This is a genomic window from Enterobacter cloacae complex sp. 2022EL-00788 (assembly GCF_026627565.1).
Classification (GTDB): Bacteria; Pseudomonadota; Gammaproteobacteria; order Enterobacterales; family Enterobacteriaceae; genus Enterobacter; species Enterobacter pasteurii.
On the sequence record NZ_JAPNMC010000006.1, the window covers coordinates 169481 to 283245 of the forward strand.

Sequence of the window (113765 nt, forward strand, 5' to 3'; positions counted from 1 at the left end):
CAGCACATCCACGTTGGTTTCAAAACCGCGTGATGCCGACATCATATCCGCCATCTCTTCCACCACGTTGACGTCCGGGTAGTAGACATAGCCGTCGGGATTGGCCATCGGGTTGTGCGGTTCATAGCGCTGTACCGCGTTACCGGTCTCAACGACGTCCATCACCTGCACGCGCGCACCGGTTAAGGCCTGATGGTTCATCAACTCGTCATTTTTATACACCGCAGCAAATACCGGACGGCGCGCTTTATAGGTGCCGTCTTCGGTAGCAGAGGCGGTTTCTGCGTTGGCGAGATTACTGGCGATGGTATTAAGACGAACGGTTTGCGCCGTCATCGCCGATCCCGAAACGCGATAAATATCCGAAAAAGCCATATTTCGTGGTTACCTGCGTTGGGTTACTTACCGTCAATGGCCTTTTTAAGGCCAGTGAACTTCATGTTTAAAAAGGCAAGGCTCATCTGATAGTCCTGGGTGTTCTTCGCGAACTCCGCCTGCTCGACGTTCAGTGAAACGGTATTGCCGTCGGAAGACGGTTGGTAAGGCACCCGATACATCTCCTGCGGGGCAGACGAAAAGGAAAAACTCGACCGTGAACGTTGCATCTCGGAGGCAAAATCAATATCTTTAGCCTGGAAGTTAGGGGTATCAACGTTTGCCAGATTGGCTGAAAGCAGCTCTGCTCGGGAAAGTCGAAGTGCTACAGCCTGTGGATGAACGCCCAATGCTTTGTCAAAAGTAATACTCACAATTCACACCCTCGTGATGCTTAAACCTGCATGCTCTGCGTTTTCATAGCAACTTTCATGCCAAGGTTTTAAGTTTATGATTTACAATGTTTTTCCTCTTTTTTTAAGCGTCAGGGTGAAACGGTATTTCCGCTTTCTGATGGCGTTTTTCCTGCTGTCGTTTTCAGTTATCGCGCTGGCCGATGTCGCCCCTGCCATCAGCGCCCGCAAGCAAGTTTTTGCCACCGTCCAGCACCACGCGTCGGATCTCATTCGCCAGGAGGCAAAGCGCCGTCGCTGGCCTGACTATCAGGCGAAAATGAATCTGTTTATTCCTGGTGAAGTATCACAGTACGCGGCATGCCCTGAAAAACTGGCCGTTTCTCTTCCCGGCGGCGACCGCCTTGACATCAATCGCCTGCGGTTTGACGTGCGCTGCGCGGGCCCCGGAGGCTGGGATATTCCGGTTACCGTAAAGCCAGATATTTACCTGCCGGCAATCGTCGCCAGCGCCACGCTGGAGCGCGGTCACGTCATCACTCCCGACAGCATCGCCATTAAAAAGCTCAACGTCAGCAATATGCGCGGTGAATATCTGACCCAGCCAGACGACATCATCGGGATGACCGTCAGGCGCCGCATACGCGATCGGCAGGCAATTACGCTTCAACAGCTGGAAGCGCCGCTGCTGGTAGAACGCGGCCAGCGCGTGCTGATGATTGCCGGACAAAACGGCGTGGAAGCCAGAACGATGGGTGAAGCCATGAAGAAGGGACGCAAAGGCGAGATCATTAAGGTCAAAAATGAGACCAGCGGACGGATCGTCAGCGCTATTGTTGCCGACGTTGGCGTGGTGAATATGGTGTATGCCAGCGGCAGGTAAAAAACTTACCTCCCTGTTTAAGTTACCGCACGCCATAGCCGCTCTTTACACATAACGGCACAGGAAGCAGGACTTCCGCAGGGCAAGGTTCATACGCAACCAGAACAGACGATAGGTAAAAGGGCAAAGCGATGAAAGTAGCAGCACCGCAGTACAACCTGACCACTGCAATTAATAAAGCCAGCAGCGCGGAACAAACGTGCACCGTGGCGCAGGAGGGTACCCGCGTGATGCGCAGCGCCGCCATCGATCCGGTCCTGGGCGATGCGCAGACGCAGTTAAGCACGCTGCCAGAAGTGGACATGGCGCGTGTCGCCGAAATGAAGGAAGCCATTAGCAGCGGCAAAATCAGCATCAATATTGATTCGCTGGCCGAGGCGATGCAGAAGTATTTCCAGAGGTAATTATGACCAACGCCGCCCAGCGCGTTAAAACCCTGATTCAGGATATGGCGGAAGACCGCAAGCACTACAGCGCCCTGACCGCCCTGCTCGACACACAGCGCCGCCATATTGTCGCCCGCGATAGCGCGGCGCTGGAAACGCTCAACGCGCAGCTGATGGCGATTTACCAGCAGCTATCAAAAAATAGCCAACAGCGCTATAAGCTTTTGAACGAACTGGGCATCACTCCGAATGCCGAAGGCATAAAATCGCTGATCGCCCGCCTGCCCGCCACCCACCGGCCAACCGTTTCAACCCTCTGGAAAGGTCTCCAACAGCAGGCTACCGCCTGTCAACGCGCCAACGACTACAACGGTGCGCTGATAAATATGCAGCAGGAGATCCTTGGGAATTTGCTGAACAGCAGCGCGCCGGAGAACTGGTTGTATCAGGAGGGGTGATGCCGAACGTGTCTGAGCATATATTTAAAACCCACTCTGGCGTTGAAATTCATTACCGATTTCAGCCGCCAAAGTATGATTGTCAGCATTTGTTGATCGTCATGTCAGGATTTAATATCCCCGACCCCACGATCTATGATTTCACTATGCTTACGCATTGCCGTTCAGCCATTTTATGGATCAAAGATGATTTTAATGGGCTACCCGCTTATTATCTCTGTAATAATATGAATTTTGATATTGAGCAGGGTGTCAGCACTCTCATCAATGCAACTATGGATGTGGTTAAGCCAAAATATACATCAATATTAGGGGCATCAAAAGGTGGTAGTGCATCGCTTTACTATGGTATTAAGCATAAAATAATAAATATTATCGCCTGCGTACCGCAATTCCGTCTGGGTAGTTATGTCGCTGACGGTTATTGGCAGTCAGTTGGTCAAGCAATGATGGGGGAGATCAGTCCAGAAAAAACTTACATTCTCGATCGCTATCTTCCCGGCATCATAAAGCATGATAAATCCCTGAAAAAAAACATTTATCTTTTTACTTCCCCACAAGATAAGCAATTCTTAGCAGAGGTAAAACCTCATCTTCCGCTCTTTGAAAAATATCCTAACTTCAACCTCATCGAAACATGCTCCCCTCTGGTTACAGACCATACTCACGTTACAGCCTATAATCTTAATTTAATATTATCTCTCATTTATCAGTTTGAAGATGGTATTTCAGTAAAATGGGGCTCTATACAAAATGGCAGTCGATGGTAAAAAAATATAGACCGTTTACGGTCTATATTTTCAATGCATTAGTAAGACCATTTAAATCGCAGAAAAATATAATTCATCTTTAATAATACTGGACTGCATAGCCAACTCCATATCCCCCTTTGTGTCTATTTCAAAAGCGATAATTTCTCGGGCTGTAAGAGGTAAATATTGTTCCAGTTGTTGAAAAACCGAATCGCCAAAAGGCGCCAGTAATCGCGGATGAATAAAACATAAATTAGCCCATTCAAATGGCGTATTTACTTCGCGACTAAAGTGATTTACTCTATTATCATAAAGTGATACATAAACAGCATCATGCGTTTTAGCTCGCGTAATTCCAATTATATTATCCTGGTGACTCCCGGCACAAAATTTCTTAAACCTAATAAAATCATCCGGGTCAAAAATGATATCAGCATCCATAAAAAGACAGTTTTCGTCAATACCCTGACATCCCAGCCAATAGCTTGTTAATGTGGAGGTAGAAAGATATTCAGGGTTGCGTACAAACGTCACATCACGACGATAACGAAGGACAGTTTCAATCACTTCTTGTTCCTGAAAACCAATTACGATACGGACATCTTCAACATCGTCCAGCAGCTTAAGAAGGTAAGCTATTAATGGGCGGTGATTAATTTCCAGCAAACATTTAGTTTTACCTAATCCGAGGCGACTACCGACGCCTGCAGCAGCAATTATAGCGTGTTTAACAGACGACACAGGGCATCCTCTTCATAAATTATATAATTTGCTTTCGCAATCAATACAGGACTTGGCTGATGGGTTAACCCTATCGCCACAGCCTGATCTGCAGTTTCAAACATGGGATAATCATTAAGCCCATCCCCAAAGGCGACAATCCTGCTGTCTGGGTATCTCTTTCGCAGTGCATTCACCGCGGTCGATTTCTTCAATATATAGTCAAGAGATACCAGCTTGCCATTGAGTTCCTGAACACGGGAAGAAAAGTAATCACACCCAATGCTTTGCATTAACGGTTTTATCCACACATCTAAATTGCCCGTAACGATAAAGCAGCGTTCGCGATAATGACGGATAAAATCAATAACATTATCAAATAACGAAGCGTTAAAAATGATATCTTGCACTATGCTCACCGGCACGTGCTTCAAAATAGCGAAGCGCAGGCGTAATGACTCTTCAAAACTGATAGCGCCGTCAATCGTCAGCTTTGTCAGTACATCAAACTCATGCTCCAGGCCTACCTCATTGGCAATAAGAGGTAATAACTCGCGACGGGTAAGCGTGCCATCAAGATCAAAACAAAATATACTTTTTTTCATTTTCTTTTATAAATGAAGTAGTGCTGCTGAGTTTCTTTTCTGTTATTTAAATTGTCAGGATACATCAACCCTGTATCGATTAATTCCAGCTTAAGAGTATCTGCACATTGGTTTACGTATGACGTCAATTCTTCTGCGGTGCGATAAATCGCATTATATTGAGATTTCAACTCTTCAGACCAATGAGATTTTAACGTCAGGCGCTCTTTTATAGCCAGAGGCTCACGTATCATAATAATTGTTCCCGATGTGGTAATCTTAGCTAAATTGTCAAATATCTGAGTAACCTCATCATTATTTAGATAAATCAAAACCCCCGCGATGATGATATGGCTAAAAGGTCGCCCTGATGATGCTGTCAGTTCCGAAGACAGCTCATATGCTTTCTTCACAAAAAAATGGCTACGCGGATCCTGATGATATTTCTCTTTTGCTATCGCAATCAGAGAGGGAGAAAAATCGATCCCCGTATAAAGAACGCCTTTAGATTGCAGCGCCTCATACCACCGTCCATTACCGCAACCAATATCGAGCACATTTGCATCGGACGTCAGCTGGAGCTTCGGCAGGAGAAGGGTTTTTTCATGCTTATCCCGCTGCGTCGCCAGCTCGACAGATTGATACATTGTCATCGTGAGGGGATGACTACCTTCCTTCTGCGCCGCTCTGGATTCAAAGAAATCCAGCACAGCATTTTCGCTAATGACAGCCGCTTTGTCGCCCGACAGGCGCGTTTTTTTAGCAATTTTCGCTGCAAAATAGCCAAGAAGAACACGATGAATTTCATCTGCGGCACTCACTGGCGGTATAAAGAAATTTTCCCGCAACGCCGCAAGACGTTTTTCTTTTTTTGGATCCTCATCTTCAAGGACCATTTTAACAAAGCTATCGATATCCTGTTCACAACGGGCGATATAATATTTTTTATGCACAAAGCTGGCACTTTTATTCAGCCCTAAACAGCTTTCGTGAGTCAGATATAAAATTGGCTTTTGCGTTGGTAAATATTCCAGTAAAAATGACCCTGCATCAGCCATTAACGCGTCTGCACGTGAAAAGGAGGTATCATAAGATGCGTCGAAATCGAGAATGATGTTATCATTGATTTTCGCATATTGAACTAAACGTGAGAATTTATCGACTGCTTCTCCACCAAATGCGTTTAATCGCCCAATAAACAACGGGTGGGGGCGGATAATCAAATTCACCGGATAGGTCATCGCGATGTAGAGCATTGTGTCACAATAAATGTTAAACGTGGACCACCCTTTGCGATCCCCTTCCTGAAAGTGAGGCGTCCAAAGAAGTACTTTTCGTTCTTCTTTAGTCTTTTTATGCCATAGCATTAGACTGTCAAACTTCGGATGGCCTGTAACATAGACATGTTTGTTACCCGACCTGCAATACTGTTTATATAAGCGCTTATGCTGAGCGGAACGAACGAATATCCACTGCGCAAAATTATGGCAATCCATATCGTACTGGAAAGAAAGGTTTGTTTCTCCCTCCCCGACATCAAGGCCATAAGGTATATAAGCATATTTAATATAATTCTCTTTAAGAACACGGCAGGAGAAGCGTTCCGGACGCGTAAAATCATAAGGATTCTGAATAAAAACGACGTCTGGTTTATCGTTCAGATAATTATAATCTTCATGCCATATCCACTCGATACCACGCGCATTCAGGAAAGCTTTAGCTTCTGCATTTTCATGATCTATTATGCCGCTATGATGAAATGGCAGTAAAATCAGACGACAAATAAAATTATTATCCTGCTTCAGCGCAGCCAGAACAGATGCATAATTTGACCATCCTGGTGCCCACTGGAAGAGAAAATCAACCTTAATTCTCACACGCAAACTCCTGGCAATATAGTGAAATTTATTAACGCGACGAATTACAACAGCGACAGCCCGCACAGCAGGCTGTAATCCGCCGTATTTGCCGCGTCGGTCGCAAATGGATTCTCCTGCTGCCAGCCGCGTAGCGCACCGATCAGCAACGCCGCGTCGTCCTGGCCAAATGCGCCCTGCTCGGCGCGCATGGCGCACAGCATTTTGAGGTGGAAGAACAGTCGCGCCAGCCCCAGCAGGGCTTCGCCATAATTGCTGCAGTTCACGCCGGGGAATACATCGTTGTACAGCGGATAAATCAACACATTGCGAAGGATGTGCGGCTGCTCGTTAAACAGGCTGATATCCGCCCATACCGCTTCCAGCGTCTGCAGACGTTCCGCCAGGCGCGAAGGCTGCATGATCGACAGCTCGCTCAGCTTCAGCGCCATACCCATCTTCTCCACTATCGGCAGGTTGAGATTAAGGCGCAGGGTGCCCATCTCTTTCAGCGTGGCCACGCGGTTCTCAATAATCGGGGGCAGCATCGCGAATTGCTGCGTTAACACCCCCTGCTCCGCCAGCGCGGCCAGCTGTTCTCCCATATTTACCAGCAGTGCCGGGTCGCACTCACCGTTATCCCGATATTGCTGCGCTTTACTGAGCAGCACGCCAATGCTGTACAGACTCACTTCCAGCGCCAGCGCCGGATGAATGGCGAGGTTAACGCACTGTTGATTGAGGGTCTCGCTCCATGGAGAGAGCATCTCTTCGCCCTGCGCTGCCCTCTGCGTGGTATGCAAAATAAACGCGTCCGGATTGAACAGCATCTCTTTGGCCGCCGTTTCACAAACGATATCCAGGCTCTCACGCTGCTGGTTTTTCATCTTCACGCTGATATGCGGCCAGCCCTCCCCGCCGTTCCGGCAGGCCGGGCATTCACACGCGGTCTCGCGCGCATCAAAACGTGACACAAATTCAGGTTGGTAGTGTTCAGTCAGTTCCATGTTCGTTCTCTTTCGGGCTGTCGCGGGTTAACGGTGTTTACGGAAGAACCAGTGCGTACAGTCAACAGGCTCGCCGCTTTTGGGGTCCGGGTAGTGTTGCAGGAAGGCGAAGCTTGGGCTGAATCCCAGCCACAGCGCGTTTTTGCTCATTAATACCGCCCAGCAGCGATCGATGCTGACGCTCTGCTCCATCGCCTGACGATAGGCATCCAGCAGCACAGGGTAGTAATCGGCATTCACCGCACAGGCGCACGCGCAGCCCGCATTAAAGATACGTGCCACTCCTTTTAAAGATCGGGTTGGCGTGAAGTTTTCATAACGTCCACCCAGCAGCAGCACCTGCCAGTCCAGCTGGTCCAGGCCATCGAGCAGTTTGTTGACGTTCTGAATCGCATTCTCTTTTCTGACAAAGCGCAGCCCGGCATCCAGCAGCACCACGTTTTTCCAGCCCTGCTGTTGGGCATGGGACAGCACCTGCATATGGGTTGCCAGTTCGGCGGCCTCCGGCGTTCCCGTCTGCACTTTTGCCACCGGCCAGATTTGTCCGGCTTCTACCCCCAGCGCCAGCAGCGCTTCACATCGCGTCGGCAGCGTTGCTTCCTGCTGCGGGTCATACAGAACGGCGATTTTCTCGAATACCGACCAGTTCACCCGCGTATTGAGCGGCGCGGTGCTAAGCCGGCGGTAGTGCGCCAGCAGGTTGGGATCGCTGACAAAGTCCTCCAGCGTAAGATCGACCGGCGTTGAGCTATCGAGAATGAAATCTTTGTCGTAGGTGTTGCTGCTGTGCGAAATACAGAGGATGGTTCGCTTCGGGTCAATCTGCTGCACCGGCGTGGTGAAATTATTCAGAAATCCCACCTCTTCCGCCTGCATCGCTTCATCATCATAACGATGATTTTTCAGCAGGTTACGATGATAGCCGAACGTGCCGTTCAGGGCGTGGCGGGCCCCGAAGGAGTGGGTCAGATAGATTTTATCCAGATGGCTGTACCAGATATAAATCTGGTCGCTGCCGGAAAACAGCGCCCGGTGGGTCTGCATCTGCGCCACCTGATGGGAAATCTTATCCGGCGCATAATAGTCATCATCATCGAAACAGATGATGTATTCACCCTTCGCCAGCGCGTTGAGCCGGTTACGTTTATTGCCCAGCGTCAGCCGCTCCGGGCTGTGGATATACCGTACGTTCGGCTGCGACGGATCGACCATCATATCGATGAGATCGGCGTTGCTGGCCGGCGAATCGTCGAGGATCACCAGTTCGCGCCTGTCCGCCGGGTAGTCCTGGTACTGCCAGATATAGAGCAGATAGGGCAAAAACTCGCGGCGGTTGTAAGTCGGGCAGATGACGCTGACAAACGGCGTCGACCGCGGCTGCGAACGCTGCTGGCGCGCCAGCAGGGCTGAGATCAGGGAAGACTGAGTGTTTTTAGAGGTTGTGGTCATAACATTTATCGTTGGCGAGCGGCGGCCTGCCGTTGGCGCAGCCAGCACTGAACAGAAACAGAATCGGTTATTTTTTGATCGCGGCGGCTTAACGCCATCCGCTGGTCGCTGCGTTTGGCATCCAGCACCATCGCAAGGCTTTTTTCCCGCTTTGCTTCGGCCAGCAGGTTATCCTGAATCTTTGCCGCTTCCAGCGAAGCCAGCGCCTGCTCCTGCTTCTGCCAGTCGATAACCCGCTGAATATTTTGCTTATATTTTGACTGGTTGATCATCAGCACGGCGCTGTTCGCGCTCTGCGTGACGAGGCCTGATGCCAGCGAGGTCAATGCATCAATGTTCTTCTCAAAGCGCTGGCAGAGCTGTTTTTGCGAGGCCAGCTTTACGGTCAGGTCATCAACCGCGCGAGTACGCATCAGCTGTAGCTGTTCCAGTGTCGAAATGAGTTTGTTCATCGGTTATCCTGCCTGCGCCAGCGCACACAAATCCGTTACGGTGGCGTCAATCAACGCCGCGTCGTGCACTTCCTGCTGTAAGAAATGCGTGATGGCCGGAGAAAGGCGTACCGCCTTATCCGCCAGCGGATCGGCCCCCGCGACATAGCCGCCCAGCGGTATCAACGGCTTAATATTCTGGTATTCGGCGTACAGCTGCTTAAGGGTACGCGCGGCGAGCTGGTGCTCACGGGTCGTCACCTGGCTCATGCAGCGGCTGATCGACTGGCCGATGTCGATGGCCGGATAGTGCCCGGCCTCCGCCAGATGGCGCGACAACACGATATGTCCGTCAAGCACCGCGCGCGCGCAGTCAACGATGGGATCCTGCTGATCGTCCCCCTCCGCCAGCACGGTATAAATGGCCGTCATCGATCCGTTACTCCCGCTGTTACCGGCGCTTTCGACCAGGCGGGGGATCATGCTGAACGCGGAGGGTGGATATCCTTTCGTTGCGGGCGGCTCGCCGAGCGAGAGGGCTATCTCGCGCTGGGCCATGGCGTAGCGGGTCAGGGAATCCACCAGCAGCAGCACATCTTTGCCCTTGTCGCGATAGTAACTGGCGATGGTATGGCACAGCTCGGTGGCCTTGATGCGCATCAGCGGCGACTCATCCGCCGGCGCGGCGACGATGACCGACTTTGCCAGGCCTTCAGCCTGGAGCGAATTCTCAATAAATTCTTTAACTTCACGTCCACGCTCGCCAATCAGCCCCACGACCACCACTTCGGCCTGGGTATAGCGGGTGATCATCCCCAGCAGGACGCTTTTGCCCACCCCACTGCCCGCCATAAGCCCTACGCGCTGGCCTTTACCAACGGTCAGCAGGCCGTTGATCGCCCGCACGCCCACGTCCAGCGGTGTTTCAACCGGCTTCCGTCGGAGTGGGTGGATCTGCGGCAACTGCTGTGGCAGCAGCGTGTCACCGGTCAGCTTGCCCTTATCGTCCAGCGGTTCACCGAGGCCGTTAACAACGCGGCCAAGCCACTGGTCACCCACCATCACCCCTTCGCTTTTACCGGCAGGGAAGACGCGCGCCCCGGCAATCAGTCCGGACGGCTGTTTGAACGGCATCAGGTAGGTAACCTCACGGTCAAATCCCACCACCTGGGCTTCCATCATCTCTTGCTCAACGCTTTCTACGTAGCACAGCTGGCCTATCGCCAGTCGACAGCCCACGCACTCCAGCAGAATGCCGTTCACCCGCACCAGACGACCCGCGACGCGTGCCAGGTCAATCTCTTCGATGGAGCGTAACGCCTGTTCGAAATCAAGGCTGCTCATGGGATGCGTCCGGCAACAGGTTGTCTTTCAGCACCGCCACGCACTGGTCGAGACGGTGCTGGCAGCCCACATCCATTTCGGTGGTCTCGGTGATTACGCGGCATTCGCCTGGCTCCAGCGCCGGGTCGGCGGTCAGCCCCCACTCACGCGCTTTTTCCGGCTCCGCTTCGCTGATGCGGCGGAACTCTTCGCTGTTCAGCACCACGCGCATCTGCTCTGGCGGCTGCGGCAGGCTGGTCAGCGCCTCTTCCACCAGCGCTAGCAGCTGGGTCGGGTGCAGCGCCAGCTCGCAGCGGATCACCTGGCGGGTTACTTTCTCCACCAGCTGCATTAACTCTTCACGACGGCGCTGTTCATAGCTTTCGAGGAAACGCTGCACGTCGGCGGTGAGGCGTTCAAACGGCGCCGCCGCCTCCAGAAACTGCTGGCGAGCCTGCTGCTTACCTTCCGCCAGGCCTTTGCGCATCCCTTCGTCGAAGCCGAGGCGCACCCCTTCCTGGTAGCCCTCCTGCTTGCCCTCTTCCATGCCCTGGGCAAAGCCCTGGTTCATGCCTTCGCGGAAGCCGGCTTCGCTCTGCCGCTGATGCTCGCCGGGATCCTGCATGACGGACACCTCGCTCTCGCCGTCCGCGTGCGGCGTCGCCCGGCGTTTGCGCAGCGGGGGGAATTTATGCAGCCGGGGTTTAACCACCGCCTGACGCCGCGAGGTCAGTGCCTCGAGCGCGGGACTCCTTTTCTTGAACATGGTTTATTCCACCGTCTGTTCGGCGAAGAGCTGCACCTGAATCTCACCCTCTTCCACCAGCTGACGCAGGGTCTGCATAATCTCTTTTCGCACCTGCTCAATACGGCTGACCGGCACGGGACCCAGGCGGCTGGTGGTGCTTTGCAGCAGGGTCACCTGACGCTTCGGCATGACGTTGAAAATCGCCTGGCGCAGCACCGGCTCGGTGCCCTTCAGCGCCACGGCCCACTCTTCAATCGGCACTTCTTCCATCAGGCGCTGCAGCGTGGCTGGCGTCTGGCGGCTGAGAATGAAGAACTCGTACATTTCGTCCTGCAAATCGTCGACCACGCTTTCGTCGCGCTCGCGCAGCTGCTCCAGCAGCTCCTGCTGGTTGCTGGGAATACGGTTGACGATATTGGCGGCGTGCTTGATGCCCGCCACCTTAGAACCATGCTCTGAAAGCACCGCGATACCGCGATCGATCAGGCGATCGAGCTCGTCAATTACGTCGCGGTTAACATCGTCGAGCCGGGCAACGCGGTATATGATTTCATCCTGACGTTCGCGCGGCAGCACGCTCAGCACGCTGGCGGCGATGTCTGGCGGCAGGAAAGCGAGGAAAACCGCCTGCAGCTGCAGGTGCTCCTGATCGATTAGCGCCGCCAGTTGGGGAATATCAACCCACTGCAGGCGGGCCATGCGGTAGCGGATCTCATCGCCGTAAATACCGTTAATGACGCTGCGGGCAATTTCACCCCCCAGCGCCTTTTCCAGAATGCTGCGCAGGTAGGAGCGCGACGCGCCGTTGATGCCGCTCTGCTCGCTATAGTCGGAAAAGAAATTGTTCATCGCCTGACGCGCCTGGCTCACCTTCACGTCATGCAGACGCGCCATGGTTTCACTCAGCAAAACCACCTCTTCGCGGGTGAGTTTCTGCATAACCTGCGCAGCGGCCTCTTCGCCCACGCTCATCAGCAAGATCGCCGCCTGCTCCAGGCGGCTACGCCCTTTGGCGTTACTGGTCCGGTTTGCTGTTGCTTCGGTCATTGCTGTTAATCCATTGTTTCAGAACTTCTGCCACGCGCTCTGTTTCGCTCTGGGCCAGAACCTGGAGATACTCCACCTTGGTTTCCAGGCCGGAGCTTTGCGGCGGCAGCAGATCGTCATTATTGTTAAAGCCCGCTTTCGACAGCGTGGAAAGCCCGTTTTCCGACGCAGGAGAATCGTCTGTCAGCAGCATTGAATCGTCCTGTTCGACCGCGTTTACCACGCGTTCGCGGCGTCCCAATCGCTGGGCCAGCGGCCGTACGCCGAACAGCAGCGTCAGCAGAAGCAGCAGGCCAATACCGCCGTTCTGCGCCCAGTACTGCATATCCGGATCTTTCCACCATTTCCCGACTACCGGGTCCTGGCTGACCGGAGGGGTAAAGGTCAGCACGTCCAGGGTTAACGCATCACCGCGCTGTTTATCGATCCCGGCGGCGCTTTCTACCAGCCGGGTAATTGAGGTCAGCTGCTCGGGCGTGATCTTAGCCAGCGCGGGTGCGCTCTGGTTCAACGCCACGGCCACGCTCAGCTTCTCCAGCTTATAGCCGGGGTAGCGGATATGGCGGATGTCGCGGTCGAACGCATACTTGCGCTGCTCCTGGCTACGGTTGCTCAGGGAACGCGGATCGCGGGTGGTTGTTTCCGTCGTATTCGTCGCGGCAGGCGCTGCCTGGCCCGCGGCCAGAGCCGCTGCCGCCTGCGGATTTTGGTTCACCGGACGGTTGCTTAACGAGCCGGGAATACCAAACGCCATTTCGTTGGTGCTGTTTTCGTGGCTTATCTGCTCATCGCTCACGCGCGGATCTTTGCCCAGCCGCTCCTGCGTCTCTTCAACGCGGCTCAAATCCACGGTCGGGGCAACGCTGATGCGGAAGTTCCCCTCGCCCACCAGGGAGGTCAGCAGCGTGGTGATGTTCTTGCGGGTATCGTCGCGGATGTGCTGCACAACCTCGTTGCCGGGGCGTTTGCCCTCAGGACCTTCAATACCGTCTGAGAGCAGGTTACCCGCCTGGTCAACCACGCGTACGCTGTCTGCGGCCATGCCCGGCACGGAGCCGGAGACCAGCTGCACAATCGAGGCCACCTGCTGTTCATCCAGCCGTTTACCGTAGCGCAGCTGCACGATCACCGACGCGCTGCTGTTCGGCTTGTTGGTCAGAACAAACGAGCTGGACTCGCTCAGGCCGAGATGCACGCGGGCGTGTTCCACCGGATCCAGCGCCATGATGCTTTTCGCCAGCTCGCCTTCCAGGCTGCGCTTATAGCGCACGTTCTGAATGAACTGGCTGCTGCCGAGCATCTCTTCTTTATCCATCAGCTCGTAGCCGTCCGGCGTCGCGGCGCTAATACCTTTCGCCGCCAGCGCCATACGCGCCTGCGGCAGCTTACCTTCACTGACCAGGATCTGGCCGTTATCGGGGTTAACGCGATAAGGAATGTTTTCTGCACCCAGCACTTCCACCACCTGCGAAACAGGGATCTGTTCCTGCGCGCCGTACAGGGCTACATAGCCCTGATTGTGGTTCCACAGCGAGGCGACGATCCCGAGCGCCAGCACGGCGCCACCGGCAATCGCCAGCAGTTTAGGTGCGTTAGTGCCGGAGGGCAGAGAGAGAGCGGGGAGACGAGCTTTGATTTTGTTTAACACGGTACAAACCTTACAGCGAGATGTTCATCACTTCGTCCAGCGCGCTGTTGAGCTTATTGCGCACCTGCATCATGGCCGAAAAGGCCACGCTGGCTTTCTGGCTCTCAATCATTGCGCCGGCTAAGTCGTCGCTTTGCCCCATATCGATTGCGGTTTGCTTTGCGCTGGCGCTGTGCTGCAATGCATCGACGTTATCGATAGCGCTGTTCAGCACGCGCGCGAAAGAGACCGGCGCCGTACGGGTAAACGCGTCGCCGGCCGGCGCTATCGTGGGGGAAAGGTTAACCGCGCCGGAAGAGGCCAGCGAGGCCGTGCGCTGCATACGATCCAGAAGCGCCTGTTGCGCGCTGTTAATACCTGCGGCAGCTATTTTGTCCATGATTTGTTCCTTTCTGGCCTCAGGAATAACATTCAATATCAATACCTTCGTCACGCATGGACGCAAGGCGATAACGCAGCGCGCGAGGCGTAATGCCAAGAAACGCTGCCGTTTTAGATTTGTTGCCTTTGTGGCGTTTTAACAGGTCGATGATGTAATGATATTCCGCCATGCGGCCGTGCAGCTTAACGTCGCGTATGGCTGAGCTGTTGTCCTGCTCCCGATAGGCGGGCATCACCCCGACAGCCGGGTTTGCCGGCAGGGGTGCGCACGCAACCAGCCCGAGATCGGCGGCTTTGATTTCATCACCGTTGCCGAGGATCATGCCCCGCTGGATCACGTTCTCAAGTTCGCGCACGTTGCCCGGCCAGTCATAGTTCAGCAGCGCGTGGCGGGCATCGTCGCTCAGACGAACATTGCCCTTGTGGAAGGCGCGATATTTGGTAATAAAACGCTGAACCAACGGCAAAATATCCTGCTTGCGTTCGCGCAGCGGCGTAATATGGATCGGCACGACCGAAATACGGTAAAACAGATCCTGACGAAAACGGCCTTCGGCGATTTCCTGTTGCAGATCTTTATTGGTGGAGGCAATCAGACGAATATCGAGAGGAATACGCTTATGGCTTCCCAGACGTTCAACTTCCTGCTCCTGCAATACGCGTAATAACTTTGCCTGTAGTGATAAAGGCATATCGCCAATTTCATCCAGCAGCAGCGTTCCGCCATTAGCCTGCTCGAATTTTCCGGCCACGCTGGCGACCGCCCCGGTAAAAGCCCCTTTTTCATAGCCGAATAAAATGGCTTCCAGCATGCTTTCCGGGATCGCGGCACAATTAACGCCAACATACGGCGCACCATTGGCGCAGGCATGCTCATGAATATATTTGGCGACGCACTCTTTACCTGTTCCCGTCTCGCCGGTGACCAAGACTGACACATTATATTTAGCAACGCGGCGGGCTAATGACATCACACCCACACTGGCAGGGGAAACGGCAATAAACCCCTCTCCATTACGGTCTTCACGTTCAATGATAATGTTCATGCTGGAGTACCATTAAAAGAACTTAAAAACAAGAATTCGCCACACCTTTATTAACATCCACAATTGTCCTTCCATTGCTGGATGGATAATTAAAACGTTTAAATAATGTTAAAAAAGATTAGAACTTATATTTATTATCCCGAGGAAAGGAATCTTCCTGGAAAATATGTTGCCTAGTATACGCACCGCCTAAGAATTGTCTTATCTTTAATGCATATTAAAAAATTAACCATTTAAATTCATATGGTTATGAATAACATTAATCTACTTTCAACCGGAAAAATAATGGATTAATAAACCACGCACTCTTGCAATAAAATGAAGAGAAAGGTCTAATTCTCAGCCTGAATAAAAAGGCATATGGGTTTTCGACAGGCAACGCGCCTTTGGTGCCAGTGATAAGCGTCACAACGATTTCAAAACTCAAATGCTGGCAGAAGAAATTTTCGTGATGGGTCATACAGGTCTTCACCCTTACGTTATGGTCATACCAGGAATTGTTATCAAAGCGGAATAAACATGTACCCTGCTTCAGAACGAATCAGAATCCACCAGCAGAATAACCTTCCTGATCTGGTAAAGCTTGATGTGAGTAAACTCGGCCGACCATGGCATAAGCTACCTAAGTTAATGAATGATAGCTTTGATATTCTTGATGCACGCCTGAGCATTTACTTTCTGAAAAAACTACGGGTTAATGCCGCGCTGGAATCAATGACCTTTGTCATTGATAAGCATTATAAGAATGCACAGATATTCTCTACGCCTTACGGGAATATCGGTTTTGTTATTGACCGTATCTTATTACTTAACGTACTTCATGATTATTACGGCCTGAGTAAAGATACCAATCAGATAGCGCCCGATGAGTCATTACCGATAACCAAAACGGAAGAACGCCTTAAAAGTAAGCTGGGGCAAGAGCTCACGTCGCTGATTATCTGCAAAGAAACCTTTGGCGAAGATCTGGATATCAAGGTGGATTATTCCGCCGTCATTAATCAGTGGTCCTGGGGCATCACCTTTACTCTGGCCGGCTATAGCCACGGCAGTTTTACCGTCCTGCTGGACAATCATCACGTCGATCAGATGCTCGCCACGCTGCGCGCGCCGGATCTTCACGCGCGGGCCACTGAGAAAAGCGTGACCCTAAGCCCGGCCCAGATCGAACGCCTGTTCGACAGCCTGCCGCTGAAGCTGACCGGCCGCCTCGCCAGCCTGAACCTGACCGTCGCGCAGATTGCCGACATCAAACCCGGGGACATTATTCCGATCGCAATTAACGAACCGGTGCCGGTTTTTATCGGTAAAGAACAGATTTTTGAAGCCGCAATCGCCGAAGATCGCAGCAAGCTTTTCTTATGCGATATCCATGACAAGACAACCGAGAAGCACTATGAGTGATTTGCAACATGAGCTGAGCCAGTCTCTGGACCTGGACGACCTGAACCTGAGCGATATGCCGCAGGAAGAGACCGTTGAAGGCAATATCCGCCTTGATATTCAGCCTGAAATCCGCCATGCGCCACAAACCGACGAACGCCGCATGGCGCTGTTCAGCCGCATTCCGGTCACGCTTACCCTGGAAGTATCCTCCGTGGATATCTCGCTGGCTGAACTGATGTCGGTGAATAGCGATTCCGTGATCGAGCTGGACAAAATGGCCGGTGAGCCGCTGGATATTAAAGTGAACGGCATTGCCTTCGGCAAAGCGGAAGTGGTGGTCCTGAATGACAAATACGGCCTGCGCATTATCGAGTTCAATGCAAAAGAACTGGGCGAGCTCACCCGATGAACCGCACGTTTTACCGCAACGGCTTGACGCTGCTGCTGGTGGCTGGCCTGCTGTTTGCTACTCCCGCTCTGGCGGCTAATGGCGATATCACGCTGTTTAGCACTACGGCGAACGGCGCAGGACAGGATTACAATGTCAAAATTGAAATCCTCATTCTGATGACCCTGCTCGGCCTGCTGCCGATCATGGTGCTGATGATGACCTGCTTTACCCGCTTTATCATCGTGCTGGCGATCCTGCGTCAGGCGCTGGGCCTGCAGCAGAGTCCGCCCAACAAGATCCTTACCGGCATTGCGCTGGCCCTGACGCTGCTGGTGATGCGTCCGGTATGGACCACGATTTACGCCGATGCCGTCGAGCCGTTTCAGAATGACCAGATCACCCTTAAGCAGGCGCTGGTTAACGCCGAAGCGCCGCTGAAGAAGTACATGCTGGCACAAACTAACACCAAAGCGATGGCGCAGATCATGACCATCGCCGGGGTTGAAGGCGATGCCCGCGAGCAGGATTTGACCATCGTCACCCCGGCCTATCTGCTGAGCGAGCTTAAAACGGCCTTCCAGATCGGCTTTATGATCTACATCCCTTTCCTGGTTATCGACCTGATCGTCGCCAGTATCCTGATGGCGATGGGGATGATGATGCTGTCGCCGCTTATCGTCTCGCTGCCGTTTAAGCTGATGCTGTTCGTGCTGTGCGACGGCTGGACGCTTATCGTCGGCACGCTCACCTCCAGCGTGCAGGGGCTGTAGCGATGATAAACATGGACACGGCGGGCGACATCATGGCCTCCGGCATCCACCTGGTGCTGGTGATCTCCGCCGTGGCGATTATTCCCAGCCTGATTGTCGGCCTGTGCGTCAGTATTTTTCAGGCCACGACCCAGATTAACGAACAGACGCTGAGCTTCCTGCCGCGGCTGGTCGTGACGCTGGGCGTACTGATTTTTGCCGGAAAATGGATGCTGACCCAGCTGGTGGATTTTACCGTCCAGATTTTTCATCAGGCGGCGGCGCTGGTGGGTTAACGCGTAATGGGAATCGATATTCAGGCGCTGTTGACGCCGATAATGGCGCTGGTTCTGCCCTTCTTCCGCATTCTCGCCTTTTTACAATTTGCGCCGGTACTCGATAACCGCGTCTTTTCACGACGCATCAAAATCGGGACCGCGCTGGCGCTGGCCATCATCATTACGCCTATGCTGCACCATAACGTGGTGCTCAACGAACTGCTATCCATGCGCAGCATACTGCTGATTGGCGAACAGCTGCTGTGGGGATTTCTCTTCGCCACGGGGCTGCAGCTGGTATTCGTCGCGCTACAGACGGCGGGGCATATTCTGTCGATGAATATGGGGCTCGGGATGGCGATGATGAACGACCCCGTTAACGGCAGCTCCACCACGGTTATCTCGCAAATTATCTATATCTTCTGCGGACTGCTGTTTTTCATTATGGACGGCCATTTATTACTGGTCACCATTCTGTTCAAAGGCTTCAGCTACTGGCCCATCGGACAGGCCATTAACCAGCCGTCGCTGATGTTGGTCGTGCAGGGGCTGGGCTGGATTATGGCTTCCGCCACGCTGATTGCGCTGCCAACCACCTTCGTGATGCTGATCGTCCAGGGCGGATTCGGCCTGCTCAACCGGGTGTCGCCGACGCTTAACCTGTTCTCCCTTGGTTTCCCTATCAGCATGCTGTTTGGGCTGCTGTGTATCTCAATGCTGGTGACCAACATTCCGGATCACTACCTCAATCTGACCAATGAAATTCTGGCGAAACTTGACGCCATAAGGGTTCAGTAATGGCCTCTGGCGGCGATAAGAGCGAAAAACCTACCCCCGGGAAGCTGCGCAAAGCGCGGGAAAAGGGTGACATTCCCCGCTCAAAAGATTTGACGATGGCGGTCGGCCTGCTGGCGTCCTTTTTCACTCTGTCGGCGTTTTTACCTTATTACCACCAGCTCATCGGCGAGTCATTCGCCGCCGCCGGCACAATGGCGCAAGACCTCGATAACCCGACCATTCTGAACCAGTTTCTGATGCTCAATCTGAGCGTATTGCTGCGTTTTATCGCCACGCTAACCCCCATTCCGCTGGCCTGCATCGTCGCCAGCCTGGTGCCGGGCGGCTGGTTATTTACGCCAGTGAAGCTCAAGCCGGACTTTAAAAAACTCAGCCCCATAAGCGGCGTCAAGCGTATGTTTTCCGCCAGCCATTACACGGAAGTCGGCAAAATGCTGCTGAAATGCGCAACTATCCTGGCCGTGCTTTACACCATGGTTCATAGCCAGATGAGCGAGCTGCTGCACCTGCAACGGCTGTATCTGAACCAGGCAATTGGCTATGGATTCACCATTTTCCATCACGTTGTCAGCTACTTTGTCGCCGTTATCGTCATTTTCGCCCTGCTTGACGTGCCCCTGAGCAAATTCATGTTTACCAAAAAATTGCGCATGACTAAGCAAGAGGTGAAAGAGGAGTACAAAAATAATGACGGGAACCCGCAGATTAAGGGGCGAATTCGCCAGCTACAGCGCCAGATGGCGATGGGACAGATTTCGCGCACCGTGCCCACCGCCGACGTCATTATCACTAACCCGACCCACTACGCGGTGGCATTGAAGTACGACCCGCAGAAGGCAGAAGCGCCCTACATCGTCGCTAAGGGGATTGATGACGTAGCGCTGTGGATCCGTGAGGTGGGAGCCAGTCACAGCATCGAAGTGGTGGAGTTCCCGCCGCTGGCGCGCGCGGTGTACTACACCACCCGGGTGAATCAACAAATTCCGGCGCAGCTGTTTCGCGCCATCGCTCACGTGCTGACCTACGTCATGCAGCTCAAATCCTGGCGCGAAGGCCGCGTTGAGCAAAAACCCCGCCTGAACAGGCAAATAGATATTCCTCAAGAGGTATTAAAATCCAATGGATAACAGTAAGTTGCACAACGTGCTGAGCGTGCTCCGCAAGGGGCAAGTCGCGGTACCTGTCCTGCTTCTCTGCGTGCTGGCGATGGTTATCCTGCCGCTGTCGCCGCTGATGCTGGACATCCTGTTTACGTTCAATATCGTGCTGGCGGTCATCGTGCTGCTGGTGGCGGTAAACATGCAGCGCCCACTGGATTTTGCCGTTTTCCCGACCCTGCTGCTGATCACCACGCTGATGCGCCTGACGCTGAACGTGGCGTCGACGCGCGTCGTGCTGCTGAACGGTCATCTGGGCGAGGGGGCGGCCGGTAAGGTGATCGAGGCCTTCGGCCAGGTTGTGATTGGCGGTGATTTCGTCGTCGGCTTCGTCGTATTTATCATCCTGATGATCATTAACTTCGTGGTGGTCACCAAAGGGGCGGAACGTATTTCAGAAGTCTCCGCGCGCTTTACGCTGGACGCGCTGCCGGGCAAACAGATGGCGATTGACGCCGACATGAATGCCGGGCTTATCAACCAGCAGCAGGCACGGAACCGTCGACAGGAGGTGGCGAAGGAAGCAGACTTCTACGGCGCGATGGACGGTGCGTCGAAGTTCGTTCGCGGCGACGCCATCGCCGGGATTATGGTGCTGATCATCAACGTGATCGGCGGTATCTGTATCGGTATCTTTAAATACGATCTCGACGCCAGCCACGCCTTCCGCCAGTACGTGCTGCTGACGATTGGTGACGGCCTGGTCGCCCAAATCCCGTCGCTGCTGCTGGCAACCGCTGCCGCCATCATCGTTACCCGCGTCAGTGAAGGTAACGACATCAGCGATGAAATTAAAAGCCAGCTGCTCTCCAGACCGAGGGTGCTCTACACCGCCGCGTTCGTCATGTTTATTCTTGCGATCGTGCCGGGGATGCCCCACGTTGCCTTCCTGAGCTTTACGGCGCTGCTGCTGTTTGCCGCCTGGCGACAAAGCAAAGCAGTGCAGCCTGCGCCAAAAGAGACGGATATGGAGGCGATTGGCGACGCGCTGGCACCCGACGCCAACCCGCCGATTACCTGGGACAGTATTCCGCTCGTGGAACCGATTGGCCTGAACCTCGGCTATAAGCTGGTCTCCATGGTCGATGAATCCAAAGGTAGCCCGCTGTCGCTGCGCGTGCGCGGGGTTCGCCAGGTGATCTCCGAACTGTGCGGCGTGCTTTTGCCCGAAATCCGCATCCGCGAAAATTTCCGCCTCAAGCCTGCTCAGTACGCTATTCATATTAACGGCATCCGCACGGCAATGGGGGACGTTAACGCCGAAAAGCTGATGGCCATACCCGGAACAGAGCTTTATGGGGAAATCGATGGGGTGCTGGACACCGATCCGGCCTACGGTATGGCAATTGTATGGATTGACCCGGAGCAGAAGGCTAAAGCGCTGAATCTGGGCTACCAGGTCGTCGACTGCGCAAGCGTAGTGGCTACGCATATTAATAAAGTTGCCCGTGAACATCTGCCGGAGCTGTTTAATTACGATGACATCACCCATCTGCATGCCCGCCTGGCACAGCAGGCGCCGAAGCTGGCAGAAGATTTAAACGCCGCGCTAAACTATAGTCAGCTGCTGCGCATTTACCGCCAGCTGCTGCTGGAGCAGGTGTCGCTCAAGGATATTGTCACCATCGCCTCGACGCTACTTGAAAGCTCGGCGGTTACCAAAGATCCGATATTACTTACGTCAGACGTGCGTTACGCGCTGCGTCGCGCCATCGTCCACAGCATCAATGGCGATCGTCCGCAGCTTGCGGCCTACACCATTGATAGCCAGCTGGAAAATATGCTGTTGAGCGCGCTCAACCAGGCTCAGCAGGCAGGAAAAGTGGCGCTGGACAGCTTCCCGGTCGATCCAAACATTCTGACGCAGCTGCAAAATACGATGCCGATGATTTACGAGCAGATGAAAGCGAAAGGCCTGCCGCCGCTGCTGCTGGTCACCCCGCAGCTGCGTCCGGTCATTTCACGTTACGGCAGATTGTTTGCCAGCGGCCTACACGTGCTTTCCTATAATGAAGTGCCGGACGACGCCGATCTGAACGTGGTGGGGACCCTCGCCTGATTTATTGCGCCAAATAACGCAGCTTCCACTCCGCCAGGGTACGCGGCATTTTGACGGCGTCGTTGCCCTGGGTACTGAAGTAAGAAAACGTTAGCTTACCTTTGCCGTTCGGTTCGATCCGCGCCGCCCAGATGTCGTGGGCGGTATACATAATGATTGCCGTACGGGTATTCGCGGCACCGCGGACCCACATTGATACCACCGTTGCGCCAACATTATCCATATCATCCTGATAAATATAGATATTAGCGGTATCAACAAATTTTTGATAATCGTCACCCACCAGCGCGCGGAAACGTTCGTCCACCTCCGCATTTGGGAAGATTTCCAGGGTACGCAGCGTCGCTTTCGGACGCGGATCTTGCTCTGACTTCAGGTAGCGCCCATCAATAAATGCCCCGCTCGGCATTAAGAGGCGACAGCCCCAGTCCGCGTTGCTGTAGGCCTGTATTGCGCCGCTAATTCGCGGAATAAATAGCACCTTACAATGTTTGCTATCAACCATATTATCGATCAGCACCATGCCGTTTATTTTTCGGGCTTCGGCGGTGAACTCATCTTTATTCAGTCCCGCCCAGATGCGTATATCGGCGACGATGGACCAGTCCGCGCTATGGCTGAACTGGATCACCCCACCGCTGACGTTGGCCGCACTGGTATTCCACCAGCGCCCCTCCCAGGAGAAGCCAGACGGCACATCGGCTATCCGGCTGATTCCGCTATAGTAAGCCCGCTCAATGCAGTCGTCCGATGCGCACTCACCGAGCGATTTTTCCCACTCCTCAAACTCCTGATGCACCCGGCCGGCATCGCGAGCGACCAGCATCGCCCGGTAGACGTTGGTCATGGTGTCATCCAGCCAGTGAAGATTAGCATTATTACAGACCGTATTCTGGAGCGGAGTAACGGCACGCTGGCAATTCACCGCGTAAACACTGGTACTCGTCAGTGCAGCTGCAAAAATAAGATATTTAATCAAACACTTAACCATTAGGATATTTTTTAATCAAAAAGGGCGCATATTTTGTCTAAAACATTTTTTTAATGCAATAAAACGTTATAAATAATTCACATAATCAATATTTAAATATTTGTTTTTAATGTTGCTCAATTTTGTCATTTATTTATTTTATAAATGTAATATCGACTATTTTGTTATAAAGAATAATCGTCGGTAAAGTAAGTGCCCTTACAGGGCTTTTCTTGAGCATGTAACGATCTCGCCAAACCCTGCGCAGCAGAATGCTGCAACGGGCTGCTTTCACGCTTTAGCTTTTTTAAGGTTAAATCCAACCTTGCGCTGCTAATAGCCGAGATGAATATCAATTATTTATCCAATCAAAACAGCATATTAAACTTATCAAATATTGCAATTTATCATTACTATTTCTTATCCGAAATGAATCACTTTAGAAAATCTCAATCGTGATCTTCCGCACAAATCGCTAACCTCCACGTCTTCATACCGGAGGTTTTATGCTGCTTCACATTCTTTATCTTATTGGCATTACCGCAGAAGCCATGACCGGCGCGCTCGCCGCCGGACGTCGCCGTATGGATACCTTCGGCGTGATCATTATCGCCACTGCCACCGCGCTGGGCGGCGGGTCCGTGCGCGATATCCTGCTTGGTCATTATCCGCTCGGCTGGGTCAAAAACCCTGAATACGTCATTATCGTCGCGACTGCCGCCGTATTGACCACCATCGTGGCGCCCGTCATGCCTCACCTGCGCCGCCTGTTCCTGGTGCTGGATGCGCTTGGGCTTATCGTCTTTTCCATCATTGGCGCGCAAATCGCGCTCGATATGGGGGAAGGCCCGGTGATCGCCACCATCGCTGCCGTGGTAACGGGCGTGTTTGGCGGCGTGCTGCGCGATATGTTCTGCAAACGCATTCCTCTGGTCTTTCAGAAGGAGCTGTATGCTGGCATCTCCTTTGCCGCCGCGGTGCTCTATGTTGCCTTACAGCACTATGTAACCAATCACGACGTGGTGGTTATCTCCACGCTGCTGTTTGGGTTTACCGCGCGTATGCTCGCGTTGCGCCTGAAGCTCGGCCTGCCCGTTTTTCACTACAAGCACAACGCGCATTAAATTCAGAACCCGTTAATGTGCTGCTCAGCCAGCCATCTTGCCAGCCCGTCAACGGGAGGCGCATGCAGCCAGCTCACGATCTGCTGCGCCTTCTCTTCACCTGTTCCCGGCAAAGCCTGCCAGTCAGCGGCGCTCCGCTGATTCAGCGCCTGCCACGACGCCGCCCCAACCGCATTCAGCGTGGCTTTTGTCAGCGGGATCCCCATCGCTGTGACCCAGCGAATAAAGGGTTGTTTGCGCACCCGATTAAAACGATGCCAGAGCGATAGCCCGCGCCCGGCGGAAAAGCCCGGCGTGGACTGTAGCTGTTCCTGCGTCAGTGTTAACCACGAAAAAATATGCTCGAAACGATGCGTCTGATGAAGCGTCCGCCAGCCCGCCTCGCCTAACCCCTCGATCCCCAGCCCCTGCTTCGAGCTAAGCCACGTCAGCCGGGCAAAGAACTGTTCCATACACGCCGGTGAGGCATAAAAACAGGTCAGTGAATGGTACTGCGGGGCCGGAGGTTCCGGTTTTTTCCTGTCCTCTCCCCGCCAGACAACCCGGTCGAACCGGGGGATCCCCTGTCCGGCAAGGCTTATCAGAACCTGATCGCCGGGAACAACGTCCAGCCGCTGCCAGCGGGCAACCGACCCCAGGCTCACCCGCCGCACCTGTTTATCATCAAGCTTTACCGGATCCAGTTCGGCTACCACGGACACCTTACCCGTTCGCCCGACGCCAAACTGTATCCCTCGCACCTCAGCAACCTGAGCGACAGGCGTATATTTCCATGCGACAACCCAGCGCCCTTCACCGGGCAACCAACCGTCGCCCGCGGGTTCATCCGCTGAGCGCACCACAATGCCGTCCGTGGCAAAGGGCAGTGCTGCTGTATGCCACGCTGAACGCTGCGCTTCGACCGCATCCACAGACGCGGCGGGCAGCGTATAACGCTCCGTCAGGGAGAACCCGGCTTTTGACAACGCATCCAGAGAGGCCTGCATCTCTTTCGGTCCATCCGGCCAGGCCCAGATAAACACGCCTATTTGTCTGAGCAGCGCGCTATCGTTTTGACGCATCATGGCGCCCGCCACTTTTGCCCGCATGTTCATTCCCCCCATCTGACGCTGGATGTGGTTTTCACGGATCCAGAACAGTTCGCCCTGTAAGACGCTGTTTGCCAGGGGGCCGGACAGGTTTTGCGGAACAGAGGGGATCGAGCGAACCTGCGCCGTCCAGTCTTCGCCTTTTACACCGTTGCCACGGCTAATGGCCTGGGCAAGCTTCCCGCTCTGGTACACCAGCGTCACAGCCACGCCATCCACCTTGGGCTGCATCCAGAGATGTTGCCGGGCTTGCATCCACCGGCTGAGCTCAGCCTTACCGGCAACCTTATGCACGCCCGTATGCGCAACCGGGTGTTTCACACTGCCCGTAAGAGGGGGCAGCTTCTCCCCGGCAGAGGCATGACCAAAACAGTGCTGCCACTGATTCAACCGCGCGTTAAGCTGATCGTACACGCCGTCATTAACGTCACTTTTTCCCAGCTTCCAGTAAGCATCGTCCCAGCGTTTGATCTGCGCGCTCAGCGCTGCAATTTCCTTCTCTGCTTTTGCCTGCGACCATACCGGGCACACCGCTAACCCGGTGCCACACCACAACAGCGCTAACCCGCTTATCCATCGCCACATCATTACCCCTCCTTTGCGTTGGAGGAGGTATAACCCGGCGTTGAAAACTACGCGAATGGCAACGTTACGCTTTGCGAGGCGTTATCCAGCGTTTCTTTTTATTGCTGCAAAGCGCAGATAAAACCTGAAAACGGCACGCAAAAATCAATAATCCAGGGGAAAAAGTGTGACAAAGGCTACGTCACACAGCGGCGACGTGTATAATAAGCCCGTATGTAGGACTTCTTCGCTAACACATACAAAAGACTCTCATGGCTCAAGGCACGCTTTATATTGTTTCTGCCCCTAGTGGCGCGGGTAAATCCAGCCTTATTCAGGCACTGTTAAAAACCCAACCGCTGTACGATACACAGGTTTCTGTTTCTCACACCACGCGGGCACCGCGTCCGGGTGAGGTGCACGGTGAACACTATTTCTTTGTAAATCACGACGAATTCAGAGCGATGATTGCCAGAGACGCGTTTCTTGAACACGCGGAAGTTTTCGGTAACTACTACGGAACCTCGCGTGAAACCATTGAGCAGGTACTGGCTACGGGCGTGAACGTGTTCCTGGATATCGACTGGCAGGGCGCGCAGCAAATTCGTAAGAAAATGCCTGATTCGCGCAGTATCTTTATTTTACCGCCATCGAAAGATGAACTGGATCGCCGCCTGCGTGGCCGCGGTCAGGACAGCGAAGAAGTTATCGCGAAGCGTATGGCACAGGCTGTTGCAGAAATGAGCCATTACGCGGAATATGATTACCTTATTGTGAATGATGATTTTGATGCCGCGCTGAGCGATCTCAAAACTATCCTTCGCGCAGAACGTCTGCGTATGAGCCGCCAGAAGCAGCGACATGACGCATTAATCACCAAACTGTTGGCAGACTGAACCCACTTTCAGTATCATGCCCAGTCATTTCTTCACCTGTGGAGCATTTTAAGTATGGCACGCGTAACTGTTCAGGACGCTGTAGAGAAAATTGGTAACCGTTTTGACCTGGTACTGGTCGCCGCGCGTCGCGCTCGTCAGATGCAGGTAGGCGGTAAAGATCCGCTGGTACCGGAAGAAAACGATAAAACCACCGTTATTGCACTTCGCGAAATCGAAGAAGGTCTGATCAACAACCAGATCCTCGACGTGCGTGAGCGCCAGGAGCAGCAAGAGCAGGAAGCCGCAGAACTGCAGGCCGTAACCGCCATTGCTGAAGGTCGTCGTTAATTAAACCTGCGGGTCGCCCTTGTATCTGTTTGAAAGCCTGAATCAACTGATTCAAACCTACCTGCCTGAAGACCAGATTAAGCGTCTTCAGCAGGCGTATCTCGTTGCACGTGACGCTCACGAGGGCCAGACACGTTCAAGCGGTGAACCCTACATCACGCACCCGGTGGCGGTGGCCTGCATTCTGGCCGAGATGAAACTCGACTACGAAACGCTGATGGCCGCCCTGCTGCATGACGTGATCGAAGATACCCCCGCCACCTACCAGGATATGGAACAGCTGTTTGGCAAAAGCGTTGCCGAGCTGGTGGAGGGGGTCTCTAAGCTTGATAAGCTGAAATTCCGCGACAAGAAAGAGGCGCAAGCCGAAAACTTTCGCAAGATGATCATGGCGATGGTGCAGGATATCCGCGTCATTCTCATCAAGCTCGCTGACCGTACCCACAACATGCGCACGCTGGGCTCACTTCGCCCGGATAAACGTCGCCGCATCGCCCGTGAAACCCTCGAAATCTACAGTCCGCTGGCGCACCGTTTAGGTATTCACCACATTAAAACCGAGCTGGAAGAGCTGGGTTTTGAAGCGTTATACCCAAACCGCTATCGCGTGATTAAAGAGGTGGTGAAAGCCGCACGAGGCAACCGTAAAGAGATGATTCAAAAAATCCTCTCTGAAATCGAAGGGCGCTTGCAGGAAGCCGGCATTCCGTGCCGCGTCAGCGGTCGCGAAAAGCATTTGTACTCTATCTACTGCAAAATGGTGCTCAAAGAGCAGCGTTTTCACTCGATCATGGATATTTACGCATTCCGCGTAATCGTCCACGATTCGGACACCTGCTACCGCGTGCTGGGGCAGATGCATAGCCTGTACAAGCCACGTCCGGGGCGCGTCAAAGATTACATCGCCATTCCAAAAGCGAACGGATACCAGTCTTTGCACACCTCGATGATTGGCCCGCACGGCGTTCCGGTTGAGGTGCAAATTCGTACCGAAGACATGGATCAGATGGCGGAGATGGGTGTCGCGGCACACTGGGCTTATAAAGAGCACGGTGGCGAAAGCAGCACTACCGCGCAAATCCGCGCTCAGCGCTGGATGCAGAGCCTGCTGGAGCTACAGCAAAGCGCAGGCAGCTCGTTTGAATTTATCGAGAGCGTTAAATCCGATCTCTTCCCGGATGAGATTTACGTTTTCACACCTGAAGGGCGCATTGTCGAACTGCCTGCGGGTGCGACACCGGTCGACTTCGCTTACGCCGTGCATACCGATATCGGCCATGCCTGCGTGGGTGCCCGCGTCGACAGACAGCCTTATCCGCTCTCTCAGCCGCTCTTCAGTGGGCAAACGGTGGAGATCATCACCGCGCCGGGTGCCCGTCCTAACGCAGCCTGGCTGAACTTTGTCGTGAGCTCTAAAGCGCGTGCCAAAATCCGCCAGCTGCTGAAAAACCTCAAGCGCGACGACTCCGTCAGCCTGGGGCGTCGTCTGCTTAACCACGCCCTGGGTGGCAGCCGCAAGCTGGCTGAGATCCCGCCAGAGAATATTCAGCATGAGCTGGAGCGCATGAAGCTCGCCTCGCTGGATGACCTGCTGGCAGAGATCGGCCTCGGCAACGCCATGAGCGTGGTGGTGGCCAAGAACCTGCAACAAGGCGAAACGACAGCCGTTCCTGCCACCGCGCAAAATCATGGTCATCTGCCGATCAAAGGCGCTGACGGGGTGCTGATCACCTTTGCCAAATGCTGCCGTCCGATCCCTGGCGACCCGATTATTGCGCACGTCAGCCCGGGTAAAGGGCTGGTGATCCACCACGAATCCTGTCGTAACATCCGTGGCTATCAGAAAGAGCCAGAGAAGTTCATGGCGGTCGAGTGGGATAAAGAGACGGCGCAGGAATTTATTACCGAAATCAAGGTGGATATGTTCAACCACCAGGGCGCACTGGCAAACCTGACGGCAGCGATCAACACGGCCTCGTCCAATATTCAGAGCCTGAATACGGAAGAGAAAGACGGCCGCGTTTACAGCGCCTTTATTCGCCTGACCGCCCGTGACCGCGTGCATCTGGCAAATATTATGCGCAAGATCCGCGTAATGCCGGACGTCATTAAAGTCACCCGTAACCGAAACTAGCATTATGAATTCAAAACGTTACGAGCGAATCTGCGAAATGCTCGCCAGGCGTCAGCCTGATCTGACGGTCTGCATGGAGCAGGTCCATAAACCTCATAACGTCTCTGCTATCGTTCGCACCGCAGATGCCGTCGGCGTACATGAAGTACACGCCGTCTGGCCGGGCGCACGCATGCGCACCATGGCCTCGACTGCCGCAGGCAGTAACAGCTGGGTATCCGTGAAAACTCACCAGACCATTGGTGAAGCGGTCTCGCACCTGAAGGGGCGCGGCATGCAGGTTCTGGCAACCAACCTCTCCGACAAAGCCGTAGATTTCCGTGAGATCGACTACACCCGCCCGACCTGCATTTTGATGGGTCAGGAGAAAACGGGGATCACCCAGGAAGCGCTGGATTTGGCAGATCGGGACATCATCATCCCGATGATCGGCATGGTCCAGTCACTGAACGTGTCGGTCGCCTCTGCGCTTATTCTGTATGAAGCACAGCGCCAGCGTCAGAACGCCGGCATGTACGAGCGCAGCAACAGCATGCTGCCGGAAGATGAACAGCAGCGCCTGCTGTTTGAAGGAGGCTATCCGGTGCTGGCTCGCGTTGCGAAGCAGAAAAAACTGCCTTACCCCCACGTCAACGCGCAGGGCGAAATTGAAGCCGATGCCGAGTGGTGGTCTACCATGCAGTACGCCGGGTAAACCATGAAAGGCCGCCTGCTGGACGCCATCCCGCTCAACAGCCTGACGGGCGTGGGTGCGGCACAAAGCAGCAAACTGGCGAAGATTGGCCTGCACACCGTGCAGGATCTCCTGCTCCACCTCCCCCTGCGTTACGAAGATCGTACCCAGCTTTATAAAATTGGCGATCTGCTGCCCGCTATCTACGCCACCGTTGAAGGCGAAGTGCTGAACTGCAATATCACCTTTGGCGGCCGCAGGATGATGACCTGTCAGATCAGCGACGGGACCGGCATTCTCACCATGCGCTTTTTCAACTTCAGCGCGGCGATGAAAAACAGCCTTGCCGCAGGCCGACGCGTGCTCGCGTACGGTGAAGCCAAACGTGGTAAATACGGTGCGGAGATGATCCACCCGGAATACCGCATACAGGGCGATCTCAGCTCGCCAGAGCTGCAGGAGACGCTCACGCCGGTCTATCCGACCACCGAGGGCGTGAAGCAGGCAACGTTGCGCAAGCTCACCGATCAGGCGCTGGAGCTGCTCGATACCTGCGCCATTTCCGAGCTGCTGCCCCCGGAGCTGGCGCAAGGCATGATGAGCCTGCCGGAAGCGCTGCGCACCCTGCACCGTCCGCCGCCGACGCTTCAGCTCATAGACTTAGAAAGCGGTAAACACCCCGCACAGCGGCGTCTTATCCTTGAGGAGCTACTGGCCCATAATCTGAGCATGCTGGCACTGCGCGCCGGTGCGCAGCGTTTCCACGCTCAGCCTTTAGGCCAGCGTGATGAACTCAAAGATAAGCTGCTGGCCTCACTCCCGTTTAAACCCACCGGCGCACAGGCGCGGGTTACCGCCGAGATTGAACGCGATATGGCGCTCGACGTGCCGATGATGCGCCTGGTGCAGGGCGACGTGGGTTCCGGTAAAACGCTGGTTGCAGCGCTGGCCGCGCTACGCGCCATCGCCAACGGCAGGCAGGTGGCGCTGATGGCACCGACTGAGCTGCTGGCCGAGCAGCACGCCAGTAATTTCCGCAGCTGGTTCGCGCCGCTGGGCATCGAAGTGGGCTGGCTGGCCGGGAAACAGAAGGGCAAAGCGCGCCTTGCGCAGCAGGAGGCGATAGCCAGCGGGCAGGTGCAGATGATTGTCGGTACGCACGCCATTTTCCAGGAACAGGTGCAGTTTAACGGCCTGGCGCTGGTCATTATCGACGAGCAACACCGCTTTGGCGTGCATCAGCGCCTGGCGCTGTGGGAGAAAGGTTTGCAGCAGGGCTTCCACCCGCATCAGCTGATCATGACCGCCACGCCTATCCCGCGCACCCTGGCAATGACGGCCTACGCCGACCTGGATACCTCCACCATCGATGAACTGCCGCCGGGCCGTACGCCGGTGACCACGGTCGCCATACCGGACACGCGCCGCAGCGACATCATTGACCGGGTGCGCAACGCCTGCACTCAGGAAGGCCGTCAGGCGTACTGGGTCTGCACCCTGATTGAAGAGTCAGAGCTTCTGGAAGCGCAGGCTGCCGAAGCCACGTGGGAAGAGCTAAAGCTCGCCCTGCCGGAGCTGAACGTCGGTCTTGTTCACGGCCGCATGAAGCCCGCCGAGAAGCAGGCGGTGATGCAGTCGTTCAAGCAGGGCGAGCTGCATTTACTTGTTGCGACAACGGTCATCGAGGTAGGTGTGGACGTGCCAAACTCCAGCCTGATGATTATCGAGAACCCGGAGCGTCTGGGCCTGGCGCAGCTCCACCAGCTGCGGGGCCGCGTGGGTCGTGGCGCGATCGCCTCCCACTGCGTGCTGCTCTACAAAGCGCCGCTGTCGAAAACCGCGCAGATGCGTTTGCAGGTATTACGCGACAGCAACGACGGCTTCGTTATTGCGCAAAAAGATCTGGAGATCCGCGGCCCGGGCGAACTGCTGGGCACGCGTCAGACGGGTAACGCCGAGTTTAAAGTGGCAGATTTGCTGCGCGATCAGGCCATGATCCCCGAGGTTCAACGCCTGGCGCGACATATTCATGAACGCTACCCCGAACAGGCGGCAGCGTTAATCGAGCGCTGGATGCCGGAAACCGAACGGTATTCCAACGCCTGACGATCAGCCAAACATCGGCAGCATCAGGTACAGCTTGATGACCAGCGCGTTGACGATATCAATGAAGAACGCGCCAACCATCGGAACCACCAGAAACGCCATGTGCGACGGGCCGAATCGTTCAGTGATCGCCTGCATGTTGGCGATGGCCGTAGGCGTTGCCCCCAGCCCAAACCCACAGTGACCCGCTGCCAGTACCGCCGCATCATAGTTTTTGCCCATCATGCGCCAGGTGACAAAGATGGCATACAGCGCCATAAACACGGCCTGCACCGCCAGAATCGCCACCATCGGCAGCGCCAGCGACGCCAGCTCCCACAGCTTGAGGCTCATCAGCGCCATCGCCAGAAACAGCGACAGACTGACGTTACCAAGCACGGACACCGCGCGTTCAAAGACGCGGTAGAAGCCCATCTGCGCCAGACCGTTGCTCAGGATCACCCCGATAAACAGCACGCAAACGAACGTTGGCAACTCGAAGGCCGTTCCCGCCAGCCATTGCGCAACGATTTTGCCCACGGTGAGGCAGATCGCAATCATGGCGATGGTTTCAATCATCACCAGCGAGGTGATGCTGCGGCCAACTTCCGGTTTTTCAAATGCCGTTGGCACCATTTCATCATCCGGTCTGCCTTCCGGCGTTGTGGAGTGCTTCACCAGGTAACGCGCTACCGGGCCGCCAATCAGGCCGCCAAGCACCAGACCAAAGGTCGCGCAGGCCATCGCCACTTCCGTCGCGTTTTCAAAGCCATAGCGTTCGATAAACAGCTTGCTCCACGCCGCCCCCGTGCCGTGGCCGCCTGACAGGGTGATTGAGCCCGCCAGCAGACCCATCAGCGGATCCAGCCCCAGCAACGACGCCATACCGATGCCGATGGCGTTTTGCATCAGCAGCAGCCCAACCACGACGATCAGGAACACGCCCAGCACCTTGCCGCCCGAGCGCAGGCTCGCCAGGTTGGCGTTGAGGCCGATAGTGGCAAAGAAGGCCAGCATCAGCGGATCTTTAAGGGACATGTCAAAATCGATTTCCCAGCCCATGCTTTTTTTCAGCACCAGCAGGGCCAGCGCCACCAGCAACCCACCGGCGACAGGTTCAGGAATGGTGTACTTTTTCAGAAAGGAAACACTGTGTACCAGCTTGCGACCAAGCAGAAGAACCAGCGTTGCGGCAACAAGGGTCGACAACGTATCGAGATGAATCATAAGAGGCTCCTGTTATGCGCGTATTCCATACACACGCGGCGTTATCCTGGGCCGGGTTATGCTCGTCATGAGCCACCGGCGCGAAAAGTGTAATTTTTTTTCCCTCTGCGTTGTAGAAAACCTGCTCACACCGGCAGATTTTCTCTCTTTTTTTTGCTGGCAATCGTTTGCTTTTACCAGGTGGTCAGATAAAATGCCCGCTTTTCCACCGTGGGATTGCCGCCGATGTCTGTTAATACTCTGGAGTCTTCTGATGCGCAACCGATTGCGCAGAAGCAAAACAGCGAACTGATTTACCGCCTTGAAGATCGTCCCCCGCTGCCACAAACCCTGTTTGCCGCCTGCCAGCACCTGCTGGCGATGTTCGTTGCGGTCATCACGCCTGCTCTGCTGATTTGTCAGGCGCTGGGATTACCGGCACAGGATACGCAACATATCATCAGTATGTCTCTGTTCGCTTCCGGCGTGGCCTCCATTATTCAAATTAAAGCATGGGGTCCGGTGGGATCAGGTTTATTGTCGATTCAGGGCACCAGCTTCAACTTCGTGGCGCCGCTGATCATGGGCGGTACGGCACTGAAAACCGGCGGCGCAGATGTCCCGACGATGATGGCAGCGCTGTTCGGCACCCTGATGCTGGCAAGCTGCACAGAGATGATTATTTCCCGCGTGCTGCACCTGGCGCGCCGCGTGATCACCCCGCTGGTCTCCGGCGTGGTGGTGATGATTATCGGCCTGTCGCTGATTCAGGTGGGCCTGACCTCCATCGGAGGCGGCTACGCGGCAATGAGCGACCATACCTTTGGCGCCCCGAAAAACCTGCTGCTGGCTGGCGTCGTGCTGGCGATCATTATTCTGCTTAACCGCCAGCGTAACCCTTACCTGCGCGTTGCGTCGCTGGTGATCGCCATGGCGGCCGGTTACCTGCTCGCATGGGCGCTGGGTATGTTGCCTGAAAACACCGCGCCAGCGAACGCGGCGCTGATAACCGTCCCTACCCCGCTCTATTACGGCCTGGGCATTGACTGGAGCCTGCTGCTGCCGCTGATGCTGGTCTTTATGATCACCTCGCTGGAGACCATTGGCGATATCACTGCCACCTCCGACGTTTCCGAGCAGCCGGTGTCTGGCCCGCTGTATATGAAACGCCTGAAAGGCGGCGTGCTGGCAAACGGCCTGAACTCCTTCGTCTCTGCGGTGTTCAACACCTTCCCGAACTCCTGCTTCGGCCAGAACAACGGCGTGATCCAGCTGACCGGCGTCGCCAGCCGCTACGTTGGCTTCGTGGTGGCGCTGATGCTGGTCGTTCTCGGCCTGTTCCCGGCGGTGAGCGGATTCGTGCAGCACATCCCTGAGCCGGTCCTGGGCGGCGCGACGCTGGTCATGTTTGGCACCATCGCCGCCTCCGGCGTGCGTATCGTTTCACGCGAGCCGCTGAACCGCCGCGCAATCATGATTATCGCGCTGTCTCTCGCCGTGGGTCTTGGCGTGTCCCAGCAGCCAATGATTCTGCAGTTTGCCCCGGACTGGGTGAAGAACCTGCTCTCCTCCGGCATTGCCGCGGGCGGCATCACGGCTATCGTGCTGAACCTCGTATTCCCGCCTGAAAAGAACTGATCCTCCTCACGGCAGGCTGTCAATGCCTGCCGTGACATCTCTTTACACCATTCCCGCCTTGAGCATTGCGCATAAATCGTGCATAACTCCTCTATATGCGTTTCGCGGGAGGGAAGACCATGAAATTTATTGGAAAGCTGCTCATCTATCTTCTGGTAGCCCTGCTTATTGTAGTGCTCGCCTTCTATTTTCTGCTCCAGACCCGCTGGGGCGCGTCGCAGGCTAGCAGCTGGATCACGGTGAATACCGATTACGAGCTCAGCTTCGACCAGATGGATCACCGGTTTTCATCCCCTTCCCACATCCTTCTGGAAAACGTCACCTTCGGACGCGATGGCCAACCGGCCACGCTGGTCGCCAAAACGGTGGACATTGGCTTAAGCAGCCGTCAAATCACCGACCCGCTGCATATGGACACCATCACCCTGTCTGATGGCACGCTGAATTTATCGCCGCAAACTGCACCGCTGCCGTTCCAGGCCGACCGTCTGCAGCTCAACAACATGGCCTTTAACAGCCCGAATACGGCGTGGGATCTGAGTGCGCAAAAGGTCACCGGCGGCGTCAGCCCGTGGCAGCCAGAGGCGGGGAACGTGCTGGGGAAAAAGGCGCAAATCCAGATGAGCGCCGGCTCGCTCACCCTCAACGGCATACCGGCCAACAACGTGCTGATCCAGGGGCAACTCAACGGTAATGAGGTGGCGCTGAACACTATCGGTGCCGATATGGCGCGCGGCTCGCTTACGGGCTCGGCCCTGCGTAACGCCGACGGCAGCTGGGTAATTAATACCCTGCGTCTGAACGAGATCCGCCTGCAAAGCGATAAACCGCTGCTGGATTTCTTCGCCCCTCTCGCCACGCTGCCTTCGTTACGGATCGGGCGGCTGGACGTGACCGATGCCCGCCTGCAGGGGCCTGACTGGGCGGTGACCGACCTGGATTTGAACCTGCGCAACCTGACGCTGAGCAAAGGCGACTGGCAAAGCCAGGAGGGTCGCTTATCCATGAACGCCAGCGAATTTATCTACGGCTCGCTGCACCTGTACGACCCGATTATGAATGCGGAATTTTCCCCGCAGGGTATGGCGCTGCGCCAGTTCACCTCCCGCTGGGAAGGCGGTATGGTGCGCACGTCCGGTAACTGGCTGCGCGAGGGTGAAGCCCTGGTGCTGGATGATGTCGTCATTGCCGGGCTGGAGTATACGCTTCCGGAAAACTGGAAAACGTTGTGGATGGATCCGCTGCCGGCGTGGCTGAACAGCGTGACGCTGAAAAAATTCGGCCTGAGCCGCAATCTGGTGATCGACATCGATCCTGCTTTCCCGTGGCAGATCACCTCCCTCGACGGTTACGGCGCCAACCTGCAGCTGGCGAAAGACCGTAAGTGGGGCGTATGGGGCGGTAGTGCGACCCTGAACGGCGCGGCGGCAACCTTTAACCGCGTCGATGTGCGGCGCCCGTCGCTCGCGCTGAACGCCAACGCCGCGACGGTGAATATTACTGACCTGAGCGCGTTTACCGAGAAAGGCATACTTGAAGCGACCGCCACGGTTTCACAGCTGCCGCAGCGGCAGACCACCGTTAGCCTGAACGGGCGCGGCGTGCCGCTCAACGTGTTGCAGCAGTGGGGCTGGCCAGCCCTGCCGATTGCGGGCGACGGCAATATTCAGATGACCGCCAGCGGTAGCGTGCAGGCGAATGCGCCCTTGAAGCCAACGGTGAACGGCAAGCTGAGCGCGGTAAATATGGATAAACAGCAGGTGCAGCAGACGATGACGGGTGGTGTGATATCGACACTACCCACACCCCAGCCCTCTCCCTGAAAGGGAGAGGGAGCAAATCATCCCCTCGCCCCTTTGGGGAGAGGGTTAGGTGAGGGGGAATTAAAGGTGCACCACCACCTCATCCCCCTCCGGTTTCACCACCACGCCCCACTCGCTGCCCGCGTGCGTTCCGCCCTTCACGCCGCCTACCTTCTGCACGTTGCGCAAGCATACCGACCAGTTCCGCGCTTCACCCGCACCGGTAAGGGTCACGGTGTCGCCCTGGCGTGACGCCTTCAGCGTAAATACCACCGAACCGTCCGCCGCAGGCACTTCGCTTACCGCCGTTGCGCCATCGCTCAGGTTAAACAGCTGGAAGGCCGTCCCCTCGTTCCACGCGTAGTCCGGCTTCTGGCTATTGTTGCCCAGCGCCAGCAGCGTGTTGTCGCGCACATACACCGGCAGGCTCTGGAAATCATGCTGCTGCTTATGCCAGCGGCTGCCCTCAACGTCGTCGTTATGCCACAGGTGCGTCCAGCGGCCTTCCGGCAGATAGAACTGCACGTCGCCCGACTCGGAGAACACCGGCGCCACCATCACGGAATCCCCCAGCATGTACTGGCGGTCGAGGTAATCGCACGCCGGATCGTCCGGGAACTCCAGCATCATCGCGCGCAGCATCGGCGTGCCGCACTCGCGAGCCAGCGCCGCCTGACGGTACAGGTACGGCATCATCCGGCATTTCAGCTGCGTGAAGTGGCGCACCACGTCGCAGGACTCGTCATCGTACGCCCACGGCACGCGGTAGGATTTGCTGCCGTGCAGGCGGCTGTGGCTGGAGAGCAGCCCGAACGCGCACCAGCGTTTGTAGACGTGCGCCGGGGCGGTGTTTTCGAATCCGCCGATATCGTGACTCCAGAACCCGAAGCCGGACAGGCCAATCGACAGCCCGCCGCGCAGGCTTTCCGCCATGGATTCGTAGTTGGCGTAGCAGTCCCCGCCCCAGTGCACCGGGAACTGCTGCGCGCCGACGGAGGCAGAACGGGCAAACAGCACCGCCTCCTCTTCGCCCACCGTCTCTTTCAGCACGTTCCACACCAGTTCGTTGTAGATGTAGGCGTAATGGTTATGCATCTTCTGCGGATCGGACCCGTCGAACCACCGGACATCCGTCGGGATCCGCTCGCCAAAGTCGGTTTTGAAGCAGTCAACGCCGATATCCACCAGGCCTTTGAGCTTATCAGCATACCACCGGCACGCTTCCGGGTTGGTGAAGTCGTAAATCGCGAGCCCAGGCTGCCATTTGTCCCACTGCCACAGGGAGCCGTCCGGCCGCTTAAGCAGGTAGCCCTTCGCTTTCAGCTCCTGAAATACCGGCGATTTCTGGCCGATATACGGGTTAATCCACACGCAGACCTTCAGCCCTTTCTCCTTCAGGCGGCGGATCATGCCTTCGGGGTCCGGGAAGGTCGCCGGGTCCCACTCGAAGTCGCACCACTGGAAGGCCTTCATCCAGAAGCAGTCGAAGTGGAAAACGTGCAGCGGCAGGTCGCGCTCGGCCATACCGTCGATAAAGCTGTTTACCGTCGCTTCGTCGTAGTTGGTGGTGAACGAGGTGGTCAGCCACAGGCCGAACGACCACGCCGGCGGCAGCGCCGGACGCCCGGTGAACTGCGTATACCGGTTCAGCACCTCTTTCGGCGTCGGACCGTCGATCACGAAATACTCAAGATATTCCCCTTCCACGCTGAACTGCACTTTGGAGACTTTCTCCGAGCCGACTTCAAACGAGACGTTTTCCGGATGATTGACCAGCACGCCGTAGCCGCGGTTGGTCAGGTAGAACGGGATATTTTTGTAGGACTGCTCGGTGCTGGTGCCGCCGTCGCGGTTCCATGTATCTACCGTCTGGCCGTTGCGCACCAGCGCGGTAAAGCGCTCGCCCAGGCCGTAAACCGTTTCCCCAACGCCCAGATCCAGACGTTCAAACACGTAATTGCGATCGGTATTGGTATCCTGCACGTAACCGTTGTTTTTCAGCTGGCTGCCGGTTATGCGCTGGCCGTTGCGCAGGAAATCCAGCGCCCAGAACTCTCCTTTGGTGACGCGCACGCTGACGCTGCCGCTTTTCAGCTCGGCAAAGTCGGCGTTGTTTTCAATCTCTACCTCTACGTCCTTCAGCACGTTGAGCGGATAGTGCGGGCCGTTGTTCAGCGCGCCCTGGAAGTGCTCGATGCGCACCCCGACAATGCCTTCCTGCGGAGCAAACAGGCGCACCGTGAACATCAACGTGTCGAGCTGCCAGGTACGTTCGCGCACGTCACGCGGGGCGATATACGCCACAAGGTCATTGCCCTGCCGCTCCACGTCGAACACCTGAACCGGATACGTCACGTTCAGCCCCGGTTGAATAAGCCAGTTTCCATCACTGATTTTCATGCTTTCGTCCTCTTAGTTCTGTAATTCTTTGCCGGTCGGCAGGTTTTCAAACTCCTGCTGATTGCGGCGCGCACCGTGTGCCAGCTCGCTCAGGATTTTGGTCAGGAAGGGGGTTTTCAGCGTGTAGTAGCGTTTGGCGATAATGGCGCTCAGCACGTAGCAGATCGCCGGCGCCAGCGTAAACAGGCCGATAATGATGCTGATGGTCGTGCTGTTCTGCGTACTGGCTGCCGCGTCGTAGCCGCCGCCGGCCAGCATCCAGCCGATCGTCGCGCCGCCCAGCGCGAGGCCGAGCTTCAGCACGAACAGCGTGCCCGCGAAGCTGATGCCAGTCAGGCGTTTGCCGTTGGTCCATTCGCCGTAGTCGACGGTATCGGACATCATCACCCACTGGATTGGCGTCACCAGCTGGTGCAGCACGCCGATGACGAAGATAAAGGCGAACATCAGTACGGTGGCGTGCATCGGCACGAAGAACATCGCGACGCTGACCACGGCCAGCGCGGCGTTGGTCCACCAGAAGATGCTGACCTTGCACTTCCAGTCGGTGAGCGGTTTCGCCAGCGCGGAGCCGATCAGGTTGCCGACGCAGTAGGTGGTGAGGAACGCGACGAATACCTCCGGCGAGCCCATTATCCAGGTGCAGTAGTACATCATCGCGCCGCCGCGCACGCAGACGGCGAGGATATTGAGGATGGTCAGCACGCCAACGATGCGCCACTGGTCGTTTTGCCAGATGTCGCGCAGATCTTCACGCATGGAGGTGGTGCTCGGCGGCACCTGTATGCGCTCTTTAGTGGTGAAGAAGCAGAACGCCAGCATCAGGAACGCGACCACCGACAGCACGGCGATCCCGCCCTGGAAGCCGAACGCCTTATCCTCGCCGCCAATCAGGTTCACCAGCGGCATCATCAGCACCGTGGAGAGCATGCCGCCCGCCGTCGCCAGCACAAAGCGCCAGGATTGCAGGGAGATGCGCTGCGTCGGGTCGTTGGTGATCACCCCGCCCAGCGCGCAGTAAGGGATGTTGACCACGGTATAGAGCAGGGTCAGCAGCGTGTAGGTGATGGCGGCGTAAACCATTTTGCCGTTGAGGCTGAGGTCCGGCGTGGTGTAGGCCAGCACGCAGACGATGCCGAACGGGATGGCGCCGAACAAAATCCACGGGCGGAACTTACCCCAGCGGCTGCGGGTGCGGTCGGCAATCAGCCCCATGCAGGGGTCGGAGATTGCGTCCAGCGCACGCGCCAGCAGGAACATGGTGCCGACAAACCCGGCGGGAATGCCGAAAATATCGGTGTAAAAAAACATCATGTACAGCATGACGTTATCAAAAATGATATGGCTGGCGGCGTCTCCCATGCCGTAGCCAATCTTCTCTTTTACTGACAATACTTCGCTCATCTTCTTATCCTTCACGCTGTAGGGGGCGCTGAGACCGGTTGCATTGGTTTTAAACCATTGTTTCAGATGCGAGTATTGCGTTTTCTGGTTAGCAGATTACGTTTCTTGTTTTTTGTGATCGGGATAAAAGTTGATAAGCACGAAATGCTAACCTGAGGATTTTCTTAAGAATTAACTGAAACAGGGGGATTCAGGTCAAAAGAGAGGTGAAAAAAGTGGTGTGGGGTATGTGGTAAATGTCTGAAAGTAGCTATAATGCGCCCCGCCTCCATGTAGCAATGCAGGCGCGGAAGATCGTCATCTCCGGTGAGGTGGCTGGACTTCAAATCCAGTTGGGGACGCCAGCGTTCCCGGGCAGGTTCGACTCCTGTGATCTTCCGCCAAAAATGCCATTCGCCTCGATAATAAAACTTCATTAGTAAGCAGAACCGTTCATTGTAATCACCTTATGTGCGCATGATCACTTATTCATTTAATTTGTGAGTGTTATCCTCTTACGTATTCAAAAAATATTTAAGGGAAGATGTAATGGAATGGATTATAGGTGCGGTAACATTAATGGTCATTATTTGTGCCATATTCAAGCCCAGACGATGTGATATCTGCCAAACTTATTTCAAGAAAAAATATTTCACATGGGAAATCGAAGGAAAGAAACAACGTCTATGCCCCAACTGCAATGGTAAAATGCAGCGTCGAGTCAGTTCACAAAAATTTAAAAATAAATTTGGTTAAACCGATTTACTCTTTTTTAACTTTTAATCGCAAACTTCAGGATAAACATAAATGATAAGATTTTATAATCATTTCAAACTTATCATTTATATCCTTATCACTGCCACCAAAATAAAAGTTATGATAGCTACTTACTCATGAGCCTAAGCCTGCAAGCCTCTTTCACCCATTTACTAAAATTCCCTTTTCCCGCCGCCTTCTCAATCTGCTCCAAAAGCTCATCCTCAAACCGGATGTTCTTCATCGTGCTCTTGGTACGGTCAAAGTTTGGTTTCTTTTTCTCTTACATGGTAGGTACCACTTCGGTTAATTTATCTGCATGTGGTACCTACCACATGGATTCGGAATTCTGCAACGCCCAGCAGTGTTGGAGCACTAAAGGGCGTCTAACCTCACCAACTATCAAGGAGTTGATTATGGCTGACTCTCATTCTACCCCAGACACCGACCAATCCGGAACCGAGCGTTCGGTAATTGTGGGATTCCGCCCGAATGTTTTCGACAAATCCACACCGAAAATCATCCTTTCCGGCAAATGGCTACGCGCCGCAGGTTTTGATACCGGACAGCAGGTCACGATAAAGGTGATGAAGGATGCATCGTTCTGGTGGCGTATAACGAGCAGGAGCAGAGGTTGCAGGACGATTATAAACGTACGAAGGCAAAGCTTATTGAGATAGAGGATGCGCTTGCAGCGATCCAAATTCCGCATGCTGGAAAGCGCCTCGCAAAATAAAATACAAACCATCTGGCTTAACGGCTGTTTCTGACCTACAACCAGCCTGGTGCGTTAGACGATGTGGATACAACATGCAGTGAAAGTCGCACCCAATATCCATGCTCGAACCATCAATTAGCATTCCACAAATAGATTTTCTGATGGCGAAATTGGTCTGCATTCAACTATCCGGAAATCCCGGATAGTTGGCCAAGAAAGGAGACACCAGATTTTCAGAGCGAGAACACTACGATTTTGAAGCAATACTCGCAGTTACGCTCGTCTAGCGGCACCCAGTTTCACCTTCACCGCCATACGACTCCTGAAATAATAAACAACCGTTCTAACTCCCTCGCTCCACGCTCATACAATATATAAATTGATAGCCACGCATTATTCACAATAAATATAACCCAACGATTAACAAACCTATCTTTTTTATCAATGATATATTATTGCGATACTCATCACAGCAGAACACCAATATTAATAGAAAATTATATCTACGTTTCCTTCTTAAGATTGCAATATGTATTACAGTGACTCATTAATAACATCAATGGATGCTCATAAAATATTGGCACTAAAGTTAGAACATGCCTTAACAGGCGTAAAAGATGAAGTATTAAAGCAAGCGCACCAGATAAATGATGGGGCAACGCGATTAAGCTACCAACTTTCGTGCTTTACTGAAAACTATCAGGACGTATGTTTACGATTACGCAAAGAAGATTCAAGGTTTTTGATAGGCATCGTCCAGTTAATAAAAAACAGGAACGTTCTCTACAAGATGCTCTATATTTATATTAAAAGCTTATTAGACAACAAAAGTGAAAACAGAATACATAACATACAACGAAATCTTATAAATTTAGGCGTATCAATTTCATCATCGATGCTATCCAGCCAGGCTTTTATATATTCGGCAACTATGGCTGTTTGTAGTAGTGTTCATACCAACATTTGGATGAAAGAAAAGATCACATCGTTTTCTACATATGCCGTTCTTGGTTTAAAATTTTATGGTTTCGTTGAGCAGGCATCCAGAAGCGCCAACCATCTAAAAAACTATAATGCTTATTACTATAATCTACTTTATCAGGAAGAACTTGAAATGATGTTTTTCTTGATTGAGCCAGTAATAATGAGAACCCCCATACTTAACCAAGCTTATGCTTCAGACAGCGATATTGCATATGCGATTTCAAGGATGATAAAGGGATGATTAACGCTATTAAAGACTGGTTAAAAGGTCAATTCATATTTTTCCTGAGAGGTGCAATCCCCCTTTTATTCATCATAACATGTGCACTATTTGCCGTAACCTGGTTACCCGAAAAAATCGCAATGAATGCAATATGGTCAATTGTAGTTACTGTAGGTCTCTATATCCTTTTACGTAAAAAAAGATAATTACTATTTAACAGGAGTAAATTATGTCAAATCCCGCTCATCTGTGGTTGTTTGATGAAAATGGTTCGCCCATAGTTGGTCCATCATTACTGCCAGCGAGATTAGGATCGTTTGAAATCCGTTCAGTTAACCATCAGGTGTGGATCCCTGAGAACTCGAATACTGGTCGTTTGACAGGCACAAGAATTCATTCTCCCTTAAACTTGCATAAGGAGTTTGATGCTGCAACGCCTGTTTTGTATCGTGCTATGTGTGAAGGAAGAACCTTACAAAAAGCAGTCTTGAAAATGTATCGAATCGTGGACCAGGGTGTAGAAAGTGAATACTTCCACATGCTAATGGAGAACGTAAAGATCACCTCTATATCACCCTTATTACACCCCACCGGCTTGACGAGCACGCATCTCGAAGAGATTCAACTCCGTTACGAGAAGATTACATGGAAGTATTGCGATGGAAACATTCTCTACACTGACGAATGGAATAACCGGGCTACGTATTAGGATATCTAAAATGAAAGTACTGGTAATTTCGGCTGCACTTCTATTCATGGTTCAAAATGCATCAGCAGCCCAAATGTCCGGCTTCGCAGCCAGGTATTATCAGAATAACGGAACAACGCCGGAAGAACCCACAACATTGCCCCTCTATCCCACCATTACCATCGGCAAGAAAACGATTCAAATGGAAGTGTCTCGGCTGTCAGATATTACCAATGCATCAGTTGAGAAAGACAGTTCCGCACGCTGGGTCTGCCTTCATGACGACGATGGTACGAATTACTGGTTCATTTCAGATAACGAAATGGGTGCAGGATTACTGACTGCACTAGCTATTGCCCGGGATGGCGTCCATAAAGAGTGTGCAAAAACAACGGAGCATGTCAGCGTATCAGTCGCTAATTTTCCACTGTTAAATGCGACTCATGGGAATTTGGTCATAGTGTTCGGCAAGAAAGAGATCGCCAAAAACAACGCGATGCTTTTTTATCAGGAGACGCCAGTACAGAATGGATTCACCCAGAGTAATACTGTCTCTTATTACTTCAATGGCGAAAAAGTGCGTGGCGTCATCATCGGGCAAATTACCAGTAACTAGCTTGCAGGCTCCCTCTTCGCAGGAAGAGGGAGTGAAGGCTATTCACCCAACCGCATATGCAGCAGCGGAAACGGATTTCCCTGCCCATCAACCTCCGAGCGCCCAACCTGCTCAAACCCCATATGGCGATAAAATGCCACGCCCTGCGGGTTTTGCTCGTTCACATCCACCTCGTTTACGCCAAACTCTGCGACGGCGTATTGCAGCAGCAATTTCCCGATGCCCTTTCCCCGGCTTGCATCATCAACAAACAGCATTTCAATACGATTTTCATCCACGCCTAAAAAGCCGTGAATAACGCCTGCGTCATCGCGGGCCATCACGACGGTGAGGTTTGGCAGATACGCGTTGAGCAATAGCGGGCGCAGCGCCGCAATATCGCTTTCATGTAAAAAGTGATGGGTGGCGCGAACGGAGGATTCCCAGATCGCGACCAGACGTTTGTAGTGTGAGGGTTGTGCGGTTTCTATTTTCATGGGGGGATCATTATAGAGCGCTGGGATGAAATCAAGTCTCCAGGAGCATACTGGCATTTAACTGATGTTACCTCTTCCAGGACGTCTGAAAGTCGAGAGCGCTTCATGAACGGAGGAACAGTAAATATTGTTGCGGCTTGTTCCCCCTCATCCTAACCCTCTCCCTCAAGGGAGAGGGAACTGGACGCGCTACGCTTTTATCTCATTCAAGCGGCATGCTCGCTCAGCTCTACCAATGTGATAACGGAAGTCTATCCAGGCGAGCCAGAAATACCCTACGAAGAAAGCGCGAAACCGGGGCATTAGCTCTGCGACGTGCGCCATACGCCAGGCGTACAGCCGTACTCTGTCTGGAAATGGCGAATAAAGTGCGCACAGTCGCTGAACCCCATCCGTTCTGCAATCTCGGTAACGCTTTGCTGTGAGTTCTTAAGCAGCCAGCAGGCATACCGTAGCCTGGCGCTACGGATAAACTCACGGGTCGTTTTACCAAACTCGGCGTTGAATAGGCGGTTGAGCTGGCGCTCGCTTAAGGCCACTTCGCTGGCCAGCCCGGCGGTGGTCAGGGGCCGGGTCAGAAACTGTTCAATTAGCATGACGGCGCGACGCAGCCGCGAGTCCGGTATCAGGGCAATGTTTGCCGGGCGGGGCGTGGCCATTTCATGTGGAACGAGCGACAAACGCTGACAGGTGGTGCTGGCGAGCTCTTTTCCGGCATGCGCGCGGATGAGCTCCGTGGCAAGCGTAAGGGTCGAAATGCCGCCCGGGCAGGTCAGCACATCGCCATCATCAATGAAATCAAACCCCTGCTCGGCATATACCTGTGGGAAAGACTGCCGGAATGTATCCAGATGAAAAGGATGTATCGAGGCTCTTCGTTCGTTGAGTAACCCCTCCTGCGCCAGCACAAAACTGCCGGTGCCAATGCCAATGAGCGGCACTCCGGCATGGTGGGCATGCGCCAGATACGCTTTATCACCCCGATAGCCTAAATCCAGATACTGTAGTTCACCGCCAATCACCGCAATATAGTTAAATCGTTCGGGTGGTGCATGGGGGGAGTCAGGCCTCATGATTATCCCCGCATTGCTGGGGATGGGGATGTCGGGAAATTCGCTTATCAAACTGATTCTGAATGCTATTTTATCCTGCGCTTTCGCGGCATAACGCAGCGCCTCCAGCAATCCCGAGACTGCCAGGAGTGAATAACGGGGCCACAGTATCAACCCAATATGAAGCGGCTTTCCCGGCGCTGATTTTCCGCTGCCGGCTGGATCAAATATGTTTTTCATTTACTTGCCAAATTTAAAATTAATTACATTATCGCAACACAATATGTCGCATTTTATATTCTTAAGATAATTCTATAATTTTAAATTAAGCATAAATGAGTGTGGGAGAATTTATAGTCTTTTTTTTACGGCTATCATTCTTTTTTTGAACCCCGACACACATATGTCGGCAATGTTCCTAAGGTAAAGATATAGTTACCGTTATGTTGTTCATTGATGCGCATATAAATACTTTTCCCCGGATAGACGAAAAATTGCGGTAAATATTCTTCCAGCCAGCTATCTTCGACATTATCATCCGGGAAGATCATATTCTTATCTGACGTCAGCAAATACAGGCGATCCTTTCGCTCCACCTGAAATGAAATTTTCCGATCGATAATTTTATTCGGATCGTTCTGCGACCGGGCGTTCATGCTCAGGGTGCCGAATTTGCCGTCGAAGGTATAGTTCAGCCAGACCCCTAACGTCTCATCCGGATGGTGCTGAAACAGGTTCGCCTGGCATGTAAAAGGGTGGACGTAGGATCGGTGCCACAGGTAATAGCCCGTCATTACCCCCATCGTAACGAGGCAGGTCGCGAGGATGTACAGCATCTGCTTAAAACGAGTCATGCTAGCTGTCCTTAAGAAAATAATCAGATATACAGCGGTTGGGTTCCTTCATAGGCCGATCGCAGCGAATAACGGAAGCGCGGGGAAGCAGCGCGTACCAGCTGATATAAACCCACGGGTACTGCGCGCAGTCAGCCTTGAAGGGTTCCACGTAAGTCAGCGCAGAAGCGCGCTCGTTCTGAGTCTGAATATCGTTAGCCAGATAGACGCGACAGGCCCCGATGGAGGCCGCAAAATGGTAATCCTCAACAAAGCGGTTTTCCGTTGCGCTCATGTAGCCCGTCACGCCTGCACCGGCCAGTATGATAAGCAGCATTCCCAGAATCACAGCCGGCCAGCGGGTAGGCTTCACAGAGACGGGGGCTGCTGGCTCCGCAGCCTCCAGAGAAGGCGCTGACGGCTCCTCTGGCTCGAGTACCTCAGGACACTTTTCATCTGCTGCCGGAGCCGCGCCGGGCAAAGGTTCTCTGATGGCGATCTGCGTATCGCTTGCCAGCGTCAACCCAATACGGGGGATCGTGACGATAGGATCGGTTTCAAAACCAATCTTTTTTAACCCTTTGCGCAGAATTGAAATGTTCTGGTAATAGGTATTGGGAGAGACGAGCATGCCACGGCTTTGCCAGACAATATCAAGAAATTCCTGTTGAGTAACAATCGACCCCGCTCTGTCGATTAATAACAGCAGGCACCGGCCTGCTGGCGAATTTAACACAACCACACGGTCAGGATTGTTGATATCACGTAACGTGCTGGCCGCAGGATGAAATTCGACGATATTATTAATTATGTAATGCTTATGCATAGGGGCTGTATGAATTCTCCGGTTAACGCATAGTGAACCTGAATCACCGTATGACTGAGAAGACAACCTCGTCGTGTTTAATGTGAACGATAAACGGCAGGCTGTATATCTCAGCAATTGGCGAAAAATCTTAATTCATATTACCCTCCTGCAGCTTCACTGAACCTGCATAAGAACGCAGCCCTTGCACGATGCGGCTTGCGGGGTTGAGACATAAGCCATGACCCTGTTTTCTGAACTTTTATGAAGCGACATTTCGCCTCCCGAATTATCCTGAATCAGTAAATTACTCGTTAATCATGATCCCTCCTCCTGAACCGTTCCAGACACCCTTGACATTGACAAAAACATACACAAAAAAAGATTGTACGCCGCGGACAAGCATGTCCAAAATATTCAGAAACGTGAAACCTCATCTTTTCTTAACCTCTTAACTATCAACCATTTTGCGCTTATCCGCCTATATTTTGTGCATCAATGCATCAGTTTTTACCGATGATAACGCTCGTAAATTGTTATGCCCCGTCAGTAACTTCACACCCGCACTGACACCAGCAGACAAAACCCTTACAAAACATTTATCAAAGCTAAATTTTCATGAAAAACAGCGGTTATCATAATTTACAGAAAGCAAAGCGGAATTAGGCCAATCAGAGGAAACGTCGTAACCGGCCTCGATCGTAGCAATTAATACAAATTTAGATTAATTCAGATTACCTCTTTATTGGCCGTCGTATAGTAGGCCTACACTATGCAATGCGTCATTGCTTCGAGAATACTGGCGATAACACGGTAAATAATTCGCCTGATTACTATTATAAATCGAGGGAATAATATGACGAATACAACCCAGACAACACAGCATATTACTATTGCCTTGATGGGTGGCGATCGTTATGCAAGAAACGGTATTAAAACGCTATTAAGAAGCATTAATAACGATCTTCAAATCAATATCATTGAAGGGGGTTATGAGCAGCTTGATAACGTGCTGTCGTTGACGCGCCTCGATATCTTATTTATATCCGGCGCAGAAAAATACCATACGGGATATGGCTCGCTGAAATATTTAAAAAAAATTAAGGCCATGCATCCCGATGTGATTATCTGCCTGTATTCAACATCTGCCCATTCGCTGTTATGGGTCCGGGAAAATATTGATGCGTATATCTCGTTACAAAACACGGTTTATCAGTGGCGAAGCAAGTTAGCAAAGATGGTGGATAAACATTATCGACCGCAAAAGCAGCCAGCGGCGTTATCGCTGACGCCAGGAGAAAGGAGGGTATTAAAGGAACTCAGGAACGGACTGGATATACGTTACATCGCAGAACTGGAGAAACTTTCATATCGCCGGGTGAGCGCCTTAAAAAGCTCAGCGATACGAAAACTCGGGCTCAGGAATAAGACAGATTTGCTGGTCTTTTTAACCAGTTAGACCTGCCGCTTTCAGAGCAAATCTCGTAATAAAAAAAATGAAGGAATAGTGAAATGAAAGCACGTATGACACGCACCTCTCTGCTGGCATTAACCATCGCCGCCCTGCTGCCAGCAGGCTCTGCACTCGCCGCCACCACCAGCGGCGGCACGGTTAACTTTAGCGGGAAAGTGGTGACCTCTGCCTGTGCCATCAGCGCCGGTAGCGCCAATATTGACGTCGACATGGGTGAAGTGCGTACTGCAACGCTTGCTGCGGCAGGCAGCGAAGCCAGTACCGCGAAGGCCTTCTCCATCACGCTGGAAGACTGTGAAATCGCCGATACCTCAGCCTCCACGCCAGAAAACCCGATTGCCGCAACGACCGTGGCCGTCACCTTTACCGGTACGCCGGACGCCACGGATACCAATAGCCTGGCGGCAGGGATAAACGGCGGTGCCGGGTCGGCGCAGCATGTCGCTATTCGACTTTATGACGAACAGGGCAACGTGGTGAGGCTGGGTGAGCCCGCGGCCGCGATCCCGCTGCGTAAAGGAGAAAACACCCTGAACTTCAGCGCGAAGTATTACTCCCCGCAGGGCGGAGCCACGGCGGGTGATGCCAGCGCTGTCGCCACCTACACCGTTACCTATTCGTGACCTTCAGGCCCGGCCTGCTGGCCGGGCCTGGCTCAGCTTTCAGGAGACGCACAATGCGCGTAAACACATGGATTTGCCTGACTGGAACGTTATGTTCAACCGCCGCGTATGCCGGCGGCGTGGGATTAGGCGCAACGCGACTGGTCTACTCCGGCGCGGCAGCGCAGACAATGCTGCAGGTGAGAAATACCCATCCTGACGCCACGTTCCTGATCCAGTCGTGGATGGAGGACGAAAAAGGCAGCCGTACCCGCGATTTCGTCATCACGCCTCCGCTGTACGTCATGAAGCCCGCCAGCGAAAGCGCGGTGAAAATTATGTTCAACGGCAACGCCCTGCCTGCCGATCGCGAAACGCTTTACTGGATGACGGTTAAAGCTATCCCACAGCAGGTAAAAAACGGCTCCGGCAACTCGCTGCAATTTGCGTCGGCCAACCGCATCAAGGTTTTTTATCGCCCGGAAGGGCTGGCTGAAGGCGTTGGTGATGGCTGGAAAAAGCTGGCCGGTGCGTATCGCGCGGGGAAGGTCACGCTTACCAACCCGACGCCGTACTACCTCACCACCATTAACGTGAAAATCGACGGCAGGCCGGTGAAGCCCGTCATGGTGCCGCCGAAGGCCAGCGTGACGCTGGCGGAAACCTTCAGCCACGCGAGCAGCATGAGCTATCAGACCATTAACGATTATGGGGCATGGACGCCTGCGACCCGCACCACGTTATCCCAATAATAAAAACAGTAAGGCGTGACCACATGAAAACAAAAATCCTGTGCGCCACGGTAATCGCCCTGGTGATTCGGCAAGCCGCGGCTGCTGAAAGCGAGCTGCAGTTTAACCCCGCGTTTCTCAACGGCGAGAGCGCAAACGGCGCCGATCTCGCCTGGGTGAACGCCGGCAGCGCGCTGCCTCCGGGCGATTACAACCTCAACGTGTATATCAACACCCGGTACGCCTTCACAGGGAATGTCACGTTCCGCGCTGCTGAAAACAGATCGGGCGAAGCTCTGCCGTGCCTTACGCCAGAGCAGTTCGCCGCGCTTGGGATTGAAAGCCGTCAGGAAAAAGGGGATGCGCCTTCGCCTGCCCGGGGCTGCATTTTTGTCACCCGGTCAGTTGCCGATGCCCGGTTCGATTTTGACCAGAAGACCCTCACCCTCAGCTTCACCGTGCCGCAAAGCGCGATGCGCAACGTGCCGCGCGGGTACGTCAGCCCCGAGAGCTGGGAATCAGGAATCCCTGCCGCATGGCTGAACTACGTGGTCAACGGCGCGAATAATGAATACCGGGGCGAGACGCGCACGCGGGAACAGCAGCTGTTCGTCAGCCTCAACAGCGGCGCCAACCTTGGCGCATGGCGGCTGCGTGATTTCACCACGTGGACCAAAGAGGGTAACGAACTGACCCACGTGCAGACCTGGCTACAGCGGGATATCCGCGCCCTGCGCGCTCAGATCTATGCGGGGGAAACGTACACCTCGTCGCAGGTGTTCGACACCGTTGGCCTGCGTGGAGTAGCCCTGAAGACCGATGACAATATGCTGCCCGCCAGCCTGAGCGGGTACGCCCCTGAAGTGCGCGGCATCGCGCGCAGCAACGCCACGGTGACGGTTCGCCAGAACGGCAACATCATCTATCAAACCTCCGTTCCGCCGGGGGCCTTTGTGCTGAAAGATCTCTATCCGACCTCTTCCGGCGGCGATCTCACGGTCACCATTCAGGAGAGCGACGGCAGCCAGACGCGGTACACCCTGCCCTTTGCCAGCGTGCCAAATCTGGTGCGTAACGGTCAGGTGAAGTATGCCCTGGGAGCGGGGAAATACCGTCCGGTGGGCAATCAGATCTCGCCCTCCTTCGCCCAGGGCGAGCTGTTTTTGGGCTGGCGATATGGCCTCACGCTTTATGGCGGAGCGCAGTTTTCCGATCGCTATCGCGGCCTGGCCTTCGGTATTGGGCAGAACCTCGGCCGCTTTGGCGCGTACTCTCTCGATCTGACCCATGCCAGGAGCCAGCTGGCCGATAATCAGCGCTACACCGGCGATTCGGTGCGCCTGCGGTACAGCAAGCTGCTGAACAATACCGGTACGCGGATCAACTTCTTTTCGCTGCGGTACTCAACGGAAGGGTTTTATACCCTCAGCGATACCGCGTGGAAGAGCATGGCGGGGGGAGCGCCGAAGCAGACCGTGGAAGCGGATGGCACCGTCACCACCCATTACGATTCGGTGTACAACCTGCATATGGCGCGTAAAGCCAAAAACCAGCTGCTGGTGTCGCAGCCGATGGGCGAGTACGGCTCGCTGTCGCTGTCATGGGATCAACAAACCTACTGGAACACGTCGAAAACCATGCAAAGTTTGCAGTTCGCGTGGAACGCTACGTTTCGTAACCTGTCGCTTGGCATCAGCGCTCAGCGAAGCTCGAGCCTGTACGACAGCAGGAAAGATAACCTCCTGGCGCTGTCCCTTTCGGTACCGCTGGGCAACCCGGCGCTGTCGACGCGTCTTCGCTTTACCGCCACCCATGCGGACCCGGCCGGCACTACCGCCAGTACAGGCGTGAGCGGATATCTGCCGGGGCAGGAGAACCTCTTTTATAGCGTCAACCAGCGCTACAGCGCGCAGCAGCACTACGGCGGCGATGCCGCGCTGCAGTATGAAGGCGCATGGGGAGACTATAACCTGGGCTACAGCTACGCCGGCGACTCCCGCAACCTCAGCTACGGAATGCGCGGCGGCGCGGTACTGCATGAAGATGGTCTGACGCTAAGCCAGCCGCTCGGGAACACCAATATTCTGGTGAAAGCGCCGGGAGCCGGCAACGTCACCGTGCTCAACCACAGGGGCATTAAAACCGACAGCCGGGGCTATGCGGTGATCCCCTACGCCACGCCGTACCGCGTCAATCAGGTTGCGCTGGATGTCACAACCGTTGGCAGCGACGTGGAGCTGGAGAACGCCATCGTCAACAAAACGCCGACCGACGGGGCGCTGGTTCGCGCCACCCTCACCACGCGTCAGGGGGCTAAAGCGATGCTGATCGTGCGTCATGCGAAGGACGTGCTCCCATTCGGCGCGCTGGTCTCATCAGAGGATAACTACGCCAGCGGTATCGTCGGCGATGGCGGCAGCCTGTATCTGACCGGCCTGTCAGCAAAAGGAACCTTAAGCGCCGCGTGGGGACGCGGCAGCGGCCAGCGCTGCACCATTCACTACGCGCTGAACGCGCAGAATTATAACGCCCGCACCGGGCTTTATTCACAGGAGGTGGTATGTCAGTAACCGTCCGGTTTCTTTATCTGGTCCTGCTGCTGCCGATCGCCGTTCCGGTACGCGGCTATGACGTGCTGGTCTCCGTTACCGGCAGCGTCATCGGTAATACCTGCATCGTCGCGGAAGCGTCGAAGGAGCAAAACGTGCCGCTGGGCACTCCCGGCATCAAACAGTTCAGCGAGACGGGCGCGGTCAGCAACGTCAAAACGCCCTTCGCGCTCAGGCTTGAGGAGTGCGGGCCGACCTTTGCCGGAGTAAAAATTCGCTTCAGCGGCAGCCCGGATAGCGAGAACCCGCAGCTGTTGAAGATTGCCGACGGCGGCGCGACCGGCGTGGCGGTGCAGATCCTCGACCGCGACGGCGTACCGATCCCGCTGGACGCGCAAACCCGCACCTACGGCGCGGCGGGCGATGAGAGCGTGAACATGACGTTTTATGCACGGCTGGTCGCGACCGGCGCTCCCGTAACGGTCGGCGACGTTTCCGCCGTGGCTACCTGGACTACGGAGTATCAATAATGCGTATTTTTCTGACGATCGGCTGGCTGCTGGCGTCGACCAGCGCGCTCGCAATGGAGTGGAAATCAGATATCGTGCTGTCGCCCCAGCCGATGACCTACAGCGGCCCGGCGGACTCCATCACGCCGGGTAAAATCATCGGCTCAACGTGGAGCGCCACGGCGAATGTGCAGGAGGTCTTCTGGTGTGGACTGGTGTTTACCTGTAACAAAGGCACGCTGGAGCCGGGAAGTAGTGCCATATCAAGCGGCATGACGGTCACCGTGGACGGGGCAAATTACACCATTTTTGAAACCGGCGTGCCCGGCGTGGGGTACATCATCGGGCTGAAGGACTTCAACGGTACCACCTGGGTACCGCTGCAAACCGGCGTTACCCAGAGCTATCCCGCAGACGGCACCAACGGCTATGCCACCTCTTTGGGCTGGTCGGCAAAAGTGACCTTTATCAAGACCGGTACCGCCCTGAAATCCGGCGTTTATCAGACCGGTACCCTCAACGCGGCGATCCTGACGGCCTACAACAACGAAGTGAAAACCGCGCAGGTGATCATCAACCCTACCACCATCACGGTGACGGCAAGCGGCTGCACGGTGGGGGCAAAAAGCGCCAACGTTGAGCTGGGCGCCATTGACGTCCACACCCTGCCCGTGGTTGGAAGCACCTCGCCGTCGGGGGAGTTTACCGTCAGCCTGAGCTGCGATGAGAACGTGGCGGTTAACGCCGTCATGACCGATCAGACCACGCCGTCAAACACCTCATCGGTCGTGTCGTTGACCGGGGACTCCACGGCCTCCGGCATCGGGGTGCAGTTTTACTATAACGGCACCGGGCCGCTGACGATGGGGCCGGACAGCTCGGCCGCGGGCACGGTGGGACAGTTTTATATCCAGACCACCGGTGCGGCACAAACGCTGTCGCTGCCGTTCCAGGCGCAGTATATCCGAACCGGAGAACTGGTCCCCGGCTCGGCTAACGCGCTGGCGAGCATCACCTTTTCGTATCAGTAGGCTTAGTGCTTAACCCACACCAGCTGATCGACCCGGAAGCCCAGACTGCGTGCGGTATTCAGGTAGTCCTGTTTTACCGCATCCGGGATGGTCGGGGTGCGCGATAAAATCCACAGGTAGTCGCGGTTCGGGCCGCTGACCAGCGCATACTGGTACTTATCGTCCAGCCTGATCACGTTATAGCCGCCGTAGAACGGGCCGAAGAACGACACCTTCAGCGCGGCCGTGGTCGGCTCGCCGGTAAAGTAGGCTTTACCTTCGCTCTCGTTCCACTTGTTCTTCACCGGATCGTAGCCGCGGTTAAGCACGCTGATGCCGCCGTCGCTGCGCTTGCCGTAAGTCGCAGTAACCTGTTCCAGACCGCGCTCGAAGCGGTTTTCCAGTCGGGCGACTTCATACCATTTGCCGAGATAGCGGCTGGCATCGAAGCCTGAGATGGGCTGCACGCCTTTCGGCGGCGTGGGAGATTTACAGGCAACCAGCGTCAGCGCAATGGCGACACCGGTAACAACAGGCCATAGCCTCATGAGAGCTCCTTTCTTTTACGCGGTTGGAAGTTAAGTGTAGTGCACCGGTGCGGTGCTTCATCTCATCATCAAATATTCGTAGTATATTGAGATTATTCCTTCTCTTCGGATGCAGACATGGCTTACTCCATCGGCGAATTCGCCAGACTCAGCGGCATCACCGCCACCACGCTGCGGGCGTGGCAGCGCCGCTATGGTTTACTCAAGCCAGAGCGCACGGACGGCGGCCATCGCCAGTACAGCGACGAGGACGTTCAGCAGGCGTTAAAAATCCTCGACTGGGTGAAAAAAGGCGTCCCCATCGGCCAGGTAAAATCGCTGCTGGAGCGCCCCGTCCCGCGTCGCGCCAACAACTGGCAAACCCTGCAACAGACCATGATGCAAAAATTGCAGGAGGGAAAAATCGAATCCCTGCGTCAGATGATTTACGACGCCGGACGCGAATACCCTCGGCCGGAGCTGGTGGCTAACGTGCTGCGTCCGTTGCGCAGCCAGATATCAGCTAACGTCGCCGCCGCCATGACCCTGCGCGAGATCCTCGACGGGATTATCATCGCCTACACCTCGTTTTGCCTTGAGGGCGACAAAAAAGCGCCGGGCGATAACGTTCTCATCAGCGGCTGGTACCTCAACGACCCGTGTGAAATCTGGCTCGAAGCGTTAACCCGCACCGGCCAGGGCCACCGCATCGACATCCTGCCGGTTCCCCCTGCCGCGCTGGCGCCGGAAATTTTCCCGGATCGCAAATGGCTGCTGGTCACCAGCGGCAAACTCACCGCCGCGCGGAAAAAACAGGTCGCGCAGTGGCAACAGCAGGTTTCCCTTGAGGTGATTATCCTCTGATTATTTTCTGCTGTGGCAAACTTCACGAAAAGTTGAATATTTTTCCGCGCAGCGAGTGCTAACGTTTTCCTGTCACCCATTACACACAACAGGAAAACGCGATGAAAAAAACACTCCCACTGCTGATGTTCTCTACCCTGGCCTTCGCCCCTGCCGCCTTCAGCGCCCCGGCAGGCACGCTCAGCGTGCACGTCCTTGACCAGCAAAACGGTATGCCGCCATCGGACGTTACCGTCACGCTTGAGAAGCAGCAGCAGGACAAGTGGACCCCGATTGCCAGCGGTAAAACCGACCACGACGGGCGTATCAAATCACTCTATCCGCAGGATCGGGATATGGAGCCTGGCGTGTATAAAGTGACCTTCAAAACCGCCGATTACTTCCACGGTAAAAAGCTGGAAACGTTCTTCCCGGAAGTTCCGGTTCTGTTCACCGTGACGCGTACTAACGAAAAGCTGCACATCCCGCTTCTGCTCAGCCAGTACGGTTACTCGACCTACAAGGGCAGCTAATTGCCTTTGATTTTAAAGGCTATTAAAAAATAATTCCGCCAATACTTGGACAAATACTCATTGTTGTGTAACTTTTAGATATGAGATCGGGAGGTGCACACCATGACAACAAAACCTGTGCTGGGTATTAGCGGATGTTTGACCGGCTCCGCCGTTCGCTTTGACGGCGGGCATAAGCGTATGGGCTTTGTAATGGACGAGCTGGCCCAGTGGGTCACTTTCCGGCCCGTTTGCCCCGAGATGGCCATCGGTCTGCCTACGCCTCGTCCGGCGCTGCGCCTGATCATGACCACTAGCGGCGAGACAGAAATGCGTTTTAGCAAAGCGCCGCACGATGACGTTACGCAGAAAATGGCCGACTTCACGCGCGATTATCTGCCAAAAATCGGCGATTTGTCCGGTTTTATCGTCTGTGCAAAATCACCGAGCTGCGGCATGGAGCGCGTGCGGCTGTATGATGAAAACGGCAACCGGGGCCGCAAGGAGGGCGTCGGGCTGTTCACCGCCGCTCTCCTTGAATCCTGGCCGTGGCTGCCCGTGGAGGAGGATGGTCGACTGCACGATCCGGTGCTGCGGGAAAACTTTGTTGAGCGCGTCTTCGCCCTCCACGAGCTGAACGTGCTGCGTAAAAATGGCCTGACGCGCCGCGCGCTGCTGGACTTCCACAGCCGCTATAAGCTTCAGCTTCTGGCGCATCATCAGGCAGGCTACCGTGAAATTGGCCCGTTTGTGGCATCGCTGCACGAGTGGGACGATTTGGACGCGTTTTTCGTGGCGTATCGCGAAAAGCTGATGACGATCCTGAAAAAACCCGCGTCACGTAAAAATCACACTAACGTGCTGATGCACATTCAGGGCTATTTCCGTAACCAGCTGAACCGCCGCCAGCGCGGTGAGCTGCGTGACGTGATCCTGCACTACCGCGACGGACTGCTGCCGATCCTCGCGCCGCTGACGCTGCTGAAACATTATCTGGCCGAATACCCTGACCGGTATCTGATGACGCAAAACTACTTTGATCCCTATCCTGATGATTTGGGTCTGCGTCTGGCCGTAACCTGATAATAAAGAAGCGAAGGCCCCGTTGACCCACAGAGGCCCAAAGCCGTACCCCGTTTAGACGACACCTCATTGTCGTCTTTTTTTTGCACTCCGCGCAAAACACTGTAACTATATACAGGTTAAGACAGCACCGCGGAGTAAACCAATGATCAACACCCTGCATATTCAAAACTACCGCTCGATTCGCGACATGTCGCTGGAGCTGGAACAGCTCAACATTGTTTTCGGCCCCAACGGCACCGGGAAATCCAATATTTATAAGGCGATTTACCTGATGCACAGCGCGGCGCAGGGGCAATTTTCCCAGGCACTGGCGAACGAGGGCGGCATTTTGAAGGTGTTCTGGGCGGGTCAAACCCGTAGCGATCGGCTGCGGCGCATGAACCTGGCGGTGGAAACCGAAACCTATGAGTATGAACTCCAGGTCGGGTTTGTGGAAAAGCTGCCTTATCCCTCGCAGTTTCAGCTCGATCCGGTGATCAAAGAGGAGTCTATCTGGCTGAGCGGCCAGCACCGTCGCCCGTCGTCACAGCTGATGAAGCGCAGAAATCAGGCGGTCTTCCTCAATAACGTCCATCATGAAAAAGTGACCCACAGCGGCACGCTGTATGAGAACGAATCGGTATTCGGGCAGCTCGGTGAACCGCACCTCTACCCGGAAGTGTCGCAGATGCGCGAGTCCCTGCGTAACTGGCGCTTTTATCATGAGTTTTCCGTCTCATCCGGCTCGGCGATCCGCGCGCCACAGGTGGGCTTCCGCTCCCCGGTGCTGGCCAGCGACGGCGCGAACCTTGCCGCCGCGTTTCAGACCATTGTCGAAATCGGCGACGAACTGCTGCTGATGCGCATCCTCGACCAGGCCTTCCCCGGCTGTGTGTTTTACAGCGACAACACCGGCGGACGCTTTCGCATGATGATGCAGCGCGAGGGCTTAAGCCGCCCGCTGGAACCGGCAGAGTTCTCCGACGGCACCCTGCGCTTCCTGTGCCTGGCGGTGGCGTTACTCAGCCCGCGGCCACCGGCCTTTATCGCCCTCAACGAGCCGGAAAACAGCCTTCACCCGCAAATGCTGCCCGCGCTGGCAAGCCTCATTGCCGAGGCCAGCCGCTACTCGCAGATCTGGCTCACCAGCCACTCGCCGCAGCTGGCACAGTTAATTGAAAAGCACCGGTCGTTTTCGCTGTATCAGCTGTCGATGGTGGAGGGCGAAACGCGGATGGAGCGGTTGGGGTAGTTGCCAGGTGACGTTACGTTTACCTGGCCTACAGGCGAGTGCGGAACGTCTTACGCCACTCCGCCGGACTGACGCCAAAGCGCGCCTTAAACTGCTGCCGGTACGTCACCGCGGATAAAAACCCCACCTGCTCGGCGACGTTTTCGATGGGCAGATTGCCGGACTCCAGCAGGATCTGGCTGCGCCGCAGGCGCTCGGCGGTGAGCCAGTCGGCCACGCTCATCCCCGTGGCCTTGCTGAAATGGCGGGTCAGCGTCCGGCGGCTCATCGAGACGATTTCCGCCAGCGAATCCAGATTGTGCGGTTCGGCAATGTGCTGCTGGAGGTAGTCAATCAGACAGTTGATCCGCCCGTCGCGGGTATCCTTCGGCACCGGCTGCGCAATGAACTGCGCCTGCCCGCCCTCGCGGTGCGGCGGCACGATCATCCGACGGGCAATCTGATTGGCGACCACGCTGCCAAAGCGCTGGCGGATGATATACAAACAGCAGTCCAGCGCGGCGGCGGTACCCGCAGAGGTAATAATATTGCCGTCAGCAACATAGAGGGCGTTGATATCCAGCCGGACCTGCGGAAAGAGCGACTGAAACTGGCGTTCAAACTCCCAGTGGGTGGCGGCCCGCTTGCCATCAAGGATGCCCGCATAGCCCAGCACGAACGCGCCCAGGCACAGCCCGACGATTTCTGCCCCGTTGTTTCGGGCCTGAATCAGGCTGTCGATCAAGGCCTGGGGCGGACGTTCAAGAACGTGCTGCCAGTAAGGCACCACCACGATATCCGCTTGCCCCAGGGCAGTAAAATCCTGCGTCGCATTCAGTGCAAAACCGTCATTTGAGGTCAACATGCCGGGTTTTTCGGCGCAAATTGTCACGTTAAAGCGCTTTTCACCCGACACCGTATCGCCGAACAGAATGCAGGGAACGGAGTAGTGGAACGGGCTAAACCCGTCCACCGCGACGATAGCAACGTTGATGAGTGGCATCTGTCTCTCCTTTCCTTTCAGAGGCTCAGAATATAACGGTTTCGCCGTCCTGGGGAATGCTTACCGCGTCACCGATCTGATTGGCTTCAGCGTACTCGCGCAGCGCGCGGCGGGTCAGCAGGCAATGGTTAATGGCCTCCATATGGGTCGCCACAATTTTCGCCTGAGGCAACAGAAAATGCACGTTAAGCAGGTCTTCCTGCCCCATGATGATCGGCCCAAAGCCGATGACGTGGGCATAACCGGCGTTGAGCACGACGACATCCGGCCGGTGCTTTTGCAGATCGGCCGCAACCTCATCGCGCCAGATCGTATCTCCGGCAATATAGAGCGTTTTTTCATCGGGATGGCGTAATACCACTCCGCAGGCTTCGCCCAGCCGTTCCGCCAGCTCCGGAACGGCGTAGGCGCGATCGGTTCCGTGCTGGCCGCCGTGGGTTTTCGCTATGCGGATATCGCCAAACGACGTTTCATCGGTCATGACCGTCAGGTTGTTAAATCCCTGGCCGCGCAGCAGCGCGGCGTCGCTATCATTTTGCACGTAGATCGGCTTATCTTTGGCGATCAGCTCAACGGCGTGCCGATCCCAGTGATCGTCATGGGTATGGGTGACGATCACGGCGTCGGCATCCAGCAGCGTATGAACGTCGACCGGAAGCTCGACCATCGGGTTGCGAATATCCGCGCGCGCCGTGCCGGGAAAGCCCGGATAAGCGCCCTTCGGGGCCAGCATCGGATCGATTAAAAAGCGTTTTCCCGCATAGGTAATCAGCTGGGTGGCATTGCGTATTTGGGTGATGTTCATGGGCTATCCTCCGGTTGGTATGAGAAGGAGAATAGCCGCATGCTGTCGTTTAAAATGTGGGTTACAGGGCGATGATCGATGGAATCGGGTCAATCGATAAACCGCTTGCGCACCCTTTCCAGCGGAGCAATCAGCAGATTGATAAGCGGCTTACGATCGATGACGATATCGGCGTTAACCGTCATCCCGCCCATCAGCATGCGCTTTTTCTTGTCCGGATCGGTAAACCAGGAGGGAACGCGCACTTTGGCCAGGTAGTAGTTTTGCCCTTCCTGCAGCGGGATCAGCGCCGAATGGGCATCAATGTTTACCTCATAGAAATCGGACAGCGTTGCCTCCACCGATCCGTATTTGTCCACGGGCCAGGAGTCAAAGCGCAGCTTGACCTTATCGCCTTTCGCCACGCGCCCCACCCCCGTTGCCGGAACATAAAGGTACCCTTCCATCGTGGCCGCGGTATTTTTACGGATCACCACCACCACCTCGCTGTTTTGCGTAATGGCCCGGCCGGGCGGGAAGTTAATCGCCACCACGTAGCCATCCGCAGGGGCAAGCATGGCCATGGTCGAACTGCCCCGGCTGGACAGGTTACGGTCGATTTCGCTGATGCGGTTTTTCACGTACAGCTGCTCCTCGCTCAGGGAGTCGATTTGCGACTGGGTGCTGTCGGTCAGGCTGGTTTTGCGCGCCTCAAGCTCAAGGATCGTGCTCTCCTCCAGCGTCAGGTTGAGCTGCGCGTTGAGCACATCGTTGTGGCTTTTATCGAGGTCCACTTTAGAAACATAGCCCTTTCCGGAGACGGATTTCCACGCCTGGTAGGTGTCGGTGCTGTTTTTAAGCAGCGCGCGCAGCTTTTTCACCTTATCGCGGGAAACGGCTATCTGCCGGTCGGTAAGGCTCAGCTGCTGGGCCAGGTTTTTGCGGTACGACGCAATAGAATCCTCAATAGCCTGAATGCGCTGCTCGCTGCGCTTTTTCTCGGCTTCCATCTGCTGGCGGTCAAACTGCACCACCGAGCCCTGCTTGCCGCCGTAGTCCTGCGACACGGTGAACAGCGGATCGTTTTCCTTCACGTACTGGCCCGGGCGTACGGCAAAATCAACCAGCGTACCGGACTCCCGGGCGCGCACTTCGACATCGCCCTGAGCCGGGATCAGCACCCCGCGAGCCAGCGTGGTTTCCGAAAAATTAAAGACAATCGCAAAGACCAGCAGGCAGAGAAAAAAGGAGATGAACAGCGCCAGCACGGTTTTCAGCCGCGGCGCGTTGATGTGGTAACTTTTTGAGAAGTGGTGCGGGATCAGCGCCCGACGCTGTCGGCTTCGGTTTTTTAATTTCACGATATGTCATCCATGATAAATCACTGAAAGATCGTCCCAGGCACTCCAGAGCGTGGGGGTTTTGCGCAGCGCGTTTAGCGTGTCGGTGGCCGCCTGACGGTAATCCTCCGGCGCATACGCCTGGCTTTCCAGCGCAAATTCCGCCGAGTGCAGCGAGCAGACGGGCAGAAGCGTGCGGATACGGTAGCCATAGCGCGATAAAAAGCGCGTTGAGACATCCGTTAATCCTGCCTTTTGATCGCCCGCCTGAGTCACAAACAGCGGCGCGCCCGGCAGGCGTTCGTCCATCAGCAGCACCGTCACCAGGCGATGGGGGGCGAAAAACGAACCGGCGCGCCGTTCTTCATGTGCCGCCATGAGCTTATGCAGCGCGGGGTGGCGGGTAATAAACTGAAAGCGTACATCCTCTGGCGCGGTGGCGAGCAGCGCATCTACGATCAGACCAAAGCCCGCCCAGCGCATCCCCAGAAGCAGGGTGCGGGGCGAGCTGTAGAACGCCTGCGCCTGCGTCCACTGCGCGACATAGGCGTGCAGATCGAAGCGGACGTTGCGTCGCCATAGCGCGGGCGGAAAGATCTGCTCCACGAAGTTAAAACCACTCAGCTCATGGGCGTTCTGGTGCAGGAAATCAGCCGGGACGTCGGCCTCAGGGCAGCGCATAAACTGGCTGTAGTTTTGGGCGATCCGGTTTGCCAGTAGGGTGCGCCCGGCCTGGCGCGCGCAGAGTCGGGCATAGAGGCGCGGCAGAAACATCATTGCTCACTCTCCCGCAGGGTTCCGTTTTCCATGGTATAGAGACGTCCGTGGCAGCCCACCACATCCGGCGAGTGGGTGACAAACACCAGGCCAATCCCCAGGCTTCGCAGGTTCGCCAGCACCTTTTGCGCGGTCGTCTTATCCAGGTTCGCCGTCACTTCGTCGCAGAGCAGCAGCTTCGGCTGGCTGTAGAGGGCGCGCGCCAGAACCAGCCGCTGCATCTCCCCGGCGGAGAAAAAGGTGTTCCCCGGCAGCATTTCCGTTTCGTAGCCGTGCGGCAGACGGGCAACGACGTGGTCCACCTCAGCCAGCCGGCACGCGGCAATAACCTGATCTTTATCCGGCGCGCTGTCAAAGCAGGCGATGTTGTCCAGAATCGAGCCGGTGAAGAGAATATCGTCCGCATGTACGATGCGGATATGCTGGCGCAGCGAGGAGAGATCGCACTCCTCAACGGGGATCTTATTGATCCGCAGCGTGCCTGACGACGCCAGCAGCATGCCGGAGATCAAACGCAGCAGCGTGGTTTTCCCCGACCCGCTCTGGCCGACAATGACCGCCTCTTCGCCCTGCTGCAGGGTCATATTGATATGCTGTAGCGTGGCCTCCCGGCCAGGATAGGCAAATGACACGTCCTCAAACTGCAGACAGACCGGCGAGGTCACTATCCGCTTACCAAACTGGCTGGTCTCTGAAGGGGCGAACAGCAGGTCGCCCACGCGATCCAGCGGCCCCTTCAGGGCATTTTTGTCCAGCAGCTTTTGCGCCACCTGCACCATGGCGTCTGAAAAATAGCGTTTGTAGCTGATATAGGCGTACAGCATCCCGATACTCATCTGCCCTTCCAGAATCAGCCACGCACCAAAGCACACCACCAGCAGCTGTTCGGCATTGATCACCAGCAGCGAGGCCACGTCAAAGCGGGCCAGCAGCCGCTCTTTTCGCATCAGCCCGGCGATGTGTTCGCGCTGGGATTTGTCCATCACCGCGTCCCGGGCCTGCTCCATGTTGTTCGCCTTGAGCGTGATGATCCCTTTCTGCGTCTCCACCAGCAGAGATTCATACTGGGCGGTGCGCTCGATGGAGTCGTCCACCGCGCGCTGGTAAGGGCCAATCAGCGAAAAGCGGATCAGGAAAAACACGCCCATCAGCAGCATCGTCAGCACCGCAATTTTGACGTTATAGAGCAGCATAAACAGCAGGCTGGTGACGGCGATCAGGCTGGAAAAGAGAATTTGCACGTAGCCATTGCTGATGAATTCCGCGCAGGCGTGGAGCGATTTTTCAATGGCCAGCACGATGCCCGGCGGACGCGAGCGGAACCAGCTGGTCTGGGTGCGTAGCATGTAGTGCCGCACGGACTGGCTCAAGTCGTCATAGGCAATGTTACGCATCAGGATCTCAAGCAGCTGCTTGAGGAATTTACCGATGACTTCAAAAATAAAGACGATAGCGAAGATAGCGGTGAGCAATATCACCAGATCGCTGTCGCTGCGGGAAATAGCCTCATCCATGATCAGCTGTACGTAGGTGGGGCTCGCCAGCATGGTGATGAGGGTAAAGATACAGAGCACAAACAGCAGCAGCTGGCGCTGGAACAGGCTCGGAGATTTATTGGCCAGGCGCCCGAGGGTCAGCTTTTCATCCGGAGATTTCTTTTCGAAACACGGCGTGGGCTTAAGCTCAAGGACATAGCCGGAAAAGAGTTTTTCCGCCTCTTTCAGACGGTAGCGGCGCACGCCGCTGGCGGGATCGTGGACGGTCACGCTGCGGCTGTCGATCTTCACGATCACCACGAAGTGGTTGCCGCGCCAGAAGGCGATGAGCGGCAGCTCAGACGTTTCTATTTCAGTGATTTCGCCTTTTAGCACCCGGCCGGACATATTTTTATCGCTGGCAAGGGTCATCAATTCCGCCATTGAGGTTCCCGCATCGGCGGAAACGGAAATCTCCCGGCGCAGCTGGCTGACAGAGACATGGTGCTCGTAGTGCCCCAGCACCATCGCCAGGCAGGCCAGCCCACATTCGGTAAATTCATGCTGGCGAATAACAGGAGTCTTACCCTGCTTTTTATACTGAAAGAGCGAAAACATAATTATCCGTGGCTGAAATAAAAAAATGGCCCGGCAATGCGGGCCATGCGTACAACGTTCTTCACGCTTATGCGCTGAAGAAACCGCCGATGAAGCCGCCCACCAGGCCGAATACGCCGCCGATGGTGCCGCCCAGCGCGCCTAACATCTGGCTGCCCGCGTTATAGCCTGCGCTTGCGCCCTGAATAGCGGCCGCAAACGGATCCCAACCACCGATGATGTCCTGTGCTTTTTTGAAATCGATAACTTGCATGATACTTTTCCTGTAAACGTGAATTAGTTGTAGCTACCAACCAGCGCGCCCAGGAAGCCCATTGCGCCACCCAGAATTCCGCCAACCACACCGCCAACCATGCCCATGATGCTCGCGCCGGTGTCGTAACCCAGCTGTGCACCCTTAACCAGACCAGCGAACGGGTTTAACGCGCCACCGATAATATCTTTCGCTTCTACGAATGAAATCGCTTTCATTTTTTTCTCCTGTAGTTATGGATCTTTAGCGTGTTGCTAAAGGCTAATTTCCTTTTATGAAGGAAAGCGGTTGCTACGGGCAGGTGGTAAGCGGAATGATTTTATTTCCATAAATAATCATCCGCTTTGCGGCCTGTCCGGCATTATCTATTTCCAGCCGGCGCCCCGGCGGAATATATTTTGAATTGTTATATTGCGTGCTGCATCCGACCGAGGAAACATATTTAAAATAGGTATTCCCGGTATTACTCACCACCCCGTTGCTAAACGCATAATCAAAATGTCGGGTCCATGGACGAACAATCAAAATCGCCTCAAGCGAGACCACCACATCCGACTGGATGCGCTGGCCTTTGCGCGTGACAACCTTTGCCTGGAGCGGCGTCTCGGTGAATTTTACGCGATAATATCGCTCTTTATTGTCGTGCGGGCCGGTATAGTAAAATTTAAACCCTGCCCGCTCGCCGCTCCCCAACGTTAATTGCTTTGGCGAATACATGACTTCGCCATCTTTTATTTCCGTTTCTTTTCCCTTCTCTTTGGGAACGTCTACCTGGATAAGCGAGACGGTATAATTCTGCCGCTCGCTGGTATCATTTTTTATGGGCTGAAAAACAACTTCTTTCTCAGGCAGAAAATCAATATTCAAACTTTCGATAATTAAAGCATTTGCCCCTGTGGAAATGAAGCAATTTATTGCAAAAATAGCCAGGAATTTTGCAGTCATGGTTGATTAATTCCAGGATGCACTAACATCTATTCTTCCCTGCGCGGTAACTTCGCCAAACCAGCTATTTCCGTCGTAGGTAGTTTTCGAGACCGGGTTGTCCATAACAAACTGCAACACCAGCGGCGTTTTCCATAGCCACATATCGGTCACGCCGGAGCTCATTTTGTCCCACTCTTCCGGGTGCGTAGCAGGCGCGGGGATCGGCAACACTTCGCCCTTACAGTTATGCGCCATGCTCGCCTGGCTTTTCCCCACCAGCACGTTGCCCGGAATGGGAACCGTAAAACCGTTGCCGCTGAAGGCGCAGTAGTCCACCCCGTTCAGGCTTTGCGTTGGCCCGGTTACTTTTACCGTGACCGCGATCGCCGCATCTTTTTGCGCGCCGCTGTAGGTGATGGTGTAGGGGATCTCAATCGGCGTTTCGCCTATGGTGCCTTTTCCGGAGCCGCCCAGACCGTCAGGATCGAGGGTGTAGTCCGGGTTATCGGGCACAATTTCCAGACCCGGCTCGATAGGGTTAATCACCAGTCCGCCTCCGGGCTGGAAGCAGAAGTCCGCCGCCAGCGAGCTGTTGCCCGGCGTCAGGCACAGGCTGACGATATTGCCGATGCTGCTGCCGTCCCCCGCCTGCGCCACGCTCAAAATCAACGCCTTTGGCAAAAAGATCTTAAGGTACGCTTTGCCGCCGTTTTTCTGCGGCGCCGCGAGGAACGTGTTCGCCAGCACGCGCGTATCGCTCAGGATGCCGCCGGAGATGCTGTACCAGGTGTTTTCATCGAAGGTCAGCTCCGCGGCAAGCCCGGTACCGCCGTTCATGTGCGTTTGCAGCACGCTGTTTACGCGGGAAGAGGTAAGCGCCAGCCCCCCGTTGTAGCCGGAGATATCTTCACCAATAAAGGTGTACTCGAGCAGGTCGCACAGCACGCCAGACACCGTGTTACGCGTGTATTTTGTGCAGGTGGCCCCCGTCGATCCGTCAATAATCGTCACTTCGCCGCTGATCGGGTCAATCCCCAGGTTAAGCGCCCTGGAGTTGGTCATCGTCAGCGTGCCCACCTTGTGAAGCGTATTGGTGGTGGTGACCTTGTTGATGGAGCTGATTTGCGGCGTGGAGGTGATGGTCACCTCATCGCCTGGCGCGGCGTTGAGCAGATAGTTGAAGAACGGATCGCCCAATACCCAGCGTCCATAAGACGTGCCGGGCTCCATCACCGGAGGCTTCACCACCATCGACGTGTCGGTATAGCTGGTCGTCGGGGTGTAGCCCGCGGTGCCGCAGGACGAACACGCTGTCCCCTTAAAGAACGGCGAGGCGCTTGAGCCGGTCACCGAAAAGTCGATGGTCAGCGCGCTGCCTGCCGGGCCGTTGAAGCTGTTGTCCGGTATGTAGGTGGCGATCCCGTTATTCGTTTTCGCGCTCAGCGTCGGCCACTCGCGCGAACCGTGTAAAAACGCGGTCGAGGTGCTGTTCAGGCTAAACAGCCCGGCGCTGTTTCCCGTGCCGTCGTTATCCGGGTTATTGATGGCGAAGTAGGGCAACTCCTGCGCACAGGCCGCCGCGCTCATCAGCAGCAAATTAAGAGCGAATATCTTTTTCATCGTCACGTTCCAGCGTTCCTTTTGCTTCCTGCCAGACGAAATCGCCTTTATTACAGGAGATGTCCCCGAGCCACAGCGCGCCGCGGTTAGACTCAATATCCAGACGCACCTCGCAGACGCTGTCGTCCGGTGTGGCAATACTCAGGACAGGGTTATTCTTATCAACGTCAATCACAAAGCGTCCGTCGTTTTCCGTACGGGTCAGACCGACGTGGTTTTTGATTTGCGTGGCGCCAATCGGGTTACCGTTTGCATCAACGAGACGACCAAACAGGGTGACGATTTTCTTCACCTGCGGCTTCATTACCACCGTATTGCCCGGATAGACGGTGATATGGCGACGCGCGTTCGCGCCAATCTCATAGCTTTCCGTACCGGTTTCACTGTTCATCACCTCCAGGTCATAAGCCTGGTATGCCGGCAGCGACAGCCAGGTTTTATCCCCTTTGATGCGTTCCGCACGCCCATTAAGCTTCAGCGTCAGGGCTTCATCCGGCTTAAGGCCGGTGCTGACGATCACCCCTGCGCTTTCGGTGCCTTTCCCGGCGGCGATCGCCTCTTTGGACCAGCCCACGCTGCCGTCGCTGGTCAGCGTGGAGTTCCAGCCTTTGCTCATGCCGCTCTGGACGCTAAGAATGTTGCTGTTCCACGGCGTGTCGAAATTCACGCCGCCGCCGCCGCTTACGCTGCGATCCTGGCGACTGTTGAAGGCCTTCGAGACGTTGGCCGTGGCCGACTTCAGGTAATCGCCCTCAAACTGGCGGCTGGCGCTGACGTTCAGCGCCGTACCGGTATCACGATTGTGGGAGACCCCAACCGACACGGTGTTTCCGATCGGTACGGCGAAATCGAGCATCACATAACGATCTTTCTCCTCGTAATAGCCGTCGTATTTGTTCCGCGACATCCCTACGCGCAGGCGCGCCGTGCCGTAGCGACCGGCGTAAAGCCCCTGGGAGTAATCCAGCTGGTAGCGTTTATAGCGATAAAGGTCGTCTTCCTGGCGCATCACGCTCAGGTTGCCCGCAGAGGGCAGCCCGAACGACGGCAGGCTGAACGAGGCGCCCCAGGTGTTGCCCTTGCTCTCATAGATATCGAGGAACTTACCGCTGGAGAGCTGTTCATGTGAGTACCAGACCGAACCGATCTGCCACGGCAGGCTGAGGTTCGCGCCGTAGTTGGCGCGGTACGTCCCGTCGGACGCGGCCATGGTCTGGGTATTAACCGAGAAATAGCCCGTCAGGTTCAGGGAGGCCCACATCTCGCCAACGATGTGTTCCCGCATCATGTAGGTGGAGGCGTTCCAGTCGACCATCCCGCTGCGCTTGCTGAACGAGGCCCCCACCAGCGACATGGTGTCTTTATGTTTGGTGTCGTAATCGTAGTAGTACGTGTTGTCCTGCTCGTTTTTGCGCTTCGCGTATTTTTTATAGTTAACGACGGACTTATCGCGGCTATACATCCCGCCCCACATCTGCCAGCGCAGCGTTTCCGACACGTTGCTGGAGAACGGCTTATTTACGGTGTACATGCTGCGCGACACGGTGCGGCTGCCGCTTACCACTTCGACTTCGATGCTGTAGATCCCGTAGGGCAGGCTGCTGGTGTCAATTTCATGGTTGCCGACGTCGAAGCGCTGGATACCGATAAGCTGCCCGTCCCGACGAATGCGGGCCTCGCCCGCCGTAGGGAAGTAGACCACTACCGGCGTCAGGGAGAGCGTGTTATCGCGCTTGCGCGAGTTGGCCTGGTTGCCCATGGAGACGCCGTAGACCTCACCGCCGGAAATACCGCTGACGCTTGCCAGGGACTGCATCGCCCAGCCGTTCAGCATGCCTGCGGCGTAGCGCATCCCCTGATAGTCGCGCTCCCACATGACCGCGTTCATCTGGGTGTCGCTGCTGCTCTCGTTGACGTAGCCAGAGCCGTCGATCAGCAGGTGATCGACGCCCATCGAGATCCAGTTTTTGGCATTCAGATAGCCGGATGACCAGCTTTCGCCGTAGCCGCTCTCGGTGTGATACGCCCCAAGGTTGTAGGAGAATGTCCCGCTCAGGTCGTCGGACGTCGGGGCATCAGTATCCACCTCACGCGGACGAATATTCACCCCGTAGTCGCTCTTCGACAGGTTCAGCAGCAGGCGCATTTTTTTCTGATCCAGCTGGAACGCTGAACCCGCGCTTACCGGAATGCGCATCTGGTCATCAAACTGCTTATCGTTAATGCTTTGCAGCAGCGTCCGCATCTCATTAGAGAGGCGGATGCCGTTATCAGACTCCTGGACCTGAACGTCCCTCAGCCCCAGCTTGCGATCTTTTGCAAAGAGCGTCACGTCACCGATACGAACGTATTCGCTCGCCGTGCCTTCGCGATTCCCTTGTTGCGCTGCCTGAGGACGCGCATTCACCAGATAGACGGGAATTTTGATCCCCTGCTCCAGCAATCCATAAAGCGAGTCGGGAAAACGGTAATTAGCGATAACCACGGAGCTTGAGGCTGCGTACGCGAGCGCGGGCAGCGTGCCGGATGCGCAAGCCATCATTACCGGCAACACTAATTTATTTTTCACCATGCATCCTTACTTAACAGGAATGAACTGTTTCAGGTCCCATATTCCGAGATGAAAATGGTTATCCGTAATGTTGATATCCTCGATAGCGCGCGAGGTTTCCGGCATCAGGTAGAAGTTTTTGGTACACGGCGTTGTCGGGGATTCCGGGTTCGGCTTCAGGCAGGTCCCGGTCGCGTTGACGCGAAAAGAGGTGTTACCTTTATTGGTTATTTTTCCCGCCACGTAGACGAAATCGATTTTCTTATCCCGGGGCTGTACCACCAGAATGGTGCTCACCACCGCGCGCGTCATGCCCGTGCCGTATTTTGGCGAACCGTTGTCCACCTCTTCGCTCACCCCCTCATCCGTGAAGGTGATACGGTAGTAACGCTCTTTATTGTCGGCATTACCGTGATAGTAAAATTTGACAATATTGCTGGTACCGGCGGGCATCACCATGCGTGTCGGCGTCAGCAACAGCTCGTCCACTTTCTCCGGGTTAATCACAACACCTTCATCCATCGGGCTGCTGATCCGCTGTGCGCGAACAGAAACAATACGCACGCTGTCTGCTTCGTTTTTTATTTCCTTGGCGGTGGAGTCAGCGTTCGCTGGAATAATGGTGGTGACTTTTCCCACATTAATGGCCAGCGCGGAGGAAGAAATAAACAATAAAAATAAGAAGGCGGATTTGAGGTTAAACATGCTATTTCCCTAAACAGGGGCTTGCGCCCCTGGATCGATCAGGCCTTAGCCCCAGGTTGCGCGGAACGCAACAGAAACGGTACCTTCCCACAGGCTGTTGGTCAGGTCTTTGAACTCTTTCGCGGTACCCGCGTTGTCCTGAGCGGAGTCAACGTAGAAGACGAATTTGTCCTGGCCGGTGATTTCGGTATCAGCCACAGCGCCAGCGCTGGTGGTCAGGTTCCACAGGCCAGAAGACACGCCGGTGTTGGAAGAAGAATCAACCAGCGTGGTCCATGAGGTAGATTTTGCGCCCACGGTGCCACCGATAGAGCCCAGGTCGTTACCGCCCCAACGCGCGCCCACTTTCAGCTTGGTCGCTTCACCGCCCACGCTGAACAGGGTGTTGTTTGAATCGTCGAGGATAGCTTCGAGCTTAAAGCTGGTCGCCGTAGAGTGATCGCCACGGATAGCCACGTCAAAAAGACCGGTATCGGTGTTGAAAGATTTGGTATTGGCGCTGTAAACAAAGTTCAAAGCACGCGTTGGCGTAACCACCAGATCGGATTCGCTGTCTTTAGTTGCGGTTGCCTGCCAGGTGGCAGAAGCCGTCGTTTCTGCAGCATTAACTGCACTCAGGGCAGAAACAGACAGCAGGGAGCCCAGAACGATAGCGTTCAGTTTGTTCATTTATTTAGTCCTTCAAAAAAGAATCCACATGTATAAAAAGGGGAGCCCCTTTTTCGAGGCGGAGTATAGACAGCCGCAAAATAACGAGGCAATACAGAAAAATTCACTCAGCGATAAGCAACAATAAAAAGAGAAATAAATTCCCCGTATCTTATTGTTACATATTGAGTAAATTAGTCTTTTTTTTGGCGATAGATAAATATCGATTTTTTCATCGAAGCGAAATATCAGGATGTTGGCACGGCCACGCACATCATTACAGGTAAAACCAGCCCCTTAATTAACCACGCTTGTTTTTTGACGCTGGTAATATAGAAGAAGTTGATATTATCAAGTAACATTTCGTTTACAACGCCGTCGGGTGCCATATCGTCTTCAGATTTATTCAGCTTTTTATCCTTGATATAAAAAATATTACTTCCGTCGACCTTTTCCACGCTGAGCGTGTAATTCCTGTCGATCAGATAGCTTTTGCCCTCTTTCTTCAGTACGCCTTTATGGATAACCGTCACCATATCTTTACTGTTAAACAAGAAGAGCGTGGTTAATGACATATCGGTTGAATCACCCGTGGAATAGGTTTTCCAGGAAATCGTATCTGACTGGCAGCCAAATCCTTCGTCCTGGGTTCTCGTTAAATAGACCCATACCAGCGTGATAACAGACAGCAGTAGTACGATACCGAACATTACACTCATTTTAGTCCTTGACATATTTTAACTCCCGGTCAGGCTTCTGTAAGAAATGCAATTCTTATAATCGTCGATACTGTCCTGTTGATAACAGATAGCCAGAAAATAATTTTCCATCTGCGACTTTTTAAACCTGGAATAGTAAGCGTCCGCAACTTGATGCTGGCAGTCGATATGCTGCTTCGCGATGACCTCTTTTACGTGATTAAAGTAGTGCTGTCGCGGCTGGAACATATTCTTATCGATAAGGTATACCGTACACCGGTCCACTTTACCGAGCAGATGCATATCAGAATCATTCATGCTGTCGGCATAAGACACGCGCTGGTGCAGCAGTAATATGACGGCGCCGATAACCAGCACCAGCAACAGCATGCCCAGCGAAATTAAGAGCGCGGGCACCGTTATTATTCGCTTAGGCGGATCCGCGTCTTTCTTATGCAGTAAAGCGTCGTTCACTTCAGATGCAGATTGTTCGTTAAGAGCGGGAACAACCGGCGGCCTGACCGTGTGATGCTCAATATGCGCGGCAAGGCTGAACCCCTTGCCGCGTATGGTTTTTATCAGTAAAGGATCGCACCCTAACGTACGAAAGGCTTTTCTGATTTCACTTATGGCAACATTCAGGCTCACTGAAGAGCCGGAGAAACCGTGATCCTCCCAAACCTTTTTTATCAGGTCGTCTCTGTCGAGCGTTTTACCATTATTGATAATAAGTTCATAAAGCAGACGTCCCGCCTGGTTAGATAACTTAATGGAAGACTCTTCTTCTCCATTAATCATGATCATGCCGGTGTCTACTTCATAAAGCATTGTGAGATCAATGAGATACTTCATATTATTATTACGCCATTGTTAAATTTTTGTGCATTTGCCAGGCAATAATAAGTCTAAAGTTTGTGTGGTCAAGTCGCGTGATATTAATTGAGAGACGAATTCATAAAGCTTCATTAATTAACGATTATTAAATCATTAATAAATTTCTTCCAACATGAACATTTAGGTTAAAACTTTAAGAAAAACGAATCCTCAAGATTATAATCTTAAATATTAGAATATATTGGAATAATGTTTCGCTATGTACATTTTTAGTGCAACATAATATCGTCAAAGCATCCTCCCGAGTCGCTAAGCGTCTGGCCGGTGTGTCAGGGAGATGTGCAGCCGATGAACATTCTTTTTAAATAAAACAAATCTTTATGGAGTTTATCATGTTCAAATCGATCATGACCGTATCTATGCTGGCCGCAGCAATCGCTTCTACCAGCGCTGTGGCTGCAGACAATTCTGCGGGTGGTGTCATTAACTTTACCGGCGCAATTACCGATACAACCTGTACCATTAACGGCGGAAAAAGCGCGGACTTTACCGTTGCGCTTTCTCCTATTTCGGTAAAGGATGCCGGCACGACGGTTGGCCTGATCACTAAAAATAAAAAATCTATCGCGCTGACGTTCTCAGGTTGTTCACCTGCCGCGGGCACCACCGGCACGCCGCTGAAAGTCTATTTCTCAAGCGCGGATAATATCTCTACCGACGGCAAATACCTGCTGAATAACACGGTTAACGAAAACGATACCAGCGTTGCGCGTAACGTTGGTTTTGCGTTAGTGAAGCCAGGGTCGTCTACGCCTATTGCCCTGAACCAGGCTTACACCACCGATATTATGGGTACGGCGACCGCGCCGGATTCTGAAACCCTGACGCTGGACGTTTATTACTACAAAACCAACGCGGCTGCCGCAACGGTGGGTGAATTAAGCTCCAACGTTACCTATACCATTTCCTACCTGTAATATTAATTATTCAGGCTCTGTTTTCGCAGAGCCTGTATTGAAGGTTGCAATCATGCGTAAGGCAATTTTGCTGGCAGGCCTGCTGCTCAGCACGGGTCACTCATGGGCCAATATTGTCATTAATGGCACCCGTGTCCTTTATCCAGAAAATAATAAAGAGGTAATTGTCCAGTTAATGAATACGGGCGATGCGCCCGCTCTGGTGCAGTCCTGGATAGACGATGGCGATATTAATTCAACGCCGGAAACAGCAAACGTGCCGTTTCTGCTTTCGCCACCGGTAATAAAGGTCAGCGAACATAATGGTCAACAGCTTCGCATTAAGAAGCTGCCGTCCAGCTTGCCTGCGGATCGTGAATCCGTCTTTTTCCTGAACGTTCTCGACATTCCGCCAAAGCCTGAAAATTTGCAAAATCAGAATACCGTACAGCTGGCCATTAAATCACGCATCAAGCTGTTTTATCGGCCCGCTGCGCTCAACGGCACGCTGGAAGACGCGGTGGCAAAACTGACGCTCGCCGCCGACGGGGATCGCTTCCGCATTACGAATAACAGTCCGTACCATATTACCGTCGCCAATATTTCACTGGGTAAAACGAAATTACTCCAGGAGTCCCCGATGGTTTCCCCGTTCGGGCAGCTGACGGTTACCGCAAAGCAGACGGTTAAGCGCGGACAGCGCTTCCAGCTGATGTATGTAGACGATCTCGGCGCGTATAAAACCCGGACTATCACCAGTCAGTGATCGGAAAGACTCACCATGAAAATGAAACAAAACAGACTCTGTCTGCTGGCAGTCTGCTCGCTTCTGCTTACGCATAAATCAGGGGCCGTCTCGTTTGATCCCTCCCTGCTTGCTGGCGCATCCGGTGAGTCCGATCTGTCTCGCTTTTCCGAAAACAACGTCATGCCTGCCGGCAATCAGGAGATGGACATCTACGTGAACGGCAGCTGGAAGGGGCGATATACCGTGGTCTACGGCGAGCAGCGTGATGACATCCGCCTTGCCTGGAAAGATGCCCGGACGCTTGGCATCAACACCGCGTCCGTTCCCGCGCCCGCCATTGCTAATGGGCAGGTCCAGCTGCGCGATTTGGTTCAGGGCGGCGACGTGAAAACCGATACCGGCACCCTGAGCCTGGCGCTCACCGTTCCCCAGGCGGCGGTACTACATACTGAAGAAGGGTACATTGCCCCGCAGTTCTGGGATGAGGGGATACCGGCGCTGATGCTGTCGTGGAACACGACCTGGTACAACACCCGCGCGAAGGGCGCAGCGAAAGATACAAACGATGATTTTTATGCCGGGCTGGATTCCGGCGCAAACCTGTTCGGCTGGCAGTTTCGCGACAGCAGCACCTGGCGGAAAACGGCCAGCGGAGAGAGCAGCTGGCAGAACAATACCCGCTATCTGCGCCGTCCCCTGGCCTCGCTGAAGTCCAACCTGACGCTGGGTGATTTTTATATTCCGGGTGATCTGTTTGATTCGCTTCGCGTGCGCGGCGCGTCGCTGGCATCGGACATGAAGATGCGCCCAAATTCACAGCAGGGATTTTCGCCGGTGGTCCACGGCGTTGCGCGGACTAACGCCCTGGTGAAGGTTATCCAGAACGGCAACGTGATCTATCAGGAAAACGTTCCGCCGGGCCAGTTTACGCTCGACAGCATTCAGCCTACCGGTTCCGCGGGCGATCTGCTGGTCGTGGTACGCGAAGCCGATGGTTCCCGGCAGTCCTTCACGGTGCCGTTTTCCGCCGTGCCCGGCATGCTAAAAGAGGGGGTGAGCCAGTACAGCGTGGTGGCGGGCAAGGTGCATCAAAACACGCTCGACGCCGAACCCGCCTTTCTGCAGGCCACGCTGCGCTACGGGTTTAACAACCTCATCACCGGGTATACCGGGACGATTTTTAGCGATAACTACCAGGCCGGGCTTGTCGGTACCGGGTGGAACCTTCCCTTTGGTGCCGTCTCGTTCGACGTCACCCACGCAAAAACGACACTACAGGATCGCTCCAGCAGCGGTCAGAGCTATCGCGTGTCGTACAGCAAATTTATCGATACCACCGCCACCAACTTCACGCTGGCGGCCTATCGCTATTCCACTAAAGGCTATTACAGCTTCAGCGACGCGCTCTATTCACGTGAAGGTTATCAGCGCCTGAGAGCGCAGTACGACAATTATGAAGAGCGGTTTGGCGTTGCGCCCGACATGTCGCTGAGCACCTGGGATGCCCTGCGCGCGGCGCAGCCCAAAAACACCTTCACGCTTAACCTTAACCAGCGCCTGCTCGACAACTGGGGCACGGTGTTTATCTCCGGCACGCAGCGCGATTACTGGAATTCGCAGCAAACCTCACGCGAATATCAGATGGGCTATTCCAACGCGATTGGCCGCGCCAGCTACACCGTATCGGCCAGCCGGGTACGTAATAATGATAGCGAACAAGAGACCCGCGTTTACCTCTCCCTCAGCCTGCCGTTCTCGCTGTTTGATAACAATGCGTGGATCACCTCCAGCCTGACGGCCAGCGATTCGCATTACGAGCAGAGCAATATCAGCATGAGCGGAAACGCGATGGCGTCGAACCGCCTGAGCTATACCCTCTCCGGCAGCAACGCGCGCGGTGGAAAAAACGCGGCGAGCGTGAACGCGGCGTATCGTTCTAACGTTGCGACGCTGGGCGGCTCTTACAGCGAATCTTCCGACTATCGCCAGACCGGGCTCAGCGGGCGCGGAAGCCTGGTGGCCTTCCCGTGGCACGTTCTCGCCTCAAACGAAACCGGCACAACCATGACTATTGTCGATGCGCCTAAGGCCGAGGGGCTGATGGTGAACGGCGATGAAAGTATTGTGACCAACCGCGACGGCGTGGCGCTGGTGCCTTACGCCACCCCGTATCGTAAAAACGCCATTACGTTAACTGAAACGGAAAACAGCGCTGGCGCGGAAGTGATCGGCAACATGGCGAACGTGGCTCCCTACGACGGGGCGGTGAGCTATGTCCGCTTTGAAACCGACAAACGCCAGTCGTGGGTGCTTCGCGCGGCGCGTGCCGACGGTAAACCCCTGCCATTCGGGACCGAAGTCCTGGACGAGCACGGTGGATCCGTCGGGTATGTCGGCCAGGCCAGCGTGCTTTATATCCGCGCTGAACAGCCGCCACGCGCGCTCAACGTGCATCTTCGCGGCGGTAAATGCGAAATTTCCGCGCCGGCATGGGGGCTGGACGGCCCGCCATCGGTCTGCCAATAATTACGGATTATCAATATGATACGTTTATTTGTTTTCCTGCTTCTTTCCAGTATCAGCGGGTTGAGCTATGCCACCTGCTCCGGCAGCAGCATCGTCTATGGCACGCCCATTTCGGTCGATTTATCGGATAAGCTGAGCCCCGCCACGCCGACCTGGACCGGAAGCTTTACCACGCAGTACAGCGGCACGTTCAACTGCACGACGGGCAACAGCCAGTTTTCATACACGCCTATCCTGTCGACCGACAGCCAATACGCCACCATCCTCGGGTTCAGCAATAACAAGTATATGGTGCGGGCGGAGATCACCAATCCTCCGGCCAATAAAACGCTGGCCGCCAGCGGAAGCCATACGGCGGCTGAGCTGAACACGCCGTTTACGGTTCGCTTCACCCTCGTTAGCCAGAGCGGCACCACGCTTACGGGCGATACGGCGAACATGAGCGACGTTCTGTTCGTCAGCGATATGAGCGGATTGTCGTTTCTGGAAATCGTCCTCTGGCCAATCAATCAGGTCATCAAAATCGCCCAGTGGTTATTCAGCGGGTTCAAGTGGCCTTACGACAACCGCGATATGTTCGGTCAGCCGATGATCATCAAATATGCGCCGAAGCTGACCACCTGTTCGTTTGATAACGCGGGACTGACCGTGGCGCTTCCGACGCTCGGCATTCCCCAGCTCAGCGCATCCTCCCAGCCGGGGCTGACGCCTTTTTCACTCAACATGAGCTGTCAGAACGTGGGGGTTAACGGGAATTCCGACCGGACAATCGAGATGTTCCTCTCCAGCACGCAGCTGCTGTCAACCGACAATTCGGTGCTGATCGACGGCAGCAGCGGCGCGGCGCAGGGCGTTGGGCTACGGCTGATCAAACGTGATGCCCCACAAACGCCGGTCGCCTTCTCCACCTCCACCACCAGCCGCGGTAACGCCACGATGCTTTTCAGCGTAGCGGCCGGCGCGGCCCTGAGCGAACATTTCACTATACCTATGGCGGCGTACTATTACGCGTGGGCACCCGCTCAGGCAAGCCAGGGCAAGATCAATACCTCGGCTACGCTGAATATTATCTATCCCTGACGGGACCCGTGCGGGCAGGCTACTCCTCCATTTTTCCAACCGTATGCAGATACTTAATCAGTTCGCTATGGTTGGAAAGATTCAGCTTTTTCATCGCATTGTGCTTCTGCGTGGCAATAGTGCTGACGGAGCGGTTGCGATGACGGGCAATTTCAGTCGTTGAAAAACCCTCCACGATAAGATGGAGCACCTCCCACTCTCTGGCTGAAAGAATGGAACGCGATCGCGAACCTGCCCGCATTGCCTGCCTGAGCCAGGAAGAGATCAGCGGTTTTGGCATTTCCGTCATGAGTAACGCGGGTATCTCCTTCTTCAGTTCTGAAAACTCATCCTGCTGGCTAATGGTCAGCTCAAATTTCATCTGTAGCACTTTTTTTAACAGCCCGTACGGCAGTTCGGGCACCAGAAGCACCCGCCTGACGTTATGCGTTTTGCATAAGGCGGTGAAACGGCTGCTGACTTCAGTGCTCCACTCCTTATGATTCAGCAGATAATTAAATTCGGTTAAAAAAATATCCACACCATTATCAGCAACGGCTGCCAGTGCCTGTTCAGTGGAATCGACCAGATTAATTTTCAATACGTAATCGGGTAAAAGGTCATGCAGCGCCTGGAATATTATCTCTTTAAAGATATTTATTTTGTAAAACACCATTACTCTTACGATACGTTCAGTATTAATCATGTCATTTCTAAATTATCGTGACCGGAGGAAAAGGATAATAGTTTATGTCCTCACCACTCTCAACCTCTACGCGCCAGGATTTTATCCTTCTCATGACTAAAATTCTGAACGAGTACATTAAATTTATAGAAAATATTCTATTTTATTCTGCAAGCTTCTCATGCCTTAAAGGCCAGACCTGCAAATAATCCTGCCGGGATCACAGAACCACCTACAAGGACAGTATCAAAACCGTTGAAAAAACGTGGGTTAGCCACATTAAAAACCACCTCAATGGTTATTAAGCTCTAATTTTCAGAATAAAAAGCTGCTGTGAATATTATTAGAAGATTAAAACAATTACATTTATCATTAAAACCGCTTTTCAATTTTATCTTTTGTTAATAACAGGCAGTAGCTTTACTCAACAGTTTGTATTGGCTTACATTGATGCTATCGCACAACACTATTTAAACGGTGTTCACTACTCTTTGTGTAATAAGAAATTGCGCGTCCGCCAGTTTCTCTTATACGGACTGTTTACTCAGCGAAAGGAGAATGCCAATGCAAAATAAAAAAACAATTCATGTTGCTGTTGTCGACAGCTGCGAATTCACGATGATTGGCCTGCAATCGCTTGGAAAGCGTGAGCCTGATGAAAATCACGAAGTTATTTTCCATGGATTCACCCATATCGAAGAGCTTGCAAATTGCGAACAGCTTTTTGATATCATCATTTATGATCCATTGAATACGCGTCATTTCAGGGTGACAACCAATGACGACATTCTCTGTATTAAACAACAGCAAAAAACGGCGAAGATCTATATTTATTCGCTGTCTGCGGGCTATTTAAAATTCAAGCACGTTGATGGCGTCATCAGCAAAAGGGTTTCCCTGGGCGATATCAAAGCGCTGTGGCAAATACTGATGAGCCAGACGCCACAGGAATCAGGCCGCTATAACGTCGGCATGACAACCCGTTTACGCACGCCGGCAAGGCTGTCCAGCGAGGAAGCCAGCGTACTGCGCGGCTACTCCTGTAATCTTAAAACCAAGCAAATTGCCCGGCAGCTGGGCTGCAACGTCAGGCTCGTTTATTTCTATAAAAACAATGCCATGAATAAGCTGAAAGCCGTGCGCGGCCCGTCGTTTTATCAAAGCATTCGCTGGATCCTGAATTAAGTGTGTGACCGTGTGTCGTTTGCCTTTTGTTCCCGCGTCCGCGGGAACCTTTTTTGTTTCTGAAGGCTGCTCCATGTATACCGTTCTTCCCTCCCCCGTATTGCAACGTATCTCAGGGCTGCGATTCCAGCCGCTTGTCGATCTCCGGTCGGGACAGGTTGTTGCGCATGAAGTTCTCGTGGAGATCCCGAACGTCAATCTTGAGGTGTTGTTTGCCTCGCTGCCTTCGCGCAGCGCGCTGCAAATCTTCTTCTGGCAGGCCAGTACCCTTTTACAGATACCCGGCCGGGATGCCTACTGGCTTAACCTCCCGGCGGAACATCTCCTCGACGAACGCGCTGTCCGGCTATTGCTCGCGTTACGTCATCAGCAGCGGTTAACGATTGAAATTCAGGATCCCCTTGCCCCCACGCGGCTGAGTGAGGCGGAGCAACGTCGCCTCTGTGCCACGCTTGTTCGGCTAAAAGAGGCGGGCTGGAAAATCTGGCTGGACGATCTGACCCGGGACCTGGCAGAGGAGTACCGGCGCCTCGCCCTTCCGCTGGACGGCGTGAAGATCGACCGCTCAGCGCTGAGCGGTGATGCACCGCTTGCCCCGCTGGTGAAGGACATCAGGGCCGGTATCGCTCGGTCTGTACTTATTGAAGGCATTGAGAACTCGCGGGATCTGGAGCGCGCCCGCGCGTCCGGTGCGCAGCTTGGACAGGGTTTCCTGTGGCCCGAAGGCCGAACGGACGCCAGCGTAACGCGATGAAGGCCAGCGGATCGCGGGCCTTCAACTCGCGTATTACCAGCCCGGCACCGCTCCGCCGTTGAAAATCGTCTCTGCCGCTTTTGCCACTTCAGGCGACTGATAGGACTGAATAAACGCCTTCACGTTCCCGGCGTCTTTGTTGTCTTCACGCGTGACGATAATGTTCACGTAAGGCGAGTTTTTATCTTCAATAAAGACGCTGTCATGCACCGGAGAAAGCCCGGTTTGCTGGAGATAGGTGGTGCTGATGATGGCCACATCCACCTTCGGATCGTCCAGCACACGCGGCAGCTGCGCCCCTTCCAGCTCCATAATGTTCAGGCGCTTAGGATTGGCGGTAATATCCAGCGCCGTCGGCAGCAGGCCCACGTCCGGCTTCAGGCTAATCAGCTTCTCTTTTTGCAGCAGCAGCAGCGCGCGGCCAAGGTTTGTCGGATCGTTGGGAATGGCAATGGTGGCGCCGTCCTTCAGTTCAGAAACCGATTTAATCTTGCGGGAATAGCCTGCCATCGGAAAGACAAAGGTGTTCGCCACGGCAACCAGCCTGTAGTTATGCGCCTTATTATCCTGCGCGAGGAACGGGCGATGCTGAAAGACGTTGGCATCCAGTTCCCCCTGACTGGTGGCATCGTTGGGCAGCAGCGAGCCGCTAAAGCCTACCAGCTCCACGTCCAGACCGTATTTCTCTTTCGCCACCTTTTTGGCGACTTCCGCCACGTCCTGCTCGGCGCCGTTAATTACGCCGACCTTAATGTGTCTGGCATCACTGCTGCTTTGATCGCAGCCCGCGATCAGCAGGCCAGTCAGGAGAAGCGCACCCAGTCGAAGTTTCACGAGACAGTTCCTTTTGATAAACGTTTTAAAGACTATATCGACAACGAGGCGGCAGGCTAAAAAACGAAAAGGAATCAGTAAGAGGGATAAGTTATATATGTTTTTGCAACGTATTCGGAAGGATGCAGGCCCGGTAAGCGTAGCGCCTCCGGGCGATGACGCTTACGAAGCTACCGTCCAGTCTTCTACGGTAAGGTTTTGCACCATCCCGAACGCGCGGTCGTTCGTAACAATCGTTGTGCCACGGCTGATGGCATGTGCCGCAATAAGCTGATCCAAATCGCCCATTACTTTCCCTTTTTTTTCCATTGCTGCACGAAGTTCACCGTAGGTGGCCGCGGCTGCGCTATCCCAGTCGCAGATAGTGATGGTTTTAAGAAATTCCATTATGGTTTCGTGCAGCTTGTTGTTTTGCTTTTTGGCTACGCCATAAAGCAATTCAGCCTCCGTTACGCTTGAAATACACATCTTTTCTGGCGTGATGTGCGAATATCGGTTTACAACCTCAGGATGCTGCCTCACCAGATGGCTTACGATGTTAGTGTCCAGCATATGCAGCATCTTCTACAGCCCTTCGAGAGGATCTCTTGTCGTATAGCTTTGATTGCGCTCCTCTTTACTCAGAAAAGAATCAGGCACATGCGTTTGTTTGAGCATACGCAAAAAGTTATCCCTGTGCCGTTCTTTCTCAGACCTCGCCGTCAAAACCACATTCCCCTCTGCATCCCGTTTGATGTAAACACTCTCCGTTTCAAACGCAAATTCCGCAGGCAAGACCACGACCTGGTTTCGCCCTTTTTTAACGAGTTTCGCTGTGCGCTCCATGGCAACCTCTGTAGGTTTATTGACCAGCCCACAGCATGCGCTAACGTCCCGGGAGGCGACAAGGGAGACATCTCAAATTCAGAAAGCGACTCGCAATAATTAGCGGTATCGCTAACGTTACTGGTGGTGCTTTCGCAGCGGCGCCACGCGCTGGCCGTGATGGGCAACGGCATCGGCGGCTAAAGGTTTTTCGTCAGATAGTGTCTTTGCATCCCCTCATAAGGGTAGTCCTGCAAAGACATTTGTAGCCGGTAGCCCTGTTTCTCATAGAACGGACGCGCCTGGAAGCTGACCGTATCCACCAGCGCATGCCTGCATCCTTTGCGGCGGGCGTCGTCTTCGGCCGCTTTGATAAGCTGGCTGCCAACGCCGGAACCGCGCACGCTCTCGCTGACCCACAGATAATCGATGTTCAGCCAGTCGCCTTTACGCACGCCGATCAGCCCACCCAGCATGACGCCGTTATCGTCTCGTACATAAACGCCTGTATCGCCGCTGAAGTTCGAGAGATCTAAAAACTGCGCGTTATAGGCGCGCAGCCCCGTTAATAATTCTTCTTTTTCTTCAGAAGTAACGTTATCTGTAATACTCAGGTGCATAATACTCTCCTTATTTTCAGCGCAATCTGAATATCTCACAGTTTAAAGTTCATAAAAACTCCTTATTTTCTCCATTGTTTATACCAGGAAATATTTATTCAATATGTAAATAAAAAAAGCCTTTCCAATAGACTCCTGAAACGTATAATGAGAACGATCATTCTCACTTTTACACGGTAGCACACGATGAGCACAACGCTGGAAGAACGACAAAAACTGCGCCAGGACGAGATCATCACCGCCGCGCGCCGCTGCTTTCGCGCCAGCGGGTTTCACGCGGCCAGCATGTCGCAGATCGCCAGCGAGGCGAAGCTCAGCGTCGGGCAGATTTACCGCTATTTCAGTAACAAAGACGCGATTATTGAAGAGATGATCCGCCGTATCATCGACTCGCGCATCCAGGAGATGCAGGGTAAAACGCTGGTAGAGGGGATGCCGCAGGCACTTGCCTGGCGTCAGACGCTCAACGAAGACGACGATGCGCTGATGCTTGAAATGTCCGCCGAGGCCACGCGAAATCCTCATGTTGCCGCCATGCTGACAGAAGCCGAATCACGTATGTTCGCCAACGCCTGTGGGCACCTGAAAAAGCAGTTTCCCCACCTGAGCGATGAACATATTCGCTGCTGCGTGGAGATTACCGCCGTGATGATCGAAGGCACCATTTATCGTCGGCTCACGCCGTTAAAAGTACCGTCAGAACAATTAGAGCCGATTTATCAGAACATTTTAAATATGCTTTTCTCTGCGAAGTAATCGCATGTGAATAATTAAACGAGATAAGTAATTTCTCGTTTTTAACATTTCTGGCTTAGCCAGAGATGCGGTATCGCTGTGCCTTTAAATAGCCCTCCTCCCTGTTAAGCATTTAACAGGGCAGGCTTCGTTCACCCTGGAAAAAGATTATGAAAACCATAACAACCTCCATCGCAGCATTACTCCTCCTGACCGGGTGCGATAATGCACAAACGTCTGCTCCCCAGCATCCTCTACCGGAAGTGGGGATTGTCACGCTCATGAGTCAGCCCGTGTCCGTCGTCAGCGAGCTGACCGGCCGCACTACCGCCGCGATGAGCGCCGAAGTGCGCCCGCAGGTGGGCGGCATTATCCAGAAGCGGCTTTTTACCGAAGGCGATACCGTTAAAGCCGGACAGGCGCTGTATCAAATCGATCCTGCCAGCTACCGCGCCGCATACGATGAAGCCGCCGCCGCGCTGAAGCAGGCGCAGGCGCTGGTCCAGGCCGACTGCCAGAAAGCCCAGCGCTATGCGCAGCTGGTGAAAGACGACGGCGTATCGCGTCAGGATGCGGAAGACGCTAAATCCACCTGCGCGCAGGACAAGGCCAGCGTCGCGTCAAAGAAGGCCGCGCAGGAGAGCGCGCGCATTAACCTCAGCTGGACCACCATCACCGCGCCAATTGCCGGACGCATCGGGATCTCGTCCGTCACCCCCGGCGCGCTGGTAACGGCCCAGCAGGATACCGCGCTGGCGACCATTCGCGGGCTGGACAGCATGTACGTTGATTTAACCCGCTCCAGCGCCGACCTGCTGCGATTACGCAAGCAAACCCTCGCCAGCAACAGCGATACGCTGAACGTGTCCTTAATTCTCGAAGACGGCAGCACCTACAGCGAAAAGGGCCGCCTGGCGCTGACCGAAGTGGCAGTGGATGAGTCTACCGGCTCGGTTACCCTGCGCGCCGTCTTCCCGAACCCGCAGCACCAGCTTCTGCCGGGCATGTTCGTCCGCGCCAGAGTGGATGAAGGCATCATGAATGACGCAATCCTCGCGCCACAGCAGGGCATCACCCGCGACGCCAAAGGCACCGCCACCGCGCTGGTAGTGAACGCCAGCAACAAGGTAGAGCAGCGCCAGCTCGAAACGGGCGAGACCTACGGCGACAAATGGCTGGTGCTGAGCGGCCTGAAGGCCGGTGACAGGCTGATAGTGGAAGGCACAGACAAAGTCACCGCCGGGCAGGAAGTGAAGGCCGAAGAGATGAAAAACGCAGGAGGGAACGCCTGATGTTTTCCCGTTTCTTCGTGCGTCGCCCGGTTTTTGCCTGGGTGATCGCCATTCTCATCATGCTCGCCGGTGTGCTGGCGATCCGCACGCTGCCGGTCGCGCAGTACCCGGACGTCGCCCCGCCGTCGATCAAAATCTCTGCCACCTACACCGGCGCCTCCGCGCAGACGCTGGAGAACAGCGTAACGCAGGTGATCGAGCAGCAGCTCACCGGGCTGGATAACCTGCTCTACTTCACCTCCACCAGCAGTTCGGACGGGTCGGTGAGCATCTCCGTCACCTTCGAGCAGGGAACCGATCCGGACACCGCGCAGGTACAGGTACAGAACAAAGTCCAGCAGGCGGAATCGCGCCTGCCGACCGAGGTGCAGCAGTCCGGGATCACCGTTGAAAAGTCCCAGAGCAACTTTCTGCTGATCATGGGCGTGTATGACAAAACCGACACCGCCAGCAGCTCGGACATCGCCGACTGGCTGGTGAGCAATATGCAGGATCCGCTGGCGCGCGTGGATGGCGTCGGGAGCCTGCAGGTGTTTGGCGCGGAATACGCGATGCGTATCTGGCTCGATCCGGCAAAACTGGCCTCTTACTCGCTGATGCCTTCAGACGTGCAGAGCGCAATTGAAGCGCAAAACGTGCAGGTCTCCGCCGGTAAGATCGGCGCGCTGCCCTCGTCGAACGCCCAGCAGCTGACCGCCACCGTGCGCGCCCAGTCGCGTCTGCAGACGGTCGATCAGTTTAAAAACATCATCGTGAAGAGCCAGTCCAGCGGAGCGGTGGTGCGCATCAGCGATGTCGCCCGCGTGGAGATGGGCAGCGAGGATTACACCTCCACCGCGAAGCTGAACGGCCACCCGGCGGCGGGTATGGCGGTGATGCTTTCACCTGGCGCGAACGCGCTCAACACCGCGACGGCGGTGAAGGATAAAATCGCCGAGTTCAAAAAGTCGATGCCGGAAGGCTACGACGTGGCCTACCCGAAGGACAGCACCGAGTTCATTAAGATCTCGGTTGAAGACGTGATTCAGACCCTGTTTGAAGCCATTATCCTCGTAGTAGTGGTGATGTACCTGTTCCTGCAAAACATCCGCGCGACGCTGATCCCGGCGCTGGCGGTGCCGGTGGTCCTGCTCGGCACCTTCGGCGTGCTGGCGCTGTTCGGTTACTCCATTAACACCCTGACGCTGTTTGCAATGGTGCTGGCCATCGGCCTGCTGGTGGATGACGCCATCGTGGTGGTGGAAAACGTCGAGCGTATTATGCGCGACGAAGGGCTGCCCGCCCGGGAGGCCACCGAAAAATCGATGGGCGAAATCTCCGGCGCGCTGATCGCCATTGCGCTGGTGCTCTCTGCGGTATTCCTGCCGATGGCCTTTTTCGGCGGCTCGACCGGGGTAATTTACCGTCAGTTCTCGGTCACCATTATTTCGGCGATGTTCCTCTCCGTGGTCGTGGCGTTGACCCTGACGCCCGCGCTGTGCGGCTCAATTCTGAGACACTCGCCTCCGCACAAGAAAGGTTTCTTCGGCGCGTTTAACCGCTTCTACAGCAGAACCGAGCATGGCTATCAGAACAAGGTGCTGCGCGCCCTGCGACGCTCCGGCGGCATGCTGGTCATCTACGCCCTGCTCTGCGGCGCCATGGGCTTCGCCATGCTGAAGCTGCCGGGCAGCTTCCTGCCGACGGAAGACCAGGGCGAAATCATGGTGCAGTACACTCTCCCAGCCGGCGCAACGGCGGTACGTACTGCCGAAGTTAGCCGTCAGGTGCGAGAGTGGTTCCTCACCAAAGAGAAAGCTAACACCAACGTTATCTTCACCATTGAGGGCTTCAGCTTCAGCGGCAGCGGCCAGAACGCCGGGATGGCGTTTGTCTCCCTGAAAAACTGGTCCGAACGTAAGGGTGATGAAAACACCGCCCAGGCCATTGCCCTGCGCGCCACGCAGGAGCTGAGCGCCATCCGCGATGCCACTATATTTGCGATGACGCCGCCAGCGGTAGACGGCCTTGGCCAAAGTAACGGCTTTACCTTTGAGCTCATGGCCAGCGGCGGCACCGACCGTGACACGCTGCTGAAAATGCGTAATCAGCTGATTGCCAGGGCTAATCAGGACAGCTCGCTGCACGCCGTGCGCGCCAACGATCTGCCGCAGATGCCGCAGCTTCAGGTCGATATTGATAACAACAAAGCGGTGTCGCTGGGGCTGTCCCTGAGCGACGTCACCGATACCCTCTCCAGCGCCTGGGGCGGTACCTACGTGAACGACTTTATCGATCGCGGCCGCGTGAAGAAGGTCTACATCCAGGGCGACAGCGACTATCGCGCCGTCCCGTCGGATCTTAACAAATGGTACGTGCGCGGCAGCGACAGCACCATGACCCCGTTCTCCGCCTTCGCTACCACGCGCTGGGAGTACGGTCCGGAAAGCCTGGTGCGCTACAACGGATCGGCGGCATATGAGATTCAGGGCGAAAACGCCAGCGGGGCCAGCTCCGGCACGGCAATGAGCAAAATGGAGCAGCTGGCAAATAGTCTGCCGTCCGGCAGCACCTGGGCCTGGAGCGGTTTGTCCTTACAGGAGAAACTGGCGAGCGGCCAGGCGATGAGCCTCTACGCCCTTTCCATCCTCGTGGTGTTCCTGTGTCTGGCGGCGCTGTATGAGAGCTGGTCAGTACCGATTTCGGTCATCCTGGTGATCCCGCTTGGCGTGCTGGGCGCGGCCGTGGCCGCCTCCCTGCGCGGCCTGAACAACGACGTCTACTTCCAAGTGGCGCTGCTGACCACCATCGGCCTGTCGTCGAAGAACGCCATCCTGATTGTTGAATTTGCCGAAGCCAAAGTCGCCGAAGGTTACTCCCTGACGCGCGCCGCCCTGCGTGCCGCCCAGACGCGTCTGCGTCCCATCATCATGACCTCGCTGGCGTTTATTGCAGGCGTAACGCCGCTGGCGATTGCCACCGGCGCGGGGGCCAACAGCCGCGTGGCGATCGGTACCGGCATAATCGGCGGAACGCTGGCCGCGACGCTGCTGGCGATCTTCTTCGTTCCCTTATTCTTCGTACTGGTGAAACGTCTGTTCTCCGGTAAGCACGCAAACCGGAGGTCATAATGTTTCGTGTAACCGTATTAACGTTAGCGCTGCTGAGCGCAGGCTGCGTGTCTTTAGATCCAACGTATCAGCGCCCGGACGCTCCCGTTCCGGCAACCTTGCCCGGCGCGCACGGCGAAGCCACCGCCGTGGTGAGCCAGTGGCAGCAGGTGATGAACGATGCACGGCTGAAAAGCGTGGTAACGATGGCGCTGAACAGCAACCGCGACGTGCAAAAAGCAATTGCCGATATCGACGCCGCCCGCGCCCAGTATGGCGAAACGCGCTCGTCACTCTTCCCGACGGTGGACGCAGGCCTGAGCCATACCCGCAGCCGCACGCTGGCAAGCGGCGTCGCCACAAGCGACGAGGCCAACGGCGCGGTCTCCAGCTTCGAGCTGGATCTGTTTGGCCGTAACCAGAGCCTCTCGCGCGCCGCGCGTGAAACCTGGCTTGCCAGCGAGTTCACCGCCCAGAACACGCGCCTGACGATGGTCAGCGAGCTGACCACCGCCTGGGTGACGCTGGCGGCGGATAACAGCAACCTGGCGCTGGCGAAATCCACCATGGAGAGCGCGGCGAACTCGCTCAGGATCGTGAAGCGCCAGCAGGAGGTGGGCGTGGCGGCCGCCACGGACGTCAGCGAGGCGATGGCGGTTTACCAGCAGGCGCGCGCCAGCGTGGCAAGCTACCAGACGCTGGTGATGCAGGATAAAAACGCCCTCAATCTGCTGGCGGGCGATACGGTGCCGGAGAACCTGCTGCCCGGCACGCTGGAAAGCCTGGGCGACAACGCCATCACGCTGATCCCGGCGGGGGTCAGCTCCAGCGCGCTGCTGCGTCGTCCGGATATTCAGGAGGCGGAACATAACCTGCTGAGCGCCAACGCCAGTATCGGCGCGGCGCGCGCCAACTTCTTCCCGTCGATTTCGCTCACCGCCAGCGCGGGCGTCGGCAGCGATTCGCTGTCATCCCTGTTCAGCCACGGCATGAAGGTCTGGTCGTTCGCGCCGTCCATCACCCTGCCGCTGTTTAGCGGTGGCAACAATATGGCACAGCTGCGCTACGCGGAAGCAGAGAAGAAGGGGCTGATCGCCACCTATGAGAAGACCATCCAGAGCGCGTTTAAGGACGTGGCCGACGCGCTGGCGCGCCGTGAAACCCTGAGCGAGCAGCTGGATGCCCAGCGTGAATACGTGGCGGCGGAGCAAAAAACGCTGGACGTGGCGACCCGCAGCTATAAGGCGGGCGCCGGGGATTATCTGACGGTGCTCACCGCGCAGCGGTCGCTGTGGTCGGCGCAGGAATCACTGATTGCCTTACGGCAAACCGACCTGGAAAACCGCATCACGCTGTGGCAGTCGCTGGGCGGCGGGATTGAATAAACCGGATACGCGGCGAGTGGATTATATGGAGGATTATTGAGTTTTCGCCGGGTGGCGCTGCGCTTACCCGGCCTACATCACACGTTTAACGTTTCCGCACGTCCGGAATAATTAAATCCCCACGCAGCACGTAAGATCCCAGCATCTGCGTTTTTTGATTCAGCCAGGTCACGATGCGCGCCGCCATGGCGTCCATGGAATACTCGATAGCCGGGATCACCGGAATTCCCGGCAGATGCAGCGACCCGGCCAGGCTAAACACCATGATGTCTTCCGGTACCGATTTATTAAACGCCTGAAGCTGCGGGATCACCCTCTGGGCCTCCTGCTCGTCCGCCACCAGCAGCGCGTTGAAGTTCAGCGTCGACGCGTTGTTGAGCAACTCCTGAAGCGCAACGGACGACGAGGTTGCGTCCATGAACACGAGGTTGCGATTAAAGGGCAGGAAGTTTTTCTCCAGCGCGTGTTTGTAACCGAGCAGCACCTGGTCGGCAAACCCGCTGCCGTGGGGGTGGATCAGCGCAATCTGGCGACGCCCCTGGCTGGTGAGGTAGTTACACGCCGTTTCAGCAGCGAAAGCGTGATCGAACTGGATGCTGTTGGCGTTATCGGCTTCCATACAGTCGACCAGAATGACGTTGTCCATGTCGACGTCCAGCGGGAAACGCGCGCCAATGACCAGGATGTCATCGCAGAGCCCGCAGGAGAGCTCTTCAAGGGCGTTCATCACTTCCGTTTTGGTGTGCGCGAAACGCAGCAGCAGGTGTTTTTGATGCTGGCTGAGGTGTTTTTCCAGCGCATACAGGTAACCGGTGGTCTGGTTAATATTTTCCTGCGCGCAAATCACCCCAATGCACCCCGTCGACTGACTGAGCAGCGACTGCGCAATCACGTTGGGACGATAGTTCAGCTCATCCACCGCTTTCAGCACGGCCTGACGGCTGGCCTCTTTTACGCCACGTGACCCACTCAACACTCGCGATACCGTGGCTTTAGACACCCCGGCCAGACGTGATACATCATTGATTGTCGACATCTTTTTCCCCTGGCAGGCCATCCTCGCGCCTGCAAATTCCATAACCGCTACGGCTCACATTATAGCCAGAACGGAGTATATCCGTTTCCGTTTTCCATGGAAACCGATTTTCCGTTTCCACTCAAATTGACGTTAAAACAGCCAAATTATGTGACCCACATCCGGTTAATTAGCGTCATAAGTAGTGGATATTGATGGTTGTCACACTTCTGTCTTTTATGAATGGAAACCGGTTTCCGTATCATGTCCAATCATCCTCGCAATAACTTTTTACATTTTGAGGATGGTTGTCGATGTTCAAGATTATGCTGTGCTGTTCTGCCGGGATGTCCACCAGCCTGCTGGTCAGCAAAATGATCGATGTTGCTAAAGAGCGGGGCTTGCCCGTGAAGATTGATGCGTACGGCGTGTCCGAATTTGATACGCAGTTTCCGCAATACCAGGTGGTTCTTCTCGGACCGCAGGTGAAATACATGTTAAAGACACTCTCAGACAAGGCGGCGACGCAGGGTATTCCGGTGCAGCCCATCGACATGATGGACTACGGCATGCAGCGTGGCGATAAAGTACTGGACTATGCTCTGTCGCTTATCGAAGCGGCACACTAAAAGGTGTTCACATGAGTTCGTTATATCAATCCATGGTCGCGGTTATTGAGCAGTCAATTACCCCGCTGGCCGCAAAGCTTGGCCAGCAAAAGTATGTGATTGCCATCCGCGACGGCTTTACCGCCGCGCTGCCGTTTATGATCATCGGCTCGTTTATGCTGGTGTTCATCTTCCCGCCGTTCTCGGCGGATACCACCAACAGCTTCGCCCGCGGCTGGCTGGACTTCTCCGAGACCTACCGCGAGCAGCTGATGCTGCCGTTTAACCTCAGCATGGGCGTCATGACCTTCTTCATTTCGGTGGGGATTGGGGCGAGCCTGGGGCGTCAGTTTAACCTCGACCCGGTGATGTCTGGCCTGCTGGCCTTTATGGCCTTTCTGCTGGTTGCGGCGCCGTATGCCGACGGCAAGATCTCAACGCAGTATCTGTCCGGCCAGGGCATCTTCACCGCGCTGATTACCGCTATCTACTCCACCCGCGTCTATGCGTGGCTGAAGCAGAACAACGTGACCATCCGCCTGCCGAAAGAGGTACCGACCGGCGTGGCGCGTTCGTTCGAGATCCTGATTCCGGTAATGGTGGTGATCGGCACGCTGCATCCGCTGAACCTGTTCATTGAAGCGCAAACCGGAATGATTATCCCGCAGGCGATCATGCACCTGCTGGAGCCGCTGGTGTCTGCGTCAGACTCCCTGCCCGCAATCCTGCTCTCCGTACTGCTGTGCCAGATCTTCTGGTTCGCCGGTATTCACGGGTCGCTGATTGTTACCGGCATCATGAACCCGTTCTGGATGGCGAACCTCTCTGCTAACCAGGCGGCGCTGGCCGCTGGCGCAGCGCTCCCGCACGTTTATCTGCAAGGCTTCTGGGATCACTACCTGCTGATTGGCGGCGTAGGCTCCACGCTGCCGCTGGCGTTCCTGCTGCTGCGCAGCCGCGCCACGCACCTGCGTACCATCGGCAAAATGGGCGTCGTGCCCAGCTTCTTTAACATTAACGAACCGATTCTGTTTGGCGCGCCGATCATCATGAACCCGATGCTGTTTATCCCGTTCGTGTTCGTTCCGCTGGTCAACGCCTGCCTGGCGTACGGCGCAACAAAGCTCGGCTGGCTGGCGCAGGTCGTGTCGTTAACGCCGTGGACCACGCCCGCGCCGATTGGCGCCTCGTGGGCGGCAAACTGGGCGCTCAGCCCGGTGATTATGTGCCTGGTGTGTATGGTGATGTCCGCGCTGATGTACCTGCCGTTCCTGCGCGCCTATGAGCGCACGCTGATGAAAAACGAAGAGCAGAAAGCCCAGGCAACCGTCGGTGCAGCTGAAACCGTAAGCCAATAAGTCAAAGAGGAAAGGACATGAAATACGCATTTCCCGATAATTTCTGGTGGGGCAGCGCAAGCTCCGCGCTCCAGACCGAAGGGACACGAGAGGGCGAAACCACGTGGGATTACTGGTTTGCCCGCGAGCCGAACCGTTTTCACAACGGCGTGGGGCCGCAGCACACCTCCACGTTTTATCAGCACTGGAAAACGGATATTCAGCTGTTAAAGCAGCTGAACCACAACAGCTTTCGTACCTCGATTAGCTGGGCGCGCCTGATCCCCGACGGTATCGGTGAAGTGAACCCGGAAGCGGTCGATTTTTACAATCAGGTCATTGATGAGCTGAATGAACAGGGCATCACGCCGTTTATTACCCTGTTCCATTTCGACATGCCGATGGCGATGCAGGAGATCGGCGGCTGGGAAAACCGTGACGTGGTGGACGCTTACGCCCGCTATGCGCAGATTTGCTTCGAGCTGTTTGGCGATCGCGTGCTGCACTGGTTTACCTTCAACGAGCCAATTGTGCCGGTTGAGGGCGGTTATCTGTACGATTTTCACTATCCGAACGTGGTGGATTTTCGTCGGGCAGCGACCGTGGCCTATCACACCGTATTGGCCCATGCGAAGGCCGTTCAGGCCTACCGCGCCGGGCATTACGCGGGGGAGATCGGCATCGTACTGAACCTGACGCCATCCTATCCGCGCTCGCAGAACCCGGCGGACGTGAAGGCGGCGCACATCGCGGACCTGATGTTTAACCGCAGCTTCCTGGACCCGGTCCTGCGCGGGGAATACCCGGCAGACCTGGTGGCGCTGCTGAAATCCTACGATCAATTACCCGCCTGTAAACCGGAAGACGGTTTCCTGATTGCGGAGGGGAAAATCGACCTGCTCGGCGTGAACTACTATCAGCCGCGTCGCGTGAAGTGTCGCGACAGCGCGGTAAACCCGCAGGCGCCGTTTATGCCGGAGTGGTTCTTCGATAATTACGAGATGCCGGGCCGCAAGATGAACCCGTACCGCGGCTGGGAAATATACGAGCCGGGTATTTACGATATTCTGGTTAACCTGCGCGACAATTACGGCAACCCGCGCTGCTTTATTTCCGAAAACGGCATGGGCGTCGAAAATGAGCAGCGCTTTATTGAAAATGGCCAGATTAACGATCGGTACCGCATCGATTTTATTTCCGGGCATTTAGCGTGGCTGCATAAAGGTATTAGCGAAGGCTGCAATTGCCTTGGCTACCATATGTGGACGTTTATTGATAACTGGTCATGGTGTAATGCCTATAAAAACCGCTACGGTTTTATCCAGCTCGATCTGGAGACGCAGCAGCGCACCATCAAGAAAAGCGGGGAGTGGTTTGCCGCCACCGCCTTAAATAATAGCTTTGATAAAGAGTAACCATGATGATCGCACTAGAAGAAGCCGTAATGGAAATTATCGTCAATGCCGGTCAGTCCCGCAGCCTGTGCTTTGAAGCCCTGCACGCGGCGCGCCAGGGCAACCTTGACGAAGCCAAAAGCCTGCTGCGCGAAGCTGACGGCTACGCGCGCCAGGCGCACAAGATGCAGACCAAACTGATCGAGCAGGACGCGGGCGAAGCCCGCCAGCCGATGACGTTAATCATGGTGCACGCGCAGGATCATTTAATGAACTCCCTGCTGGCGCGTGAATTATCCGAAGAGATTATTCATTTATATCAGAGATAGCCTATGACGAAATAACGTTACCGTAAGACCTCTGTACCTGAAAATATAAATCACTCTGTTTCTGATGATAGCGACATATTCTGTCTAATCGGAACGAGAGGATTATTGTCTGAATAAAATGTAAATTAATAGAGACGACAATGAAAAACAGTAAAAAACTTCCATTAACCATGGCGGTTATCGCCGCGCTTTGCCCAATTTCCGTGCTCGCACAAGAATTCACGCAGGAGCAAATCGACGCCATTGTGGCAAAAGCGGTGGATAAAGCGCTGGCCGAAAGGCAGGCGAAAATGGACGCGGCGATCGCGAAAAAAGCGGACGTGGTAACGGAACCGCAAAGCGCGGCGCAGTCCCCGGATATGGCGATCCCGTTCGGGGTTAAATTTACCGGCTACGCCCGCTACGGCGCGCACTTCCAGGCCGCCGATCAGAAATACGTGGCGGTAGACGGCTCCTACAACGGCGCCTCCGCGATTGGTCGTCTGGGTAACGAAGGCAACGGCGGCGAATTCCAGCTCTCCAAGGCCTTCAAGGGCGAAAACGGCGCCATCTGGGACATCAACGTGATGATCGACCACTGGGGTGACGAAGTTAACCTGAAAAAAGCCTACGCCGGGGTGACCAACATTATGGCGTCTAACCCGAATGCCTACTTCTGGGCCGGTCGGGACTTCCACCAGCGTCCGCAGCAGGGCATTAACGATTACTTCTGGATGAACCACGACGGCCAGGGCGCCGGGGTGAAAAACTTCGATATCGGCGGCGTGCAGTTTGACGTCGCTGCCGTGGCGGCGGTGGAATCCTGTAGCCCGGAAGTGATGGAGGACGAGGCGAACCCGTCGCGCATTACCTGTACCGGCGGTTCCGGCACGGGCGATAAAGGCAACTACGCCGCCACCTCTAAAATCCACGGCATGAAGCTCGGCCCCATCGACATGGAGCTTTACGCCAACTACGGCTTCGACTCTAAGGCGATCGAGAGCGACGAGCGCCTGAATGCCTGGCAGGGCGGCGTGGTGCTGAGCCACACCAACGACAGCGGCGTGAACAAAGTGATCGCCCGCTACTCTGATAACGCGGACAACAGCGTCTTCAACAAGACCGAGGATCTGACCACGGTCTACGCCAGCTTCGAAGGGCTGTATAAATTCACCCAGGCCACGCAGGTGGAGTACATTCTCGCCTTCCACGACTATGACAACAGCCGCGATGACGCCGACAATCGTAAGAACTACAACGCGATTGTGCGCCCGATGCACTGGTGGAACGACGTTCACTCCACCTGGCTGGAAGCGGGCTGGCAGCACGTTGACTACGATAACGGCGGCGACAACAAGGGCTGGAAGCTGACCCTGTCCCAGAACATGTCTATCGCCATGGGGCCGGAGTTCCGTCCGATGCTGCGCTTCTACGTGACCGGCGGCAAGGTGGATAACGAACGCACCGCGCGCGTGAACAACACCAAAGACGAAACGCTCGACGACTTCAACGTCGGGGCTATGTGGGAGGCGTGGTTCTAAGCAAGGTAGAAGCAAAACGGTGTTTCCCCCTCTCCCCGTGGGAGAGGGTCGGGGTGAGGGCATCAGGCCGCACACAACCATGCTATGCTGTTGGCCAATTAACGACAACATCGCAGGGGAGAACATGGGGTCCACACGTAAAGGGATGCTAAACGTCCTGATCGCCGCCGTTTTATGGGGCAGTTCCGGGGTTTGCGCGCAGTACATCATGGAGAAAAGCCACATTTCTTCGCCTTATCTGACCATGATTCGCCTGCTGTTTACCGGCGTGATCCTGCTGACGCTTTCCTTCGTTCACGGCGACAAGATTTTTTCGGTCATCAAAAACCGTAAAGACGCCATCAGCCTGCTGTTTTTCTCGCTGGTCGGCGCGCTTACCGTTCAGCTCACCTTCCTGCTGACGATTGAAAAATCCAACGCCGCTACGGCGACCGTGCTCCAGTTTCTGTCTCCGACAATTATCGTGGCGTGGTTTGCGCTGGCGCGGAAAAAGCGGCCGGGTCTGTTTGTGCTTTCCGCGATCCTAACCTCACTGGTGGGGACATTTTTGCTGGTGACCCATGGCGACCCCACTTCACTCTCCATCTCGCCTGCGGCTTTGTTCTTCGGCATTGCCTCGGCCTTTGCCGCGGCGTTTTATACCACCTATCCGTCAACGCTTATTGCCCGCTACGGCACGCTGCCGATTGTCGGCTGGAGTATGCTGATTGCGGGAGTGATGCTGACGCCATTCTACGCCGGACGCGGCACCACCTTCGTGATTGACGGCAGCCTGCTGCTGGCGTTTTTCTACTTGGTGGTGATTGGCACCGCGCTGACGTTCAGCCTGTACCTGAAAGGCGCGCAGATGATCGGCGGGCCGAAGGCGAGCATTCTGAGCTGCGCCGAGCCGCTGAGCAGCGCGCTGCTGTCGGTGATTTTGCTTGGCGTGGCGTTTACCCTGCCGGACTGGCTGGGGACGCTGCTGATCGTGTCGTCGGTGGTGTTGATTTCGATGGATTCGAGAAGACGGGTTCAGACATCGGCATAAGCGAATGTCCCCTCACCCTAACCCTCTCCCCATAGGGGAGAGGGGACGGCTCGGTGCAGTCTTTTCACCCTCGCCCCTTTGGGGAGAGGGCCGGGGTGAGGGGGGAATTTACGACTTCGCCTTCACCTTCCCCGCCACCAGCAGCGCGGTCAGCAGCATCAGCGTGCCGGAGATGACCAGCGGTGACGTCAGCCCCAGGTGGTCAAGCGCAACGCCGCCCACTGCCGCACCGCAGGTGTTCGCCAGCTGGATCACCGCCACCTGAATCGACCCGGCTTTTTCCGCCTGATCGGCAAGCGAGCGGGTGATCCACGTCGACCAGCCCACCGGCACCAGCGCAAACGCAAAGCCCCAGATAATCGCGATGGCAGACGCCACCCACTTATCGCTGCCCCACAGCACCAGCACCGCCGCGCTGATCGCCAGCACCAGCGGCGCACCGGCCAGCGCCACCTTCAGCGAGCGCTTCAGGAACTGGGACGACAGCGAGGTGCCGACAAAGCTGGCGATACCGAAGCTCAACAGCACCAGCGTCAGGCCGTCCACGTCAAAGCCCGCCATGGTCATATACACCGGGCGAATATAGGTAAAGAAGGCAAACTGCCCGGCAAAGGCCATGAAGATGGCGGTCATCCCCGCCAGCACGCCCGGGCGTTTAAGCAGGCTGAACATGTTCTGTTTGTGGTGCGCCGCCTCACCCGGCAGGGACGGCAGCGCCTTCCACACCCAGATAATGCACAGCACGCCCATCACCGCCGCCGCGTTAAAGACGTTACGCCAGCCAATAATCCCGCCGAGGAAGCTGCCCAGCGGCGCGGCAATCACCAGCGCGATGGAGACCGCACCGAAGATAACGGACAGCGCTTTCGGCACGGTGCGCGCGGGCACCAGGCGCATGGTCAGCGAGGCCGACATCGCCCAGAAGCCGCCAAGCCCAAGACCCAGACAGGCACGGCCGAGCAGCAGCAGGGTGAAGCTTTCAGCGAAGGAGACCAGCAGGCAGGAGAGCGTCAGCAGCACGCTGAACAGAATGACAACCTTACGGCGGTCGATGGTGCCGATAGCCTGGGTGATAAACAGGCTGGCGAACATCGCTACAAACGCGGTGACGGTGACAGACTGCCCCGCCACGCCTTCGGAAATGCCCAGATCCTGCGCCATCGGCGTCAGCAGGCTGACCGGCAGAAACTCAACGGTAATCAGGCAGGCTACGCAAAACGCCACGGAGAAAACCGCCGACCAGTTGGGGCGTGAAACCTCTTTGGCCTGCGGCGGGGTCGTGGGCTGGATATGTTCTGTCATGGCGTCACCTGAGATAAAAACGTGCGGAAAAGTCGCGCAGTTTATCATCAAAAGTGTGACGAATTTAACGTTTCGACAACTTTTCTTGCATCGCTGCATTCGCCAGCCCAACGATCCACTCCTGGTGCCCGTTGATCATCGGATTCGGCACGGTGCGAGCAAGTTCCTGTGCAGGGACGCCTTTCTGCGACTCCTGAGTCAGAATACGGACGCGGTTTCCCGGCAAGTCTTCAAACAGCCAGGCGTGGATCACATCCAGACGCGAGCTGGCATCGCCCTCCACCCAGCCGTGCCAGGCGATCCGTGCGGCTTCGCCGTCAACGGGCGGAACATACTCCGTGACCTGCGCCTCAACCGGAAAGCCAAAGGTCGTGAAGCGGAAGCGGGCGCTGGCGCTCAGTTCCGGACCGCTGCCGTCGTGAAAACGAATATCTTCGGCGTTGCTGTAGTAGTTCGGCCACAGGGTAGTGTCGTTAAGCTGCGCCCAAATCTCTTTTGCGCTCAGCCCGGCGACGATGATTTCGTTGGATGCAAAGTTATCGGTTGTGCCTGGCAGGTAGTCGTTTGGCCAGATAATGGCGGATTGTTTCATGGTTCACCTCATCAGCGAGTGGATGAAGTGATGGTGCGCCTGCGGCAGATATAAATCCAATGACGATGCTTTATACTCTTCATCACGTTTCGTGATATCAGTGCAGATAAAACACGCCCTCTTCCGGGAGGAAAAGCTGGTTATAGCGCAGCTGGAAGGCGTTAAGCTCCTGCGGATCGGGCTCTATCTCACGCATGAAGCCGAGCGCGAGGCGGATTTGCGCATCGGTGATCGGTGCGGCCAGGCGGGCTTTACGCAGCATGCGGTGCCAGGTATGCAGATTCTCCTCGCTCCCGTCGACGATGCAGACCTGCCAGATAAGCAGGACCTGGGCGGCGTTTTGCAGGTGCGCTTCGTCTGGGCGCTCAAGGTAGCGGATAAACTCATTGCCCGGCGTTTTACCGAACTGGTCGATCATCGACTCGACCGGCATCGGGGTGATACCCAGCCGTTCGCTTAAACGTTTGATGGCGCGGCGGGAATCCGAGGTCAGGACACGAAACCCAACCACAAACACCACGGCAAGCGTTGCCAGCATTATCCAGACCATGCGTTCTCCTTAGACTAGCCGCCCATCATAGCGGGAAACGCAACGCGTCGACAGCGGGCAGCGCCATAATAGTGAACGGAAAAGAGGTAGCAAAACATCATGAAAGCGGATCTGCGCACGCTGGATCTAAACCTGCTGAAAACGCTCGACGCTCTGCTGGATGAACGCAGCGTCACCCGCGCGGCGGCGCGTCTTGCTCTGACCCAGCCCGCCGTGAGCGGCATGCTCAACCGCCTGCGGGACTACTTCGACGATCCGCTCTTTATCCGCGCCCCGCACGGCATGGTGCCAACCACGCGCGCGGAAGCGCTGGCCGCTCCGGTGAAGCGCATTCTCGCGGATATCGACGTGCTGCTTCAGCCCGTTGCCTTTGACCCTAATACCGCTCGCCTCACCTTCACTCTTGCCGCTACGGATTATGCACTTCGGGCGGTTGTCGTGCCGTTTATCGCCGCCCTTAAAACACAGGCGCCTGGCATACGCGTGCGCGTGGTGCCCGTTACCCCCGGTAGCCTTGTCAGCCAGCTTGAGCAGGGCGCTATTGACGTAGCGCTTATCACCCCCCACACCACGCCCGATGAGCTTCACAGCCGTGCGCTTTATGATGAACGGTACGTATGCATGATGCGCGCCGACCATCCAAACGCCGGAGAGCCAATGACGTTAGAGCGATTTTGCGCCCTTGAGCATGTGCTGGTCTCTTACGAGGGAGACGGCTTTCGCGGGGTAACCGATAGCGCGCTGGAGAAAATTGGCCGGACGCGGCACGTGGGACTCTCGGTGAGCCACTTTTTGGTTCTGCCGGACGTGCTGGCCCTCAGCGATATGATTGCCGTCGTGCCGTCACGCATCGCGGAAAATCAGACGGGGATGTTCATCTGCGAGACGCCAGTTCCCGTGCCAGGCTTTACCAAGAGCATGGCCTGGCACGGCAGAACGCACCGCAATCCCGCGCAGGCGTGGCTGCGCGGGCTGTTACTGCAAACCAGTCAGCGGGCCTGAAGCCCCTTAAGCAGCGCCTCGTGGAAGCGCTCAGGATCCTGCATCTGCGGCGCGTGGCCCATGTCGTTAAATTCCACCAGCGTCGCGTGCGGGATGCGCTTCGCCGTCTCCTTCCCCAGCACCGCATAGTTGCCGAGCGTTTTGCGGATCTCAGGCGGGGCGAGATCTTTCCCGATGGCGGTGTTGTCCCTCGTGCCGATCATCAATAATACCGGCATGCTGAGTTCGCTAAATTCGTAGATCACCGGCTGGGTGTAGATCATGTCGTAGAGCAGCGCCGAGTTCCAGGCCACACGTTCTTTTCCCGGCCCGTTGTTCAGCCCGGCGAGCATGGTCACCCAGCGTTCGTACTCCGGCTTCCACTCTCCGGCATAGTAGGTATTTTTCTCGTACTGACGAATGCCGTCGGCGCTGACCTTCAGCTCGCGCTGGTACCACTGGTCGACCGTAATATGCGGCACGCCGCGCGCTTTCCAGTCCTCCAGGCCTATCGGGTTGACCATCACCAGCTGCTCCACCTGCTGCGGCCACATCAGCGCGTAGCGGGTCGCCAGCATGCCGCCGGTCGAGTGGCCGATAACCGTCACGCGATCGACGCCGAGGGTTTTCAGCAAGGCGTGGGTGTTATCCGCCAGCTGCTGAAAGGTGTACTGATACCGCTCCGGCTTGGTGGATTTACAGAAGCCGATCTGGTCGGGGGCGATCACCCGATATCCGCTCGCCGACAGCGCGCGGATAGTACCGTCCCAGGTGCCGGCGCAGAAGTTTTTGCCGTGCATCAGCACCACGGTGCGGCCGTTGGGCTTTTCCGGCTTCACGTCCAGATAAGCCATATCCAGAGACTGGTTTTGCGAGGTAAACGTAAAGTGTTTTACCGGCCAGCCGTAGTCGAAACCTTCCAGCTTCTCGCCGTAGGTAGGGGCATCCGCAGCCAATGCGGGGGCTGACAGCGCCACCAGCAGCGCCAGGCAGGATAATCGTCGGGTCAACATGCAAGCTCTCCAATAGCAAAAAGGGCTAAGGCTGCGCGAAAGGCGGCAGCAAAAACACTGTAGAGCAAGGAGAGGAATGGGTGTGTAAAGCGGGGTAAAGACTGGAGATTCAAAACAAAAAAGCCCGGCATCACACGCCGGGCAAAGAAGTTACCTGCACACTCAGGCCGCTTTTAATTTCTGCGCACGATTTTCACGGCGAATTTTACGTTCTTCCAGCACCGCCACCATCGCCATCAGGACGATACAGCCAATCGCTGCCGCATCCAGCGCCGCGAAGGTGCCCGCCCAGCCGGTGAGGCCGAAAATCGGCGTGCCGTCGGCGATCATCCCCAGGCCCAGCTTGGCGAAGCTGTCGCCGATCAGATAGGCGAAGGTGCCTTTGATCCCGTCGGCGGCGCCGATCGCTTTTTTCGGCACGAAGCCGACCGCCGCCACGCCAATCAGCAGCTGCGGGCCAAACACCAGGAAGCCGAGCGCGAACAGGGACGCCAGGTAGACGTACTGGTTGCTGGCGTGCTGGTACACGCCGAGCGTGGCGATTATCAGCGCCAGCGCAACGCAGGCCACCAGCGCGCGACGGCCGTTGGCGAGATCCGAGAGCCAGCCCCACAGCAGGGTGCCGACCAGCGCGCCCACTTCGAACAGGGTGAAGCCCTGAATCGCCACCTCTTTCGAGAGCTTCAGCTCCTGGAAGGCATACACGGTTGACCACTGGTCGATACCGATGCGCACCACGTACAGGAAGATATTTGAGAAGCACAGCAGCCAGATCACTTTGTTTTTCAGCACGTATTCAACAAAGATCTGCCATTTGGACATCTCGTTCTCTTCAGTCTCTTTGTCCTCTTCGCTGATCTCCTCCCCGAACAGCTCTTCGGCTTTGCCGAGGCCGTAAGATTCCGGGGAGTCGCTGCCGTAGCGCAGGCCGATAAAGCCAACGATCAGGGCGATAATCGACGGGAAGATAAACATGCCGATCACGTGGCCGTCGAACAGGACGTTCGCGCCGAACAGCGCCACGCCTGCCGCACCGGCACCGCCGAGGTTGTGGGAGATATTCCACATGCCGAGGTACGAACCGCGCTTGCGCCGCGGGGTCCATTTGGTGATGGTGGAGTAGCTGCACGACCCGCCGGTACTCTGGAAGAAACCGCTCAGGGCGTAGAAGGCGATCATCAGGAACAGGCTAACGGAGCCTGCGCCCATGCTGGCGCTGAAGCCAAGCATGCAGATGGCGGAGAGGATCAGCATAAACGGCAGGAACTGCTTGGTGTTTTTGCCGTCCGCGTAGTAGGACACAACCGTTTTCCCCACCCCGTAGGTGATGGAGAAGCCCAGGCCAATCATCCCCAGCTGCGTCATGCTCAGCCCGTAGGTTGAGATCATGTCGTTCTGGGCGATGTTAAAGTTTTTGCGGATCAGGTACATGGTCAGGTAGCCGATAAAGACCACCAGATAAGACTGCATGAACGGTTTGAACCACATCTTGCGCCGCACGTCGAGCGGCAGATCCAGGGTCGGCTTGCGCACCTGATTGAGGAAGGCCAGCATGGTTGGTTTACTCCTGAGCTGATTTTTACCGCATTGTAAAAATCAGCCGGGAGAGATGCCTGAGACAGCGTCCAGGTAAAACCGGGAAAATGTCTTAGTTTTGCGCCTCCCGGCACCAAAAGGTGAAGCGCATCACATCAAGCTGGCTTCACGCGGCGCCTGCGCATGCAAAAACGGCAGCAGCAGCAGGGCCGAAATCCCCGCCGCGATGGCAATCACCGCGAAGAATCCGCTCCAGTGCCAGATGTCGATTATTCGCGCCAGCGGCCAGCCGGAGAGCGACGCCCCCAGGTAGGCGAACAGGCCGACAAAGCCCGTCGCCGCCCCTGCCGCCTCTTTGTGCGAACACTCCGCCGCCGCCATGCCGATCAGCATCTGCGGGCCGAACACGAAGAAGCCGGTGGTGAAGAAGCACGCCGCCTGCATCACGTAGCTGGCGAACGGCATCAGCCACAGCGAGCCGACGGAGAGTAGGATCCCGGCGGCAAAAATGAGGTTCATCGGGCCGCGGTTGCCGTTGAACAGTTTGTCCGAGCCCCAGCCCGCCACCAGCGCGCCGATAAACCCGCCCAGCTCGAACATGGTCACCGCCGAGTTGGCGGTCACCAGATCCACACCCAGCGTCTCGGACATGTACAGATTGCCCCAGTCGTTGATGGCCGCGCGCACCACGTAGACCAGCACGTAGCAGAGCGACAGCAGCCAGATGTACGGGTTTTTCAGCACGTATTTGGTAAGGATCTCCTTGCGGGACAGCCCCGCCCCCTCCTGCTGCTGGGCAATCTCCATCTCGTCGTGCCGCCAGTCGCCTACCGGCGGCAGCCCCACGGTTTGCGGCCTGTCGCGCAGCCGCCAGCAGAGGAACAGCCCGGCGAGGATCGCGAGACAGCCGGCAATCATCATCCCCGCGCGCCAGCCGTAGTGCAGCGCCGCGGCACCGACCACCATCGGGATCAGCGCCCCGCCGACGTTATGCGCGGTGTTCCAGATGGCCCACCAGCCGCCGCGCTCGTTGCGCGAGTACCAGGCGGTGAGCAGGCGGGCACACACCGGCGCGCCCCATCCCTGGAAAAAGGCGTTCAGCGCCCACAGCAGGGCAAAGGCCCACAGCGAGGTGGAGAAGCCAAACAGGATGTTCACCACGCCGGTGGCGATCAGCCCGAATCCCATAAAATAGCGCGCGTTGGAGCGGTCGCTGACGATGCCGGAAAGGAATTTCGACAGCCCGTAGGTGATATAAAACAGCGTCGCCAGCAGGCCGATATCAGTGCGCGCCATCACGCCGCTGGCGAGGATCTCCGGCGCGGCGGCGTTGAAGCTTTTGCGAGTGAAGTAGAACAGCGCGTAGCCAAGCCAGATAGTGACGAGGATATGGCGTCGCCAGTAGCGGTAGCGGGCGTCGATTTCCGCCTTATCGCGTATCGGGGCTGCGTCGACAGGGGTGTTAAACATGATGACTCCGAAGCGGCAAGCTGACGCTGACGCGCGTCCCGTGGGTGCAGGAGATGTTCAGCGTGCCGCCCAGCGCCTTGACGCGCTCGCGCATGCCCGCCAGGCCAAATCCCTGCTGGCCGGAGCCCGGCGGCAGGCCGCAGCCGTCATCTTCAATTACCAGCATCAGGCGCTCGTCCTGCTGCCAGCCCTGTATCGTCACCGCGCTGGCGCTGGCGTGTTTGACGATATTGTTCAGCCCTTCCTGACAGACGCGGAACAGCGTCACGCGCTGGCCTTCGCTCAGCGCAGGTTCATCAATGCGCCAGTCGAGGTGGCTGACGATCCCGCGGCTTTCCAGCTCCATCTCGCGCATCAGGGAGCGCACCGCCTGCGCCAGCGAAAGGTCGTCGAGCTGGCGCGGGCGCAGCCGCCCTAACAGCCGGCGCACCGAGTCATATACGCCTAACGAAAGCTGTTCGATATGCGCCCCGCCCTGCTTCACGCCCGCGTTTTCCGCCGCCAGACGCTGGACGATGCCCGCCTGCGTGCGGATGGCGGTAATGGTCTGACCGATATCATCGTGCAGCTCGCGCGCCACCTCCTGCCGCACGCTCTCTTCGGTCTCCAGCAGGCGTTCAGCCAGACGGCGGTTGCGCGCCAGCTCGGTTTGCAGGGAGAGGTTCAGCTCGCGCAGACGCTGAATGCCCGCCCCGAGCAGCAGCCCGGTCAGGCTTTGCGCCAGCAGCGAGAGCAGTAAATCCACCGGATGATCGTGCCAGGTCTGGCTGGCGATCAGCGCGATGGCGTTCATCAGGGTCGCAATCAGCGCTCCCTGCCAGCCGTAGTGCCAGGCAAGGGCAACGATCGGCAGCGCCAGGCAAAACGGCGTGAAGCGCGATAGTTCAGCGGGCAGGCCAAGCTGTAGCCAGAGGCTAACCACAAACAGCAGCAGATACCAGATGAGATGCCGGGCGCGCCAGTTGACGGGCTGTGACACCAGCGCCGGGCCGAGCGGCTGCCAGACGGTGCTGGTGAGGTAGTGCCAGAAAACCAGACAGGTCGGCGCCAGCGTCAGGCCGCCGGTCAGGGTCAGCAGCAGGGCGTTGAGCATCTCCTTGTCGCCCACCCACGGCAGGGACTGCAGCAGCGCGGCGGCAATTAGCGCCGCACCCTGACGCAGCAGCGTGCGCCAGTCGCGCTGGTGGCGGTAGCGGGAGATAAGCGCAACCGGGAGAAGCGTAAGCACGCTCCCGATCGTCAATAACGGCAGATGCGCCAGCGCCACCTCCCGCGCCAGCCAGATCAGCATCAGCCACTCCGCGCCAAGCAGCACCGGCCAGTAGCCGCGCGGGCATTGCAGCATTAATCCAAGACGCAGGCCGAAGGGGAACAGCAGCACCGCCAGCTCCGGGCGCTCCACCAGATGCAGGCTGATGCTCCACAGGCAAAACCACGCGGCGGAGAAGATAAAAAAGCTGGCAACGACGGCGATCAGCCGTGAAAAAGCGGAACTCATTGCCAGCTGTCAAACATGCGGCGCGCCAGCTCAACGTCGTTGCTGACGTCCAGTTTTTCCATCAGGTTGGCGCGGTGAACGTGAACGGTTTTTGGCGACAGGCCAAGCTCTACGGCAATCTCTTTCACCGTCATCCCCTGGGCAAGCTTTTCCGCCACCTGACGCTCGCGTTTTGTCAGCGGATCCTGCCGTCCGGCCGCCAGCTTGATGGCGATATCCGGCGTAAGGTAGCAGCCGCCGGTAGAGACGGTGCGCACGGCGGCAATCAGCTCGTCCGGGCTGCAGCGTTTGGAAAGGAACCCGCGCGCCCCCGCGTTGAGCGCCTGCTCCACCAGCGCCGGGCTGTCGTGAACCGAGAGCATGATGGTCGCCATCCCTTTTGGCAGCTGGCTTAACAGCTCCAGCCCGGAGAGATCCGGCATGGAGATATCGCAGATGCACACCTGTACCCCGCGCCCCGGCAGGCCCGCCAGCGCCTCGCGCCCGGAGCCGAACTCGGCCACCACCTGAAAATCCGGTTCGAGGTTTAAAAGCTGGGCAAATCCGGAGCGGACGATTAGGTGATCGTCGATAAGGGCGATGGTGGTCATGGCGCGTTCCTGGCGGGCGGATAAAAAAACGCGCTTACCTTAACGATAAGCGCGCGGGTGTTCAAGCAATGAGCGATTTATTCGAAGAACACCGCAATTTTGTTAAACATGGTGGGATCGGACTGGTTGCGCACCACTCTGGTGACGTCTTCCAGCTTGTCGATCTGCGCCATCATCTGCTCCAGACGCTGGTCATCGTTGACCAGCAGCCAGATGCGGCTGTGCTCGCTGCCCTGAATCGGCAGACAGAGAATACCTTCCACGTTAAACGCGCGGCGGGCAAACAGCCCGCAGACGTGCGTCATGACGCCAGGGTGGTTGCGGACGGTGAGTTCCAGAATGACGTTTTCATGTTGTTTCTGCATGGCTTATTCCCCCACCATCTCAGTATTTGCCGCACCCGGCGGCACCATTGGATACACTTTTTGCTGCGCGTCGATACGCACGTGGATCAGCGCCGGGCCAGGGCGGGAGATCGCCGCCTGCAATGCCGCGTGGGGGTCCTCTTCCGCGTTCAGATCGCAGGTGTGCAGGCCAAAACCGGCGGCAATCTGCATAAAGTTGATCGTCCCCGGATAGGTCGCGGCAAACACGCCCTGCTTGTAGAACAGGCTCTGCTGCTGGTGCACCAGCCCCAGCGCCTCGTTGTTCATCAGGATGATTTTGACGTCCAGCTGGTTTTCCGCCGCGGTGGCCATCTCCTGAATGTTCATCATCAGGCTGCCGTCGCCGGAGAAGCAGATCACCTTGCGGTCAGGGTTGGCGAGCGCCGCACCCACGGCGGCAGGCAGACCAAAGCCCATGGTGCCGAGGCCGCCGGAGGTCAGCCACTGGCGCGGACGGTTCAGCGGATAGGCCTGCGCGGTCCACATCTGGTGTTGCCCCACGTCGGTGGTAATAATCGCGCTGTCGTCCACGCAGGCGGCCACGGCGTTAATCAGCCCGTAGTGGCTCAGCGGGTCGCCCTCGGCTGGGATGGCGCCCGGGAACTCGCGCTGCAGATCGGCCACCAGCTGACGCCAGTCGGCGCGGTCAGTTGCGTCCGTTTGCGGGATCAGCTGCGCCAGCACGTCCGCTACGTCACCCTGAATCGCCACGTGCGGCTGTTTGATTTTACCCAGCTCGGCGCGGTCGATATCCACGTGAATGATTTTGGCGTTCGGGCAGAACTGCTCGGTTTTGCCGATCGCCCGGTCATCAAAACGCGCGCCCATCACGATCAGCAAATCAGCCTCCTGCAGAATGAAGTTGGTGCTGCGCGCGCCGTGCATGCCCAGCATCCCCAGAGAGAGCGGGTGCGCTTTGGGCAGCATGCCCAGCGCCATCAGGGTCATGGTGGTGGGCAGGTTAGCTTTTTCAGCGAACTGACGGATTTCATCCGCGGCGTTGATTGCCCCGCCGCCCAGATAGAGCACCGGACGTTTAGCGGCGTTGATCATGGCCGCGGCGTCGCGCACGCTCTCAGCGCTGAATTCGGGCGCGGGCGCGCGGTCGCCCGGCTCCGGCAGCACGTCGATCTCAATTTCTGCGGTCTGGACATCCTTAGGAATGTCTATCCACACCGGGCCCGGGCGGCCAGACTGCGCAATGCGGAACGCATCGCTGATAACCTGAGGAAGCTCGCTGATATCGCGAACTAAATAGTTATGTTTGGTGATGGGGATAGAGATGCCGTAGGTATCCACTTCCTGGAACGCGTCGGTACCGATCATCGAGGACGGCACCTGACCGGTAATGCAGATCAGCGGAATGGAGTCGAGCCGCGCGTCGGCGATGGCGGTCACCAGGTTGGTTGCGCCCGGCCCGCTACAGGCCATGCAGACCGCCGGTTTGCCCTGCGTACGCGCCATGCCCTGAGCGATAAAGCCTGCCCCCTGCTCGTGGCGCGCCAGCACGTGGCGGATCTGCGTGCTCTGGCTTAACGCATCGTACAGCGGCAGCACCGTGCCGCCAGGGATGCCCGCAACCGTGGTAATGCCCTGTCGTTCCAGTAAATGAACAATCAGCTGCGCGCCTGTAAAACGCGTCTTTGAGGATGTTGTGCCCGAACTTGCCATGCTCCAGTCCTTTTATGGGCCGACTTTCCGGGGAGGGGTCCTAAACGAAAAACCCCGCCCGGTTTGCGCCGGCGGGGTTTTGGATTCGTGTGTTGATCCAGTCCCTACGGCGCATTGCCGACGACCACCACCACACGCACGACGACCACTGCGGCTGGTTGCGCAGTTTTTAGTAGGGTCGCGGTGTTCATGGATGCAGTCATGGGGGACCTGTGTTTGGAATCATTGATTGAATTTATACAAACACAGGTTTTCGTACGTGACAATGGAAATATTTTCATCTGCGCAAAAATGCGTCAGGGATCACGTTTCGTTTGTTGGGTGATGAAACGGCAAGCAGCCGTTTTTTTATTCAATAAACAACGCAGGCGAAACGCCAAAACGGGCCGCCAGTTTTTTAATATGGTTCAGCGTGAGTTGGCGCTGCCCGTTGAGAACCCTCGAAACCATTGATTTACTGCCTATTTCATCCTGAAAGTCTGAGAGCGTAAGTTTGTGCTGATCCATAAGGGTTCGTAAAACTGCAATCCCCACAGGAACAGAATCTATCTCCTGGCGTAACGCGACAATTTCGGGTCGATTCGCTTCGTAACGACTAATTCTTGCACATACGATATCCAGCAGAGGACTGCCGGGCTCATTCATAAGCAGATATTCAACCAGCTCAAGTGCGTCCTGGTAATCCTTCTCGTTCGGATGTTCACCCAGTAAAGGAACAGCCGCGACAAGATCATGCGTAGCCTTCATTGCATCAGCGACGATCATCATTTCTTCCCCTTAGTGCGATGTTTCTCCGTAAAACGGTCATATTCCTTATGAGTAAAAACATGGCGCACATAAAACTTCTGGCTTTCAAAAAATATGAGAGCCACTACTCTGAGATTGTTGTTTGCAATATCAATAACATAATGCTTATCGAGATACTTGAAGTTATCCAGTGTTGGAAAAAGCTTTTTCAGCACGGCAGGCGTTGGACAATGGCTCTTCTCAATAACTCGTCCTAAAAAGAGGAGCTCTTCCCTGTGTTGCGGAAACTGACTTACCGCATCCAAAATTGCCTTCATCGAGATTAAGTGCATACTGCATGCCTGCCGCGTCCGTTGCCATTATGGCAACGATAACATCCATTGCCAATAAGTCAACAGACATCTTTTTTGAGCAGACCAGAAAACAAAAAACCCCGCCTAAGCGAGGTTTTTTTCAGGGTTTTGCGGTTGGTCGCCGCAGAACACACTGTGTTACGTCAACGCGAAAAGTATACGCGATCGAACACGAACGCGCAATTCCGGCACGGATTTTGACGTTTTTGAGTATGGATTGCCTTCCACATTTTGTCCACAAAATACTGTTCATGCATACAGTATTTATCTATACTGAGTATGTTCGCAGTGAGCGAGGGGGCCGCAGTTCTACCGGCGCAACGAAGTCCTGGCTGAAACGGGTGGTGCCGTCAGTGCCTTAACCCCTGAAGTGAGCACACTGTGTTACGTCAATCCAGGTGCTGGCCACAGGCGGCGGAAAGGTACGCCAGCATCGTGCTCCTTTTAACCAAAAGGAGACGCGTATGAGCGTCGTGGATATGGTGATACTTATCCTCAAACTCATTGTTGCTGTACTGCAACTGCTTGATGCTGTCCTGAAATTCATTCGGTGATTCAGGTTCAAGTCGCACCTGAGAGGGGCGGGCAACCGCCCCTCTTTAATAACGAGGGAATGCTATGTCGCGTCTGTTAATTGAGCCTGTCACCCCGGACGAGCCGGGGTATATTGCCCTGAAGGCCGAGAGTATCGCCTTAAATTTCAGCATGCTGCGCAGGCTGGAAGAGAACTGGCAGCGTGGTGAAAATCGTTTTAACGCGCCGGGCGAAAAGCTGCTGGGCGCGTTTCTCAACGGCAGGCTGGTGGGCGTGTGCGGCCTTAACCGCGATCCGTTCAGCCAGCAGCCGCGCGCCGGACGCATTCGGCATCTCTACGTCAGCGAGAAGTGCCGCGGGATGGGGATTGGTAAACAGCTTTTAGCCGTGGTGATGGCCGACGCCAGCATCTGGTTTGATTTTCTGAATACCCATGCGCCGGACGCTGCGTTCGGGTTCTATCACCGGGCGGGTTTTACGCTGGTCTCGGACGAACCCCGGGTAACGCACCGCCTGTTTTGCGCGGTGTAGACGGGTAGCAGCATCGACGGGTGAATGTTACAGTTGGATGACATTTCGCCATCCGGTACGCCATGACCATCACCGTTTTCTGCATTCTGCTGTTCGCCGCACTGCTGCATGCCAGCTGGAACGCCATTGTTAAAGCCGGAACGGACAAACTCTATTCCGCCATTAGCGTCAGCGGCTCCGCCGCGCTTATTGCCCTGATTTTACTGCCCTTCTCTGCGCAGCCTTCCGCCGCCAGCTGGCCATATTTGTTCGTCTCCTGCGCCTTACAGGTGGTGTATACGGTTCTGGTGGCAAAAACCTATCAGGTCTCCGACATGAGCCAGACCTACCCGCTGATGCGCGGAACCGCCCCGCTGCTGGTGGCGCTGGCCAGCGTGCTGATGCTCGGGGATAGCCTCTCCTGGCTCGCCTGGACCGGTATTGGCACGATCTGCCTTTCTATTCTGGCGATGTCGATGCATGGGCGCGTGCACTCACGCAAGGGGATCTGGCTTGCCCTGCTGAACGCCTGTTTTATCGCCGGGTATACGCTGGTGGACGGTACCGGGGTGCGGTTAGCGGATTCCGCGCTGGGCTACACGCTCTGGACCTTCTTCATGAACGGCGCCTGCCTGCTGGGCTGGGCGATGGTGGCGCGCCGCCGTGAAGCGTCTGGCTACCTGCGCCTGCACTGGAAAAAAGGATTGCCCGGCGGCATTGCCACCATGGGCTCTTACGGCCTGGCGCTCTGGGCGATGACGCAGGCGCCCCTGGCCGTGGTCGCGGCGCTGCGTGAAACCTCGATCCTCTTTGGCACAGCCATTGCATTCGTGCTTTTAAAAGAGAAGGTTAGCGGCCTGCGCGTCGCGGCGGCGCTGGGAATTGCCGCTGGCGCGATCCTGTTGCGCCTCGCGTAATCCACTGGCAACATTAGTTGCCGATATTGTTTACAAATCCTGCCTTTTCCGCTTTTCCCATTCACCACGACAATGCTTAAATTGTCATCTCTCTGTGGTAGATTCCTCGCGCATTTATGGGAATGCGTAGTCACTTATTCTTCATTTCTCTCTTTTGGCAAAAGTATTCAGCGACATGAAAAAGCAACGGAACGTGAACCTATTGTTGATGCTGGTGTTACTCGTGGCCGTCGGTCAGATGGCGCAAACGATCTACATTCCGGCTATTGCCGACATGGCAAAAGACCTGAACGTTCGCGAAGGCGCGGTTCAGAGCGTGATGGCAGCCTACCTGCTGACCTACGGCGTTTCGCAACTCATCTACGGCCCGCTCTCCGATCGCGTCGGGCGTCGCCCGGTGATCCTGGTGGGTATGAGCATTTTCATGGTGGCGACGGTGATTGCCATTTCTACCCATAGCCTGACCGTACTGATTGCCGCCAGCGCCCTTCAGGGCGTGGGCACGGGCGTCGGCGGAGTCATGGCGCGTACCCTGCCGCGCGATATGTACCAGGGCACCCAGCTTCGTCACGCCAACAGCCTGTTAAACATGGGCATTCTGGTCAGCCCGCTCCTCGCGCCGCTGATTGGGGGGCTGCTGGATACCGTATGGTCCTGGCGCGCCTGCTACGCCTTCCTGCTGGTGCTGTGCGTGATTGTCACCTTCAGCATGGCGCGCTGGATGCCTGAAACGCGGCCTCAGGACGCACCGCGCACGAAGCTCATCGCCAGCTACAAAACGCTGTTCGGCAACGGGGCGTTCACCTGCTACCTGCTGATGCTGATCGGCGGACTGGCGGGTATCGCGGTATTCGAGGCCTGCTCCGGCGTGCTGCTGGGGGCGGGTCTGGGCCTGAGCAGCATGGTGGTAAGCATTCTGTTTATTCTGCCGATCCCGGCGGCGTTCTTCGGGGCATGGTTCGCCGGTCGCCCGAACAAGCGCTTCTCCACGCTGATGTGGCAATCGGTCATTAGCTGCCTGCTGGCCGGGCTGATGATGTGGATCCCGGGGCTGTTTGACGTCATGTCGGTCTGGACGCTACTCGTCCCGGCGGCGCTGTTCTTCTTCGGCGCGGGCATGCTGTTCCCGCTCGCCACCAGCGGCGCGATGGAGCCGTTCCCGTTCCTGGCGGGCACCGCGGGCGCGCTGGTGGGCGGTTTGCAGAACATCGGTTCCGGCGCGCTGGCCTGGCTGTCGGCGATGATGCCGCAGACCGGGCAGGCTAGTTTAGGTTTGCTGATGACCCTGATGGGGCTGCTGATTTTGCTATGCTGGCTGCCGCTGGCGTCGCGTGTTTCACATCACGAGCAGCCGGTTTAACCGCACGATGGCCCGGCTTCTCGCCGGGCTTTTCACAGACGGGCGCAATCATCGCCTGTAATAACGGCTCTGGCGCAGGCCGCCAGGCACCCTCTTCCCCGTCGTAAAACTGGAAATCGGCGTTCAGCGCATACGGAATTTTCGCCTGCTGCAGCTCGCAGGCCATAAACGTTGCGAACGCCATTTGCGAGGCGGTTGGCGTCAGGCTTTGTGATTCTCCCACGCCCCAGCCGCCAACCCAGCTGACGTGCCCGGTTTTTTGCTGCCAGCGCAGCGCGGTAGTGATGCGGTTACGGATCGCCGCTTTCTCCGCCGCCGTGCCGGAGGTCCACGGGTATCTGCCGTTAATTTTCAGCGGCCCCCACGGAAAGATATGCCACTCCGCCAGCAGGTAGTTCTGACTATGGGCAGGCAGCTTCAGGCTGGATAAATCCTCCGGCGCGGCCCGCAGGCGCGGTGCGATGAAGATCATGCGCTGCGGGTCGATGTCGCGGATTGCCATAATGCTTTTTTCATAGACGCGGTTTAACGACGCGAGGTTGTGGTTCAGCCTGTCGGTTGGCTCGTAAATGAGGTCAAAACCGAGCAGCGGGTAGCTGTGGCTAAAATAGTGCGCCACGGCAATCCACCAGCCGATCGTCTCTTTCTCGGTATCGGCTTTCGGGTCATTTTTATATCCATCGGCCTGATAAGCAACGATCGGGATCACGCCGTACTGCCTGCAGGCCTCCACCAGCTTGCGCAGGTGAATCAGCCGCGCTTCCGTCGGCTCGCCCGCCACACGAATACGCACGTGCGTTATGCCCTTCGCCCGAAAATCGCGGACCACCAGCGGGTCGAACTCGCGGATGCCGC

Annotated in this window: 113 protein-coding genes, 1 tRNA gene and 1 pseudogene (2 of these 115 running past the window's edge); 56 read left to right on the plus strand and 59 right to left on the minus strand. The window is 55.7% G+C overall.

Features of this window, described 5'->3' with window-relative positions:
* On the minus strand, positions 1 to 375 hold the 5' portion of the coding sequence (gene flgC / locus OWK27_RS11525) for a flagellar basal body rod protein FlgC (RefSeq protein ID WP_059310347.1). Its footprint begins 51 nt before the window's first position; 375 of the gene's 426 nt are visible here — the first part of the coding sequence; the start codon lies at positions 373 to 375; the stop codon falls past the left edge of the window.
* Positions 376 to 398: 23 nt separating this feature from the next.
* On the minus strand, positions 399 to 749 hold the full coding sequence (flgB, locus tag OWK27_RS11530; protein WP_176609057.1) for a flagellar basal body rod protein FlgB: 351 nt from the start codon (positions 747 to 749) through the stop codon (positions 399 to 401).
* Between the two features lie 76 nt (positions 750 to 825).
* On the opposite strand from flgB, the gene flgA reads away from it, so the two are divergent.
* The 4 genes from flgA (at position 826) to OWK27_RS11550 (ending at position 3225) form a co-directional block, all read left to right on the plus strand.
* Complete coding sequence (gene flgA / locus OWK27_RS11535; RefSeq protein WP_267590415.1) at positions 826 to 1611, plus strand: flagellar basal body P-ring formation chaperone FlgA; 786 nt, start codon at positions 826 to 828, stop codon at positions 1609 to 1611.
* A gap of 131 nt (positions 1612 to 1742) precedes the next feature.
* Positions 1743 to 2015 carry a flagellar biosynthesis anti-sigma factor FlgM gene (flgM, locus tag OWK27_RS11540; protein WP_148420462.1) on the plus strand — a complete coding sequence of 91 codons (273 nt, stop codon included), beginning with the start codon at positions 1743 to 1745 and terminating at the stop codon, positions 2013 to 2015.
* Between the two features lie 2 nt (positions 2016 to 2017).
* Positions 2018 to 2455 carry a flagellar protein FlgN gene (locus OWK27_RS11545; RefSeq protein ID WP_267590416.1) on the plus strand — a complete coding sequence of 146 codons (438 nt, stop codon included), beginning with the start codon at positions 2018 to 2020 and terminating at the stop codon, positions 2453 to 2455.
* Complete coding sequence (locus OWK27_RS11550; protein ID WP_267590417.1) at positions 2455 to 3225, plus strand: hypothetical protein; 771 nt, start codon at positions 2455 to 2457, stop codon at positions 3223 to 3225. The genes OWK27_RS11545 and OWK27_RS11550 overlap by 1 nt, the downstream gene beginning before the upstream one ends.
* Before the next feature lie 51 nt (positions 3226 to 3276).
* Here OWK27_RS11550 and OWK27_RS11555 read toward each other — a convergent pair whose 3' ends face one another.
* Genes OWK27_RS11555 through OWK27_RS11610 form a run of 12 tightly spaced genes read right to left on the minus strand, consistent with a single transcriptional unit; the run spans position 3277 to position 15447 of the window.
* The gene (locus OWK27_RS11555; RefSeq protein ID WP_267590418.1) at positions 3277 to 3948 is read right to left on the minus strand and encodes an NTP transferase domain-containing protein; all 672 of its coding nucleotides are present in this window, start codon (positions 3946 to 3948) and stop codon (positions 3277 to 3279) included.
* Positions 3924 to 4532, minus strand: coding sequence for an HAD family hydrolase (locus OWK27_RS11560; RefSeq protein WP_148420458.1), 609 nt, complete (start codon positions 4530 to 4532; stop codon positions 3924 to 3926). The genes OWK27_RS11555 and OWK27_RS11560 overlap by 25 nt, the downstream gene beginning before the upstream one ends.
* Complete coding sequence (locus tag OWK27_RS11565; RefSeq protein WP_267590419.1) at positions 4529 to 6388, minus strand: class I SAM-dependent methyltransferase; 1860 nt, start codon at positions 6386 to 6388, stop codon at positions 4529 to 4531. Before OWK27_RS11565 ends, OWK27_RS11560 begins: the two co-directional genes overlap by 4 nt.
* A gap of 44 nt (positions 6389 to 6432) precedes the next feature.
* Positions 6433 to 7374, minus strand: a complete 942-nt coding sequence (locus OWK27_RS11570) for a hypothetical protein (protein ID WP_267590420.1) — start codon at positions 7372 to 7374, stop codon at positions 6433 to 6435.
* A 27-nt stretch (positions 7375 to 7401) separates the two neighbouring features.
* Positions 7402 to 8823 carry a glycosyltransferase family 2 protein gene (locus tag OWK27_RS11575; protein WP_267590421.1) on the minus strand — a complete coding sequence of 474 codons (1422 nt, stop codon included), beginning with the start codon at positions 8821 to 8823 and terminating at the stop codon, positions 7402 to 7404.
* 5 nt (positions 8824 to 8828) lie between these two features.
* Positions 8829 to 9275: a flagellar export protein FliJ gene (fliJ, locus tag OWK27_RS11580; protein WP_267590422.1), complete on the minus strand. Its 447-nt coding sequence runs from the start codon at positions 9273 to 9275 to the stop codon at positions 8829 to 8831.
* Between the two features lie 3 nt (positions 9276 to 9278).
* A complete protein-coding gene (fliI, locus tag OWK27_RS11585) occupies positions 9279 to 10598 on the minus strand; it encodes a flagellar protein export ATPase FliI (protein ID WP_267590423.1) in 1320 nt (439 codons plus the stop codon).
* Positions 10585 to 11343 (minus strand): flagellar assembly protein FliH, encoded by a 759-nt coding sequence (fliH, locus tag OWK27_RS11590; protein WP_176609065.1) that lies wholly within the window; start codon positions 11341 to 11343, stop codon positions 10585 to 10587. Before fliH ends, fliI begins: the two co-directional genes overlap by 14 nt.
* Before the next feature lie 3 nt (positions 11344 to 11346).
* On the minus strand, positions 11347 to 12372 hold the full coding sequence (locus OWK27_RS11595; RefSeq protein ID WP_148420453.1) for a flagellar motor switch protein FliG: 1026 nt from the start codon (positions 12370 to 12372) through the stop codon (positions 11347 to 11349).
* Positions 12341 to 14020: a flagellar basal-body MS-ring/collar protein FliF gene (gene fliF / locus OWK27_RS11600; protein ID WP_267590424.1), complete on the minus strand. Its 1680-nt coding sequence runs from the start codon at positions 14018 to 14020 to the stop codon at positions 12341 to 12343. Before fliF ends, OWK27_RS11595 begins: the two co-directional genes overlap by 32 nt.
* A 10-nt stretch (positions 14021 to 14030) precedes the next feature.
* Positions 14031 to 14399, minus strand: a complete 369-nt coding sequence (locus OWK27_RS11605; protein WP_148420451.1) for a flagellar hook-basal body complex protein FliE — start codon at positions 14397 to 14399, stop codon at positions 14031 to 14033.
* Positions 14400 to 14418: 19 nt separating this feature from the next.
* On the minus strand, positions 14419 to 15447 hold the full coding sequence (locus OWK27_RS11610; protein ID WP_267590425.1) for a sigma-54 interaction domain-containing protein: 1029 nt from the start codon (positions 15445 to 15447) through the stop codon (positions 14419 to 14421).
* 630 nt (positions 15448 to 16077) lie between these two features.
* Here OWK27_RS11610 and OWK27_RS11615 point away from each other — a divergent pair.
* The 7 genes from OWK27_RS11615 to OWK27_RS11645 are packed head-to-tail and all read left to right on the plus strand — an operon-like array spanning position 16078 to position 22265.
* Entirely contained in the window at positions 16078 to 16851 is a 774-nt protein-coding gene (locus OWK27_RS11615) for a FliM/FliN family flagellar motor C-terminal domain-containing protein (RefSeq protein WP_267590426.1), read from the plus strand.
* Positions 16844 to 17242 (plus strand): flagellar motor switch protein FliN, encoded by a 399-nt coding sequence (fliN, locus tag OWK27_RS11620; RefSeq protein WP_148420448.1) that lies wholly within the window; start codon positions 16844 to 16846, stop codon positions 17240 to 17242. The genes OWK27_RS11615 and fliN overlap by 8 nt, the downstream gene beginning before the upstream one ends.
* Positions 17239 to 17994 (plus strand): flagellar type III secretion system pore protein FliP, encoded by a 756-nt coding sequence (gene fliP, locus OWK27_RS11625; RefSeq protein ID WP_148420447.1) that lies wholly within the window; start codon positions 17239 to 17241, stop codon positions 17992 to 17994. The genes fliN and fliP overlap by 4 nt, the downstream gene beginning before the upstream one ends.
* A gap of 2 nt (positions 17995 to 17996) precedes the next feature.
* Positions 17997 to 18269, plus strand: a complete 273-nt coding sequence (gene fliQ / locus OWK27_RS11630; RefSeq protein ID WP_176678671.1) for a flagellar biosynthesis protein FliQ — start codon at positions 17997 to 17999, stop codon at positions 18267 to 18269.
* 6 nt (positions 18270 to 18275) lie between these two features.
* The gene (locus OWK27_RS11635) at positions 18276 to 19049 is read left to right on the plus strand and encodes a flagellar biosynthetic protein FliR (protein WP_148420446.1); all 774 of its coding nucleotides are present in this window, start codon (positions 18276 to 18278) and stop codon (positions 19047 to 19049) included.
* On the plus strand, positions 19049 to 20176 hold the full coding sequence (flhB, locus tag OWK27_RS11640) for a flagellar biosynthesis protein FlhB (protein ID WP_267590427.1): 1128 nt from the start codon (positions 19049 to 19051) through the stop codon (positions 20174 to 20176). Before OWK27_RS11635 ends, flhB begins: the two co-directional genes overlap by 1 nt.
* Positions 20169 to 22265 (plus strand): flagellar biosynthesis protein FlhA, encoded by a 2097-nt coding sequence (locus tag OWK27_RS11645; protein ID WP_148420444.1) that lies wholly within the window; start codon positions 20169 to 20171, stop codon positions 22263 to 22265. The genes flhB and OWK27_RS11645 overlap by 8 nt, the downstream gene beginning before the upstream one ends.
* A gap of 1 nt (position 22266) precedes the next feature.
* Here the strand turns inward: OWK27_RS11645 and OWK27_RS11650 are convergent, their stop codons facing one another.
* Positions 22267 to 23112, minus strand: a complete 846-nt coding sequence (locus OWK27_RS11650) for a hypothetical protein (RefSeq protein WP_227009609.1) — start codon at positions 23110 to 23112, stop codon at positions 22267 to 22269.
* A 629-nt stretch (positions 23113 to 23741) separates the two neighbouring features.
* On the opposite strand from OWK27_RS11650, the gene OWK27_RS11655 reads away from it, so the two are divergent.
* A complete protein-coding gene (locus tag OWK27_RS11655) occupies positions 23742 to 24359 on the plus strand; it encodes a trimeric intracellular cation channel family protein (protein ID WP_267590428.1) in 618 nt (205 codons plus the stop codon).
* Positions 24360 to 24361: 2 nt separating this feature from the next.
* Here the strand turns inward: OWK27_RS11655 and ligB are convergent, their stop codons facing one another.
* A complete protein-coding gene (gene ligB / locus OWK27_RS11660) occupies positions 24362 to 26032 on the minus strand; it encodes an NAD-dependent DNA ligase LigB (protein WP_267590484.1) in 1671 nt (556 codons plus the stop codon).
* A gap of 251 nt (positions 26033 to 26283) precedes the next feature.
* On the opposite strand from ligB, the gene gmk reads away from it, so the two are divergent.
* The 5 genes from gmk to recG are packed head-to-tail and all read left to right on the plus strand — an operon-like array spanning position 26284 to position 32150.
* A complete protein-coding gene (gene gmk / locus OWK27_RS11665) occupies positions 26284 to 26907 on the plus strand; it encodes a guanylate kinase (RefSeq protein WP_148420442.1) in 624 nt (207 codons plus the stop codon).
* A 54-nt stretch (positions 26908 to 26961) separates the two neighbouring features.
* Entirely contained in the window at positions 26962 to 27237 is a 276-nt protein-coding gene (gene rpoZ / locus OWK27_RS11670) for a DNA-directed RNA polymerase subunit omega (RefSeq protein ID WP_000135058.1), read from the plus strand.
* A gap of 19 nt (positions 27238 to 27256) precedes the next feature.
* On the plus strand, positions 27257 to 29371 hold the full coding sequence (spoT, locus tag OWK27_RS11675) for a bifunctional GTP diphosphokinase/guanosine-3',5'-bis pyrophosphate 3'-pyrophosphohydrolase (RefSeq protein ID WP_148420441.1): 2115 nt from the start codon (positions 27257 to 27259) through the stop codon (positions 29369 to 29371).
* A 4-nt stretch (positions 29372 to 29375) separates the two neighbouring features.
* A complete protein-coding gene (gene trmH / locus OWK27_RS11680; protein ID WP_148420440.1) occupies positions 29376 to 30065 on the plus strand; it encodes a tRNA (guanosine(18)-2'-O)-methyltransferase TrmH in 690 nt (229 codons plus the stop codon).
* Between the two features lie 3 nt (positions 30066 to 30068).
* Positions 30069 to 32150 carry an ATP-dependent DNA helicase RecG gene (gene recG / locus OWK27_RS11685; protein ID WP_267590429.1) on the plus strand — a complete coding sequence of 694 codons (2082 nt, stop codon included), beginning with the start codon at positions 30069 to 30071 and terminating at the stop codon, positions 32148 to 32150.
* Between the two features lie 3 nt (positions 32151 to 32153).
* On the opposite strand, the gene gltS is transcribed toward recG, so the two are convergent.
* Positions 32154 to 33356 (minus strand): sodium/glutamate symporter, encoded by a 1203-nt coding sequence (gltS, locus tag OWK27_RS11690; protein ID WP_267590430.1) that lies wholly within the window; start codon positions 33354 to 33356, stop codon positions 32154 to 32156.
* Positions 33357 to 33581: 225 nt separating this feature from the next.
* Here gltS and xanP point away from each other — a divergent pair, with 225 nt between their 5' ends.
* The gene (gene xanP, locus OWK27_RS11695) at positions 33582 to 34973 is read left to right on the plus strand and encodes a xanthine/proton symporter XanP (protein WP_148420438.1); all 1392 of its coding nucleotides are present in this window, start codon (positions 33582 to 33584) and stop codon (positions 34971 to 34973) included.
* A 119-nt stretch (positions 34974 to 35092) separates the two neighbouring features.
* Positions 35093 to 36796, plus strand: a complete 1704-nt coding sequence (locus OWK27_RS11700; RefSeq protein ID WP_267590431.1) for an AsmA family protein — start codon at positions 35093 to 35095, stop codon at positions 36794 to 36796.
* Between the two features lie 60 nt (positions 36797 to 36856).
* Here the strand turns inward: OWK27_RS11700 and yicI are convergent, their stop codons facing one another.
* Positions 36857 to 39175 (minus strand): alpha-xylosidase, encoded by a 2319-nt coding sequence (gene yicI, locus OWK27_RS11705; protein WP_267590432.1) that lies wholly within the window; start codon positions 39173 to 39175, stop codon positions 36857 to 36859.
* 12 nt (positions 39176 to 39187) lie between these two features.
* Positions 39188 to 40579, minus strand: coding sequence for a glycoside-pentoside-hexuronide family transporter (locus OWK27_RS11710; protein WP_267590433.1), 1392 nt, complete (start codon positions 40577 to 40579; stop codon positions 39188 to 39190).
* 288 nt (positions 40580 to 40867) lie between these two features.
* Here OWK27_RS11710 and OWK27_RS11715 point away from each other — a divergent pair.
* Positions 40868 to 40962, plus strand: a tRNA-Sec gene (locus OWK27_RS11715).
* A gap of 145 nt (positions 40963 to 41107) precedes the next feature.
* Positions 41108 to 41314 (plus strand): hypothetical protein, encoded by a 207-nt coding sequence (locus OWK27_RS11720; RefSeq protein ID WP_267590434.1) that lies wholly within the window; start codon positions 41108 to 41110, stop codon positions 41312 to 41314.
* A 127-nt stretch (positions 41315 to 41441) separates the two neighbouring features.
* Here OWK27_RS11720 and OWK27_RS11725 read toward each other — a convergent pair whose 3' ends face one another.
* Positions 41442 to 41558, minus strand: a complete 117-nt coding sequence (locus OWK27_RS11725) for a YlcI/YnfO family protein (RefSeq protein WP_267590435.1) — start codon at positions 41556 to 41558, stop codon at positions 41442 to 41444.
* Positions 41559 to 41730: 172 nt separating this feature from the next.
* Between OWK27_RS11725 and OWK27_RS11730 the strand changes: the two are divergent.
* The 4 genes and pseudogenes from OWK27_RS11730 to OWK27_RS11745 all read left to right on the plus strand — a co-directional run bounded on the left by OWK27_RS11730 (position 41731) and on the right by OWK27_RS11745 (position 44543).
* A pseudogene (locus tag OWK27_RS11730) lies at positions 41731 to 42050 on the plus strand (SymE family type I addiction module toxin).
* A gap of 511 nt (positions 42051 to 42561) precedes the next feature.
* Positions 42562 to 43257 carry a hypothetical protein gene (locus tag OWK27_RS11735; protein WP_267590436.1) on the plus strand — a complete coding sequence of 232 codons (696 nt, stop codon included), beginning with the start codon at positions 42562 to 42564 and terminating at the stop codon, positions 43255 to 43257.
* Between the two features lie 211 nt (positions 43258 to 43468).
* A complete protein-coding gene (locus OWK27_RS11740; protein WP_267590437.1) occupies positions 43469 to 43948 on the plus strand; it encodes an Hcp family type VI secretion system effector in 480 nt (159 codons plus the stop codon).
* Positions 43949 to 43958: 10 nt separating this feature from the next.
* Positions 43959 to 44543: a hypothetical protein gene (locus tag OWK27_RS11745; protein ID WP_267590438.1), complete on the plus strand. Its 585-nt coding sequence runs from the start codon at positions 43959 to 43961 to the stop codon at positions 44541 to 44543.
* A gap of 38 nt (positions 44544 to 44581) precedes the next feature.
* On the opposite strand, the gene OWK27_RS11750 is transcribed toward OWK27_RS11745, so the two are convergent.
* The 4 genes from OWK27_RS11750 to OWK27_RS11765 form a co-directional block, all read right to left on the minus strand.
* On the minus strand, positions 44582 to 45019 hold the full coding sequence (locus OWK27_RS11750; RefSeq protein WP_267590439.1) for an acetyltransferase: 438 nt from the start codon (positions 45017 to 45019) through the stop codon (positions 44582 to 44584).
* Between the two features lie 302 nt (positions 45020 to 45321).
* Positions 45322 to 46092, minus strand: coding sequence for a GlxA family transcriptional regulator (locus OWK27_RS11755; protein WP_242174346.1), 771 nt, complete (start codon positions 46090 to 46092; stop codon positions 45322 to 45324).
* Between the two features lie 353 nt (positions 46093 to 46445).
* Positions 46446 to 46925, minus strand: coding sequence for a hypothetical protein (locus OWK27_RS11760; RefSeq protein ID WP_193355406.1), 480 nt, complete (start codon positions 46923 to 46925; stop codon positions 46446 to 46448).
* A 1-nt stretch (position 46926) separates the two neighbouring features.
* Positions 46927 to 47730, minus strand: coding sequence for a winged helix-turn-helix domain-containing protein (locus tag OWK27_RS11765; RefSeq protein WP_267590440.1), 804 nt, complete (start codon positions 47728 to 47730; stop codon positions 46927 to 46929).
* A gap of 835 nt (positions 47731 to 48565) precedes the next feature.
* On the opposite strand from OWK27_RS11765, the gene OWK27_RS11770 reads away from it, so the two are divergent.
* Genes OWK27_RS11770 through OWK27_RS11795 form a run of 6 tightly spaced genes read left to right on the plus strand, consistent with a single transcriptional unit; the run spans position 48566 to position 54605 of the window.
* Positions 48566 to 49168: a helix-turn-helix domain-containing protein gene (locus OWK27_RS11770; RefSeq protein ID WP_148420428.1), complete on the plus strand. Its 603-nt coding sequence runs from the start codon at positions 48566 to 48568 to the stop codon at positions 49166 to 49168.
* 53 nt (positions 49169 to 49221) lie between these two features.
* Positions 49222 to 49806: a fimbrial protein gene (locus OWK27_RS11775; RefSeq protein ID WP_267590441.1), complete on the plus strand. Its 585-nt coding sequence runs from the start codon at positions 49222 to 49224 to the stop codon at positions 49804 to 49806.
* Between the two features lie 53 nt (positions 49807 to 49859).
* The gene (locus tag OWK27_RS11780) at positions 49860 to 50537 is read left to right on the plus strand and encodes a molecular chaperone (protein WP_267590442.1); all 678 of its coding nucleotides are present in this window, start codon (positions 49860 to 49862) and stop codon (positions 50535 to 50537) included.
* Positions 50538 to 50560: 23 nt separating this feature from the next.
* Positions 50561 to 53086 carry a fimbria/pilus outer membrane usher protein gene (locus OWK27_RS11785; RefSeq protein WP_267590443.1) on the plus strand — a complete coding sequence of 842 codons (2526 nt, stop codon included), beginning with the start codon at positions 50561 to 50563 and terminating at the stop codon, positions 53084 to 53086.
* Positions 53077 to 53595: a fimbrial protein gene (locus OWK27_RS11790; protein WP_267590444.1), complete on the plus strand. Its 519-nt coding sequence runs from the start codon at positions 53077 to 53079 to the stop codon at positions 53593 to 53595. The genes OWK27_RS11785 and OWK27_RS11790 overlap by 10 nt, the downstream gene beginning before the upstream one ends.
* Positions 53595 to 54605 carry a fimbrial protein gene (locus tag OWK27_RS11795; protein WP_267590445.1) on the plus strand — a complete coding sequence of 337 codons (1011 nt, stop codon included), beginning with the start codon at positions 53595 to 53597 and terminating at the stop codon, positions 54603 to 54605. The genes OWK27_RS11790 and OWK27_RS11795 overlap by 1 nt, the downstream gene beginning before the upstream one ends.
* A 2-nt stretch (positions 54606 to 54607) precedes the next feature.
* On the opposite strand, the gene OWK27_RS11800 is transcribed toward OWK27_RS11795, so the two are convergent.
* Positions 54608 to 55132 carry a lipocalin family protein gene (locus tag OWK27_RS11800; RefSeq protein WP_148420422.1) on the minus strand — a complete coding sequence of 175 codons (525 nt, stop codon included), beginning with the start codon at positions 55130 to 55132 and terminating at the stop codon, positions 54608 to 54610.
* Positions 55133 to 55249: 117 nt separating this feature from the next.
* On the opposite strand from OWK27_RS11800, the gene OWK27_RS11805 reads away from it, so the two are divergent.
* The 4 genes from OWK27_RS11805 (at position 55250) to OWK27_RS11820 (ending at position 58783) form a co-directional block, all read left to right on the plus strand.
* Positions 55250 to 55975, plus strand: coding sequence for a MerR family transcriptional regulator (locus tag OWK27_RS11805; RefSeq protein WP_148420421.1), 726 nt, complete (start codon positions 55250 to 55252; stop codon positions 55973 to 55975).
* 101 nt (positions 55976 to 56076) lie between these two features.
* On the plus strand, positions 56077 to 56487 hold the full coding sequence (gene uraH / locus OWK27_RS11810; RefSeq protein ID WP_267590446.1) for a hydroxyisourate hydrolase: 411 nt from the start codon (positions 56077 to 56079) through the stop codon (positions 56485 to 56487).
* 102 nt (positions 56488 to 56589) lie between these two features.
* A complete protein-coding gene (locus tag OWK27_RS11815) occupies positions 56590 to 57549 on the plus strand; it encodes a YbgA family protein (RefSeq protein WP_267590447.1) in 960 nt (319 codons plus the stop codon).
* A 145-nt stretch (positions 57550 to 57694) separates the two neighbouring features.
* Complete coding sequence (locus tag OWK27_RS11820) at positions 57695 to 58783, plus strand: AAA family ATPase (RefSeq protein ID WP_176609088.1); 1089 nt, start codon at positions 57695 to 57697, stop codon at positions 58781 to 58783.
* Positions 58784 to 58811: 28 nt separating this feature from the next.
* Here the strand turns inward: OWK27_RS11820 and OWK27_RS11825 are convergent, their stop codons facing one another.
* The 14 genes from OWK27_RS11825 to OWK27_RS11890 all read right to left on the minus strand — a co-directional run bounded on the left by OWK27_RS11825 (position 58812) and on the right by OWK27_RS11890 (position 73013).
* Positions 58812 to 59765, minus strand: a complete 954-nt coding sequence (locus OWK27_RS11825; RefSeq protein WP_193355412.1) for a GlxA family transcriptional regulator — start codon at positions 59763 to 59765, stop codon at positions 58812 to 58814.
* Positions 59766 to 59790: 25 nt separating this feature from the next.
* A complete protein-coding gene (locus OWK27_RS11830; RefSeq protein WP_267590448.1) occupies positions 59791 to 60570 on the minus strand; it encodes an MBL fold metallo-hydrolase in 780 nt (259 codons plus the stop codon).
* Between the two features lie 89 nt (positions 60571 to 60659).
* Positions 60660 to 61910, minus strand: a complete 1251-nt coding sequence (locus OWK27_RS11835; protein ID WP_148420415.1) for an HlyD family secretion protein — start codon at positions 61908 to 61910, stop codon at positions 60660 to 60662.
* A gap of 6 nt (positions 61911 to 61916) precedes the next feature.
* Positions 61917 to 62666 (minus strand): hypothetical protein, encoded by a 750-nt coding sequence (locus OWK27_RS11840; RefSeq protein ID WP_267590449.1) that lies wholly within the window; start codon positions 62664 to 62666, stop codon positions 61917 to 61919.
* Entirely contained in the window at positions 62663 to 64759 is a 2097-nt protein-coding gene (locus tag OWK27_RS11845) for a peptidase domain-containing ABC transporter (RefSeq protein ID WP_267590450.1), read from the minus strand. The genes OWK27_RS11840 and OWK27_RS11845 overlap by 4 nt, the downstream gene beginning before the upstream one ends.
* Before the next feature lie 67 nt (positions 64760 to 64826).
* Positions 64827 to 65012, minus strand: coding sequence for a hypothetical protein (locus OWK27_RS11850; RefSeq protein WP_148420412.1), 186 nt, complete (start codon positions 65010 to 65012; stop codon positions 64827 to 64829).
* A 23-nt stretch (positions 65013 to 65035) separates the two neighbouring features.
* Positions 65036 to 65230 carry a hypothetical protein gene (locus OWK27_RS11855; protein ID WP_013094846.1) on the minus strand — a complete coding sequence of 65 codons (195 nt, stop codon included), beginning with the start codon at positions 65228 to 65230 and terminating at the stop codon, positions 65036 to 65038.
* Positions 65231 to 65303: 73 nt separating this feature from the next.
* Positions 65304 to 65957 carry a hypothetical protein gene (locus OWK27_RS11860; RefSeq protein WP_267590451.1) on the minus strand — a complete coding sequence of 218 codons (654 nt, stop codon included), beginning with the start codon at positions 65955 to 65957 and terminating at the stop codon, positions 65304 to 65306.
* A 6-nt stretch (positions 65958 to 65963) separates the two neighbouring features.
* On the minus strand, positions 65964 to 67559 hold the full coding sequence (locus OWK27_RS11865) for a receptor (RefSeq protein ID WP_148420410.1): 1596 nt from the start codon (positions 67557 to 67559) through the stop codon (positions 65964 to 65966).
* A complete protein-coding gene (locus OWK27_RS11870) occupies positions 67537 to 70131 on the minus strand; it encodes a CS1-pili formation C-terminal domain-containing protein (protein ID WP_267590452.1) in 2595 nt (864 codons plus the stop codon). Before OWK27_RS11870 ends, OWK27_RS11865 begins: the two co-directional genes overlap by 23 nt.
* Before the next feature lie 6 nt (positions 70132 to 70137).
* Positions 70138 to 70815: a pilus assembly protein gene (locus OWK27_RS11875; RefSeq protein WP_176609095.1), complete on the minus strand. Its 678-nt coding sequence runs from the start codon at positions 70813 to 70815 to the stop codon at positions 70138 to 70140.
* Positions 70816 to 70860: 45 nt separating this feature from the next.
* The gene (locus OWK27_RS11880) at positions 70861 to 71484 is read right to left on the minus strand and encodes a common pilus major fimbrillin subunit EcpA (RefSeq protein WP_148420407.1); all 624 of its coding nucleotides are present in this window, start codon (positions 71482 to 71484) and stop codon (positions 70861 to 70863) included.
* A 227-nt stretch (positions 71485 to 71711) separates the two neighbouring features.
* Positions 71712 to 72182: a hypothetical protein gene (locus OWK27_RS11885; protein ID WP_148420406.1), complete on the minus strand. Its 471-nt coding sequence runs from the start codon at positions 72180 to 72182 to the stop codon at positions 71712 to 71714.
* A gap of 18 nt (positions 72183 to 72200) precedes the next feature.
* Positions 72201 to 73013, minus strand: a complete 813-nt coding sequence (locus OWK27_RS11890; protein ID WP_148420405.1) for a winged helix-turn-helix domain-containing protein — start codon at positions 73011 to 73013, stop codon at positions 72201 to 72203.
* A gap of 374 nt (positions 73014 to 73387) precedes the next feature.
* On the opposite strand from OWK27_RS11890, the gene OWK27_RS11895 reads away from it, so the two are divergent.
* From OWK27_RS11895 to OWK27_RS11910, 4 genes are read left to right on the plus strand one after another with little or no spacing between them, the layout of a single operon-like run.
* Positions 73388 to 73972, plus strand: coding sequence for a fimbrial protein (locus tag OWK27_RS11895; protein ID WP_148420404.1), 585 nt, complete (start codon positions 73388 to 73390; stop codon positions 73970 to 73972).
* A 52-nt stretch (positions 73973 to 74024) separates the two neighbouring features.
* The gene (locus OWK27_RS11900) at positions 74025 to 74717 is read left to right on the plus strand and encodes a molecular chaperone (RefSeq protein ID WP_148420403.1); all 693 of its coding nucleotides are present in this window, start codon (positions 74025 to 74027) and stop codon (positions 74715 to 74717) included.
* Between the two features lie 15 nt (positions 74718 to 74732).
* The gene (locus OWK27_RS11905) at positions 74733 to 77225 is read left to right on the plus strand and encodes a fimbria/pilus outer membrane usher protein (RefSeq protein WP_267590453.1); all 2493 of its coding nucleotides are present in this window, start codon (positions 74733 to 74735) and stop codon (positions 77223 to 77225) included.
* A 15-nt stretch (positions 77226 to 77240) separates the two neighbouring features.
* Positions 77241 to 78305: a fimbrial protein gene (locus tag OWK27_RS11910; RefSeq protein WP_267590454.1), complete on the plus strand. Its 1065-nt coding sequence runs from the start codon at positions 77241 to 77243 to the stop codon at positions 78303 to 78305.
* 19 nt (positions 78306 to 78324) lie between these two features.
* Here the strand turns inward: OWK27_RS11910 and OWK27_RS11915 are convergent, their stop codons facing one another.
* Positions 78325 to 78960, minus strand: a complete 636-nt coding sequence (locus OWK27_RS11915) for a response regulator transcription factor (protein WP_148420482.1) — start codon at positions 78958 to 78960, stop codon at positions 78325 to 78327.
* A gap of 573 nt (positions 78961 to 79533) precedes the next feature.
* On the opposite strand from OWK27_RS11915, the gene OWK27_RS11920 reads away from it, so the two are divergent.
* Together OWK27_RS11920 and OWK27_RS11925 are read left to right on the plus strand one after the other, a co-directional pair.
* Positions 79534 to 80154, plus strand: a complete 621-nt coding sequence (locus OWK27_RS11920; protein ID WP_267590455.1) for a LuxR C-terminal-related transcriptional regulator — start codon at positions 79534 to 79536, stop codon at positions 80152 to 80154.
* Between the two features lie 73 nt (positions 80155 to 80227).
* Positions 80228 to 80908 carry an EAL domain-containing protein gene (locus OWK27_RS11925; RefSeq protein WP_267590456.1) on the plus strand — a complete coding sequence of 227 codons (681 nt, stop codon included), beginning with the start codon at positions 80228 to 80230 and terminating at the stop codon, positions 80906 to 80908.
* A 33-nt stretch (positions 80909 to 80941) separates the two neighbouring features.
* On the opposite strand, the gene nlpA is transcribed toward OWK27_RS11925, so the two are convergent.
* From nlpA to OWK27_RS11945, 4 genes are all read right to left on the minus strand, one after another.
* Positions 80942 to 81742 carry a lipoprotein NlpA gene (gene nlpA, locus OWK27_RS11930; protein ID WP_267590457.1) on the minus strand — a complete coding sequence of 267 codons (801 nt, stop codon included), beginning with the start codon at positions 81740 to 81742 and terminating at the stop codon, positions 80942 to 80944.
* A gap of 162 nt (positions 81743 to 81904) precedes the next feature.
* Positions 81905 to 82303, minus strand: a complete 399-nt coding sequence (locus OWK27_RS11935; RefSeq protein ID WP_176609103.1) for a type II toxin-antitoxin system VapC family toxin — start codon at positions 82301 to 82303, stop codon at positions 81905 to 81907.
* Positions 82304 to 82306: 3 nt separating this feature from the next.
* Entirely contained in the window at positions 82307 to 82567 is a 261-nt protein-coding gene (locus OWK27_RS11940) for an antitoxin (protein WP_242174302.1), read from the minus strand.
* 179 nt (positions 82568 to 82746) lie between these two features.
* Positions 82747 to 83166 (minus strand): GNAT family N-acetyltransferase, encoded by a 420-nt coding sequence (locus OWK27_RS11945; RefSeq protein ID WP_148420396.1) that lies wholly within the window; start codon positions 83164 to 83166, stop codon positions 82747 to 82749.
* Positions 83167 to 83352: 186 nt separating this feature from the next.
* Between OWK27_RS11945 and OWK27_RS11950 the strand changes: the two genes are divergently transcribed.
* From OWK27_RS11950 to OWK27_RS11965, 4 genes are all read left to right on the plus strand, one after another.
* On the plus strand, positions 83353 to 83922 hold the full coding sequence (locus OWK27_RS11950; RefSeq protein WP_148420395.1) for a TetR/AcrR family transcriptional regulator: 570 nt from the start codon (positions 83353 to 83355) through the stop codon (positions 83920 to 83922).
* A 149-nt stretch (positions 83923 to 84071) separates the two neighbouring features.
* A complete protein-coding gene (locus OWK27_RS11955; RefSeq protein WP_267590458.1) occupies positions 84072 to 85193 on the plus strand; it encodes an efflux RND transporter periplasmic adaptor subunit in 1122 nt (373 codons plus the stop codon).
* On the plus strand, positions 85193 to 88303 hold the full coding sequence (locus OWK27_RS11960) for an efflux RND transporter permease subunit (protein WP_148420393.1): 3111 nt from the start codon (positions 85193 to 85195) through the stop codon (positions 88301 to 88303). The genes OWK27_RS11955 and OWK27_RS11960 overlap by 1 nt, the downstream gene beginning before the upstream one ends.
* Entirely contained in the window at positions 88303 to 89667 is a 1365-nt protein-coding gene (locus OWK27_RS11965) for an efflux transporter outer membrane subunit (protein ID WP_267590459.1), read from the plus strand. Before OWK27_RS11960 ends, OWK27_RS11965 begins: the two co-directional genes overlap by 1 nt.
* 85 nt (positions 89668 to 89752) lie before the next feature.
* Here OWK27_RS11965 and OWK27_RS11970 read toward each other — a convergent pair whose 3' ends face one another.
* The gene (locus OWK27_RS11970) at positions 89753 to 90703 is read right to left on the minus strand and encodes a LacI family DNA-binding transcriptional regulator (RefSeq protein WP_148420391.1); all 951 of its coding nucleotides are present in this window, start codon (positions 90701 to 90703) and stop codon (positions 89753 to 89755) included.
* Between the two features lie 293 nt (positions 90704 to 90996).
* On the opposite strand from OWK27_RS11970, the gene OWK27_RS11975 reads away from it, so the two are divergent.
* The 6 genes from OWK27_RS11975 (at position 90997) to OWK27_RS12000 (ending at position 96900) form a co-directional block, all read left to right on the plus strand.
* The gene (locus OWK27_RS11975; protein WP_148386083.1) at positions 90997 to 91311 is read left to right on the plus strand and encodes a PTS sugar transporter subunit IIB; all 315 of its coding nucleotides are present in this window, start codon (positions 90997 to 90999) and stop codon (positions 91309 to 91311) included.
* Positions 91312 to 91322: 11 nt separating this feature from the next.
* The gene (locus OWK27_RS11980) at positions 91323 to 92648 is read left to right on the plus strand and encodes a PTS sugar transporter subunit IIC (protein ID WP_176609107.1); all 1326 of its coding nucleotides are present in this window, start codon (positions 91323 to 91325) and stop codon (positions 92646 to 92648) included.
* A gap of 17 nt (positions 92649 to 92665) precedes the next feature.
* Entirely contained in the window at positions 92666 to 94042 is a 1377-nt protein-coding gene (locus tag OWK27_RS11985) for a glycoside hydrolase family 1 protein (protein WP_193355427.1), read from the plus strand.
* A gap of 5 nt (positions 94043 to 94047) precedes the next feature.
* Positions 94048 to 94350: a PTS lactose/cellobiose transporter subunit IIA gene (locus tag OWK27_RS11990; RefSeq protein ID WP_014168006.1), complete on the plus strand. Its 303-nt coding sequence runs from the start codon at positions 94048 to 94050 to the stop codon at positions 94348 to 94350.
* Positions 94351 to 94490: 140 nt separating this feature from the next.
* Positions 94491 to 95870, plus strand: a complete 1380-nt coding sequence (locus OWK27_RS11995; protein ID WP_148420388.1) for a carbohydrate porin — start codon at positions 94491 to 94493, stop codon at positions 95868 to 95870.
* Positions 95871 to 95994: 124 nt separating this feature from the next.
* The gene (locus OWK27_RS12000) at positions 95995 to 96900 is read left to right on the plus strand and encodes an EamA family transporter (RefSeq protein WP_267590460.1); all 906 of its coding nucleotides are present in this window, start codon (positions 95995 to 95997) and stop codon (positions 96898 to 96900) included.
* A 108-nt stretch (positions 96901 to 97008) separates the two neighbouring features.
* On the opposite strand, the gene nepI is transcribed toward OWK27_RS12000, so the two are convergent.
* From nepI to OWK27_RS12015, 3 genes are all read right to left on the minus strand, one after another.
* Positions 97009 to 98202, minus strand: a complete 1194-nt coding sequence (gene nepI / locus OWK27_RS12005; protein ID WP_148420386.1) for a purine ribonucleoside efflux pump NepI — start codon at positions 98200 to 98202, stop codon at positions 97009 to 97011.
* 64 nt (positions 98203 to 98266) lie between these two features.
* Positions 98267 to 98794, minus strand: coding sequence for an SRPBCC domain-containing protein (locus tag OWK27_RS12010; protein ID WP_148420385.1), 528 nt, complete (start codon positions 98792 to 98794; stop codon positions 98267 to 98269).
* Between the two features lie 97 nt (positions 98795 to 98891).
* Entirely contained in the window at positions 98892 to 99344 is a 453-nt protein-coding gene (locus OWK27_RS12015; protein WP_063452074.1) for a DUF1198 domain-containing protein, read from the minus strand.
* A 99-nt stretch (positions 99345 to 99443) separates the two neighbouring features.
* Here OWK27_RS12015 and OWK27_RS12020 point away from each other — a divergent pair, with 99 nt between their 5' ends.
* The gene (locus OWK27_RS12020; RefSeq protein WP_242174284.1) at positions 99444 to 100346 is read left to right on the plus strand and encodes a LysR family transcriptional regulator; all 903 of its coding nucleotides are present in this window, start codon (positions 99444 to 99446) and stop codon (positions 100344 to 100346) included.
* Here the strand turns inward: OWK27_RS12020 and OWK27_RS12025 are convergent.
* The 10 genes from OWK27_RS12025 to OWK27_RS12070 form a co-directional block, all read right to left on the minus strand.
* Positions 100334 to 101338, minus strand: coding sequence for an alpha/beta fold hydrolase (locus OWK27_RS12025; protein WP_267590461.1), 1005 nt, complete (start codon positions 101336 to 101338; stop codon positions 100334 to 100336). The two genes, OWK27_RS12020 and OWK27_RS12025, sit on opposite strands and share 13 nt — an antisense overlap.
* A gap of 162 nt (positions 101339 to 101500) precedes the next feature.
* A complete protein-coding gene (gene uhpT, locus OWK27_RS12030; protein ID WP_148420382.1) occupies positions 101501 to 102892 on the minus strand; it encodes a hexose-6-phosphate:phosphate antiporter in 1392 nt (463 codons plus the stop codon).
* Positions 102893 to 103024: 132 nt separating this feature from the next.
* Positions 103025 to 104344: an MFS transporter gene (locus OWK27_RS12035; RefSeq protein ID WP_267590462.1), complete on the minus strand. Its 1320-nt coding sequence runs from the start codon at positions 104342 to 104344 to the stop codon at positions 103025 to 103027.
* Positions 104337 to 105842, minus strand: coding sequence for a signal transduction histidine-protein kinase/phosphatase UhpB (uhpB, locus tag OWK27_RS12040; protein WP_148420380.1), 1506 nt, complete (start codon positions 105840 to 105842; stop codon positions 104337 to 104339). Before uhpB ends, OWK27_RS12035 begins: the two co-directional genes overlap by 8 nt.
* The gene (gene uhpA, locus OWK27_RS12045; RefSeq protein ID WP_267590463.1) at positions 105839 to 106432 is read right to left on the minus strand and encodes a transcriptional regulator UhpA; all 594 of its coding nucleotides are present in this window, start codon (positions 106430 to 106432) and stop codon (positions 105839 to 105841) included. Before uhpA ends, uhpB begins: the two co-directional genes overlap by 4 nt.
* A 77-nt stretch (positions 106433 to 106509) precedes the next feature.
* Positions 106510 to 106797, minus strand: coding sequence for an acetolactate synthase small subunit (gene ilvN / locus OWK27_RS12050; protein ID WP_148420378.1), 288 nt, complete (start codon positions 106795 to 106797; stop codon positions 106510 to 106512).
* A gap of 3 nt (positions 106798 to 106800) precedes the next feature.
* Positions 106801 to 108489 (minus strand): acetolactate synthase large subunit, encoded by a 1689-nt coding sequence (gene ilvB, locus OWK27_RS12055; protein WP_267590464.1) that lies wholly within the window; start codon positions 108487 to 108489, stop codon positions 106801 to 106803.
* A 104-nt stretch (positions 108490 to 108593) separates the two neighbouring features.
* Positions 108594 to 108692, minus strand: a complete 99-nt coding sequence (gene ivbL / locus OWK27_RS12060; RefSeq protein ID WP_071830013.1) for an ilvB operon leader peptide IvbL — start codon at positions 108690 to 108692, stop codon at positions 108594 to 108596.
* A gap of 145 nt (positions 108693 to 108837) precedes the next feature.
* Positions 108838 to 109257, minus strand: coding sequence for a helix-turn-helix domain-containing protein (locus OWK27_RS12065; protein WP_176609117.1), 420 nt, complete (start codon positions 109255 to 109257; stop codon positions 108838 to 108840).
* Positions 109254 to 109568, minus strand: a complete 315-nt coding sequence (locus OWK27_RS12070) for a type II toxin-antitoxin system HigB family toxin (protein ID WP_176609118.1) — start codon at positions 109566 to 109568, stop codon at positions 109254 to 109256. The genes OWK27_RS12065 and OWK27_RS12070 overlap by 4 nt, the downstream gene beginning before the upstream one ends.
* 485 nt (positions 109569 to 110053) lie before the next feature.
* Here OWK27_RS12070 and tisB point away from each other — a divergent pair, with 485 nt between their 5' ends.
* The 4 genes from tisB to emrD all read left to right on the plus strand — a co-directional run bounded on the left by tisB (position 110054) and on the right by emrD (position 112910).
* Positions 110054 to 110143 carry a type I toxin-antitoxin system toxin TisB gene (tisB, locus tag OWK27_RS12075; RefSeq protein WP_047347446.1) on the plus strand — a complete coding sequence of 30 codons (90 nt, stop codon included), beginning with the start codon at positions 110054 to 110056 and terminating at the stop codon, positions 110141 to 110143.
* Between the two features lie 64 nt (positions 110144 to 110207).
* Positions 110208 to 110654: a GNAT family N-acetyltransferase gene (locus OWK27_RS12080; RefSeq protein ID WP_148420376.1), complete on the plus strand. Its 447-nt coding sequence runs from the start codon at positions 110208 to 110210 to the stop codon at positions 110652 to 110654.
* 62 nt (positions 110655 to 110716) lie between these two features.
* The gene (locus OWK27_RS12085; RefSeq protein WP_193355440.1) at positions 110717 to 111550 is read left to right on the plus strand and encodes a DMT family transporter; all 834 of its coding nucleotides are present in this window, start codon (positions 110717 to 110719) and stop codon (positions 111548 to 111550) included.
* A gap of 175 nt (positions 111551 to 111725) precedes the next feature.
* On the plus strand, positions 111726 to 112910 hold the full coding sequence (gene emrD / locus OWK27_RS12090) for a multidrug efflux MFS transporter EmrD (protein ID WP_267590465.1): 1185 nt from the start codon (positions 111726 to 111728) through the stop codon (positions 112908 to 112910).
* Here the strand turns inward: emrD and OWK27_RS12095 are convergent.
* Positions 112813 to 113765: the 3' portion of a glycoside hydrolase family 5 protein gene (locus OWK27_RS12095; RefSeq protein WP_267590466.1), read on the minus strand. Its footprint extends 136 nt past the window's final position; 953 of the gene's 1089 nt are visible here — the last part of the coding sequence; the start codon falls outside the window, past its right edge; its stop codon occupies positions 112813 to 112815. The genes emrD and OWK27_RS12095 overlap by 98 nt on opposite strands.

Excerpts from the sequence above, each read along its gene's own strand:
- flgA (WP_267590415.1), top strand. The coding sequence starts at position 826 with ATGATTTACAATGTTTTTCCTCTTTTTTTAAGCGTCAGGGTGAAACGG.
- flgM (WP_148420462.1), top strand. The coding sequence starts at position 1,743 with ATGAAAGTAGCAGCACCGCAGTACAACCTGACCACTGCAATTAATAAA.
- OWK27_RS11545 (WP_267590416.1), top strand. The coding sequence starts at position 2,018 with ATGACCAACGCCGCCCAGCGCGTTAAAACCCTGATTCAGGATATGGCG.
- OWK27_RS11550 (WP_267590417.1), top strand. The coding sequence starts at position 2,455 with ATGCCGAACGTGTCTGAGCATATATTTAAAACCCACTCTGGCGTTGAA.
- OWK27_RS11560 (WP_148420458.1), bottom strand. The coding sequence starts at position 4,532 with ATGAAAAAAAGTATATTTTGTTTTGATCTTGATGGCACGCTTACCCGT.
- OWK27_RS11570 (WP_267590420.1), bottom strand. The coding sequence starts at position 7,374 with ATGGAACTGACTGAACACTACCAACCTGAATTTGTGTCACGTTTTGAT.
- OWK27_RS11575 (WP_267590421.1), bottom strand. The coding sequence starts at position 8,823 with ATGACCACAACCTCTAAAAACACTCAGTCTTCCCTGATCTCAGCCCTG.
- fliJ (WP_267590422.1), bottom strand. The coding sequence starts at position 9,275 with ATGAACAAACTCATTTCGACACTGGAACAGCTACAGCTGATGCGTACT.
- fliI (WP_267590423.1), bottom strand. The coding sequence starts at position 10,598 with ATGAGCAGCCTTGATTTCGAACAGGCGTTACGCTCCATCGAAGAGATT.
- fliH (WP_176609065.1), bottom strand. The coding sequence starts at position 11,343 with ATGTTCAAGAAAAGGAGTCCCGCGCTCGAGGCACTGACCTCGCGGCGT.
- OWK27_RS11595 (WP_148420453.1), bottom strand. The coding sequence starts at position 12,372 with ATGACCGAAGCAACAGCAAACCGGACCAGTAACGCCAAAGGGCGTAGC.
- OWK27_RS11605 (WP_148420451.1), bottom strand. The coding sequence starts at position 14,399 with ATGGACAAAATAGCTGCCGCAGGTATTAACAGCGCGCAACAGGCGCTT.
- OWK27_RS11610 (WP_267590425.1), bottom strand. The coding sequence starts at position 15,447 with ATGAACATTATCATTGAACGTGAAGACCGTAATGGAGAGGGGTTTATT.
- OWK27_RS11615 (WP_267590426.1), top strand. The coding sequence starts at position 16,078 with ATGAATGATAGCTTTGATATTCTTGATGCACGCCTGAGCATTTACTTT.
- fliN (WP_148420448.1), top strand. The coding sequence starts at position 16,844 with ATGAGTGATTTGCAACATGAGCTGAGCCAGTCTCTGGACCTGGACGAC.
- fliP (WP_148420447.1), top strand. The coding sequence starts at position 17,239 with ATGAACCGCACGTTTTACCGCAACGGCTTGACGCTGCTGCTGGTGGCT.
- fliQ (WP_176678671.1), top strand. The coding sequence starts at position 17,997 with ATGATAAACATGGACACGGCGGGCGACATCATGGCCTCCGGCATCCAC.
- OWK27_RS11635 (WP_148420446.1), top strand. The coding sequence starts at position 18,276 with ATGGGAATCGATATTCAGGCGCTGTTGACGCCGATAATGGCGCTGGTT.
- flhB (WP_267590427.1), top strand. The coding sequence starts at position 19,049 with ATGGCCTCTGGCGGCGATAAGAGCGAAAAACCTACCCCCGGGAAGCTG.
- OWK27_RS11645 (WP_148420444.1), top strand. The coding sequence starts at position 20,169 with ATGGATAACAGTAAGTTGCACAACGTGCTGAGCGTGCTCCGCAAGGGG.
- OWK27_RS11650 (WP_227009609.1), bottom strand. The coding sequence starts at position 23,112 with ATGACCAACGTCTACCGGGCGATGCTGGTCGCTCGCGATGCCGGCCGG.
- OWK27_RS11655 (WP_267590428.1), top strand. The coding sequence starts at position 23,742 with ATGCTGCTTCACATTCTTTATCTTATTGGCATTACCGCAGAAGCCATG.
- ligB (WP_267590484.1), bottom strand. The coding sequence starts at position 26,032 with ATGTGGCGATGGATAAGCGGGTTAGCGCTGTTGTGGTGTGGCACCGGG.
- gmk (WP_148420442.1), top strand. The coding sequence starts at position 26,284 with ATGGCTCAAGGCACGCTTTATATTGTTTCTGCCCCTAGTGGCGCGGGT.
- rpoZ (WP_000135058.1), top strand. The coding sequence starts at position 26,962 with ATGGCACGCGTAACTGTTCAGGACGCTGTAGAGAAAATTGGTAACCGT.
- trmH (WP_148420440.1), top strand. The coding sequence starts at position 29,376 with ATGAATTCAAAACGTTACGAGCGAATCTGCGAAATGCTCGCCAGGCGT.
- recG (WP_267590429.1), top strand. The coding sequence starts at position 30,069 with ATGAAAGGCCGCCTGCTGGACGCCATCCCGCTCAACAGCCTGACGGGC.
- gltS (WP_267590430.1), bottom strand. The coding sequence starts at position 33,356 with ATGATTCATCTCGATACGTTGTCGACCCTTGTTGCCGCAACGCTGGTT.
- xanP (WP_148420438.1), top strand. The coding sequence starts at position 33,582 with ATGTCTGTTAATACTCTGGAGTCTTCTGATGCGCAACCGATTGCGCAG.
- OWK27_RS11700 (WP_267590431.1), top strand. The coding sequence starts at position 35,093 with ATGAAATTTATTGGAAAGCTGCTCATCTATCTTCTGGTAGCCCTGCTT.
- yicI (WP_267590432.1), bottom strand. The coding sequence starts at position 39,175 with ATGAAAATCAGTGATGGAAACTGGCTTATTCAACCGGGGCTGAACGTG.
- OWK27_RS11710 (WP_267590433.1), bottom strand. The coding sequence starts at position 40,579 with ATGAGCGAAGTATTGTCAGTAAAAGAGAAGATTGGCTACGGCATGGGA.
- OWK27_RS11720 (WP_267590434.1), top strand. The coding sequence starts at position 41,108 with ATGGAATGGATTATAGGTGCGGTAACATTAATGGTCATTATTTGTGCC.
- OWK27_RS11725 (WP_267590435.1), bottom strand. The coding sequence starts at position 41,558 with ATGAAGAACATCCGGTTTGAGGATGAGCTTTTGGAGCAGATTGAGAAG.
- OWK27_RS11735 (WP_267590436.1), top strand. The coding sequence starts at position 42,562 with ATGTATTACAGTGACTCATTAATAACATCAATGGATGCTCATAAAATA.
- OWK27_RS11740 (WP_267590437.1), top strand. The coding sequence starts at position 43,469 with ATGTCAAATCCCGCTCATCTGTGGTTGTTTGATGAAAATGGTTCGCCC.
- OWK27_RS11745 (WP_267590438.1), top strand. The coding sequence starts at position 43,959 with ATGAAAGTACTGGTAATTTCGGCTGCACTTCTATTCATGGTTCAAAAT.
- OWK27_RS11750 (WP_267590439.1), bottom strand. The coding sequence starts at position 45,019 with ATGAAAATAGAAACCGCACAACCCTCACACTACAAACGTCTGGTCGCG.
- OWK27_RS11755 (WP_242174346.1), bottom strand. The coding sequence starts at position 46,092 with ATGAGGCCTGACTCCCCCCATGCACCACCCGAACGATTTAACTATATT.
- OWK27_RS11760 (WP_193355406.1), bottom strand. The coding sequence starts at position 46,925 with ATGACTCGTTTTAAGCAGATGCTGTACATCCTCGCGACCTGCCTCGTT.
- OWK27_RS11765 (WP_267590440.1), bottom strand. The coding sequence starts at position 47,730 with ATGCATAAGCATTACATAATTAATAATATCGTCGAATTTCATCCTGCG.
- OWK27_RS11770 (WP_148420428.1), top strand. The coding sequence starts at position 48,566 with ATGACGAATACAACCCAGACAACACAGCATATTACTATTGCCTTGATG.
- OWK27_RS11775 (WP_267590441.1), top strand. The coding sequence starts at position 49,222 with ATGAAAGCACGTATGACACGCACCTCTCTGCTGGCATTAACCATCGCC.
- OWK27_RS11780 (WP_267590442.1), top strand. The coding sequence starts at position 49,860 with ATGCGCGTAAACACATGGATTTGCCTGACTGGAACGTTATGTTCAACC.
- OWK27_RS11785 (WP_267590443.1), top strand. The coding sequence starts at position 50,561 with ATGAAAACAAAAATCCTGTGCGCCACGGTAATCGCCCTGGTGATTCGG.
- OWK27_RS11790 (WP_267590444.1), top strand. The coding sequence starts at position 53,077 with ATGTCAGTAACCGTCCGGTTTCTTTATCTGGTCCTGCTGCTGCCGATC.
- OWK27_RS11795 (WP_267590445.1), top strand. The coding sequence starts at position 53,595 with ATGCGTATTTTTCTGACGATCGGCTGGCTGCTGGCGTCGACCAGCGCG.
- OWK27_RS11800 (WP_148420422.1), bottom strand. The coding sequence starts at position 55,132 with ATGAGGCTATGGCCTGTTGTTACCGGTGTCGCCATTGCGCTGACGCTG.
- OWK27_RS11805 (WP_148420421.1), top strand. The coding sequence starts at position 55,250 with ATGGCTTACTCCATCGGCGAATTCGCCAGACTCAGCGGCATCACCGCC.
- uraH (WP_267590446.1), top strand. The coding sequence starts at position 56,077 with ATGAAAAAAACACTCCCACTGCTGATGTTCTCTACCCTGGCCTTCGCC.
- OWK27_RS11815 (WP_267590447.1), top strand. The coding sequence starts at position 56,590 with ATGACAACAAAACCTGTGCTGGGTATTAGCGGATGTTTGACCGGCTCC.
- OWK27_RS11820 (WP_176609088.1), top strand. The coding sequence starts at position 57,695 with ATGATCAACACCCTGCATATTCAAAACTACCGCTCGATTCGCGACATG.
- OWK27_RS11825 (WP_193355412.1), bottom strand. The coding sequence starts at position 59,765 with ATGCCACTCATCAACGTTGCTATCGTCGCGGTGGACGGGTTTAGCCCG.
- OWK27_RS11830 (WP_267590448.1), bottom strand. The coding sequence starts at position 60,570 with ATGAACATCACCCAAATACGCAATGCCACCCAGCTGATTACCTATGCG.
- OWK27_RS11840 (WP_267590449.1), bottom strand. The coding sequence starts at position 62,666 with ATGATGTTTCTGCCGCGCCTCTATGCCCGACTCTGCGCGCGCCAGGCC.
- OWK27_RS11845 (WP_267590450.1), bottom strand. The coding sequence starts at position 64,759 with ATGTTTTCGCTCTTTCAGTATAAAAAGCAGGGTAAGACTCCTGTTATT.
- OWK27_RS11850 (WP_148420412.1), bottom strand. The coding sequence starts at position 65,012 with ATGCAAGTTATCGATTTCAAAAAAGCACAGGACATCATCGGTGGTTGG.
- OWK27_RS11855 (WP_013094846.1), bottom strand. The coding sequence starts at position 65,230 with ATGAAAGCGATTTCATTCGTAGAAGCGAAAGATATTATCGGTGGCGCG.
- OWK27_RS11860 (WP_267590451.1), bottom strand. The coding sequence starts at position 65,957 with ATGACTGCAAAATTCCTGGCTATTTTTGCAATAAATTGCTTCATTTCC.
- OWK27_RS11865 (WP_148420410.1), bottom strand. The coding sequence starts at position 67,559 with ATGAAAAAGATATTCGCTCTTAATTTGCTGCTGATGAGCGCGGCGGCC.
- OWK27_RS11870 (WP_267590452.1), bottom strand. The coding sequence starts at position 70,131 with ATGGTGAAAAATAAATTAGTGTTGCCGGTAATGATGGCTTGCGCATCC.
- OWK27_RS11875 (WP_176609095.1), bottom strand. The coding sequence starts at position 70,815 with ATGTTTAACCTCAAATCCGCCTTCTTATTTTTATTGTTTATTTCTTCC.
- OWK27_RS11880 (WP_148420407.1), bottom strand. The coding sequence starts at position 71,484 with ATGAACAAACTGAACGCTATCGTTCTGGGCTCCCTGCTGTCTGTTTCT.
- OWK27_RS11885 (WP_148420406.1), bottom strand. The coding sequence starts at position 72,182 with ATGAGTGTAATGTTCGGTATCGTACTACTGCTGTCTGTTATCACGCTG.
- OWK27_RS11890 (WP_148420405.1), bottom strand. The coding sequence starts at position 73,013 with ATGAAGTATCTCATTGATCTCACAATGCTTTATGAAGTAGACACCGGC.
- OWK27_RS11895 (WP_148420404.1), top strand. The coding sequence starts at position 73,388 with ATGTTCAAATCGATCATGACCGTATCTATGCTGGCCGCAGCAATCGCT.
- OWK27_RS11900 (WP_148420403.1), top strand. The coding sequence starts at position 74,025 with ATGCGTAAGGCAATTTTGCTGGCAGGCCTGCTGCTCAGCACGGGTCAC.
- OWK27_RS11905 (WP_267590453.1), top strand. The coding sequence starts at position 74,733 with ATGAAAATGAAACAAAACAGACTCTGTCTGCTGGCAGTCTGCTCGCTT.
- OWK27_RS11910 (WP_267590454.1), top strand. The coding sequence starts at position 77,241 with ATGATACGTTTATTTGTTTTCCTGCTTCTTTCCAGTATCAGCGGGTTG.
- OWK27_RS11915 (WP_148420482.1), bottom strand. The coding sequence starts at position 78,960 with ATGGTGTTTTACAAAATAAATATCTTTAAAGAGATAATATTCCAGGCG.
- OWK27_RS11920 (WP_267590455.1), top strand. The coding sequence starts at position 79,534 with ATGCAAAATAAAAAAACAATTCATGTTGCTGTTGTCGACAGCTGCGAA.
- OWK27_RS11925 (WP_267590456.1), top strand. The coding sequence starts at position 80,228 with ATGTATACCGTTCTTCCCTCCCCCGTATTGCAACGTATCTCAGGGCTG.
- OWK27_RS11935 (WP_176609103.1), bottom strand. The coding sequence starts at position 82,303 with ATGCTGCATATGCTGGACACTAACATCGTAAGCCATCTGGTGAGGCAG.
- OWK27_RS11940 (WP_242174302.1), bottom strand. The coding sequence starts at position 82,567 with ATGGAGCGCACAGCGAAACTCGTTAAAAAAGGGCGAAACCAGGTCGTG.
- OWK27_RS11945 (WP_148420396.1), bottom strand. The coding sequence starts at position 83,166 with ATGCACCTGAGTATTACAGATAACGTTACTTCTGAAGAAAAAGAAGAA.
- OWK27_RS11950 (WP_148420395.1), top strand. The coding sequence starts at position 83,353 with ATGAGCACAACGCTGGAAGAACGACAAAAACTGCGCCAGGACGAGATC.
- OWK27_RS11955 (WP_267590458.1), top strand. The coding sequence starts at position 84,072 with ATGAAAACCATAACAACCTCCATCGCAGCATTACTCCTCCTGACCGGG.
- OWK27_RS11960 (WP_148420393.1), top strand. The coding sequence starts at position 85,193 with ATGTTTTCCCGTTTCTTCGTGCGTCGCCCGGTTTTTGCCTGGGTGATC.
- OWK27_RS11965 (WP_267590459.1), top strand. The coding sequence starts at position 88,303 with ATGTTTCGTGTAACCGTATTAACGTTAGCGCTGCTGAGCGCAGGCTGC.
- OWK27_RS11970 (WP_148420391.1), bottom strand. The coding sequence starts at position 90,703 with ATGTCGACAATCAATGATGTATCACGTCTGGCCGGGGTGTCTAAAGCC.
- OWK27_RS11975 (WP_148386083.1), top strand. The coding sequence starts at position 90,997 with ATGTTCAAGATTATGCTGTGCTGTTCTGCCGGGATGTCCACCAGCCTG.
- OWK27_RS11980 (WP_176609107.1), top strand. The coding sequence starts at position 91,323 with ATGAGTTCGTTATATCAATCCATGGTCGCGGTTATTGAGCAGTCAATT.
- OWK27_RS11985 (WP_193355427.1), top strand. The coding sequence starts at position 92,666 with ATGAAATACGCATTTCCCGATAATTTCTGGTGGGGCAGCGCAAGCTCC.
- OWK27_RS11990 (WP_014168006.1), top strand. The coding sequence starts at position 94,048 with ATGATCGCACTAGAAGAAGCCGTAATGGAAATTATCGTCAATGCCGGT.
- OWK27_RS11995 (WP_148420388.1), top strand. The coding sequence starts at position 94,491 with ATGAAAAACAGTAAAAAACTTCCATTAACCATGGCGGTTATCGCCGCG.
- OWK27_RS12000 (WP_267590460.1), top strand. The coding sequence starts at position 95,995 with ATGGGGTCCACACGTAAAGGGATGCTAAACGTCCTGATCGCCGCCGTT.
- nepI (WP_148420386.1), bottom strand. The coding sequence starts at position 98,202 with ATGACAGAACATATCCAGCCCACGACCCCGCCGCAGGCCAAAGAGGTT.
- OWK27_RS12010 (WP_148420385.1), bottom strand. The coding sequence starts at position 98,794 with ATGAAACAATCCGCCATTATCTGGCCAAACGACTACCTGCCAGGCACA.
- OWK27_RS12015 (WP_063452074.1), bottom strand. The coding sequence starts at position 99,344 with ATGGTCTGGATAATGCTGGCAACGCTTGCCGTGGTGTTTGTGGTTGGG.
- OWK27_RS12020 (WP_242174284.1), top strand. The coding sequence starts at position 99,444 with ATGAAAGCGGATCTGCGCACGCTGGATCTAAACCTGCTGAAAACGCTC.
- OWK27_RS12025 (WP_267590461.1), bottom strand. The coding sequence starts at position 101,338 with ATGTTGACCCGACGATTATCCTGCCTGGCGCTGCTGGTGGCGCTGTCA.
- uhpT (WP_148420382.1), bottom strand. The coding sequence starts at position 102,892 with ATGCTGGCCTTCCTCAATCAGGTGCGCAAGCCGACCCTGGATCTGCCG.
- OWK27_RS12035 (WP_267590462.1), bottom strand. The coding sequence starts at position 104,344 with ATGTTTAACACCCCTGTCGACGCAGCCCCGATACGCGATAAGGCGGAA.
- uhpB (WP_148420380.1), bottom strand. The coding sequence starts at position 105,842 with ATGAGTTCCGCTTTTTCACGGCTGATCGCCGTCGTTGCCAGCTTTTTT.
- uhpA (WP_267590463.1), bottom strand. The coding sequence starts at position 106,432 with ATGACCACCATCGCCCTTATCGACGATCACCTAATCGTCCGCTCCGGA.
- ilvN (WP_148420378.1), bottom strand. The coding sequence starts at position 106,797 with ATGCAGAAACAACATGAAAACGTCATTCTGGAACTCACCGTCCGCAAC.
- ilvB (WP_267590464.1), bottom strand. The coding sequence starts at position 108,489 with ATGGCAAGTTCGGGCACAACATCCTCAAAGACGCGTTTTACAGGCGCG.
- ivbL (WP_071830013.1), bottom strand. The coding sequence starts at position 108,692 with ATGACTGCATCCATGAACACCGCGACCCTACTAAAAACTGCGCAACCA.
- OWK27_RS12065 (WP_176609117.1), bottom strand. The coding sequence starts at position 109,257 with ATGATGATCGTCGCTGATGCAATGAAGGCTACGCATGATCTTGTCGCG.
- OWK27_RS12070 (WP_176609118.1), bottom strand. The coding sequence starts at position 109,568 with ATGCACTTAATCTCGATGAAGGCAATTTTGGATGCGGTAAGTCAGTTT.
- tisB (WP_047347446.1), top strand. The coding sequence starts at position 110,054 with ATGAGCGTCGTGGATATGGTGATACTTATCCTCAAACTCATTGTTGCT.
- OWK27_RS12080 (WP_148420376.1), top strand. The coding sequence starts at position 110,208 with ATGTCGCGTCTGTTAATTGAGCCTGTCACCCCGGACGAGCCGGGGTAT.
- OWK27_RS12085 (WP_193355440.1), top strand. The coding sequence starts at position 110,717 with ATGACCATCACCGTTTTCTGCATTCTGCTGTTCGCCGCACTGCTGCAT.
- emrD (WP_267590465.1), top strand. The coding sequence starts at position 111,726 with ATGAAAAAGCAACGGAACGTGAACCTATTGTTGATGCTGGTGTTACTC.